101 protein-coding genes and 3 pseudogenes (1 of these 104 only partly in view) are annotated in these 112544 nt (G+C 59.2%); 46 read left to right on the top strand and 58 right to left on the bottom strand.

The window, feature by feature from the left end; genetic code table 11:
• The 5 genes from hflK (AC1Q6Y_RS02325) to cfaB form a co-directional block, all read left to right on the top strand.
• On the top strand, positions 1–1695 hold the 3' portion of the coding sequence (gene hflK / locus AC1Q6Y_RS02325; RefSeq protein ID WP_492624020.1) for a protease modulator HflK. 264 nt of this gene lie to the left of the window's left edge; 1695 of the gene's 1959 nt are visible here — the last part of the coding sequence; its start codon lies beyond the left edge, outside the window; it ends in the stop codon at positions 1693–1695.
• A complete protein-coding gene (gene hflC / locus AC1Q6Y_RS02320) occupies positions 1692–2729 on the top strand; it encodes a protease modulator HflC (RefSeq protein ID WP_492623987.1) in 1038 nt (345 codons plus the stop codon). Before hflK (AC1Q6Y_RS02325) ends, hflC begins: the two co-directional genes overlap by 4 nt.
• The gene (gene hflK / locus AC1Q6Y_RS02315) at positions 2726–3784 is read left to right on the top strand and encodes a protease modulator HflK (RefSeq protein ID WP_492623986.1); all 1059 of its coding nucleotides are present in this window, start codon (positions 2726–2728) and stop codon (positions 3782–3784) included. The genes hflC and hflK (AC1Q6Y_RS02315) overlap by 4 nt, the downstream gene beginning before the upstream one ends.
• Positions 3781–5691 (top strand): cation-translocating P-type ATPase, encoded by a 1911-nt coding sequence (locus tag AC1Q6Y_RS02310; RefSeq protein WP_492623985.1) that lies wholly within the window; start codon positions 3781–3783, stop codon positions 5689–5691. Before hflK (AC1Q6Y_RS02315) ends, AC1Q6Y_RS02310 begins: the two co-directional genes overlap by 4 nt.
• A 220-nt stretch (positions 5692–5911) precedes the next feature.
• A complete protein-coding gene (cfaB, locus tag AC1Q6Y_RS02305; RefSeq protein ID WP_057712681.1) occupies positions 5912–7096 on the top strand; it encodes a C17 cyclopropane fatty acid synthase CfaB in 1185 nt (394 codons plus the stop codon).
• Here cfaB and cls read toward each other — a convergent pair.
• The gene (gene cls / locus AC1Q6Y_RS02300; RefSeq protein ID WP_492623984.1) at positions 7093–8532 is read right to left on the bottom strand and encodes a cardiolipin synthase; all 1440 of its coding nucleotides are present in this window, start codon (positions 8530–8532) and stop codon (positions 7093–7095) included. The genes cfaB and cls overlap by 4 nt on opposite strands.
• 132 nt (positions 8533–8664) lie before the next feature.
• On the opposite strand from cls, the gene AC1Q6Y_RS02295 reads away from it, so the two are divergent.
• Positions 8665–9186 carry a DUF3617 domain-containing protein gene (locus AC1Q6Y_RS02295; RefSeq protein WP_057712683.1) on the top strand — a complete coding sequence of 174 codons (522 nt, stop codon included), beginning with the start codon at positions 8665–8667 and terminating at the stop codon, positions 9184–9186.
• A gap of 89 nt (positions 9187–9275) precedes the next feature.
• Here AC1Q6Y_RS02295 and AC1Q6Y_RS02290 read toward each other — a convergent pair whose 3' ends face one another.
• From AC1Q6Y_RS02290 to AC1Q6Y_RS02260, 7 genes are all read right to left on the bottom strand, one after another.
• Entirely contained in the window at positions 9276–10163 is an 888-nt protein-coding gene (locus AC1Q6Y_RS02290; protein WP_057712684.1) for a His/Gly/Thr/Pro-type tRNA ligase C-terminal domain-containing protein, read from the bottom strand.
• Between the two features lie 194 nt (positions 10164–10357).
• Positions 10358–10918: a gamma carbonic anhydrase family protein gene (locus AC1Q6Y_RS02285; protein ID WP_057712685.1), complete on the bottom strand. Its 561-nt coding sequence runs from the start codon at positions 10916–10918 to the stop codon at positions 10358–10360.
• Positions 10915–11790, bottom strand: coding sequence for a metal ABC transporter substrate-binding protein (locus AC1Q6Y_RS02280; protein ID WP_492623983.1), 876 nt, complete (start codon positions 11788–11790; stop codon positions 10915–10917). The genes AC1Q6Y_RS02285 and AC1Q6Y_RS02280 overlap by 4 nt, the downstream gene beginning before the upstream one ends.
• An 11-nt stretch (positions 11791–11801) precedes the next feature.
• Positions 11802–12668 carry a metal ABC transporter permease gene (locus AC1Q6Y_RS02275; RefSeq protein WP_492623982.1) on the bottom strand — a complete coding sequence of 289 codons (867 nt, stop codon included), beginning with the start codon at positions 12666–12668 and terminating at the stop codon, positions 11802–11804.
• On the bottom strand, positions 12668–13336 hold the full coding sequence (locus AC1Q6Y_RS02270) for a metal ABC transporter ATP-binding protein (RefSeq protein ID WP_492623981.1): 669 nt from the start codon (positions 13334–13336) through the stop codon (positions 12668–12670). The genes AC1Q6Y_RS02275 and AC1Q6Y_RS02270 overlap by 1 nt, the downstream gene beginning before the upstream one ends.
• Positions 13333–14229 (bottom strand): GTP cyclohydrolase FolE2, encoded by an 897-nt coding sequence (gene folE2 / locus AC1Q6Y_RS02265; protein WP_429521701.1) that lies wholly within the window; start codon positions 14227–14229, stop codon positions 13333–13335. Before folE2 ends, AC1Q6Y_RS02270 begins: the two co-directional genes overlap by 4 nt.
• A 135-nt stretch (positions 14230–14364) precedes the next feature.
• Positions 14365–14742 (bottom strand): glutamine synthetase, encoded by a 378-nt coding sequence (locus AC1Q6Y_RS02260; RefSeq protein WP_218494594.1) that lies wholly within the window; start codon positions 14740–14742, stop codon positions 14365–14367.
• 142 nt (positions 14743–14884) lie between these two features.
• On the opposite strand from AC1Q6Y_RS02260, the gene zigA reads away from it, so the two are divergent.
• Positions 14885–16090 carry a zinc metallochaperone GTPase ZigA gene (gene zigA, locus AC1Q6Y_RS02255; RefSeq protein ID WP_492586526.1) on the top strand — a complete coding sequence of 402 codons (1206 nt, stop codon included), beginning with the start codon at positions 14885–14887 and terminating at the stop codon, positions 16088–16090.
• Positions 16091–16105: 15 nt separating this feature from the next.
• On the opposite strand, the gene AC1Q6Y_RS02250 is transcribed toward zigA, so the two are convergent.
• Positions 16106–16462: an NADH:ubiquinone oxidoreductase gene (locus AC1Q6Y_RS02250; protein ID WP_154909763.1), complete on the bottom strand. Its 357-nt coding sequence runs from the start codon at positions 16460–16462 to the stop codon at positions 16106–16108.
• 27 nt (positions 16463–16489) lie between these two features.
• On the opposite strand from AC1Q6Y_RS02250, the gene AC1Q6Y_RS02245 reads away from it, so the two are divergent.
• On the top strand, positions 16490–17461 hold the full coding sequence (locus tag AC1Q6Y_RS02245) for a CobW family GTP-binding protein (protein WP_492623980.1): 972 nt from the start codon (positions 16490–16492) through the stop codon (positions 17459–17461).
• A 4-nt stretch (positions 17462–17465) separates the two neighbouring features.
• Here AC1Q6Y_RS02245 and AC1Q6Y_RS02240 read toward each other — a convergent pair whose 3' ends face one another.
• Positions 17466–17879 carry a DUF3301 domain-containing protein gene (locus tag AC1Q6Y_RS02240; RefSeq protein ID WP_057712694.1) on the bottom strand — a complete coding sequence of 138 codons (414 nt, stop codon included), beginning with the start codon at positions 17877–17879 and terminating at the stop codon, positions 17466–17468.
• A gap of 119 nt (positions 17880–17998) precedes the next feature.
• Between AC1Q6Y_RS02240 and pdxY the strand changes: the two genes are divergently transcribed.
• A complete protein-coding gene (gene pdxY / locus AC1Q6Y_RS02235; protein WP_492623979.1) occupies positions 17999–18871 on the top strand; it encodes a pyridoxal kinase PdxY in 873 nt (290 codons plus the stop codon).
• 126 nt (positions 18872–18997) lie between these two features.
• On the opposite strand, the gene AC1Q6Y_RS02230 is transcribed toward pdxY, so the two are convergent.
• The gene (locus AC1Q6Y_RS02230; protein ID WP_057712696.1) at positions 18998–19480 is read right to left on the bottom strand and encodes an acyl-CoA thioesterase; all 483 of its coding nucleotides are present in this window, start codon (positions 19478–19480) and stop codon (positions 18998–19000) included.
• A gap of 289 nt (positions 19481–19769) precedes the next feature.
• Here AC1Q6Y_RS02230 and AC1Q6Y_RS02225 point away from each other — a divergent pair, with 289 nt between their 5' ends.
• On the top strand, positions 19770–21533 hold the full coding sequence (locus AC1Q6Y_RS02225; RefSeq protein ID WP_057712697.1) for a cation:proton antiporter: 1764 nt from the start codon (positions 19770–19772) through the stop codon (positions 21531–21533).
• A gap of 22 nt (positions 21534–21555) precedes the next feature.
• Here AC1Q6Y_RS02225 and AC1Q6Y_RS02220 read toward each other — a convergent pair whose 3' ends face one another.
• From AC1Q6Y_RS02220 to uvrD, 4 genes are all read right to left on the bottom strand, one after another.
• A complete protein-coding gene (locus AC1Q6Y_RS02220; RefSeq protein ID WP_003187120.1) occupies positions 21556–21963 on the bottom strand; it encodes an SMI1/KNR4 family protein in 408 nt (135 codons plus the stop codon).
• Between the two features lie 138 nt (positions 21964–22101).
• The gene (locus tag AC1Q6Y_RS02215; RefSeq protein ID WP_057712698.1) at positions 22102–22980 is read right to left on the bottom strand and encodes a Tim44 domain-containing protein; all 879 of its coding nucleotides are present in this window, start codon (positions 22978–22980) and stop codon (positions 22102–22104) included.
• 179 nt (positions 22981–23159) lie between these two features.
• On the bottom strand, positions 23160–23600 hold the full coding sequence (locus AC1Q6Y_RS02210) for an EamA family transporter (protein ID WP_492623978.1): 441 nt from the start codon (positions 23598–23600) through the stop codon (positions 23160–23162).
• Positions 23601–23738: 138 nt separating this feature from the next.
• Entirely contained in the window at positions 23739–25922 is a 2184-nt protein-coding gene (uvrD, locus tag AC1Q6Y_RS02205) for a DNA helicase II (RefSeq protein ID WP_057712700.1), read from the bottom strand.
• Between the two features lie 256 nt (positions 25923–26178).
• On the opposite strand from uvrD, the gene AC1Q6Y_RS02200 reads away from it, so the two are divergent.
• The 3 genes from AC1Q6Y_RS02200 (at position 26179) to AC1Q6Y_RS02190 (ending at position 30545) form a co-directional block, all read left to right on the top strand.
• On the top strand, positions 26179–29049 hold the full coding sequence (locus AC1Q6Y_RS02200) for an EAL domain-containing protein (protein WP_492623977.1): 2871 nt from the start codon (positions 26179–26181) through the stop codon (positions 29047–29049).
• A gap of 200 nt (positions 29050–29249) precedes the next feature.
• Complete coding sequence (gene hexR, locus AC1Q6Y_RS02195) at positions 29250–30116, top strand: transcriptional regulator HexR (protein ID WP_007954250.1); 867 nt, start codon at positions 29250–29252, stop codon at positions 30114–30116.
• A 219-nt stretch (positions 30117–30335) separates the two neighbouring features.
• Entirely contained in the window at positions 30336–30545 is a 210-nt protein-coding gene (locus tag AC1Q6Y_RS02190) for a PA3496 family putative envelope integrity protein (RefSeq protein ID WP_085723603.1), read from the top strand.
• On the opposite strand, the gene AC1Q6Y_RS02185 is transcribed toward AC1Q6Y_RS02190, so the two are convergent.
• On the bottom strand, positions 30487–31449 hold the full coding sequence (locus AC1Q6Y_RS02185) for a LysR family transcriptional regulator (RefSeq protein ID WP_218494602.1): 963 nt from the start codon (positions 31447–31449) through the stop codon (positions 30487–30489). The genes AC1Q6Y_RS02190 and AC1Q6Y_RS02185 overlap by 59 nt on opposite strands.
• Positions 31450–31639: 190 nt before the next feature.
• On the opposite strand from AC1Q6Y_RS02185, the gene AC1Q6Y_RS02180 reads away from it, so the two are divergent.
• Positions 31640–33055: an acetyl-CoA carboxylase biotin carboxylase subunit gene (locus AC1Q6Y_RS02180; RefSeq protein WP_007971702.1), complete on the top strand. Its 1416-nt coding sequence runs from the start codon at positions 31640–31642 to the stop codon at positions 33053–33055.
• 11 nt (positions 33056–33066) lie between these two features.
• Positions 33067–34875: a sodium-extruding oxaloacetate decarboxylase subunit alpha gene (gene oadA / locus AC1Q6Y_RS02175; RefSeq protein WP_057712702.1), complete on the top strand. Its 1809-nt coding sequence runs from the start codon at positions 33067–33069 to the stop codon at positions 34873–34875.
• Between the two features lie 254 nt (positions 34876–35129).
• Here the strand turns inward: oadA and AC1Q6Y_RS02170 are convergent, their stop codons facing one another.
• The 3 genes from AC1Q6Y_RS02170 to AC1Q6Y_RS02160 are packed head-to-tail and all read right to left on the bottom strand — an operon-like array spanning position 35130 to position 36898.
• Positions 35130–35801 carry a GNAT family N-acetyltransferase gene (locus AC1Q6Y_RS02170; RefSeq protein ID WP_492623976.1) on the bottom strand — a complete coding sequence of 224 codons (672 nt, stop codon included), beginning with the start codon at positions 35799–35801 and terminating at the stop codon, positions 35130–35132.
• A gap of 16 nt (positions 35802–35817) precedes the next feature.
• Complete coding sequence (locus AC1Q6Y_RS02165; RefSeq protein ID WP_057712704.1) at positions 35818–36264, bottom strand: GNAT family N-acetyltransferase; 447 nt, start codon at positions 36262–36264, stop codon at positions 35818–35820.
• Positions 36265–36274: 10 nt separating this feature from the next.
• Positions 36275–36898 (bottom strand): FMN-binding negative transcriptional regulator, encoded by a 624-nt coding sequence (locus tag AC1Q6Y_RS02160; RefSeq protein WP_492623975.1) that lies wholly within the window; start codon positions 36896–36898, stop codon positions 36275–36277.
• 92 nt (positions 36899–36990) lie between these two features.
• Here AC1Q6Y_RS02160 and pdxR point away from each other — a divergent pair, with 92 nt between their 5' ends.
• Entirely contained in the window at positions 36991–38544 is a 1554-nt protein-coding gene (gene pdxR, locus AC1Q6Y_RS02155) for a MocR-like pyridoxine biosynthesis transcription factor PdxR (protein ID WP_492623974.1), read from the top strand.
• A gap of 35 nt (positions 38545–38579) precedes the next feature.
• Here pdxR and AC1Q6Y_RS02150 read toward each other — a convergent pair whose 3' ends face one another.
• The 8 genes from AC1Q6Y_RS02150 to AC1Q6Y_RS02115 form a co-directional block, all read right to left on the bottom strand.
• Entirely contained in the window at positions 38580–39263 is a 684-nt protein-coding gene (locus tag AC1Q6Y_RS02150; RefSeq protein WP_492623973.1) for a hypothetical protein, read from the bottom strand.
• A 27-nt stretch (positions 39264–39290) separates the two neighbouring features.
• On the bottom strand, positions 39291–43874 hold the full coding sequence (locus AC1Q6Y_RS02145; protein ID WP_492623972.1) for a hypothetical protein: 4584 nt from the start codon (positions 43872–43874) through the stop codon (positions 39291–39293).
• A gap of 155 nt (positions 43875–44029) precedes the next feature.
• Positions 44030–45130 (bottom strand): polyamine ABC transporter substrate-binding protein, encoded by a 1101-nt coding sequence (locus AC1Q6Y_RS02140; protein WP_492623971.1) that lies wholly within the window; start codon positions 45128–45130, stop codon positions 44030–44032.
• 11 nt (positions 45131–45141) lie between these two features.
• On the bottom strand, positions 45142–46173 hold the full coding sequence (locus AC1Q6Y_RS02135) for a histone deacetylase family protein (protein ID WP_492623970.1): 1032 nt from the start codon (positions 46171–46173) through the stop codon (positions 45142–45144).
• A gap of 269 nt (positions 46174–46442) precedes the next feature.
• The gene (locus AC1Q6Y_RS02130) at positions 46443–47435 is read right to left on the bottom strand and encodes an AraC family transcriptional regulator (RefSeq protein ID WP_492623969.1); all 993 of its coding nucleotides are present in this window, start codon (positions 47433–47435) and stop codon (positions 46443–46445) included.
• Positions 47436–47609: 174 nt separating this feature from the next.
• A complete protein-coding gene (locus AC1Q6Y_RS02125; protein WP_492623968.1) occupies positions 47610–48614 on the bottom strand; it encodes an asparaginase in 1005 nt (334 codons plus the stop codon).
• A gap of 167 nt (positions 48615–48781) precedes the next feature.
• A complete protein-coding gene (locus tag AC1Q6Y_RS02120; protein WP_090452195.1) occupies positions 48782–50233 on the bottom strand; it encodes an alanine/glycine:cation symporter family protein in 1452 nt (483 codons plus the stop codon).
• Positions 50234–50734: 501 nt separating this feature from the next.
• Positions 50735–52159 (bottom strand): aspartate ammonia-lyase, encoded by a 1425-nt coding sequence (locus tag AC1Q6Y_RS02115; RefSeq protein ID WP_034152112.1) that lies wholly within the window; start codon positions 52157–52159, stop codon positions 50735–50737.
• A gap of 180 nt (positions 52160–52339) precedes the next feature.
• Between AC1Q6Y_RS02115 and AC1Q6Y_RS02110 the strand changes: the two genes are divergently transcribed.
• Positions 52340–53251: a LysR substrate-binding domain-containing protein gene (locus AC1Q6Y_RS02110; RefSeq protein ID WP_057712714.1), complete on the top strand. Its 912-nt coding sequence runs from the start codon at positions 52340–52342 to the stop codon at positions 53249–53251.
• 63 nt (positions 53252–53314) lie between these two features.
• On the opposite strand, the gene AC1Q6Y_RS02105 is transcribed toward AC1Q6Y_RS02110, so the two are convergent.
• Together AC1Q6Y_RS02105 and AC1Q6Y_RS02100 are read right to left on the bottom strand one after the other, a co-directional pair.
• On the bottom strand, positions 53315–53878 hold the full coding sequence (locus AC1Q6Y_RS02105; RefSeq protein WP_057712715.1) for a zinc metalloprotease: 564 nt from the start codon (positions 53876–53878) through the stop codon (positions 53315–53317).
• 66 nt (positions 53879–53944) lie between these two features.
• Positions 53945–54619: a hypothetical protein gene (locus AC1Q6Y_RS02100; protein ID WP_407515836.1), complete on the bottom strand. Its 675-nt coding sequence runs from the start codon at positions 54617–54619 to the stop codon at positions 53945–53947.
• A gap of 429 nt (positions 54620–55048) precedes the next feature.
• On the opposite strand from AC1Q6Y_RS02100, the gene purE reads away from it, so the two are divergent.
• From purE to AC1Q6Y_RS02080, 4 genes are all read left to right on the top strand, one after another.
• A complete protein-coding gene (gene purE / locus AC1Q6Y_RS02095) occupies positions 55049–55540 on the top strand; it encodes a 5-(carboxyamino)imidazole ribonucleotide mutase (RefSeq protein WP_046038893.1) in 492 nt (163 codons plus the stop codon).
• An 11-nt stretch (positions 55541–55551) separates the two neighbouring features.
• Positions 55552–56634 carry a 5-(carboxyamino)imidazole ribonucleotide synthase gene (locus tag AC1Q6Y_RS02090; RefSeq protein WP_057712717.1) on the top strand — a complete coding sequence of 361 codons (1083 nt, stop codon included), beginning with the start codon at positions 55552–55554 and terminating at the stop codon, positions 56632–56634.
• A gap of 106 nt (positions 56635–56740) precedes the next feature.
• Positions 56741–56986 carry a GlsB/YeaQ/YmgE family stress response membrane protein gene (locus AC1Q6Y_RS02085; RefSeq protein ID WP_007928514.1) on the top strand — a complete coding sequence of 82 codons (246 nt, stop codon included), beginning with the start codon at positions 56741–56743 and terminating at the stop codon, positions 56984–56986.
• Between the two features lie 87 nt (positions 56987–57073).
• Positions 57074–57610: a DUF3299 domain-containing protein gene (locus AC1Q6Y_RS02080; protein WP_090452186.1), complete on the top strand. Its 537-nt coding sequence runs from the start codon at positions 57074–57076 to the stop codon at positions 57608–57610.
• Positions 57611–57748: 138 nt separating this feature from the next.
• On the opposite strand, the gene AC1Q6Y_RS02075 is transcribed toward AC1Q6Y_RS02080, so the two are convergent.
• Together AC1Q6Y_RS02075 and AC1Q6Y_RS02070 are read right to left on the bottom strand one after the other, a co-directional pair.
• On the bottom strand, positions 57749–58648 hold the full coding sequence (locus tag AC1Q6Y_RS02075) for a D-hexose-6-phosphate mutarotase (RefSeq protein ID WP_349735832.1): 900 nt from the start codon (positions 58646–58648) through the stop codon (positions 57749–57751).
• Between the two features lie 69 nt (positions 58649–58717).
• Positions 58718–59122 (bottom strand): acyl-CoA thioesterase, encoded by a 405-nt coding sequence (locus AC1Q6Y_RS02070; protein WP_007942704.1) that lies wholly within the window; start codon positions 59120–59122, stop codon positions 58718–58720.
• A 362-nt stretch (positions 59123–59484) separates the two neighbouring features.
• Here AC1Q6Y_RS02070 and AC1Q6Y_RS02065 point away from each other — a divergent pair, with 362 nt between their 5' ends.
• The 8 genes from AC1Q6Y_RS02065 to AC1Q6Y_RS02030 all read left to right on the top strand — a co-directional run bounded on the left by AC1Q6Y_RS02065 (position 59485) and on the right by AC1Q6Y_RS02030 (position 70200).
• A complete protein-coding gene (locus AC1Q6Y_RS02065; RefSeq protein ID WP_492623967.1) occupies positions 59485–60783 on the top strand; it encodes an MFS transporter in 1299 nt (432 codons plus the stop codon).
• A 202-nt stretch (positions 60784–60985) separates the two neighbouring features.
• Positions 60986–61987: a phosphate ABC transporter substrate-binding protein PstS gene (locus AC1Q6Y_RS02060; protein WP_057712721.1), complete on the top strand. Its 1002-nt coding sequence runs from the start codon at positions 60986–60988 to the stop codon at positions 61985–61987.
• Between the two features lie 422 nt (positions 61988–62409).
• Positions 62410–64443 carry an ABC transporter permease subunit gene (locus AC1Q6Y_RS02055; protein ID WP_191622239.1) on the top strand — a complete coding sequence of 678 codons (2034 nt, stop codon included), beginning with the start codon at positions 62410–62412 and terminating at the stop codon, positions 64441–64443.
• 15 nt (positions 64444–64458) lie between these two features.
• On the top strand, positions 64459–66129 hold the full coding sequence (gene pstA / locus AC1Q6Y_RS02050; RefSeq protein ID WP_090452181.1) for a phosphate ABC transporter permease PstA: 1671 nt from the start codon (positions 64459–64461) through the stop codon (positions 66127–66129).
• 165 nt (positions 66130–66294) lie between these two features.
• A complete protein-coding gene (gene pstB / locus AC1Q6Y_RS02045) occupies positions 66295–67128 on the top strand; it encodes a phosphate ABC transporter ATP-binding protein PstB (RefSeq protein ID WP_007971742.1) in 834 nt (277 codons plus the stop codon).
• Between the two features lie 121 nt (positions 67129–67249).
• Positions 67250–68011 (top strand): phosphate signaling complex protein PhoU, encoded by a 762-nt coding sequence (gene phoU, locus AC1Q6Y_RS02040; RefSeq protein WP_057712724.1) that lies wholly within the window; start codon positions 67250–67252, stop codon positions 68009–68011.
• Between the two features lie 167 nt (positions 68012–68178).
• Complete coding sequence (locus AC1Q6Y_RS02035) at positions 68179–69081, top strand: response regulator (protein WP_492623966.1); 903 nt, start codon at positions 68179–68181, stop codon at positions 69079–69081.
• Positions 69082–69303: 222 nt separating this feature from the next.
• Positions 69304–70200 (top strand): peptidoglycan DD-metalloendopeptidase family protein, encoded by an 897-nt coding sequence (locus AC1Q6Y_RS02030; RefSeq protein ID WP_223501502.1) that lies wholly within the window; start codon positions 69304–69306, stop codon positions 70198–70200.
• Positions 70201–70267: 67 nt separating this feature from the next.
• Here the strand turns inward: AC1Q6Y_RS02030 and AC1Q6Y_RS02025 are convergent, their stop codons facing one another.
• From AC1Q6Y_RS02025 to phoB, 3 genes are all read right to left on the bottom strand, one after another.
• The gene (locus AC1Q6Y_RS02025; protein ID WP_007975205.1) at positions 70268–71608 is read right to left on the bottom strand and encodes a hemolysin family protein; all 1341 of its coding nucleotides are present in this window, start codon (positions 71606–71608) and stop codon (positions 70268–70270) included.
• A 124-nt stretch (positions 71609–71732) separates the two neighbouring features.
• On the bottom strand, positions 71733–73019 hold the full coding sequence (phoR, locus tag AC1Q6Y_RS02020; RefSeq protein WP_259674430.1) for a phosphate regulon sensor histidine kinase PhoR: 1287 nt from the start codon (positions 73017–73019) through the stop codon (positions 71733–71735).
• 80 nt (positions 73020–73099) lie between these two features.
• Positions 73100–73789, bottom strand: a complete 690-nt coding sequence (phoB, locus tag AC1Q6Y_RS02015; RefSeq protein WP_003229608.1) for a phosphate regulon transcriptional regulator PhoB — start codon at positions 73787–73789, stop codon at positions 73100–73102.
• A gap of 153 nt (positions 73790–73942) precedes the next feature.
• Between phoB and AC1Q6Y_RS02010 the strand changes: the two genes are divergently transcribed.
• Positions 73943–74329 (top strand): COG4315 family predicted lipoprotein, encoded by a 387-nt coding sequence (locus tag AC1Q6Y_RS02010; RefSeq protein WP_090452175.1) that lies wholly within the window; start codon positions 73943–73945, stop codon positions 74327–74329.
• A 121-nt stretch (positions 74330–74450) separates the two neighbouring features.
• Here the strand turns inward: AC1Q6Y_RS02010 and ubiA are convergent, their stop codons facing one another.
• Together ubiA and AC1Q6Y_RS02000 are read right to left on the bottom strand one after the other, a co-directional pair.
• On the bottom strand, positions 74451–75341 hold the full coding sequence (gene ubiA, locus AC1Q6Y_RS02005; RefSeq protein WP_057712729.1) for a 4-hydroxybenzoate octaprenyltransferase: 891 nt from the start codon (positions 75339–75341) through the stop codon (positions 74451–74453).
• The gene (locus AC1Q6Y_RS02000) at positions 75341–75904 is read right to left on the bottom strand and encodes a chorismate--pyruvate lyase family protein (protein WP_340312795.1); all 564 of its coding nucleotides are present in this window, start codon (positions 75902–75904) and stop codon (positions 75341–75343) included. Before AC1Q6Y_RS02000 ends, ubiA begins: the two co-directional genes overlap by 1 nt.
• 199 nt (positions 75905–76103) lie before the next feature.
• Here AC1Q6Y_RS02000 and AC1Q6Y_RS01995 point away from each other — a divergent pair, with 199 nt between their 5' ends.
• The 3 genes from AC1Q6Y_RS01995 (at position 76104) to AC1Q6Y_RS01985 (ending at position 77911) form a co-directional block, all read left to right on the top strand.
• Entirely contained in the window at positions 76104–76274 is a 171-nt protein-coding gene (locus AC1Q6Y_RS01995) for a rubredoxin (protein WP_007995385.1), read from the top strand.
• Positions 76275–76292: 18 nt separating this feature from the next.
• Entirely contained in the window at positions 76293–77441 is a 1149-nt protein-coding gene (locus tag AC1Q6Y_RS01990) for an NAD(P)/FAD-dependent oxidoreductase (protein WP_008045504.1), read from the top strand.
• A gap of 194 nt (positions 77442–77635) precedes the next feature.
• The gene (locus tag AC1Q6Y_RS01985) at positions 77636–77911 is read left to right on the top strand and encodes an HU family DNA-binding protein (RefSeq protein ID WP_003195589.1); all 276 of its coding nucleotides are present in this window, start codon (positions 77636–77638) and stop codon (positions 77909–77911) included.
• Positions 77912–78236: 325 nt separating this feature from the next.
• Here the strand turns inward: AC1Q6Y_RS01985 and AC1Q6Y_RS01980 are convergent, their stop codons facing one another.
• The gene (locus AC1Q6Y_RS01980) at positions 78237–78368 is read right to left on the bottom strand and encodes a DUF2388 domain-containing protein (RefSeq protein ID WP_492624019.1); all 132 of its coding nucleotides are present in this window, start codon (positions 78366–78368) and stop codon (positions 78237–78239) included.
• Between the two features lie 621 nt (positions 78369–78989).
• On the opposite strand from AC1Q6Y_RS01980, the pseudogene AC1Q6Y_RS01975 reads away from it, so the two are divergent.
• The 7 genes and pseudogenes from AC1Q6Y_RS01975 to AC1Q6Y_RS01945 all read left to right on the top strand — a co-directional run.
• Positions 78990–79122: pseudogene (locus tag AC1Q6Y_RS01975) on the top strand (hypothetical protein); the annotation flags it as partial.
• A gap of 47 nt (positions 79123–79169) precedes the next feature.
• Positions 79170–80174 carry a TauD/TfdA family dioxygenase gene (locus AC1Q6Y_RS01970; RefSeq protein WP_492623965.1) on the top strand — a complete coding sequence of 335 codons (1005 nt, stop codon included), beginning with the start codon at positions 79170–79172 and terminating at the stop codon, positions 80172–80174.
• A 32-nt stretch (positions 80175–80206) separates the two neighbouring features.
• Positions 80207–81391, top strand: coding sequence for an amidohydrolase family protein (locus AC1Q6Y_RS01965; RefSeq protein WP_492623964.1), 1185 nt, complete (start codon positions 80207–80209; stop codon positions 81389–81391).
• A gap of 147 nt (positions 81392–81538) precedes the next feature.
• Entirely contained in the window at positions 81539–82390 is an 852-nt protein-coding gene (locus tag AC1Q6Y_RS01960) for a hypothetical protein (protein WP_492623963.1), read from the top strand.
• A gap of 322 nt (positions 82391–82712) precedes the next feature.
• The gene (locus tag AC1Q6Y_RS01955) at positions 82713–83099 is read left to right on the top strand and encodes a helicase (RefSeq protein WP_492623962.1); all 387 of its coding nucleotides are present in this window, start codon (positions 82713–82715) and stop codon (positions 83097–83099) included.
• A 166-nt stretch (positions 83100–83265) separates the two neighbouring features.
• Entirely contained in the window at positions 83266–84609 is a 1344-nt protein-coding gene (locus AC1Q6Y_RS01950) for a hypothetical protein (RefSeq protein WP_492623961.1), read from the top strand.
• Positions 84610–84814: 205 nt separating this feature from the next.
• A complete protein-coding gene (locus AC1Q6Y_RS01945; RefSeq protein ID WP_492623960.1) occupies positions 84815–86059 on the top strand; it encodes an NHL repeat-containing protein in 1245 nt (414 codons plus the stop codon).
• A gap of 84 nt (positions 86060–86143) precedes the next feature.
• Here AC1Q6Y_RS01945 and AC1Q6Y_RS01940 read toward each other — a convergent pair.
• The 6 genes and pseudogenes from AC1Q6Y_RS01940 to exbB form a co-directional block, all read right to left on the bottom strand.
• A pseudogene (locus tag AC1Q6Y_RS01940) lies at positions 86144–87555 on the bottom strand (aminoacyl-tRNA deacylase and HDOD domain-containing protein).
• 78 nt (positions 87556–87633) lie between these two features.
• The gene (gene recG, locus AC1Q6Y_RS01935; protein WP_090452170.1) at positions 87634–89709 is read right to left on the bottom strand and encodes an ATP-dependent DNA helicase RecG; all 2076 of its coding nucleotides are present in this window, start codon (positions 89707–89709) and stop codon (positions 87634–87636) included.
• Positions 89710–89718: 9 nt separating this feature from the next.
• Positions 89719–90648 carry a hydrogen peroxide-inducible genes activator gene (locus tag AC1Q6Y_RS01930; RefSeq protein WP_008047093.1) on the bottom strand — a complete coding sequence of 310 codons (930 nt, stop codon included), beginning with the start codon at positions 90646–90648 and terminating at the stop codon, positions 89719–89721.
• Positions 90649–90931: 283 nt separating this feature from the next.
• Positions 90932–91681: an energy transducer TonB family protein gene (locus AC1Q6Y_RS01925; protein ID WP_015097375.1), complete on the bottom strand. Its 750-nt coding sequence runs from the start codon at positions 91679–91681 to the stop codon at positions 90932–90934.
• Entirely contained in the window at positions 91678–92106 is a 429-nt protein-coding gene (gene exbD / locus AC1Q6Y_RS01920) for a TonB system transport protein ExbD (RefSeq protein ID WP_057712735.1), read from the bottom strand. The genes AC1Q6Y_RS01925 and exbD overlap by 4 nt, the downstream gene beginning before the upstream one ends.
• A 6-nt stretch (positions 92107–92112) precedes the next feature.
• Positions 92113–93084, bottom strand: a complete 972-nt coding sequence (exbB, locus tag AC1Q6Y_RS01915) for a tonB-system energizer ExbB (protein ID WP_492623959.1) — start codon at positions 93082–93084, stop codon at positions 92113–92115.
• A gap of 188 nt (positions 93085–93272) precedes the next feature.
• Between exbB and AC1Q6Y_RS01910 the strand changes: the two genes are divergently transcribed.
• Positions 93273–94130, top strand: coding sequence for an SDR family oxidoreductase (locus tag AC1Q6Y_RS01910; protein WP_150812725.1), 858 nt, complete (start codon positions 93273–93275; stop codon positions 94128–94130).
• 138 nt (positions 94131–94268) lie between these two features.
• On the opposite strand, the gene AC1Q6Y_RS01905 is transcribed toward AC1Q6Y_RS01910, so the two are convergent.
• From AC1Q6Y_RS01905 to AC1Q6Y_RS01880, 6 genes are all read right to left on the bottom strand, one after another.
• Entirely contained in the window at positions 94269–95009 is a 741-nt protein-coding gene (locus AC1Q6Y_RS01905; protein WP_492623958.1) for a hypothetical protein, read from the bottom strand.
• 67 nt (positions 95010–95076) lie between these two features.
• Positions 95077–95457 (bottom strand): RidA family protein, encoded by a 381-nt coding sequence (locus AC1Q6Y_RS01900; RefSeq protein ID WP_003229509.1) that lies wholly within the window; start codon positions 95455–95457, stop codon positions 95077–95079.
• A gap of 24 nt (positions 95458–95481) precedes the next feature.
• Complete coding sequence (gene spoT / locus AC1Q6Y_RS01895; RefSeq protein ID WP_008047084.1) at positions 95482–97587, bottom strand: bifunctional GTP diphosphokinase/guanosine-3',5'-bis pyrophosphate 3'-pyrophosphohydrolase; 2106 nt, start codon at positions 97585–97587, stop codon at positions 95482–95484.
• 57 nt (positions 97588–97644) lie between these two features.
• Positions 97645–97908 (bottom strand): DNA-directed RNA polymerase subunit omega, encoded by a 264-nt coding sequence (gene rpoZ, locus AC1Q6Y_RS01890; protein ID WP_007921129.1) that lies wholly within the window; start codon positions 97906–97908, stop codon positions 97645–97647.
• A 167-nt stretch (positions 97909–98075) separates the two neighbouring features.
• Positions 98076–98696, bottom strand: a complete 621-nt coding sequence (gmk, locus tag AC1Q6Y_RS01885; RefSeq protein WP_046038947.1) for a guanylate kinase — start codon at positions 98694–98696, stop codon at positions 98076–98078.
• Positions 98697–98708: 12 nt separating this feature from the next.
• On the bottom strand, positions 98709–99572 hold the full coding sequence (locus AC1Q6Y_RS01880) for a YicC/YloC family endoribonuclease (protein WP_057712739.1): 864 nt from the start codon (positions 99570–99572) through the stop codon (positions 98709–98711).
• 268 nt (positions 99573–99840) lie between these two features.
• Here AC1Q6Y_RS01880 and rph point away from each other — a divergent pair, with 268 nt between their 5' ends.
• The 3 genes from rph to gltS all read left to right on the top strand — a co-directional run bounded on the left by rph (position 99841) and on the right by gltS (position 102562).
• Complete coding sequence (rph, locus tag AC1Q6Y_RS01875; protein WP_007989575.1) at positions 99841–100563, top strand: ribonuclease PH; 723 nt, start codon at positions 99841–99843, stop codon at positions 100561–100563.
• A 28-nt stretch (positions 100564–100591) separates the two neighbouring features.
• Entirely contained in the window at positions 100592–100960 is a 369-nt protein-coding gene (locus tag AC1Q6Y_RS01870) for a DUF4870 domain-containing protein (RefSeq protein WP_057712740.1), read from the top strand.
• A 393-nt stretch (positions 100961–101353) separates the two neighbouring features.
• Entirely contained in the window at positions 101354–102562 is a 1209-nt protein-coding gene (gene gltS / locus AC1Q6Y_RS01865; protein WP_057712741.1) for a sodium/glutamate symporter, read from the top strand.
• 107 nt (positions 102563–102669) lie between these two features.
• Here the strand turns inward: gltS and crc are convergent, their stop codons facing one another.
• A complete protein-coding gene (crc, locus tag AC1Q6Y_RS01860) occupies positions 102670–103449 on the bottom strand; it encodes a catabolite repression control protein Crc (protein ID WP_003229491.1) in 780 nt (259 codons plus the stop codon).
• Positions 103450–103530: 81 nt separating this feature from the next.
• Here crc and pyrE point away from each other — a divergent pair, with 81 nt between their 5' ends.
• Positions 103531–104175, top strand: coding sequence for an orotate phosphoribosyltransferase (gene pyrE / locus AC1Q6Y_RS01855; protein ID WP_095057652.1), 645 nt, complete (start codon positions 103531–103533; stop codon positions 104173–104175).
• Between the two features lie 145 nt (positions 104176–104320).
• Here the strand turns inward: pyrE and AC1Q6Y_RS01850 are convergent, their stop codons facing one another.
• The 7 genes and pseudogenes from AC1Q6Y_RS01850 to coaBC form a co-directional block, all read right to left on the bottom strand.
• The gene (locus AC1Q6Y_RS01850; protein ID WP_150812730.1) at positions 104321–104704 is read right to left on the bottom strand and encodes a hypothetical protein; all 384 of its coding nucleotides are present in this window, start codon (positions 104702–104704) and stop codon (positions 104321–104323) included.
• Complete coding sequence (locus tag AC1Q6Y_RS01845) at positions 104691–105263, bottom strand: hypothetical protein (RefSeq protein WP_057712743.1); 573 nt, start codon at positions 105261–105263, stop codon at positions 104691–104693. Before AC1Q6Y_RS01845 ends, AC1Q6Y_RS01850 begins: the two co-directional genes overlap by 14 nt.
• Positions 105264–105281: 18 nt before the next feature.
• The gene (locus tag AC1Q6Y_RS01840; protein ID WP_057712744.1) at positions 105282–105542 is read right to left on the bottom strand and encodes a hypothetical protein; all 261 of its coding nucleotides are present in this window, start codon (positions 105540–105542) and stop codon (positions 105282–105284) included.
• Between the two features lie 190 nt (positions 105543–105732).
• The gene (gene argB / locus AC1Q6Y_RS01835) at positions 105733–106638 is read right to left on the bottom strand and encodes an acetylglutamate kinase (RefSeq protein ID WP_053163877.1); all 906 of its coding nucleotides are present in this window, start codon (positions 106636–106638) and stop codon (positions 105733–105735) included.
• Positions 106639–106655: 17 nt separating this feature from the next.
• Positions 106656–108032, bottom strand: a pseudogene (locus AC1Q6Y_RS01830) (phosphomannomutase/phosphoglucomutase); the annotation flags it as partial.
• A 266-nt stretch (positions 108033–108298) separates the two neighbouring features.
• The gene (dut, locus tag AC1Q6Y_RS01825) at positions 108299–108754 is read right to left on the bottom strand and encodes a dUTP diphosphatase (RefSeq protein ID WP_007975171.1); all 456 of its coding nucleotides are present in this window, start codon (positions 108752–108754) and stop codon (positions 108299–108301) included.
• A 5-nt stretch (positions 108755–108759) separates the two neighbouring features.
• The gene (gene coaBC / locus AC1Q6Y_RS01820) at positions 108760–109968 is read right to left on the bottom strand and encodes a bifunctional phosphopantothenoylcysteine decarboxylase/phosphopantothenate--cysteine ligase CoaBC (RefSeq protein WP_090452162.1); all 1209 of its coding nucleotides are present in this window, start codon (positions 109966–109968) and stop codon (positions 108760–108762) included.
• A 135-nt stretch (positions 109969–110103) separates the two neighbouring features.
• On the opposite strand from coaBC, the gene radC reads away from it, so the two are divergent.
• Positions 110104–110778 (top strand): RadC family protein, encoded by a 675-nt coding sequence (gene radC / locus AC1Q6Y_RS01815; protein ID WP_057712747.1) that lies wholly within the window; start codon positions 110104–110106, stop codon positions 110776–110778.
• Between the two features lie 73 nt (positions 110779–110851).
• Here the strand turns inward: radC and AC1Q6Y_RS01810 are convergent, their stop codons facing one another.
• Entirely contained in the window at positions 110852–112438 is a 1587-nt protein-coding gene (locus AC1Q6Y_RS01810; RefSeq protein WP_340312801.1) for an ABC transporter substrate-binding protein, read from the bottom strand.
• Positions 112439–112544 lie beyond the last annotated feature (106 nt).

Raw genomic sequence — 112544 nt, 5'->3', positions numbered from 1 at the left:
GCCATGAACCCCGTGGGGAAGGTGATTGCTGTCGACGAATCTGTCGCGCCTTCGGGGTGGTATGAGCGTTTACTGGACCGGATCAGCCTGCAATCGCAGCACCTGCTCGGGCAAATCGGTGCGCCAACGCTGTGGCTTGGTGGCTGGGCATTGTTGGCGGTATTGGGCGTCGAACAGGCCTGGAACCTCACATTGCCCCCGGCAGCACTGGGGCTGGCAGCCAATGTCGGGGCAGCGTGCTTCTTGCTGTTGGCGTTCGGCCTGTTGGTGATGGAGCGTCATCTGGCGCAGGAAAACACCGCGCAATGGCCTGAAGCCGCCACGTTGGCGCAATTGATCCGTGTGGCGATCATCAGCCTGGCGCTCGGTGCTTTTTGTCTGTTGTTTGCCGATGAAACCTCGGTATGGCCCGTACGCCTGGCGGTGTTGATTGGACTGCTGCCGGGGCTGGTGGCGGCAGAACTGTTGCTGCGCGCGGTGTTGTCATTGTTCAGCCCGCGCCGTGAACGTCTTGAGCCAGAGCTACTGGCGCGCAGTTTTATCGCTGACATGTTGCGCTGGCCACCACAGCCATTGCTGGCGTTGCAGCACGAATTGCATAACCGCTTCGGCATCGATCTGCGGCAGATCTGGGCCTTCAGTTACATGCGTCGGGCCTTCCTGCCGGTGTTGGCGGTGGTTGCGCTTGTTGGCTGGTCGCTGACCGGCATTCACGAAATTGCCCTGCAAGAGCGTGGCATCTACGAACGATTCGGTAAGCCAGTGGAGGTGTTTGGCCCAGGTTTGCATATGGGGTTGCCTTGGCCATTGGGCCGGGTGTTGAGCGTCGAGAATGGCGTGGTACACGAGTTGGCCACCAGTGTTGGCGAAACCACGGCCCCTGCTCAGGCGGACCCCGCTGAAGGCCCGGCCCCGGCAGTTGCCAATCGTCTGTGGGACGCCAGCCATGTGAACGACAAGTCCCAGGTGATCGCCAGCAGCCGAGCCGACAAGCAGAGCTTTCAGATCGTCAACATGGACGTGCGTTTCGTCTATCGCATTGGCCTCAGCGATGAGGCGGCGTTGGCTGCGACCTATAACAGTGCCGATGTACCGATGTTGATTCGCAGCACCGCCAGCCAAATCCTGGTTCACGACTTCGCCTCGCGCACCCTCGACGGATTGCTTGGCGAGGACAGGGTAGGGCTGGCTGAAGAGATCGGCCGCGCGGTTCAGGCGGACCTGCAAAAACTCGACAGCGGCGTGGAAATTCTCGCCACGGTGGTCGAGGCTATTCACCCTCCGGCCGGTGCAGCCAATGCCTATCACGGCGTGCAAGCGGCGCAGATTGGCGCGCAAGCCTTGATCGCCCGTGAACGTGGCGCCGCTGCCGAAGCTACCAATCAGGCGCAGTTGCAGGCCAGCATCGCCCGCGATCAGGCGACGGCCAGCGCCCGCGAAATCAATGCCGGCGCCCAGGCAGCGGACCTGAAATTCAACGCCGAACAAAAAGCCTATGCCAGCGCCGGTCAGGCCTTTGTGCTGGAGCAGTATTTCAGTCAGTTGTCCCAAGGGTTGGCCAACGCCAAATTGTTGATTCTTGATCATCGTCTGGGCGGCAGCAGCAATGCGCCGACCATCGACCTCCGTACGTTCACGCTGCCGGTTGACCCTGCGCCGTCGCGTAAAACCGCTCAGCCAGGAGCTGCCAATTGAGCCAGTCCCATACTCACGATCACGATGACCACGGCGGCCACGATCACGGCCATGGCGGGCACCATCACCACGGCCATCATCATCACGGCGATCCGCAGGAGGCCGGTCCATTCCCATGGCGTCGGATGGGGTGGGCGGCATTGCTGGTGGCGTTTGCGGTCGCTGCCGCGAGCCTGGTGCAGGTGCGCTCGGGTGAGGCCACGGTGATCACGCGCTTCGGCAACCCCTCACGGGTCTTGCTGGAGCCGGGACTGGGCTGGCGCTGGCCGGCACCGTTCGAAGCAGCGATCCCTGTGGATCTGCGGCTGCGTACCACGTCCAGCGGTTTGCAGGATGTCGGCACACGGGACGGTCTGCGCATCATCGTTCAGGCCTACGTGGCGTGGCAGGTGCAGGGCGATCCGGACAATGTGCAACGTTTCATGCGTGCGGTGCAGAACCAGCCCGATGAAGCCGCGCGGCAGATTCGCACCTTTGTCGGCTCCGCGCTGGAAACCACCGCCAGCAGTTTTGATCTGGCGAATCTCGTCAATACAGATGCCAGCCAGGTACGCATCGCCGATTTCGAAACACAACTGCGCAAGCAAATAGATCAGCAGTTGCTCACCACTTATGGTGTGCGCGTGTTGCAGGTCGGTATCGAGCGATTGACGCTGCCTTCGGTGACGCTCACCGCGACAGTCGACCGGATGCGTGCCGAGCGCGAAACCATCGCTACTGAGCGCACGGCCATCGGCAAGCGTGAAGCCGCGCAAATTCGTTCCGCCGCCGAGCGTGATGCGCGAATTGTGCAGGCCGATGCCACAGTGAAAGCAGCAGATATCGAAGCGCAATCGCGCGTCGAAGCGGCGCAGATTTATGGCCGCGCCTACGCGCAATCGCCGCAGCTCTACAACCTGCTGCGCTCGCTCGACACCTTGGGCACGGTGGTGACGCCAGGAACCAAGCTGATTCTGCGTACCGACGCCGCACCGTTCCGGGTCTTGGTTGACGGTCCGCCGAGCCTCGACAACAAGTCCGGATCGCAGCCATGAGTTTGGTTCCACGTGGAACAAATGAGTTGAGCAGTCCCTGGATTCAGGCCGGGCGCTTGGCGTTTCTCGCCCTCTACGCGGTGACGGTGTTGGCGGCATTGGCGTGGGCGTTTTCCAATGTGAGGCAGATTGATCCGCAGAATCGCGCGGTGGTTTTGCATTTCGGCGCGCTGGATCGCATTCAGAATGCCGGATTGTTATTGGCCTGGCCGCAACCGTTCGAGCAGGTGATTTTGTTGCCGACGGCGGATCGGGTGATCGAGCGCCGAGTGGAAGGTTTGTTGCGCAGTGGTGCCGCGATGCAGGCAGATCGCGTGGCCAGTTTTGCCACACCCATCAGCGATGCCCTCGCAGGTTCCGGCTATCTGTTAACGGGGGATGCCGGAGTGGTGCAACTCGATGTGCGGATTTTCTACAAAGTCACCGAGCCCTATGCATTCGTGCTTCAAGGCGAACACGTGTTGCCGGCACTGGATCGTCTGGTGACCCGCAGTGCGGTCGCGCTCACGGCCGCACGGGATCTGGACACTATCCTGGTCGCTCGCCCGGAATTGATCGGCGCTGATAGCCAGGCGGCGGAACGGCGCGAGCGCTTGCGTGGCGATCTGGTGCAGGGCATCAATCAACGGCTGGCCGAACTCACCGCGACGGGGCAGGGCTTGGGGATCGAAGTGGCGCGGGTCGATGTGCAATCGAGTCTGCCAAGCCCGGCGGTCAATGCCTTCAATGCGGTCCTGACAGCCAGTCAGCAAGCCGACAAAGCCGTGGCCAATGCGCGTACCGAAGCCGAAAAGCTGACGCAAACTGCCAACGAGCAAGCCGACAGAACATTACAAGTTGCCCATGCCAAGGCCAGTGAGCGACTGGCCAAAGCGTCTACCGACACGGCCACTGTGTTGAGCCTGGCCAAGGCGCAACAACAGGGCATTGATCCGCAAATGCTGCTACGCATTTATCGCGAGCGGTTGCCGAAAATTCTCGGTCAGGCCGGTTCGGTCACCACGGTCGATCCCAAAGACGATTCCCGCCTGATCATTCAGGGAGCTGCACAATGACCGCTCAAACCGCCGCCGTACCGAGCCTGTTGTCATCGGCCGAACAGCGCCGCGCCGCGCGCCAGTTGACCCTGGCCATGCTTGCGTTGGGCCTGCTTGCGCTGGGCTTGATCTGGCGTTGGCTGGCGCCGGAGCAGACTGGTGTCAGTCAGCTGCTGCTGGGTTTTGCCTCGCTGCTGGTCGCCGTTCCGGTCATGCGTTCAGCCTGGTACAGCCTGCGTTATCCAAGCCTGCACGGCATCACCGATCAATTGATCGCCCTGGCCATGCTGGGTGCCTGGGCCACCGGCGATCTGCTGACGGCGGCGCTGTTGCCGATCATCATGATTTTTGGCCACGTGCTGGAAGAGCGCAGCGTGATCGGTTCCCAGGAGGCGATTCATGCCCTCGGCAAATTGACCCGCAGCCACGCGCGCAAGGTTCAGGCGGACGGCTCCATCATCGAAGTCGACAACGGCACGCTCAAGGCGGGCGACCTGGTCGAGGTCCGCGCCGGGGATAGGGTGCCCGCGGATGGCCGGGTGTTGTCCGGCCAGGCCAGCCTGGACACCGCCTCCATTACCGGCGAATCGGTACCGATGGAGGCGGGCGTCGGCATGTCGGTGTTCGGCGGCGCGATCAACCTCGACGGTCTGCTACGGATCGAAGTGACCCGCACCGGCCAGGAATCGACCCTCGGCAAAGTCATCGCCCTGATGCAAAACGCCGAGCGCTCGAAACCGCCGATCACTCGTCTGCTGGAGCGTTACGCGGGCAGCTATATGGTGCTGGTGTTGCTGCTGGCGGCGGTGACCTGGTTCATCACCAACAACGCTCAAGCGATGCTCGCGGTGTTGGTGGCGGCCTGTCCTTGTGCGCTGGTGTTGTCGGCGCCGGCCACGGCGATTGCCGGGGTGGCGGTAGCGGCACGCCACGGGATTCTGATTCGCAGTTCTGCGTTCCTTGAAGAGTTGGCGGACCTGACTTCGCTGGTGGTCGACAAGACCGGGACGCTGACCTTCGGCACCTTGCGCCTGCAATCCATCGACAGTCCGCTGGAGGATCGCAGTCAGCTCCTGAAGCTCGCCGCCAGCCTTGGCTCGGCCAGCAGTCACCCGGTCAGCCGTGCGCTGGCGGGGTTGGTGACCCAGGAGCATTTCCTGCTGCTTACTGACATCCATGAGCGCCAGGGCCTGGGCGTGGTGGCGATGACCGGGCAGGGCGAAGCGGCGCTCGGCCGGCCGGAGCTGTTCGCGCAACTGGGCATCAGTACAACGGAGGTTCCCGATCACGACGGTCCGATTGCCGGGTTGGCGCTCAACGGTGAATTTCTCGCCTGGTTGTTGTTGGCCGACAGCGTCAAACCCGAGGCGCAATTTGCCTTGGGTGAGTTGCGCGACCTCGGGTTGGGTCGCCAGTTGTTGCTCACCGGTGACCGGCACAGCGTCGCACAAACGCTCGCCCGGGATGTCGGGATCAGTGATGTCGAAGCGCAGGCCCTGCCCGAAGACAAACTGAAGCGTGTGCTCAAGGAAATCGACAGCGGTTTCCGGCCGATGGTGGTCGGCGATGGGATCAACGATTCCCTGGCCCTCAAGGCTGGCGTGGTGGGTGTCGCCATGGGCGCGGGCGGTGCGGACATCGCCTTGGCATCGGCGGATATCGTGCTGATCGGCAGTGACCTGCGCCGCCTCGGTACTTGCGTGCGCCTGAGTCGTCAGTGCCGCCAAACGTTACAGGTGAATGTGATCATCGGGCTAGGCTGGACCCTGGCGATCGTGGCCTTCGCCGCGTTCGGCTGGCTTGGCGCTGCCGGGGCGATGATTGCGGCGTTGCTGCACAACCTCAGCACCTTGCTGGTGTTGGGCAATGCCGGTCGTTTGCTGCGGTTCCAGGAGCCACTGCTCAAGCTCAAGGATGAAGCCTGAAGGCGAATGCTCTAAACCGGGCAATCACGGTGGGCTTCAACTTTTTAGAACTGTGCGCCCGGTTCGTAGTCTTTGAAGATGAGGGCACATCATTTTGTGCGTTCGCGGCGGCCGGTTCTGGCGTCGCGAATCATTGAAAACGGCTATTAATTCGATAGCCAGCTATTTTTCAAAGATGGTCTACCCTCTGTTTAGACGTCTGAAACAAGGGGGCTTCTCCATGCTCGCGCATCTTCCACCGGCCTTACAGAATCTGCAATTGCCGCTTCGCCTGAGACTCTGGGATGGCCATGAATTCAATCTGGGGCCGACGCCCAGTGTCACGATTGTGGTCAAGGACCCACAAATGGTCACCCAGTTTACCCATCCAAGCCTGGACGCCCTTGGTGCTGCATTTGTCGAAGGCAAACTTGAGCTTGAAGGCTCCATCAGCGATGTGATCCGCGTCTGCGATGAATGGAGCCAGGCGTTGCTGGATGAAGGCGACGACAATCAGCCGGTTCGTAACGCCCATGACAAAGAGATGGACGCCAAGGCGATTTCCTACCACTACGACCTTTCCAACGCGTTCTATCAGCTGTGGCTCGACAGCGACATGGCATATTCCTGCGCCTATTTCGAGACCGGCAGCGAATCCCTGGAACAAGCCCAACAAGCCAAGTTCCGTCATTTGTGTCGCAAGCTGCGCCTGCAGCCCGGCGAGTATCTGCTGGATGTGGGTTGTGGTTGGGGCGGATTGGCGCGTTTTGCTGCGCGAGAATTTGGCGCGAAAGTGTTCGGTATCACCCTCAGCAAGGAGCAGTTGGCCCTGGCCCGGGAGCGCGTAAAAGCGGAGGGCCTGGAGGACCTGGTCGAACTGCAACTGCTCGACTATCGCGATCTGCCGCAGGATGGCCGTTTCGACAAGGTTGTCAGCGTCGGCATGTTCGAACACGTCGGTCACGCCAATCTTGCCGAGTACTGCAAGACCCTGTTCGGCGCGGTGAAAGACGGTGGCCTGGTGATGAACCACGGGATCACCGCCAAATACACCGATGGCCGTCCGGTGGGACGCGGTGCCGGTGAATTCATTGGAAAATATGTGTTCCCCAACGGCGAGCTGCCGCACCTGTCGATGATCTCTGCCGAGATCAGTGAAGCCGGGCTGGAAATCGTCGACGTCGAGAGCTTGCGTCTGCACTACGCACGTACGCTCGATCACTGGAGCGAACGCCTGGAGGACAACCTCGAAGCGGCCTCTAGACTCGTACCGGAACAAGCCCTGCGTATCTGGCGGTTGTACCTGGCCGGTTGCGCTTACGCCTTTGCCCGGGGCTGGATCAACCTGCACCAGATTCTCGCGGTGAAGGCCCACGCCGATGGCAGTCATGAACTGCCGTGGACCCGTGACGATATCTACCTCTAGAGAACCGGCGAAATAAGCCGGGCGACCCGCATGCCGACCTGCTGCAGGCGGTGAGTCTCCCGGCCTTCTCCTTTGGCGATTTCGTGGGCGTTGGCGAAATCATCGTTGAGCATCTGTTCCACCTCAGCGGCAAAGGCGCTGTCGACGGTCAGCAACATCACTTCGAAATTCAGCCGGAACGAACGGTTGTCCAGGTTGGCGCTGCCGATGGCACTGATTTCGTGGTCGATCAACACCACTTTCTGGTGCAGGAAACCGGGCTCGTAACGGAACACCCGAACACCGGCGCGCACGGCTTCGAAGGCGTAGAGGCTGGAGGCGGCGTAGACGATTCGATGGTCGGGTCGAGACGGCAACAGCAGCCGCACATCCACACCCCGCAGGACCGCCAGACGCAACGCTGCGAATACGGCTTCATCGGGGATGAAGTACGGGCTGGTGATCCAGATCCGTTCTGTCGCTGCATGGATCGCTTCGACAAAGAACAGAGAACAGGTTTCGTAGGCGTCTGCCGGCCCGCTGGCGAGCAACTGGCACAGCACGCCGTCTTCCGGATAAACCTCGGGCAGGATCAGTGGCGGCAGGGCATGAGCCACCCAGAACCAGTCTTCAGCGAAAGACTCCTGCATGCACGCCACCACTGGCCCGCGCACTTGCACGTGGGTATCGCGCCAAGGGGCCAGGGGCGGTTTCTCGCCCATGTATTCATCACCGACGTTGTGCCCGCCAACGAAGCCGAGAATGCCGTCCACCACCACAATTTTGCGATGGTTACGGAAGTTCACCTGAAAGCGATTGAACCAGCCATTACGAGGGCCAAAAGCCTTGACCTCGACCCCGCCATCACGCAAGGCCTGCACGTAGCCGTTGGATAGGGAATGGCTGCCGATTCGGTCATACAACAGATAGATCGCTACGCCTTCGGCGGCTTTCTTCAACAGCAAAGTCTGCAGGCGTTGGCCGAGGCGGTCGTCGTGGACGATGAAAAACTGGATCAGCACGGCTTCTTTCGCCTGGCCGATGGCATCGAAAATGGCCTCGAACGTAGACTGGCCGTTGATCAACAGCCGCATCTGGTTATTGGCCAGGCAGGGCATGTGTCCGAGCTTGGGCATCGCTCTGAGCGAGGCGTAGGCAGAAGAAGCGCGGGCGGTGAGGGCTTCTTCTACCCAGGGCCGCCAGTTGAGTTCGGAAACAGCCTTGCGCATCTCGTCGTTGGCCTGCCGCCGGGCCTTGATGTAGCCATCAAAGGTGCTGCGGCCGAACATCAGGTAAGGGATCAGCGTCAGGTAAGGGATGAAAAACAGCGACAGGGCCCAGGCGATCGAGCCTTGGGCGGTACGGACGGTCAACACGGCGTGTATGGCCGCAATCATGCCCAGTGAGTGCAACAGGGCGATGGTATAACCGAAAATATGTGGTCCGAAGTAATCCATGGGGGCTGCCTTGCTCCTGAAGATTCAGTGCTTAACAGACCATGTTCCGTGCAGAATGTCGCTAATTAATTCGACCATGAACCGAAGCCCGCGGCTGACGTCTAACGGCCACTACTGATCAGGAGTTACTCGATGAACGTTCGTCTGCTGGGTTTGGCCATGGCATTGGGTTTGGCACTTCCTGTGGCCGCTCACGCGCAAATGCTGCAACCAGGATTGTGGGAGCTGACCACGAGCAACATGAAGGTCGACGAGCAGAATATGCCGGACCTGCAATTGATCCTCGGCCAGATCCAGAACCAGATGACTCCCGAGCAGCGTGCGCAGCTGGAAAAGCAGGGTATCACCATGGGCGGCAAAGGGATCCGGGCGTGCCTGACCCCTGAACAGGTCAAGACCGACAACATTCCGCTGACCGATCCGCAGTCGGGCTGCAAACAGGAAATCACCGACCGCTCCGGCAATCAGTGGAAATTCCGTTTCAGCTGCCCGAAAGCCCAGGGAGCCGGCGTGGCGACGTTCCTCAGTGATCGCGAATTCACCACCAAGGTCAACGGGACGTTCAACGCCACCGGCATTCAGCAGAAGGGCAGCCTCGAATCCCGCGCCGTCTGGTTGGGGCAGGATTGTGGCACGGTGAAGCCAAGAGCTTAAAAAGCTTCGCGAACAGGCTCGCTCCCACATTGGTTATGTGTCGAACACAAATCCCCTGTGGGAGCGAGCCTGCTCGCGAAAGCGTCCGTTCAGCCGCCCTGAATCCCCGGCCGACTTAACCACTCACACGCCGCCTCGACAGCCATCCGGCCAAAATCCTCCCCCGTGCGACTGCGCACACTGACGAACCCCCCAGCCTGTTCCATTTCGCCAACCACGACCAGGAACGGCACGGTCTGGCTGTGCTGGCGAATCTTGTAGCGGACCTTTTCGTTTCGCAGGTCGGCCTTTGCATGCACGCCTTTTTGGCGCAAGGACTCGGTCACCGCTTGTGCATAAGTCGCCTGGCGTTCATCCATGCTCACGACGACCACATGGGGTGGAACGCGCCAGTGTTGCAGCTCCTGATGGCTGGACCAGCAGGTGCCGTAGATCCGTTGTTGCAACGTGCCGCTGATGTGATCGAGGGCAAACGCCTGCAAGACTTTGGTGGTTGGGACGTGCGGTCCATGGCTCTGGTACTCGGCGTCCCCCAGACGGTACAGCGACACGGCTTCGCGCGCCGGCCGACGACGGATCGAGTGATTGGTTGCTGCCAATGACTGCATGCGCGCTTCGATTAGAGGCAGGTCTGCGGGGGTCAGCGGTTGCTCGACTGCAAACTCGTAATAGAAACCGTCACCCAGCTCCTTTCCCGCACGTAATTGCGCATGAGGGTGGAGTTGCTTGACCGCCATGGCCAGCATCAATGCACAGGAGCGACGCAGGATCTCCAGGCCGTCCGGCTCCCGGGGGGTGACAATGCTGACCCGGGCATCCGCCTCGATCAGGTATTCGCAGTCCACCAGTACACCATTGACCCTTCCCGCGACGGCCGCGATGGCCAGTTCGGGGCCGATGCTGGCGGCCACCTCGTGCACGGACAGCGGCTGGTCGTACTCACGCAATGAACCATCGGGCAGGGTGATCTGGATCATGGTCGGCGTACTCTGGTGCTTCTAACGAGCGTTATCGCATAAACCGTAGGGGTGCTTCATTAAGACGTTTGTCGTGCCAGGCAATTTGTCCTGACACGATGGCTGGTTCTGGCCACCAGTGTGCTGATCGGCAAAATCTGTTCCGCGACCGGTTCCTGCAACGCGGGCATTGCGAATCAGCACGCTACTCATGCTCAGAACTCGTTTTGCAGGGCTTTGTAGCCGCGTACCAGATCGACGTTGGTGCGCGCCACATCTTCGGAAAATTCCGAAGCACTGACGCTCACCGGCGGGTATTGCGAGAGGTCGGTGTTTGGGCCGATCCGCGTGGTGGAAGGTACGTAGAAAGCTTCAGGCAGGTCACGACCATCGACCACCGAGTTGTGCCGCACCACGCAACCGTCACCGACTACGCAGTTGAACAGCACGCTGTTGAAGCCGATGAACACTCGATTGCCGACGGTGCAGGGCCCATGAACGATCGAGCGGTGGGCGATGGAACTGAATTCGCCGATGGTCACCGCCGCACCGGATTTGGAGTGGATCACCACGCCGTCCTGGATGTTCGAGTTGGCGCCGATGGTGATCGGCTGCATGTCGCCCGAGTCATCGACTTCGTCAGCACGTATCACCGCGTAGGGGCCGACGAACACGTTCTCCCCAATCACCACTTTGCCGCAGATGATTGCCGTCTTGTCGACGTAGGCCGATTCGGCAATCAGCGGTAAATCTCCAGAGGGGTTCTTGCGGATCATGGCTTGCCCAACGCGTTGTAAAGGGTGTTGAGGTTGTACTCGAACAACCCTGTGAAGGTGCTGGCCGGACCACTCGCCGCCAGGGCATCGGAGTACAGCGTGCCGCCGATCTGAGCGCCGCTTTCATCCGCGATCTGCTTGAGCAGGCGGGCGTCCTTGATGTTTTCCATGAACACCGCCTTGACCTTGGCCTGACGAATCTGGGTAATCAGTGCGGCCACTTCGGCGGCTGAAGGCTCGCGCTCGGTTGAGAGTCCTTGAGGTGCCATGAACTCGATGCCGTAGGCTTGGCCGAGATAACCGAAGGCATCATGGGACGTCACGACCTTGCGGTTGCCCGGTGGCAGTGAGCCGAGTTTGGCCTTGGCTTCGGCGAGCAGGGCGTAGACCTGTTTCAGGTACAGCTGGCTGTTGCGCTCATAGTCGGCGGTGTTCGCCGGGTCAGCGGCGATCAGCGCTTTGGTGATGTTGGTGATGTACAGCTCGGTGTTCGCCAGGTTATGCCAGGCGTGCGGGTCGGGAACGGTTTTACCGTCTTCATCCAGGCTACGGGGTATGACACCGTGGCTTGCGCTGATGACCGCCGCCCGAGTCTCTGTGCTTGTCACCAGGCGATCCAGCCAGGGCTCGAAACCCAGGCCGTTCTTGATGATGAGCCTGGCCTTGAGCAGCGCTTTGGCGTCGTCGGGTGTCGGCTCGTACGTGTGCGCATCCGCGTCCGGGCCGACCATGTTGGTGATCTGGATATGATCCTTGCCGACCTGCCGGGTCATGTCGGCAAGGATGCTGAAGCTGGTGACCACCTGAAGTTTTTCGGCGGCAGACAGCGACATCGACACCATCAAGCTGAACAGCACGAGTAAAGCGCGCATCGGGTAACACCTCATTGGGATGTGAGCAAAGGCGGGCGGCGCAGCAAGCCGTGCACCGGCCCAAACACCACGGACAACAGATATCCACCGCCGGCCACCAGCACGATTGCCGGGCCACTGGGCAGCGAGTAATAGAATGAGATCAATAAACCGAGCCATACCGAGAGGCTGCCGAGCACGGTGGCGACGACGATCAGTATTGGCAGGCGGCGACTCCAGAAACGTGCCGCGGCGGCAGGCAACATCATCAGGCCAACTACCATCAACGCGCCGATCGCCTGGAAGCCGATGACCAGATTCAACACCACCAGCGTCAGGAATACGCCGTGGGCCAGTGGGCCGAGTCGGCTCACGGTTTGCAGAAAAAGCGGGTCGAGGGTGTCGAGCAGCAGTGGTTTGTAGATCAGTGCCATGGCCATCAGGCTCAGGCCCGAGACCAAAAGCATGCCGGTCAAGGTCGGGCCGTCGACTGCCAGCGCGGAACCAAACAGCAGGTGCAACAGGTCCAGGCGTTTGCCGGCGATGCCGAGAATCAGCACGCCACCGGCCAGGGAAATCGGGTAGATCGCCGCAAGGCTGGCGTCCTCTCGCAGGCCGGTGCGTCGCGTAATCCAGGCTGCGAGGCCTGCCATGCTCAGGCCCGCGCCGAGGCCACCGATGGTCAACGCCGGGAGGCTCAACCCGGCAAACCAGAAACCTAACGCCGCACCGGGGAGGATGCCGTGGGCGACGGCATCACCGATCAGGCTCATGCGTCTGAGGATCAGAAATACCCCCAGGGGCGCCGTGCTGCATGCCAGGACCAATCCACCGAGAAGCGCTCGGCGCATGAACACGAATTCGTGGAACGGTTGCCAGAGATGCGCGGCAGCGATCATCAGGCCACCTGCGATTGAGGTTGTTGGCGGACCAGTTCGGCGCTCGGGCCGAATACACAACCGCTGCTTTTGATCAGCAATGTATGTGGGATGTGCTCGCGAACAGCGGCGAGGTCATGGCACACGACCACCAGTGTCCGGCCTTCGAGGTGCCAATCGTGTATGTGTTTCCAGAGCAATGCCTGACCGAGCTCATCGAGGGCCGCGTGGGGTTCATCGAGCAACAGCACGGGTGCGTCTGTCAGGCTCAATCGGGCGAGCAGGGCGCGTTGTAATTCGCCGCCGGAAAGGGCCATCAAGGGTCGATCTTCCAGGCCATTCAGGCACCAGTTTTCGAGGACGGTTGCCAGTCGTTGGCTACGGATTACCGGTGATTGTTTGTTGCCCCAGAAACCGGCGGCGACCAATGCCTGAAGGCTGATCGGAAATTGCCTGTCCAAGTGTTGTTGCTGGGGCAGGAACGACACACCGCCCTTGAGTGGAACATCCAGTCGAACCTTTCCGGCCAACGGTTTTTGCAAGCCGGCGATGACCTTCAGCAGACTGCTTTTCCCGGAGCCGTTCGCACCGATGATGGCGGTCAGGCTGCCCTTCGACAGTTCGAAGTCCAGCGCTGGCGTCAGTGGCTGCCCCGGTGCGCCCCAGCGCAAGGCGTGGCAACCGATCATGCGACCTCCCAGTTGAAACGGCTTTCGGCTACGGCGTCGTGGGCGTGCAGGCTTTCGGCGTGGATCACACGAATGTGGAAGGCGTTAATGCCCGTGGAGCGCTTCAGGGCCAGATTCAAGCGGCGTGCGGCGTCCTCGCAGAACATCAGGTTCTGACCATTGGCGAGGGCGAAGGCCTGTTCGTCGGCGCGTTTTACCGCTGTTTGAACGGCTGTGCCGAGTGCGGCTTCGGCGTCATTGATGACGGCGATCAGAGGCAACTCGTCTAAAAAATCAGCCAGCCGTACGCGCAACTTTGCGCTGCTGCGTTGGCTGTGAGGTGTGGCGACGATGCCATTCGTGGAGCCGAGCCACGCTAAAACGTCGGCGTGTTGCAGTGGCTTGTTGGCGAAATCATCGACGAACCGCTGCTGAATCAACTGTCGAGAAAGAGCAGCAGAACACGGGCAGGTTGAGGAATAAGGCACCTCGATTTTTAGTTCCACGTGGAACATTGCGTTTTTTAAACGTGCTTCGATGCTGACCGGATAGCTTTTCCAGCCAGCCAATGGACTGATTAGCGCGGGCCTTTTCAGCAACAAATCGGCGTGAAGGGTCAAGTGGGCGCTGCTGGACAGCCCTTCATGGCTCTCAAGAAAACGCTGCAAAACCCGCCGCAATAAAGCCGCTGAAAGACTTTCCTGTTCCAACAATTCAAGTGCCAGATAGAGCCGTGACATGTGAATGCCACGCGCGTTGCCATCGTCGAGGCTCACGCCGGCATCGGCCTTTGCATTCAGTCGTTGGCCCTCAAACAAAACGGGAAGAGCAATGCCGCACATGCCCACCCACTCCAGTGGCAGGGCTTGGCGTGAGGCCTGCGCGGCGATATCCGGCAGAGTCAGCGCATTCATGAGCAGGTCCATCGTGGGAATTGAATTGGAATGTTATAGTATTACAATCAAATCGACGATGCCTTTTTCATGAACAGCTCTTCATCATGCACAGACGTCATTTGCCTGGCAGCAGGAGCAGAAAAACAGCCGGGCCTAACAGCCAGCGATCCGACTGCAGGTGAACCTGGCGCTGCTGCCGCCGGAGCTGGAAAACCGGTTGATCGTGGTCCAGCCGACGCGCCGGTTGTAGCCAACCCAGGTCTCGCCGTCGGAAGCGATACCGGTGAAAAACGTAAGCTGGCCGTAGCGGCTGTTGGTCTGTGCCCAATAGCGTTTTCCGGCCACTTCGAAACCCCGCAAATAGATCGTGCTTCCGGCGGTATTGACGCTGTAGGCGTTGCCATCCGCATCCACGCAGGCCAGCAGGTTGGCGCTGCGAGTGCACTTGGCCAGGCTCGGGACCTGTGCCATCGCGTCGGCAGCCACCAGCAGGGAGAGCATGATCAATACGGGTTTAAGGGCGTTGCACATGGGCTTTCTCACGAGGGCAGCGGCGTTCAGCATCCTGTCGTTCGCCCTGCTGAGCAAGAGGGGATGGTTTATTTGTGTTGTTACAGTATAACATTATGTAAGCCCGACACAGCGACCGGGCATCCCTGTGAGGAATATGCAGATGTCCAATCGACTCCCCGTGACCGTTCTCTCCGGCTTTCTTGGTGCCGGAAAAAGTACACTTCTTAATTACATACTACGTAATCGCGATGGCTTGCGGGTTGCAGTCATCGTCAACGATATGAGCGAAATCAACGTCGATGGCACCGAAGTCCAGCGTGATGTCAGCCTTAATCGCGCTGAAGAACGGTTAGTGGAAATGAGTAACGGGTGTATTTGCTGTACGTTACGTGAAGATTTGCTGGAGGAAGTGAGCCAACTCGCCAGGGAGGGTCGCTTCGACTATCTGCTGATCGAGTCCACCGGTATTTCCGAACCGCTGCCGGTGGCGGAAACCTTCACCTTCCGCGATGAAAACGGCCAGAGCCTCAACGACATCGCACGTCTGGACACCATGGTCACGGTGGTCGATGGCATGAACTTCCTGCTCGATTACCAGGCTGCCGAAAGCCTGGCTTCCCGAGGAGAAACACTAGGGGAGGAAGACGAACGTTCGATTACCGATCTGTTGATTGAGCAGGTCGAGTTCGCCGATGTGATTTTGCTCAGCAAGATCGACTTGATCAGCAGCCACCAGCGTGAGGAGTTGATCGCCATACTTGAACGGCTCAACGCCAGGGCGGAAATCATTGCGATGTCGATGGGTGAAATCCCCTTGAACAAGATTCTCAACACCGGTCGTTTTGACTTCGAAAAGGCTGCCCAGGCACCGGGATGGTTGCAGGAGCTGCGCGGCGAACATGTGCCGGAAACCGAAGAATACGGCATTGCTTCCAGTGCTTACCGGGCTCGCCGACCGTTCCATCCACAGCGTTTCTTCAACTTCATCGACGGTCCTTGGGACAACGGCAAACTGCTGCGCTCCAAGGGCTTTTTCTGGCTGGCGAGCAAGCACATGGATGCCGGCAGCTGGTCTCAGGCCGGTGGTTTGATGCGCTACGGCTTCGCCGGACGCTGGTGGCGTTTCGTACCGAAAAACCAATGGCCGCAAGACGAAGAAAGTACCGCCGGGATCATGAAAAACTGGACCGCTGACAGCGGGGACTGTCGTCAGGAACTGGTTTTCATCGGCCAGAACATCGACTTCACGCAGCTTGCGACCGAGCTGGACGCATGCCTGCTGACCGATGAGGAAATGGCGCTGGGCGTAGGGGGCTGGCATTTGCTGCCTGATCCATTCGGCCCTTGGTACGAAGAAGCTGCCTGATCCTCTGCTGGCGCTTCAGGGCCTGATCCAGGTGCCCTGGTTCTGGGCCTCGCAGTACGGCTGCAAATACGCCGCGTCGGTGGCAACGTCGTAATAGTGAATATCCTGTCGGTAGGGCATATTGGCGACTTGGGCGTTGCTGCAGATACCAAATGCGCCGCCGGGACATTGATCGACATACTGCACATCGACTTTCTGCCCAGCCAGGTTCGGTTGGCAGAAACCATCGGCGAAGAGTTTTGGCGGGATGTTGCGGTTCTGCTGGCAAACCTGGACATCAAGCCGCTCGCCCTGGCTATGAACCACACAAGCCTGGGCCAGCGCTTCGCCTGAAACGAGCGCCAGGAGCAACGCCAAGCCAATCAACCGCATCCATCACCTCCTCAGAAATCATCAACCATGCTGCAGAATATCCCCACTCATGTCATTGCCGGCCCCTTGGGTGCCGGCAAGACCAGCCTGATCAAGCACCTGCTGGCCCAGCGCCCGGCTGGCGAGCGGTGGGCGGTGTTGATCAACGAGTTTGGCCAGATCGGTCTCGACGCTGCGCTACTGACCCAGGACGCCGATGGTATCGCACTGGGGGAGGTGGCCGGGGGCTGCTTGTGTTGCGTCAACGGTGCGCCGTTTCAGATTGGTCTTGGGCGCTTGTTGCGCAAGGCACAACCGGATCGGCTGTTCATCGAACCCTCGGGGCTGGGGCATCCGGCGCAGTTGCTCAGGCAATTGAGCGAAGCGCCGTGGCAAGGCGTGTTGGCTGTCCAGCCTTGTGTGCTGGTGTTGGATGCCCAGGCGCTCGCCGCTGGCAAACCGCTGCCGGATGTTCAACAGCAAGCGCTGGGCCATGCGGGATTATTACTGTTGAACAAGTCTGAAGGACTCGAAGAAGAAAGCCGCCAGCGAATCACCGGGCAATTGCCGCCGCTCCCTCTGCGCTGGACGCAACAGGCGGCTTTACCCTTGAGCGAGTTGCCGGGGCTGCATGCCAAAGCGCTGGCAGGTGTGGATAACTTCGTCTTGCCCAAGGGATTGGCGCAGCTGCCGGCGGTCTGGAGTGATCCCGCGTTGCCCATTTGCTTGAGTCAGGAACAGGACGGAGGCTGGAGCATCGGATGGCGTTGGCACCCAAGCCAGGTGTTTGATGCCGCTCTGGTTGGCCGGTGGCTTGACTGCCTTGGCTGGAAGCGGGCGAAGCTGGTTATCCACAGCGCCCACGGGTGGGTCTCGGCGAACGCTGTGGATAACTCGGTGCTGGACTGGCAGCCCAGTGAATGGCGGCAGGATTCGCGTATCGAGCTGATTTTCAGTGAAACGCAGAACGCAGAACAACTGCAGCGTGAGCTGGCAGCGTGTCGATCCGGATCGGGTTAATGGCTCAAGGTCGCCACTTGGTGTGTTCCTGACGCCACTGGCTCAGCTCGATCACTTCCGCGCGAGGTTTCGCCACTTCGACCACCGGTTCGGTTTCGTCGAACGGGACCGGGTAGGGCGCGAGCTCAATCTGTGCGCTGTGAGCGCCGAACTGGGTGATGGTACCGTTGTGGCGGGTTTCGCCCGTCACGGTGAACTCGAAGTTATACACACGGGCCAGGCGTCGCCGACCACTGGCATCCCTGATGAACGCGATTCTTTTCAAGGCCACGTTGCCGTCGAGCAATTCGATCCCGAGTTTGCCGCAATGCTGCTTGACCCGCTCCAGCGCGCGCTCGCGCAAGCCGTGGTTGTGCCATAGCCATGCGCCGGCAGTGGCGAACAGCATCAGCACGAATATATTTCCAAGGGTCAGCATCAACAGGGTGCTCCAACAAGATAGTGTCAGCTTAACTGTGTCGCTGGTCTGTCGTACAGGCTGCGTTTAGTCGCATACTGCGCGGCTAGAATTTCAATCGTTTTACGGAAATCCACCGCATGAAACGTACACCGCATTTGCTCGCTATCCAGTCCCACGTGGTATTCGGTCACGCCGGCAACAGTGCCGCGGTTTTCCCGATGCAACGGGTCGGGGTGAATGTCTGGCCGCTCAACACCGTGCAGTTCTCCAATCACATCCAGTACGGTCAGTGGGCCGGTGAAGTGTTGGCGCCGCACCAGATACCTGACCTGGTCGAAGGCATCGCGGCGATTGGCGAGCTGGGCAACTGCGATGCGGTGCTCTCCGGTTACCTCGGCAGTGCGGCCCAGGGCCGGGCGATCCTGACGGGGGTGGAGCGGATCAAGTCGATGAACCCCAAGGCGCTGTACCTGTGTGACCCGGTCATGGGGCATCCGGAGAAGGGCTGCAGTGTTCCGGCGGAGGTCAGTGATTTTCTGCTGGAGGAGGCCGCCGCCGTGGCGGACTTCATGTGCCCGAACCAGCTGGAGCTGGACAGCTTCTCCGGACGCAAGCCGCAGTCGCTGTTCGATTGCCTGGCAATGGCGCGTGCATTGTTGGTGCGCGGTCCGAAAGCGGTGCTGGTCAAGCATCTGGACTACCCAGGCAAGTCTGCTGAGGTCTTCGAGATGCTGCTGGTGACGGCCGAAGGCAGCTGGCATTTGCAGCGCCCGTTGCTGGCGTTCCCGCGTCAGCCGGTGGGCGTGGGCGATTTGACGTCCGGCCTGTTCCTGGCGCGTGTGCTGCTGGGCGACAGCCTGGTGGCCGCGTTCGAGTTCACGGCATCGGCGGTGCATGAAGTGCTGCTGGAAACCCAGGCTTGTGCCAGCTACGAGTTGGAACTGGTTCGGGCTCAGGACCGGATTGCCCATCCGCGGGTGCGGTTCGAGGCGACCTCGATCAGCCTTTGATTCTGCGTTGCCCCCATTCGCGAGCAGGCTCCCACATTTGATCTTCGGTATTGCATAGATCCAGTGTGGGAGCGGGCTTGCTCGCGAATGGCTATCTAACGAACACCATCAGCCTAACAGACCAGCTCAGGCGTCGCCCTTGATTTCCTGATAGCGCTTTTCCAGCTCCTGACGAATCTGCCGACGCTGCTGGGCCTGCATATAGCGGCGCTTGTCTTCGCTGTTCTGCGGTTGCAGCGGTGGTACCGATGCAGGTTTACGCTGCTCATCCACCGCGACCATGGTGAAGAAGCAACTGTTGGTATGGCGCACCGAGCGTTCGCGGATGTTCTCGGTCACCACTTTGATGCCCACCTCCATGGAGGTGTTGCCGGTGTAGTTGACCGAGGCCAGGAAGGTCACCAGTTCGCCGACATGGATCGGCTCACGGAAAATGACCTGATCCACCGACAAGGTCACCACATAGCGGCCGGCATAACGGCTGGCGCAGGCGTAGGCCACTTCGTCGAGGTATTTGAGCAGGGTGCCGCCGTGAACATTGCCAGAGAAATTGGCCATGTCGGGGGTCATCAATACCGTCATCGACAGCTGGGCGTTTCCGGGTTCCATAGCATTCTCACGGGTCAAGGCCAGGTTTGAGGGATGCACCTCTGCGGGTGCCTCGGCGGTTTTTTTTCAAACCAACAGTTATCGGGACGCCGGGTGCCGGGTCGCCGTCACGCCGGATCGATCTGTTTCCATATATTGCACCGCCTTTCTGCCAGAAGTCGCGGTGTTACCCTGCAAAAAAGCCCCGCGTCAAGGGCATTTCCTACGTGCAATTTCGATTTTTGTTCTGCTCGATCAGGCTTTTCCTACGTCCGGGGATCGAGCAATACCACCCAGGGAGTCTCACGCCATGCATGCCATCAGTTTCATTCAGGATCTGGCAGTGATCATGTTGATCGCAGGCGTGGTCACCGTGGTCTTTCATCGCCTGAAGCAACCGGTGGTACTGGGATACATCGTCGCCGGTTTCATCATTGGCCCGCACACCCCGCCATTCGGCCTGATCCACGACGAAGAAACCATCAAGACCCTGGCCGAGCTCGGTGTGATATTCCTGATGTTCTGCCTGGGCCTGGAGTTCAGTCTGCGCAAGTTGTTCAAGGTCGGTGCCACGGCATTCATCGCGGCATTCCTGGAAATCGTGCTGATGATTTGGATCGGCTACGAGATCGGTCGCTGGTTCGACTGGAACACCATGGATTCACTGTTCCTCGGCGCGATCCTGGCGATTTCCTCAACCACCATCATCGTCAAGGCGCTCAATGATCTGAAGCTGAAGAACGAGCGGTTTGCCCAGTTGATATTCGGAGTGCTGATCGTCGAAGACATTCTGGGCATCGGCATCATCGCGCTGCTGTCCAGCATCGCGGTCAGCGGTACGGTCAGCTCCGGCGAAGTGTTTTCCACGGTCGGCAAGCTGTCGCTGTTCATGATCGTCGCCTTGGTCATTGGCATCCTGATGGTGCCGCGGTTGCTGGCCTACGTCGCCAGATTCGAAAGCAACGAAATGCTGCTGATCACGGTGCTGGGCCTGTGTTTTGGTTTCTGCCTGCTGGTGGTCAAGCTTGAATACAGCATGGTCCTCGGTGCATTCCTGATCGGCGCGATCATGGCGGAATCCCGGCAACTGCTGAAAATCGAGCGCTTGATTGAACCGGTTCGCGATCTTTTCAGTGCGATTTTCTTTGTGGCCATCGGGCTGATGCTCGATCCGGCGATCCTGCTTCAGTACGCCTGGCCAATCGCGGTAATCACCGTAGCCGTGGTGCTCGGCAAGATGTTGTCCTGCGGCCTTGGTGCATTTATCGCCGGCAATGACGGACGTACCTCGCTGCGAGTCGGGATGGGTCTTTCACAGATTGGCGAATTCTCTTTCATCATCGCGGCACTGGGCATGACGTTGCAGGTCACCAGTAACTTTTTATACCCCGTGGCTGTGGCGGTTTCGGTGATCACGACCCTGCTGACGCCTTATCTGATCCGTGCGGCCGATCCATTGTCGATCAAGCTCGCCAGCGCGATGCCAGAACGCTTGGGGCGGGTGCTGGGGATGTATGGCGAATGGCTGCGCAGCATCCAGCCGCAGGGTGAGGGTGCGTTACTGGCATCCATGATTCGCAGGATCTTGCTGCAGGTGGGCGTCAATCTGGCGCTGGTGATCGCGATCTTCTTTTCGGGCGCTTACTTCGCCGAACGCATGTCGGCTTACCTGCAAGGCTGGATCAGCGATCCGAGCTGGCAAAAGGCGTTGATCTGGGGCGGGGCGCTGTTGTTATCGCTGCCGTTTTTGATTGCGGCGTACCGCAAGCTAAAGGCGCTGTCGATGTTGCTCGCGGAAATGGGCGTGAAGCCGGAGATGGCCGGGCGCCACACGCAGCGAGTGCGCCGGGTGATCGCCGAAGTGATCCCGATCCTGTCGCTGCTGGTGATCTTTTTTCTGCTGGCAGCCTTGTCGGCCAGTATTCTGCCGACCAACAAGTTGCTGGTACTGATCGCCGTGGTCGCGGCCGCCGTGGCGGCGCTGTTGTGGCGCTGGTTCATTCGTGTGCATACGCGGATGCAGGTGGCGTTGCTGGAAACCCTCGACAATCACAAGGAGTCGTCCGGGCATTGACCACCCCGCGGCGTTGACTGGATCAGCTTTCCAGCCAGACGTCCCGTGCCCAGTGCCAAACCGACTCCCAGGTCTCTTCGGCGATCAGTTCTTCTTCGGCCTGCCAAAGCACCACGGTGCCGTCTTCTTCGACACAATAGTAGTCATCACCGTCCTGGCAGATCGGGATCAGGCTGCGATCGACGCCGGCGTCCCAGGCGTTGGCGGCAACGTCGGGCAGGTAGGTGTGGGATTGCGGGTCGGTCACGGTGACCGGTTCCAGGCTGCCGTAAACCACATCGCTGACGGTCAGCAGAAACTCTCTGAAGACGAACGGAATGTCGATGAACAGTTGTTCTTCGATTTCGACCAGCAGGTCTTCGTCGGGCAACTCCAAGGGGACCGGTACCGGTTCGTTGGCTTCACGCAGTTGTTCGATGATTTCTTCCACGTCCGGGATCCTCTTGCTTGTATGGCGCGGTTTATATGGGGCGGTTTATACAGTAGCTTGCTATAGATGCAACCGCGAAATAGAAAACCCCGGCCTGGGCCGGGGTTTTGTTTACAACAAGTGAAACGCGGAGGGTGATTAGCCGTTCTGGCGGATACCTGCCACCAGCCAAGGCTGGTTTTCGCCCTGTGCACGTTCCATGTTCCAGCTTTCGCTGAAGACTTCGCCCTGGTCGAAACGCGAGGTTTTCGACAGGCCAGTGAAGGTCAGGGTGGCGATGGTCTTGTCGGCGCGATCGTCCACACCGTCCAGCTGTACATTGAGGTTATCGATGTAGGTGGACTGGAAGCCGTCGCCCAGGTCAGCACGCTCACGCTTGAGGAACTCCAGCATTTGCGGGGTCACGAACTCGGCGATCTTGTCCATTTCGTTGGCGTCCCAGTGCTGTTGCAGGGACTGGAAGTGATTGCGTGCCGCTTCGACGAAGTTTCCTTCGTTGAACCAGGCTGGCGCGTTGATCACCGGGCGAGCGGCAACAGGCGCTGCCGAACCACCGAAGATCGAACCGCCGGCAGGCTTTTGTTCGAACGCCTCACGTTGCATCGGCGCGTGGCCGGCCGGAGCGTACTGCTCCTGCTGCTTGCGACGACGGGCGGCGATAAAGCGGAAGACCAGGAACGCAATGACGGCCATGATCAGGATGTCGAAGATCTGCATGCCCTGGAAGCCGTCACCCATGAACATGGATGCGAGCAGGCCACCGGCCGCGATACCGGCCAGTGGGCCGAGCCAGCGCGAAGCGCCACCGGCCTTGGCAGCAGCGCCAGCGGCACCGGCAGCACCAGCGGTCGCCGCAGCGCCGCCCATGCCTGGAGAAGAAGGAGCCATCTGGCTGGTCTGGTGAGTCGGCGCAGCGCCTGCGCTTTTGCCACCACCGAAGCGCTTGGCGGCATTGACGTCGAGACTCATCGTCAGGCCGATGCACAACGCCATGGCGATGCTAAGAAAACGTTTCATAAAGGGAATTCCCATTTGTGGAAGGCACGCGCGCCATGTTGCACAGGTGAAGTGTTGCTGGCTAGCGGCAGAGTGTTTCGGGCTTTTGCCTGACAGGTCGTGTTCAGCTCCAGTCCGTGCAATAAGGCCTTTTGACTTTGATCTGTCAGATGAGTGGACAGGGCTTGTAGGACGCTTGCCTAGCGTCGCAGGGCAAGCATGACCACTCCGGCCGTGATCAGGCCTATTCCGCCCCATTGGCGCAAGTCGAGTTTTTCACCCAGCAGGGCAACGCCAAGGACAGCCACCAGCACCACGCTGAGTTTGTCCACTGGAGCAACCAGTGACGCCGGACCGACCTTGAGTGCGCGGAAATAGCAGATCCACGATGCACCGGTGGCAAGGCCCGACAACAGCAGGAACAGGTAGCTCTTCGCAGAGATTGATCCCAAGGACTGATATTGGTCCGTGGCGTACAAAATCAAGGCCAGGCTGACCAATACCACTATCGTACGCAGCAGGGTGGCGAAGTCGGAGTTGACGTTTTCGATGCCGACTTTCGCGAAAATGGCGGTCATTGCCGCGAATGCCGCGGATAACAGGGCCCAGAATGTCCAGGAGGAAAAAAAGCCTGAGCCCATGTGTTTGCGTCTCCCGGATCAGTCAAGGCCAGCGCAGAACCCTGTGGGAGTGAGCTTGCTCGCGATGACGGACTGACAACCAGAAATAATGTCGACTGATCTACCGCTATCGCGAGCAAGCTCGCTCCCACAGAAAGGCTAGATTGCTTCCAGTTTGGCATACCCCAGCATCAGCCACTTGCTGCCTTCGCTGAAGTTCACCTGCACCCGTGCCTGAGCCCCGGCGCCTTCGAAGTTGAGGATCACACCGTCACCGAAGATCGAGTGGCGCACAGTCTGGCCCAGGCTGAAGCCGGTCTGCGGAATCTCGCTGCCGCTGAACAGGTTGCTGCCACTCATCGACTGGTTGCCACCGAACGGACGGCTGACGCTGTTGGACAGCCGCACCTCCTGAATCAGGCCTTTCGGAACTTCGCGTACGAAGCGCGACACCTTGTTGTAGGTCTCGCTGCCATAAAGGCGCCGGGTTTCGGCGAAGGTCATCACCAGGTTCTGCATGGCCCGGGTGATGCCTACGTAGGCCAGACGACGCTCTTCCTCCAGGCGGCCGGGTTCTTCCAGGCTCATCTTGTGCGGGAACAGGCCTTCTTCCATGCCCACCAGGAACACGTAAGGGAACTCCAGGCCTTTGGCGCTGTGCAGGGTCATCAGTTGAATGCTGTCTTCGTGCTCGTCGGCCTGCGTGTCGCCGGCCTCCAGCGATGCGTGACCAAGGAACGCCGCCAATGGCGTCAGGTCTTCGTCTTCTTCGCTGTTTTCGAAGTTGCGCGCGGCGCTGACCAGTTCCTCAAGGTTTTCTACCCGGGCCTGGCCTTTCTCGCCTTTTTCCGCTTCGTGATAGGCGATCAGCCCCGACTGCTCGATGACGGTCTGGGTCATCAGGTGCAGTGGCATTTCCATGCACTTGGCGGCGAGGTTCTCGATCAGCTCGATAAACGCGCCCAGAGCGCCGGCCGCACGACCGGTCAGGCCTTTGTTGGCCACCAGTTGGCGCATCGCTTCCCACATCGACACATCGCTGTGGCGCGCATGGTCGCGGATCGCTTCGACGGTTTTCTCACCGATGCCACGGGCCGGCACGTTGATGACCCTTTCCAGCGCAGCATCGTTACCGCGGCCTTCGAGCAAGCGCATGTAGGCCATGGCGTTCTTGATTTCGGCGCGTTCGAAGAAGCGCTGACCGCCATAGATGCGGTAGGGAATGCGCTCGCGCAGCAAGGCCTCTTCCAGAACCCGCGATTGGGCGTTGGAGCGATACAGAATCGCGATATCGCTGCGAGACAAGCCGGTTTTCAGCGCGCTTTCGATGGTTTCGACAACGTAGCGTGCTTCATCGTGTTCGTTGAAGGCGGCGTACAGGTTGATCGCTTCTCCGTCGCCACCGTCTGTCCAAAGCTCTTTGCCCAGGCGCCCGGTGTTGTTGGCGATCAAGGCATTGGCTGCCTTCAGGATGCCGGCGGTGGAGCGATAGTTTTGCTCCAGGCGAATGGTTTCGGCGTCCGGGAAGTCTTCGGAATACTGGTAGATGTTCTCGATTTTGGCGCCGCGCCAGCCGTAGATCGACTGGTCGTCGTCGCCCACCACCATCAGGCTGTCGCCACCCTTGGCCAGCAGGCGCAACCAGGCGTATTGCACGGCGTTGGTGTCCTGGAACTCGTCCACCAGAATGTGCCGGAAGCGCTTTTGATAGTGAGCGAGCAGGCCTGGGTGATCGCGCCACAGATCGAGTGCGCGCAGCAGCAATTCGGAGAAGTCGATGACACCGGCACGCAGGCAGGCGGCCTCGTAGGCCTCATAGATACCGCGCATGGTTGCCAGGAACAGGTCGCCGCTGGCTTGAATGTGTTGCGGGCGCAGGCCTTCGTCTTTCTGGCCGTTGATGAACCATTGGGCCTGACGGGCCGGCCAGCGCTGTTCGTCCAGGCCGAGCTCGCGGATCACCCGCTTGACCAACCGCTGCTGGTCATCGCTGTCGAGAATCTGGAAGGTCTGGCTTAAGCCCGCTTCCTGCCAGTGTGCCCGCAGAAGGCGGTGCGCCAGGCCGTGGAAGGTGCCAACCCACATGCCGGCCGGGTTGATACCCATCAACTGCTCGATGCGCTGGCGCATCTCGGCAGCGGCCTTGTTGGTGAAGGTCACCGACAGGATGGAGTGGGGCGAGGCGTTTTCGACCTGGATCAACCAGGCGATACGGTGCACCAGCACTCGGGTTTTACCGGAACCAGCACCGGCCAGGACCAACTGACGACCCACGGGGGCCGCTACGGCCTGGCGTTGGGCATCGTTGAGGGAGTTCAGCAGAAGGGAGAGATCATCGCGCATCGGGGCATTCTAGGGGGCCGCGACACACCGGGCAAACCCCGCTTCGCTTTAACCGATGAAAGTTATGCGAAGGACGACCGGTCAGTCATCGGCTGCAGGCATTGGCGGGGCGTGCCTTCAGCATTTTCAGTGGCATCGGCGTCCGAAAAATTTGGCGATTTATTGATCAGCAGCAGTTTGGTCCGGGCAATTGCTTGTGTATGCTCCGAGCAGTTTCGGGCACATGCTCATCATTATAAGAACAAGAACATCGCCTATGACCCTCAGCTTCGACCTGTCGGGCCCCACTGTGGAGCCCCGGGTGATCCGTAAACAGTACGCCATGGAAATGGCGGTCGAACGCACGCGCCTGTTGTATCAAGGCTCGCTGCTGCCCACGTTGTTCATGCTGATCAATGGCCTGGTCTGTGCCGGTTTGCTCTGGAGCCCGCAGCGCTATTTCCTGGTCAGTGTCTGGCTGGTGTGGTTGTTGTCATTGGTGGCATTGCGGGTGATTCAGGTCGCAGCCTTTGATTCGGCCATTCCCAACCGTCAGGCCCATCCTATCTGGCGGCGGATGTTTTTGCTGGGCTCCGGCCTCACCGGTCTGACCCTGGCCGGTGCCGGCATCGCCCTGGTTCCGGCCGATAACTTCATTCAGCAAGCCTGGGTCTTCGGCCTCATCGGTGCCGCAGCGCTCTCGGCCAGCGTGGCTTATGCGGTCAGCTTGCCGGCCTTCCTGTCATTCACCTTGCCCTGCCTGTTGCCGGCCATCGCCTATATGTTTTGGGGGGCTGACGAACAGCAGCAAGGTTGGGGCTGGTTCGGGCTGATCCTGCTCGGTGCGTTGAGCGTGGTTGCCTGGCAAGTCAATCGATTGATCGATCGGGGCTTGATGCGACGCTTTCAGAACCAGGCACTGATCGAGCATTTGCAGCAGGCGCAAAGCTGCAGTGATCAGCTCAATCAGAAGCTGGCCAAGGAGATAGAACAGCGCCGACGTGCCGAGGACGAATTGCGAGAGATCCAGGTCGATCTGGAAAACCGGGTCGCTCAGCGCAGCCTGGAACTGGACGCCGCCAACCAGGCACTGAGCAAGAGTGAGGCGCGCCTGGCGCTGGCATTGAAGGCCAGCGAGTTGGGGTTGTGGGACTGGAATCTGCAAACCGACGAAGTCCATCACACACAAATTCAGGAATTGTTCGGCCTGGAGCCGGAACAGGTCACGGCGATATTGCGTCACCTCAAGCCGCGCCTTCACCCCGAGGATCTTCCTGCGCTGAAAAGGGCGCTGGTCGAGCATTTGAAGGGCCGCACCGAGGACTATCAAATCGAGTATCGCGTGCGGCATGGCGACGGCCACTGGGTCTGGATCGAGGACCGCGGGCGGGCAGTCGAGCGTGCCGACAACGGCCGGGTGATTCGCATGGTCGGCACTCGCCGCGATATCAGCGCCAGCAAAAGTCTGGAAGAGCAGCGGCAATTGGCGGCGACCGTGTTCGAGGCGGCCAGCGAAGGGATCGTGATTTTCGATCCTAACTACGTCCTGATCGCGATCAATCAAGCCTTCAGTCGGGTGACCGGTTATGACATCGACGACATGATCGGACGCAATGTCGTTGAGTTGCCATGCAGTCGCGATGCGCGTAGGCATTACGCCGCGATACATCAGGCACTGGAGCAGCAAGGCAGCTGGCAGGGCGAATTGGTGGAAACCCGCAAGAACGGCGAGATGTATCCGCAATGGCTGCAACTGAATGCCGTGCGCGATGCCCGGGGAAATGTGAGCCATATTGTGGGCTTCTTCGCTGATCTCTCGGCTCGTCGAGAGTCCGAACAGCGTATGCGCTATCTGACCCATTACGACGAACTTACCGGTCTGGCCAACCGCGCGATGTTTCGCGAACGACTCAACGAGGCTCATCAACGAGTGCGGCAGGGCGGTTATCGCAGCCTGGCGTTGCTGCACATCAATCTCGATCGGTTCAAGCAACTCAACGACAGCCTGGGGCATGAAGTCGCCGATCAGTTATTGCAGAAAATGGCCCGGCGACTGGTGAATGCATTGCCTGAAGCAGACACCATCGCGCGCCTTTCCGGTGATGAGTTTGCCGTACTGTTCAATTCCTACGGCAACCTTTCGAGCCTGGCGAGGGTGGCGACTCGTCTGGCGAACAAGTTGCGTTTGCCGGTGACCATTGACGGGCATGAGCTGGTGCTCAGCGCGTCGATGGGCATCAGCTTGTTGCCGGACAGCGCGCGGGAAATATCGGCACTGGTCAGTCAGTCGAACATGGCAATGCAGCACGCCAAACACCTGGGTGGCGATAATTTCCAGTTTTACACCGACAGCTTGCAAGCCAGCACGTTGGAGCGTTTACAGCTGGAAAACCACTTGCGCAAAGCCATCGAAGACAAACAACTGAAGGTGTTTTACCAACCGAAACTGTGCCTGGCCACTGGCAGGTTGAATGCCGCCGAAGCCTTGGTGCGTTGGGATCATCCGACCATGGGCCGAGTGCCGCCGGGGGATTTCATTGGCCTGGCTGAAGAAACCGGATTGATCGGCCCGATCGGTGAGTTCGTGCTGCGTCAGGCCTGCTGGCAAGCCTGTGAGTGGCAACGGCAGGGACTCGAAGCAATTCGGGTGTCGGTCAATCTGTCGGTGCATCAATTGCGCCAAGGCAAGCTGGTCAGTCTGGTGCGGCAGGTGCTGGAAGAGACCGGGCTGGCGCCGCAACTGCTGGAGCTGGAACTCACCGAAAGCCAGTTGCTGGACAGCGTCGAACACATCATCGCAACCTTCCAGCAGTTGCGTGATCTCGGGGTGAAACTGGCCATTGACGATTTTGGCACTGGTTACTCATCCCTGAGCTATCTCAAGCGGATCCCGGTGGATTACGTGAAGATTGATCAGGCATTTATCCGTGGCTTGGGTGAGGGCAGCGAAGACGCGGCGATTATCCGGGCAATCATTGCCATGGCTCACGGCCTGAAGCTTAAGGTCGTGGCGGAAGGAGTGGAGCGCGGAGAACAGCTTGAGTTCCTGAAAGCCGAGCGCTGCGATGAGGTACAGGGCTATTTGATCAGCCGCCCGGTTGAGGCTGAGACGTTGGCAGGTTTGCTGCACGCGCAAGCCGCAAGCTGACGAGGATACGTAAGTAGCTTTTGTCCTTTAAAACGTGCACCCGGCACACCTGGACAGGCGCCATGAGTGCTACATGAAGCGCGGGCACCTGAAATCGAGGGATTCGGTAACGCATTGAGCAGGCAAAAAGCCGATTCATGTAGTATAACTACAAGCGTGCTACATCCCCGGCACCTGCCAATAACAAAGAGTCCAGCCCTTTGAATCTGCTGCAACACATCGCCCAGTCTCGCCACCTGTTACGCAAGTCGGAGCTCAAGGTCGCTGACCACGTGCTGCTTGATCCTGCGGCCGTGATGCACAGTTCCATGGCCGACCTGGCCCACAGCGTGGGCATCAGCGAACCGACCATCGTGCGTTTTTGCCGTGCCATCGGTTGTTCCGGCTTTCAGGACCTGAAGCTGAAGCTGGCCCAGAGCCTGGCGGCAGGTGCAAGCTTTGGCCAGTTTGCGATCCATGAGGATGATTCGGTCGCTGACTACAGCCTGAAAATCTTCGACACCACCCTGCATACGCTGATGGAGGTTCGCGAGAAACTCGATCCGCTGGAATTGCAGCGGGCGGTGACGCTGATGTCCCAGGCCCAGCGTGTCGAGTTCTATGGCTTTGGTGCCTCGGGTGCGGTCGCGGCGGACGCCCAGCACAAGTTCTTCCGCTTGCTGCTCACCGCTGCGGCGTATTCCGACCCGCACATGCAGGCGATGTCGGCCGTGACGCTCAAGCCAACCGACGTGGCGATCTGCATTTCCCAGTCCGGGCGTTCCAAGGACCTGCTGATCACTGCCAACCTGGTGCGTGAAAGCGGTGCCTCGTTGATCACCCTGTGCCCGAGCCAGACGCCGTTGGCCGAACTGTCTACGGTCAATCTGGCGATCGATGTGCATGAAGACACTGAAATCTATACGCCGCTGACTTCGCGTATTGCCCACCTGGTGGTGATCGACGTGCTGGCGATGGGCGTGGCCATGGCGCGTGGCCCGAGCCTGGTCAACCACCTCAAGAGCGTCAAGCGCAGCCTGCGCAGCTTGCGGTTGTCGCCCAAGTCGGTGAAAGCGCTGGACGATTGAGCCAGGCCTGAGATTGCATGAAGGTCGTTCCGACCTTATCGCGAGCAAGCTCGCTCCCACATTTGATCATGCACGCCGCAGAACCTGTGGGAGCGAGGTCGCTCGCGATGGCGGCCTCGAATGCACCGCAATTTTCATCAGTTTGTAACCCCCAAGCCGCCAAACCGTCATCCCCCGCGCCTATCTTGAAACTCCCGTACTCGCCTTGGGAGACTCGAAATGGCCATGCCCTACGAAGAACGCAACAGCGCTGTCAAAACCCGTCGTCAGCAAGAAGATCAGCGCCGCATGGAATTCCGTCGCGCCATCGAAGATCGCTGCGAACGCCGTCAGCTTCTGGCCGAGATTGGCGATTTTCCAGAGCTGGAACTTAACTTCTGGCAGACGTCTCCCGTAGCTTCCCGTCGAAACGCTCAACCAGCGCGCTGATCTGAATCCGTTCGCTACGGATAAACGCCAGGAAGGCATGAGCCACCGGTGACAGGCGCTTTGCCTTGGCCTGCACCAGGCACCAGCTACGGAATAGCGGCAGTTCTTCGACCGGCAATTCGATCAGCCCACCGGTTGCCAGCTCAAGGTTCAGGGCGTGGCGCGTCAACAGCGCAACGCCCAGGCCTGCCAGTACACATTCTCGCTGGGCTTCGGCAGACGAGACTTCCTGAGTCTGGTTGAAGTGCACGCGTTTCTCTTTGAAGTATTCTTCGCACGCCAGCCGCGTCCCGGAGCCTGGCTCACGCAGCAGCAGTGTGTAGGGTTCGAGATCCTGCAAGCGCAGCGGCCCCATATGACACAGCGGGTGATCCGGTGGCGCCACGGCGACGATCGGGTTGTTCAGGAACGGCAGGAATTCCAGGCCCATGTCCTGAGGCACCATGGACATGATCACCAGGTCATCGCGGTTGTCCGACAGGCGCCGAATGACCTGACCGCGATTGACCACCGTCAGTTGCAGGTTCACCTCCGGGTGCTGGCGTTTGAATGCGGCAAACAAGTGCGGCACGAAATATTTGGCGCTGGATTCCACCGCCAGTTTCAATTGCCCCTGCAACGAACCCTGCATGTCCGACAGCTGCATGTCGAGGTTTTCCAGGCGTCCGAAAATATCCCGGCTGGCCCGCTGTAACGCTTCAGCCGCTTCGGTCATGTAGAGTTTTTTGCCGACGTAATCGAACAAAGGCTGGCCAATCAGCTCCTCAAGTTGACGAATCTGCAGGCTGACGGCAGGTTGTGTGAGCGACATTTCCTCGGCCGCGCGACTGTACGACCGCAAATCACAGACCTCGTTGAAGATCTGCAATTGCCGTAAAGTCATACGCATCAATGACTTACGCATAATGTGATCACTCTCGTCGCTAACAGGTGAATCAACTATAAGTCTTTACTTATGCGTGACCCAATAATTATTCATTTTTGTTAATCCCTTGTGAGCGCTAGTGTGGACCTGCGACCAAATTGAAACATTTGGTCACGCGTCGACCTGGTCTAGCAGGTCGTGGGTACCACCGGCTCAAGGGAATTTCCAAGTGATAACAAAGATCCTGATCGCCAACCGTGGTGAGATTGCCGTACGAATCGTACGTGCCTGTGCCGAAATGGGCATTCGCTCGGTCGCGATCTACTCCGATGCCGACCGTCATGCCTTGCACGTCAAGCGAGCGGACGAGGCCCACAGCATTGGTGCCGAGCCACTGGCCGGTTACCTGAACCCGCGCAAGCTGGTGAACCTGGCTGTGGAAACCGGTTGCGATGCACTGCACCCAGGCTATGGCTTCCTTTCGGAAAACGCCGAGCTGGCGGAGATCTGCGCCGAGCGCGGGATCAAGTTCATTGGCCCGTCGGCTGAAGTGATTCGCCGCATGGGCGACAAGACCGAAGCCCGTCGCAGCATGATCAAGGCCGGTGTACCGGTGACCCCGGGCACTGAAGGCAACGTGTCGGGCATCGAAGAAGCCCTGACCGAAGGCGATCGTATCGGTTACCCGGTGATGCTCAAGGCCACTTCCGGTGGTGGCGGTCGCGGCATTCGTCGCTGCAACAGCCGTGAAGAGCTCGAACAGGCTTTCCCGCGGGTCATTTCCGAAGCCACCAAGGCTTTTGGTTCGGCGGAAGTGTTCCTGGAAAAATGTATCGTCAATCCGAAGCACATTGAAGCGCAAATTCTTGGCGACAGCTTCGGCAACGTGGTGCACCTGTTCGAACGTGACTGCTCGATCCAGCGGCGCAACCAGAAGCTGATCGAAATCGCCCCAAGCCCACAGCTGACCCCGGAACAGCGCGCCTATATCGGCGATCTGTCGGTGCGCGCAGCCAAGGCCGTGGGATACGAGAACGCCGGCACCGTGGAGTTCCTGCTCGCCGAGGGCGAGGTGTACTTCATGGAGATGAATACCCGGGTGCAGGTGGAACACACCATCACCGAAGAAATCACCGGCATCGACATTGTCCGCGAGCAGATTCGCATTGCCTCCGGCCTGCCGCTTTCGGTGAAACAGGAAGACATCCAGCACCGCGGCTTCGCCCTGCAATTCCGGATCAACGCCGAAGACCCGAAGAACAACTTCCTGCCGAGCTTCGGCAAGATCACCCGTTACTACGCTCCCGGCGGCCCCGGCGTGCGAACCGACACGGCGATCTATACCGGCTACACCATTCCACCGTTCTACGACTCCATGTGCCTGAAACTGGTGGTGTGGGCGCTGACCTGGGAAGAGGCGATGGACCGTGGCTTGCGCGCCCTGGATGACATGCGTCTGCAAGGGGTCAAGACCACCGCCGCGTACTACCAGGAAATCCTGCGTAACCCGGAATTCCGTAGCGGCCAGTTCAACACCAGCTTCGTTGAAAGCCACCCTGAACTGACCAACTACTCGATCAAGCGCAAACCCGAAGAGCTGGCCCTGGCCATCGCCGCCGCCATCGCCGCCCACGCAGGCCTGTGAGGAATAGAACAATGAGCAAACAAATCCACGTTACCGACACTATCCTGCGCGACGCCCACCAATCGCTGCTCGCCACCCGCATGCGCACCGAAGACATGCTGCCGATCTGCGACAAGCTCGACAAAGTCGGCTACTGGTCGCTGGAGTGCTGGGGCGGCGCGACGTTCGACGCCTGCGTACGTTTCCTGAAAGAAGATCCGTGGGAGCGTCTGCGCCAACTGCGCGCCGCGCTGCCTAACACCCGCCTGCAAATGTTGTTGCGCGGCCAGAACCTGCTGGGCTACCGCCACTACAGCGACGACGTGGTCAAAGCCTTCGTGGCCAAGGCAGCGGTCAACGGTATCGACGTGTTCCGCATCTTCGACGCCATGAACGACGTGCGTAACCTGCGCGTGGCCATCGAAGCAGTGAAAGCCGCCGGCAAACACGCCCAGGGCACCATCGCCTACACCACCAGCCCGGTGCACACCATCGAGGCGTTCGTGAACCAGGCCAAGCAAATGGAAGCCATGGGTTGCGACTCGGTGGCGATCAAGGACATGGCCGGCCTGCTGACCCCGTACGCCACCGGCGAACTGGTCAAGGCTCTGAAAGCCGAGCAATCGTTGCCAGTGTTCATTCACTCCCACGACACTGCTGGCCTGGCCGCGATGTGCCAAATGAAGGCCATCGAAAACGGCGCCGATCACATCGACACCGCGATCTCCAGTTTCGCCTGGGGCACCAGCCACCCGGGTACCGAGTCGATGGTCGCCGCCCTTAAAGGCAGCGAGTTCGACACCGGCCTGAACCTGGAACTGCTGCAAGAGATCGGTCTGTACTTCTACGCGGTGCGCAAGAAGTACCACCAGTTCGAAAGCGAGTTCACCGCCGTCGACACCCGTGTGCAAGTCAACCAGGTACCGGGCGGGATGATTTCCAACCTGGCCAACCAGTTGAAAGAGCAGGGCGCGCTCAACCGCATGAGCGAAGTGCTGGCCGAAATCCCGCGCGTTCGTGAAGACCTCGGCTTCCCGCCGCTGGTGACCCCGACTTCGCAGATCGTCGGTACCCAGGCGTTCTTCAACGTGCTGGCCGGCGAGCGCTACAAGACCATCACCAACGAAGTGAAGCTGTACCTGCAAGGCGGCTACGGCAAGGCGCCGGGCACTGTGAACGAACAACTGCGTCGCCAGGCCATCGGCAGCGAAGAAGTGATCGACGTTCGCCCGGCCGACCTGCTCAAGCCGGAAATGGCCAAGCTGCGTGCCGACATCGGCGCACTGGCCAAGTCTGAAGAAGACGTGCTGACCTACGCCATGTTCCCGGACATCGGTCGCAAGTTCCTCGAGGAACGCGCTGCCGGCACCCTCACGCCAGAGGTTCTGCTGCCGATTCCTGAAGCGGGTGGCGTGGCCTCTGCCGGTGGCGAAGGCGTGCCGACCGAGTTCGTCATCGACGTGCACGGTGAAACCTACCGCGTCGACATCACCGGTGTTGGCGTCAAGGCCGAAGGCAAGCGTCACTTCTACCTGTCCATCGACGGCATGCCGGAAGAAGTGGTGTTCGAGCCGCTCAACGAATTTGTCGGCGGCGGCAGCAGCAAGCGCAAGCAAGCCACTGCACCGGGTCACGTCAGCACCACCATGCCGGGCAACATCGTCGACGTGCTGGTCAAGGAGGGCGACACCGTCAAGGCAGGCCAGGCCGTGTTGATCACCGAAGCGATGAAGATGGAAACAGAAGTCCAGGCAGCCATCGCCGGTAAAGTCACCGCCATTCACGTGGCCAAGGGCGACCGGGTAAACCCGGGCGAGATCCTGATCGAGATCGAAGGCTGAGTTAACAGCCTCGATACAACGCTTTATACCTCGGGGGGGCATGTGCTCCCCTTTTTTTATGCCTGCAAATCCGTGCCTGAAACCCTGTGGGAGCGAGCTTGCTCGCGATAGCGGAGCATCAGTCTCAACAATTGCTGAATGTGATGCCGCCATCGCGAGCAAGCTCGCTCCCACAGGTGCTATGTCCCATCAGTGAAGCGGGTGTTAATTGATCAAGAGCTCGCTCGCGATGGCGTAATTCCAGGCGCTGACGATTACCCGCGACACTCCACCAACGACTTCACCTGCCCCGAAACGGTCTGGTTCTCATCGCTCAGCCACTTTTCAAACCCCGCACCAATTGCCGGCCACTCCGAATCCAGGATCGAATACCACGTCGTATCCCGGTTCTGTCCCTTGACCACCATGTGCTGGCGAAACACACCCTCAAAACTGAAGCCCAAACGCTCGGCAGCATATTTGGAGCGAGCGTTGGCGTTGTTGCATTTCCATTCCAGGCGACGGTAACCCAGGGCAAAGGATTCCTTGGCCAGAAGGTAAACCGCCTCTGTGCTTTTCGGCGAGCGCTGCATCGGGGCGCCGAAGGTGACGTGGCCGATTTCGATGCGGCCCTGGGCCGGGACGATGGACATCAGGCTGAGAATGCCCTGGACCTCGCCGCTGACACGGTCGATCACGCTGAAGAAATACGGATCGCTGCTGGTCGCGTGGTTGTTCAGCCAGTCGTTGAAGACGCTGCGCTCCTGGAAGGGGCCGTAAGGCAGGTAGTCCCACAATTTCGGGTCAGCGCCCGGGCCTTGCAGGGCCTTGAACAGGTCGTCGCCGTGGCGCGCCGGGTCGAGTCTTTCCAGGCGGATGTAACGCCCTTCGATCAGTTGAGTCGTGGGGGGCGGAACGCCTTTCCAGTCGGCGAGTGAAATCGACATGCTGTTCTCCTTGAACCTAGATGGCTTTGCGAAACTGGATGAAACCGGGGCGTTCGGCGATGCGCTCGTAGAGCTGGATCGCGGTCGCATTGGTTTCGTGGGTCAGCCAGTGGACCTTGTTGCAACCGTCGGCCTTGGCTGTGGTGTAGACGAACTCGATCAACTGGCGGCCGACGCCGGTACCACGGGTTTGCGGGACCACCAACAAGTCTTGCAGGTAGCAGGAGTTTTCGATGGCCCAGTTCGAACGATGGTAGATGAAGTGCACCATGCCCACCGCTTTGTCATCGGCCCAGGCGAGGGCGGCGTGGGTCGGTTCGCTCGGGTCGAGCATGCGCTGCCAGGTGCTTTGAGTGACGGTATCCGCAAGTTCGGTGTTGTAGAAGCGCAGGTAGGCGTGCCACAGCGGCAACCATGCCGCGTGATCACCGGCGGTGACTTGGCGAATGTCGATCTGACTCATGGTGATTTCCTTAGCGCATCAATTGGGCGAGGGTTTGGTCGTTGACGTCGGGGCTGGCGGCCAGGCCTTTGCGCACGCCGGCGATGTCGGCGGGGCTGCGGTTCTGGCTGAGCTTGCGCTTGCCTTCCAGACGGTCGATGGGAATGGCGAAACCGACGATGGCCTTGAGCATGCCGTCGATGTAATCAGCGGGGGCATCGGCCACTGACCACGGTTGGGCGCGGCCAGCTTCATGACGATCGGTGAGGGTGCTGACGATGTCGAGCAGCCGCCCGCCATCGCTGAATGTTTCGGCGCGGCCATAGGCGTGGGCGGCGACGTAATTCCAGGTTGGTACGACTTTGCCGTGTTCGGCCTTGCTCGGGTAGAAGCCAGGGCTGACGTAGGCGTCGGCACCGGCAAAAATCAGCAGGGCTTCGGCGCCGTCGCGCAGGTCTTTCCACTGTGGATTGGCTTTGGCCAGATGCCCGTACAACGTGCCGTTCGAGCCTTGCTCGCAATGCAGCAGCACTGGTACATGGCTGGCTTGCAGGCCGCTTTCACCGTGGGTCACCAATATGGCGAGACGGGTGGCGAGGATCAGTTCATGCAGTTGGGACAACTCGTCGATGGCAAAAGCACGTGGCGTGTACATGGAGATATTTTCCTTGGCGAATGTCTGCATCCTAGGCAGGCTATTGGTCTGTTGTAAGAGCCATTAATGACCAATTTCATAGGTCCATTGTGATGACTAGCGAACCACTGTCCCTGACCTTCAACCCGGCAGGTATCGAACTTGATCGTCGCCAGGGGCTGAGTCGTCAGCTCTACCAGGCATTGCGCACGCGTGTGTTGGACGGGCGACTGGCCAGCGGTACGCGTCTGCCTGCCAGTCGTGATCTGGCAGCCGCGCTGGCGATTTCCCGTAACAGCGTGGTGCGCGCCTACGATCAGTTGTACGCCGAAGGGTTTATCGAAGGGCGGGTAGGCGATGGGACTTATGTCGCGCAACTGCCCCAGGCAACCGTGCCGGCAAAAAAACTATCCACAAAAGTATCCACAGGGTTTTCAACAGGGTTACCCACAACCTTATCCACAAATTGGCTCAATTTACCTGTGGATTCATCCAGCAAAGTTATCCACAGTGGTGCATTGACTCGCGTCGAAAAGAACCATTTACCCATGCCGCCCAGTGGTCCGCCCAAGGCTTTTCGGGTTGGTGTTCCGGCGTTCGATCTGTTTCCGTTCGAGGTCTGGGCCAAGCTGAATGCGGCTTTCTGGCGTAAACCGGATTTCCAGCAGCTGTGCTACGGCGACCCTGCAGGTGATGCGCGCTTGCGGGGGATGATCGCGGCGTATCTACGCAGCTCGCGGGGCATGCAGTGCACGTCTGAACAAATTGTGATCACCAGTGGCGCGCAACAGGGAATCAGCCTTTGTGCACAGCTGCTGGTGGAGCCGGGCGATGGGGTGGCGATCGAAAATCCTGGCTACCGCGCGGCGGGTCATGCCTTCGCCGTGGCCGGGGCGCGCTTGCACGGGGTAGCGGTGGATAGCGAGGGTATCGACTGCGGTGAGCTGGCGGGGCTCAGTGATTGCCGCCTGACCTATGTCACGCCGTCACATCAATACCCGACTGGCGTGGTGATGAGCCTCGCTCGCCGTCTGGAGTTGCTGGCTTGGGCCGAGCGCACTCAAGGCTGGATTGTCGAGGATGATTACGATGGCGAGTACCGCTACAGCGGTGCGCCATTGGCGCCTTTGGCGGCACTCGATCGTCACGGGCGAGTGTTGTATGTCGGCACGTTCGGCAAGGTCGCGTTTCCGGCGTTGCGCCTGGGTTATCTGGTGTTGCCAATGGGGCTGGTGGACGCGTTTTCCCAGCGTCGTGCCGTGGATGTGCGCCACTCCGAGGTCAGCACGCAGGCAGTCATGGCCGAGTTCATGGCGGCCGGACACTTCCAGCGGCATATCCGCCGCATGCGCCGTGCGGCACTGAGTCGGCGCAATACGCTGCTCAGTGGTTGGCCGCTGGATATCCCCGGCGTTGGCCCGTTGCCCACAGTCGCTGCCGGGCTGCACATGACCGTGTCAGTCGAAAGCGTGGCGCGCGAACAGGAACTGATCGAATTGGCGCGCAGTGTCGATGTCGAGATCAACGGTTTGAGCAGCTATTGGCTGCCGGAATCCACCACGCCCTTCGATCAACGCGCCGGGTTGGTACTGGGCTTTGCGGCGGTGCCCGAAAAGTCGGTCGAGGCGGCGCTGGAGCGATTGCGAGAGGCGTGGCGCGCTCGATGAAGCGGGCGGACCAGCAGTCCGCCCGCAGTCGTTCATCAGGGTTGAGTTTGGAGTTTGAGGAACAGATTCGGGTCGCTGATACGCCGCAATACGTAGTCGATTGGCGCCAGAGTCGTGAGTACCTGGCGGCGTTCGGTCGTGAACTGCTGCAGATGCGCTTCGGCGATTTTCAGGTGCGCCGCCGTGAACTGCTCCATCGGCGCATCAAGCGAATCGTAGTGAAAGTGCGCAAGCCGCAGAGGCTGATCCTTGTTGGTGGTGTCTAGCACCTGGTACTCCTGGAAATAATCCCTGCGTTTTTTGGTCTTGATTCGTCCCTGTTCGTTGCGGACGATACGGAGCTGGTCGTTGTCCAGCAGCCACTGCAAGTACGCCTGTCGGGGCTGTCGATCCTTGAGCAGGCTGGCGCGAATACCGATGCCTTGAGCGCGTAGCTGGACGGCGGCACCATTGAGCTCCGAGCTCGGACCAGCGCCTGGGTCAGCGACTCGAACTGTGTGGGCATGGCTACGAGCGTGCCGTCGCGGACCCGCCATTGAGGCGTGCCGATCATGGTTTGGTCGGGGGCCGATCTCGCGCTCGGGTTGCAGCACCTTCAGCGCTTGGCGCGGTAACAGCGCGGCGACGCTATCGACAGTGGGACCCCTGTTGGTCTGGTAACTCACTTGGCTCTTTTTTAGCAAGCCGGGGGTTTGGGTATTCTCTGGGTGGTCTGTCATCGTCATTTTCCTTTTTGACGTGGCGGCTTACGAAAAGAACAGTGAGCGCGCCAGTTGCGGGCTGATCGCGCTGCGATAGATGGCGATCACCTGGCTGCTGGAAGCGGAATTAAGGTCGCTCCCTCCGGCCATCATCCGTTGATCACGCAGTTTCAAATGGGCGGCGGTAAACGCCTCGACAGGCGTATCAGAAGCGGCGTAGTGAAAATGGGCGTACCACAACGGTTGCCCGGTGCCTCGCTCGCGAATTTCGTACTCCTGCAGGTAATCCTTGCGCGGGCCTTTGAGTCGGCGTCGTTCACCACTGCGCACGACATCGATTTCATTTTTGCTTGATAGCCATTCGATGCGGGCGGCCGTGGGCGGCTGTTGCTTGATCATCTGGACGCGAATCCGGTAGCCCTCGGCGTACAGTCGAACACGTGCCGTGTTCAAGGCCGCGCCCAGTGTTGTCGCAGCGACGGTCGTATTCGAAGCGGTCAGGGTTTGCTCGAGTGTCTTCGCGCTTTTGTCGATCTGTTCGGCTTTATGCTGGAACAACTCTTCGATTTCCACCGGGATGCGGCCGGCTTTTTTTGCGCTCGCTTCGGTTTTCTGGATGAAGCTTTCCACGCCATCGAGCAGCTCCTGACCCTGAGTGATTTGTGTGGCGAGGTCCGGTATTTGTACCGCAGGGCGGCGACGTCTGGGTTGCACGCGCTCAATCCAGACGCCGGGTGATTTTTCGTGAAAGGTGGCGATCACTTTGCCGGTCAAGGGCGATTTCACATCCAGCAGGACCGGCTCTCCCGATGCAGAGGGACGCACTTCGCCCACAACCGTACCCTTGAAGCGTGTCTTGACCACCCGTTTACGCGATGCCGATGCGGGCTTTGACGGACCGGGTCGGGGTTCTACCGGCCGTTGTTCGCGCAGCAGTTGCGCCAGATTGGCTTCGGTGTCCTGCTGGAATTCACTGATCCGTGTACGTACGTGTTTGAACGGTTGCTCCAGAACCGCGTCCTTGTGGGTGAGGCTGAAGTCTTCAAAGGCCTGGTCGATAGCGGCAAACTGTTCGAGCATGCCGTTGAGGCCTTCGATACGTTCGCCTGCCGCCCAGGCACTGTTTTGCAGCATCAGTTCTTGCGAGGTCTGTATGACCAGGTTGGTGGTATCGAGCAAGCGCTCGAATGCGCCCCGGGCGTCGATCAGCGCGGCACTGTTTCCTTCTTTCAAGCAGACGTCGCGAGCCAGCGAAACCTGGAGCGCCTTGAGATCGTTAACACTGAAAGCGGGCAGTTTTGCCCGGTAGGTACTGGCCACTTCAGCAGCATTTCTACCGAGTCGACTCAAGTCATGGAGCCGCGATTGGGCAAACTCTATTTTGCCGATCACACCCTCGGTCAGGTCGACCATTTTCCGGTAGGTTGCAGAATTACCGGTCCCGCCTGTCGTTTCCTCGGCATCGAGCAGCGCCAGGGTTTCCCTCAAGGTCTGCGTAAACGTTGCATTGTGCTGATCGAGCCACGTCTGGTTGAAGAACAATTGAGTGCCGAGCATCTCGACCATGGCGGTTCGGTAGTTGGGCACCGTTTCGAGCAGGTTCAGCGACTTCAACTGCTCGATAGGGGCGGCGTATTCTTGGGTACGGCGCTCGAGCTTCTCGAGGAACTGCGTTTGCGCGGCCGACAGTGCTTCGTCACCGACTGATTTTTTCATGGCGTTGTGGGCGTCCGTCAGCTCTGTACGTGCCCGCTCGCGTTCATTGTCAAACTCGGCCAGTTGCTTCTTGAGTTCGGCGATGCGTGCACGGTTTTGTTGCTTCAGTGCCTTGCGTCGGCTCGACAGACCGCCGCCGCGCAGGCGCAGGCGCGTGTCGACGAACCAGTCACCGCGTTGGTTGCTGATCAGTGCCGGACCGCTGCGCACGGGCTGCTGTCGAGAGTCGATGATCGACACTTCGCCCGTGTCCTCGACGGCCACCTCGAACCAGCGCTCGCCCACCGGCGCATAAAAGCTCTTTTCTTTTCGGTAGAGGTGGCGATAGACGCCGTTGCCACTATCGGGCGGTGTGAGCTGTTCGGGTGGAGTGACCTTGAACTGATCCAGGGTTTTTGTCAGGTCCAAGGCCGCATCGGTTGCCACTGTCTGGCGATGTTGCACAGGAGGGGGCTCGCTGACGATGTCGGGTAATTGCACGACGGTCACAGGTTGTCGGGCCGGTTTTTCCTGTTGCTCGATCGCTTTTGCAATGGGCTTTTCCTGGACCCTGCGCGCAGGCGGATTACGCGTACTGGCGTGATGGGCAAGCACCATGGCCAGGGTCAGCAACAGGTCGGTCATGGCGGATTTCTGCTGCTGATGGTCGCCACTGTCGGCAGCATCGAGGGTTTGCTGCAAGTCATCCAGCACTTGCCAGATCCAGGCGGCCGTCCCGACGGTTCGACCAAGAAAGGGCAGCGCCGCGTTGAGCAGCGTCCAGGCTGTACGCTTGAAAGTCGCCCAGCGATTTTGCGCGTTGGAAAGCGATTGCCGTTGCGCCAGTTCGACCAGCGCATTGACGTTGGCCTTGTACAGGACGGCCAGGTAATTGCCGCTGAGAACCCGCGAGCCGAGGGAAATCGGGCCGCTCATTTGCAGGGAGGTCAGCGGGTCGCCCAACAGTTGAGAAATGCTCCAGACCGAAGGTCGGTCACCGGTGAACACATAGTTGGCATAGTTGGCGCGGGCACCGTCCGGCAGCCAGGCGAGTACGGACTGGCGCAACGTCGGCGAGTGTTTGATGGTGTAGACCAGGTTGGCCGGCGTTGGATACTGGCTCAGCGGTTGTTCAAGCATTGGCCGGTAAAGCAGGCAAGGCCCCTTGTCCATCTGGCGGGGCCCGATCACGAACATGTTGGTCACTTCATCGGTGGCGCCACCGATGCGCCAGCCGGGCGCGAATGCCAGTGGGCGAATCACGATCTCCTGGCCATCCACCCAGCGATTGGCGTCGAGCACTTGCACCACGGCGGCGACATAGCGGTAACCGGTCTCGTCGATGCCGTGCTGCTTGCGAATCTTCAGCTGTAAGGCCAGCAGCGGTAACTCGACGCGCAAATGGCTGGTGAACAGGTTCTGACGCCGCAGGCTGTCCACGGGTTCGGCGAGCAGCTTGCTTTTGATCAGCGCCGGGTAGTGCTGGCCGATGTCGACGCGTGTAATCAGCTCCTCCAGATAGCTCACCGTCATCCACTGCGGCAGCGCGGCGGCGCTGGAACTGCGTACGAATTTGTTGCCTTGCGGCAGGGCAATCAGGTTTTGCAGCGCCAGGTCGACCAGGCTCAGGGTGGTGCGCTCAGGGTCCACCGTTGGCACAAAGCTGCCCCAGACCACCACGCTGTCGACCACGATTTCGATGTCCGCCAGGTTCAGATGTGCGGCATCGGCATGTTGCGCGAGCATGGCTTCGCGCAGTCGATCCAGCGCAAATTCGCGGATCGGTTTGAGCCCGTCCAGAAAGGACTTCCCGGCGTTCTGATTGCGCACCGTCACCAGATCCATCAGATGACGGCTGTAAGCGGTGAGATCGGTGGATGACGCATCGGCCATCCAGTCTGGCAGCGATTGCTCGACCTGATTGAATCGCGAGGATGACTGTTTGTCCGTCGGGTCGAGCTCGTTGGTCGTACGGCTGACGTGGGGCGCCAGGTCCGGGTTTGCCGCCGCGGGTTCGTTGGCCAGCGCACCGATTGCATCGGCCTGCAGGGCTATCAGGTTGCACGCCAGGCGGTCGAAATAATTGCCCGGCGGTTCGATCAGGCGCCAATGCAGGACATTTCCCGGTACTTGCCCATCGGTGTCCGCCAGCAACGACGCGCCCAGTTCCTGCAAGGAGTCAAACGCCTGGAAGCCACGGGTGATGGTGTGAGTGAGAACCAGGGTACGGCTACCCAGCGTCCCGATCAGTACCGCCGTGTCGACGATGTTAATGTGCGTCGAAGCCACGTCGCTTTGGCCGTCCAGGTCAATCAGGCAGGCGCGTGACTGATAAGGGTCATGCGCACGACGTGCGTTTTTGTCCGGGTAGGCGAAAAGCTTGCGGGCCATGGCGTGCTGGTCGCTGTCCCAGTCCGGGTTGGCTTCGATGTTCCACAGGTCGCGCAAGGATTTGGACAGTGCCTGCCAGCGTGGAGCCGATGCGCGGGTGAACTGGTTCCAGTAATCGACCTGCTGCTCTTGAAACGCGACAAACAGCAGCGGCGCCAACTCGTTGAGCAGACGCCCGATGGCATCGATGCTGACGGGCAGTTGCGCCGGTGTCTGCTCCTGGGGTTGCAGCGTGAGGTAGTGCTCGCCGTCGAGGTAGACCACGGGTGTTCGCGCTACGCCATGGCGCACCAGTGCGTCTGTCAGCGACTCGAAGTGCCTTGGCCCGGGCTCGACACTGCCATTGTGCAAGATCCAGGCCGGCGTCACCACCATGGCCAGGCGGGGATCGATTTGCAAATTCGGGTACAGCGCTTTCAGGGCTGGTTGCAGCGCATGTGTGGCGACTTCCCTGATCGAGGGGCCGGTTACCAATTGGGTGAGAAGGGCATCTTGATCAGAGGGGAGGCTGGTTTCAGACGAAGGGCTGGAGGTACTTGTCATGGTCACATCCTTTGTGAGGGTAGCAGGCACCGTGGAAGGTTCGGTGCGCGGTCCATTGCAAAGTAGCGACGGGTACCGCGGCGTTGGCGGTAAATAAATATCGCGGGCAAAAAAAGACCTGCGTAAATGCAGGTCCTAGTGACGGCAGGTGAGTCTCAAGTCCCGGACTTGATTTTGGTCCAGGCCCGGGTCCGCGCGCGCTCGGCATCGCGCGGCAGCGGTTGCAGAGTGTAGAGCGTACCCATCGCCGCATCGGTCGGGTACAGGTTCGGGTTGTTGCGGATTGCCGGGTCGACCAGTTCCGTGGCGTCCTTGTTCGGGTTCGGGTAACCGACAAAGTCACTGACCGGTGCAATCACCTGCGGCTGTAGCAGGTAGTTGATGAAGGTGTAGGCGTCTTCGGGGTTTTTCGCCCCCTTCGGAATCGCCAGCATGTCGAACCAGATCGGCGCGCCTTCCTTCGGCAAACGCATGTCGACGACCACCCCATTCTTGGCTTCCTTGGCGCGATTGGCGGCTTGCGAGAAGCTGCCGGAATAGCCGACTGCGACACAGATGTCACCGTTGGCAATGTCAGCCATGTACTTGGACGAGTGGAAGTAGGTGATGTACGGACGGATCTTCATCAGCAGTGCTTCAGCCTTGTCATAGTCCGCAGGCTTCTTGCTGTTGGGGTCCAGGCCGAGGTGTTGCAGGGCCAGCGGCAGGATCTCCGAGGGCGAGTCGAGCAGGGCGACACCGCACTGCTTGAGCTTGCTGATGTTTTCTTCCTTGAAGATCAGGTCCCAGCTGTCTACCGGCGCGTCGGCGCCCAGGGCTGCCTTGACCTTGTCCGGGTTGAAGCCGATCAGGATGGTCCCGTACATGTAAGGCACGGCGAACTTGTTGCTCGGGTCGTTGGCTTCGATCAGCTTCATCAGCTTGGGATCGAGGTGGTTCCAGTTCGGCAGCTTGCTGCGGTCCAGGGGCTGGAATACGCCGGCTTCGATTTGCTTGGCAAGGAACACGTTGGACGGCACCACCACGTCGTAGCCGGAGTTGCCGGTCAGCAGCTTGGCTTCCAGTGCTTCGTTGGTGTCGAAGATGTCGTAGACCAGTTTGGTCTGGGCGTTCTGGGCCTTGAAGTCTTCCAGGGCCTTGGGAGTGATGTAGTCGAACCAGTTGTAGACGCGCAGGGTTCGCTCTTCAGCGTGGGCGGCGCCACTGAGCACCGTGGCGCACAGCGCGGGAGCGATAAAGCGCTTGAGTCTGTTCATTGTTGTTTTCCTCACTGAGCGCTTTCAAAGCCTTCGAGTACGTTCACGGCGTTGATGCCGATTTCTTCCACCGCATAACCGCCTTCCATCACGAACAGCGTTGGCTTGCCGAGGCCGGCGATGCGCTTGCCCATGGCCAGATAGTCCGGGCTGTCGAGTTTGAATTGCGAGATCGGATCGTCCTTGAAGGTGTCGACGCCCAGGGACACGACGATGATGTCGGCACCGTAGTTGTCGATCTCTTTGCAGGCCTGCTCCAGCGCCGCACTCCAGGTGTCCCAGCCCGAGCCAGCGGCCAGCGGATAGTTGAAGTTGAAGCCTTCGCCGGCGCCTTCGCCCAGCTCGTCTTCATAGCCGAGGAAGAACGGAAACTCGGCTTCCGGGTGACCGTGGATCGAGGTGAACAGCACATCGCTTCGCTCGTAGAAAATCGACTGGGTGCCGTTGCCGTGGTGGTAATCGACGTCGAGGATCGCGACTTTTTTGTGGCCCTGATCGAGGAACGCCTGGGCAGCGATGGCGGCGTTGTTGAGGTAGCAATAACCACCCATCAAATCGCTGGCGGCGTGGTGTCCCGGTGGACGGCACAGGGCGAAAGCAGAACGGGCGCCGCGCTGGATTTCAGCTTGGGCGGTGAGCGCGACTTGTGCTGCACTGTACGCCGCTTGCCAGGTGCCGGCGGTGATCGGGGCGCCGCCGTCGAAGCTGTAATAGCCGAGTTGGCCGTGCAGGCTGGTCGGTTTGATCGCACGCAAGGTGCGTGCAGGCCAGGTGTAGGGCAGCAGGTCACCGTCGGTGTTGAACTCGGTCCAGCGTGCCCAGGCACCTTTGAAGAAGTCGAGGTAGTCGCGGCTGTGAATGCGCGCGATGGGCTCAAGACCGAAATCCTTTGGCGCTTCGACTGGGCCAAGGTTTTGGTTCTGCACGCGTTGCAGCACATGATCGGCGCGCGATGGCATCTCGAAGCACGGCTTGAGCTGGCCGTCGATGAGTTCGCAGCGGCCATGGTGCAGGTGGTGATCGTCAGAGTAGATCGTCAGCATTTGTTGTTCTCCGCAGGGCTGATTCGGTTGCCCCCAGTGTTGCGGCGCACGGCGAATCGGAGAACGGCAGGAAAGGCCAAAAGGGGATCAATACGGCCAAAACATTTGACCGAAATTCGCCCCTTGATAATGCGGAGCTCTCGCGGCTGCCATCGCGAGCAAGCTCGCTCCCACAGGTAAGCCTAAGTGCCCGCGATTTTTTTGTAAGACGCATACCCCTTGTGGGAGCGAGCTTGCTCGCGATGGCGGCAGATCGGTCACTACAGCCCTCAGGGCCGGAACTGACTCGGCGCTACACCACTCCAGCGCACAAAGGCATGGCGAAAACTCGCGGTCTCGCTGAAGCCCAACGCTTCGGCAATCTGATAGATCGGCAATTGATCCTCGCAAAGCATCTGCTTGGCCTGCTCGAAGCGCAGTTCGTCGAGCAGCTCCTGGTAGCTGCAACCCATGTCCTTGAGATGCCGGCGCAAGGTCCGCGCCGAACAGTTCATTTGCTCGGCCAGCCCCTCCAGCCCGGGCGCGGCATTCAGTTGCGCGCTGAGCAATTGGCGGATCCGTCCCAACCAGGCCTGTCGCCCGGTGAACTCGATGTTCTGTTTGCGGCAGCGTTCGGCCATGGCTTGATGGGTGATGACATCGGCCAGCGGCAATGGTTGGTCGAGCCAGCGCTTGTCGAAAGCGAAGGCGTTGTTGCGTGCTCCGAAGTGCACTGGGCAGTTGAAGTGTTCGGCGTAGGTTGCTTCGTAGTCGGGCGCGGCATGTTCGAAGCGTGCGCCGAGCAAGGGCAGGGGATGGCCGAGCAGGTCGTCGCAGGTGACTTTCAGCGACACCAGGCAGAACTCGGCATTGAACACCGCCATGGCGGGGCTCTCGCGGTAATCGGCGGCGGCGAACCAGATGCGCTCGCCATCGTCTTCAAGGCTCAGTTCGAAAAGTGTTCCCAGCAGCGCCGGATAGCGCATCGCCAGACGCAAAGCGTCACCGAAGGTGGCACTGGTGAGCAGGGCGTAACCGAGCATGCCGTAGCAGGAGACGTGCATCCGCCGGCCCAGTTCCAGGCCGATGTCACGCTTGAGCGCGACGGCGTTGGCACAGACCTGCATTTCCTGATTGGTGGTGATGCGCGTGTCGGCACGGTTCAGATCCGCCGCACTGATGCCGCTTCCGGCCAGCAGTGCTTCGCTGGACAAGCCCTGTGCCTTGAAGGTATCGAGTACCAGGGAGACGGCATTGAGGGTGGTGAGGTGGGAGTGGAGCATAAGGACTTCCAGCCTTGGGATAGCTGGAACACAGCAAGTTATATGCCGAGCGCTGGAAACTGTAGGAGCGAGCCCGCTCGCGAAAAGCCTGAGAGCGCCGCGGGGTGTCAGGCTCCCGGCGTTATCGTTAACGACCATCGCGAGCGAGCTCGCTCCTACACGTGGTGTGGTGTGTCAGTTCAATTCGCCGCAGAGGTCGAGTTCAACGAGACGGCGAACCTCGGCCGCTTCGAGTCCGGCTCCCAGCAAGCCATGCAACTTGCCAAACGCCGCCTCACGGGTCATGCCGCCACCGGACAGCACGCCAACGCCACGCAGGCGGCTGCCTGCCTCATACACGTCGAGCTTCACGCCACCTTCATGGCATTGGGTAACGGCAACCACCACCACGCCGTTGTCCCGTGCACGGCCGAGGCTGGCGAGGAACTCTGGATTGTCGCTCGGCCCGGTGCCGCTGCCGTAGCACTCCAGCACCAGACCTTGAATGCCGCTGTCGAGCAAACCATCCAGCACCTCGGCGCTAATGCCGGGAAACAGCGGCAATACCGCGACCTTCGCCAATTGCTTCGGCTGGTTGTAGTTCAGTTGTGCCGGAATCGAGGCCGCTTTCACACCGCCGCCCTGACGCACCAGTCGCTTGAAGGGATGACGGCCAAAACTGCGCACCTTGGCGCAACGGGTCGGGTCCAGCAGTTCGCCATGGAAGTACAGATGCACGCCCGGCGCCAGGCCTTGGCCCATCGCAACCAGCGCGCCGCCGAGGTTTTCCCAGGCGTCGCTGTCCGTTACACCTGCCGGCAGCATCGAGCCGGTGAAACACACGCGGGCATGCAGGCCGAGCAACTGGAAACTCATCGCGGCCGCGCTGTAGGCCAGGGTGTCGGTGCCATGCAGGATCAGCACGCTGTCGCAGCCCTGAACATCCACCGCATCGACCACCGCTTCACGCAACTGCTGCCAGTACGTCGGGGTCATGTTGGCACTGTCGATCAGCGGCGACATTTCACGGAAACGCCATTGCGGTACCACCAGTTCAGGCTGGCTGTGCAGATAGTCGCGCATCCGCGCTTCGAAACCGGACGCCGGGGCCAGGCCGTTGGCGCTCGCCTGCATGCCGATGGTACCACCGGTGTAGAGCACCATGACGTGCTGGGCGGCGGGGTAGGTCGACGAATTCATGAAGATTCTCCGAAAGGAAGAGTTCCTGTGGGAGCGAGCTTGCTCGCGATAGCGGTATGTCAGACATCGCTATGTTGACTGACAGTGCGCCATCGCGAGCAAGCTCGCTCCCACAGTTTTTCGAACTTTAACTGACGGGCGCACGCGATGCGCCCGTCATTTACCTGTCAGCGTTGCGCTGCGGGTACGCCTTGCGGCTCAACTTCAGTCTTGCCGACAGCGGCAGGCGGGTTGGCCGGCCACGCCTGGCGATCCAGATCCAGATCCGGGAACTTGGCGGAGTCGAACACCGGAGTCTTGATCCCGGCGGCGCGTTGGTCATCGTAGTCACGCAGGATGCGCATGCCGACCTTGAACAGCAAGAAGAGCGCGATCAGGTTGACGAACGCGAGCATGGTCATGGTGATGTCGGCGAAAGCGAACACGGTGCCGAGGTTTTCGATGGCGCCCCAGAAAATCAGCACCAGTACCAGCGCGCGATAGCCCATCAGCGCTTTGCGGTTTTCACCAATCAAAAAGCGCAGGTTGTTCTCACCCAGGTAGTAGTTGTAGAGGATCGAGGTGAACACGAACAACGCCAGGGCTACGGAGATGAACATCCGGCCCCAGTCACCGACCACGGCGGCCAGCGAGTTCTGGGTCAGGGCAATGCCGTCGCCTTCGAAGCCTGGGGTGTAGAAACCGGAGAGCAGAATCAGCAACGCGGTGCAGGTGCAGATCACGAAGGTATCGAGGAACACGCTGAACGCCTGGACCACGCCTTGCGCCACCGGGTGTTCGACCGCTGCAACCGCCGCCACGTTAGGTGCACTGCCCAGACCTGCTTCGTTGGCGAACACGCCACGCTTCACGCCCATGATAATGGCGCTGCCGATCAGGCCACCGAAAGCCTGGTCCAGACCGAAGGCGCTCTTGACGATGGTCATCAGCATGTCCGGCACCTGGTCGAACTGCAGCACGATCACGTAGATGGTCACGCCGATGTACGCCAGGGTTTTCACCGGCACCAACAGGTCGGCGACCTTGGCGATGCGCTTGATCCCGCCGATGAACACCAGGCCCAGCAGCACGGCCAGGCCGATGCCGGTGTAAGTGGTGTCGAGGCCGAACGCGTTGTTCAGCGAGTGCGTCACAGCGTGAGCTTGCAGGCCGTTGAAGGCGAAGCCGAACGTCACCAGCAACAGGAACGCCATCAGCATGCCCAACCAGCGTTTTTGCAAACCGTGCTGGATGTAATAGGACGGGCCACCGCGGAACTGGCCTTCGGAATCGCAGCGCTTGTAGAGCTGGCCGAGGGAGCATTCGAAGAAGCTGCTGGACATGCCGACCAGCGCGGTCACCCACATCCAGAACACCGCGCCTGGGCCACCGAGGGTCACGGCAATGCCGACACCGGCGATGTTGCCCGCACCGACGCGGCCGGCGAGGCTGAGCATCAGGGCCTGGAACGAGCTCAGTTGCCCGGCGCTGCTTTTGAGGCTGTCGCGGAACACCGCGAACATATGGAAGAAGTGACGCAATTGAACGAAACGCGAGCGGATCGTGAAGTAGCTACCGAGCCCGACAATGAGCACGATCAGTACTTTCCCTGAGAGGAAGTCGTTAATGACTTCGAGCATGGATTATTCCTCGCTGTTTTTTGTGTAGGCAACAATGCTGGCCGGACAGACACATCGAGTTACACCCCTTGGCGCACGGCACAATGGGCGGTACGAAGTTCGTCCCGGTTTCATATCGCGGGTTTGTTATTAGTTCGGGTTTCGCATGGGTTGTGGCCTCGCTACCGACGACCGCTCATGCGAAGAGGGGCGGCACTATACCGATGACAGTGCCGTCCGTCTGCACGGTTGTGGTGCGTGCGGTGAAACGAAGCCTTTGAAACACCTGACATTTTTGCTGTCAGGCTCTTGTGGGAGCGAGCCTGCTCGCGATGCAGGCGCCACGGTTTTACAGCTGCACCGCGTCATCGTTCATCGCGAGCAGGCTCGCTCCCACAGTAGACGTGTGTCCTTTCAAACAGTTAAAAAAAAGGGCCTGGGGACTAAATCCCCAAGCCCTCAAAAGGTGAGAGGTGTCTAGTCCCTCGACCTGGTGAGCGGTGCTACAAGTAACGCGTCGGGTTATGCCTTCAGAGGCACCAGACGCGGCGCAATCATGTTTTCCGGGCGCAGGATGTCGGCGAGCATGGCTTCGTCGAGCAGACCTTCTTCGCGCACCAGTTCCAGCACGCCACGGCCGCTTTCAAGGGCGAGGCCGGCGATGCGGGTGGCATTTTTGTAGCCGATGTACGGGTTCAGCGCGGTGACCAGGCCGATCGAGTGCTCGACCAGTTCACGGCAGCGTGCTTCGTTGGCGGTGATGCCGACGATGCAGTGCTCGCGCAGCATGTCCATGGCGCGTTGCAGCAGGCGGATCGAGTCGAAGATCTTGAAGGCGATCAGCGGCTCCATCACGTTCAGCTGCAGTTGGCCGCCTTCGGCTGCCATGGTCAGTGCCAAGTCGTTACCGATGACCTGGAACGCTACCTGGTTCACAGCTTCCGGGATGACCGGGTTGACCTTGCCGGGCATGATCGAGCTGCCTGGCTGACGCGCCGGCAGGTTGATTTCGTTGATGCCGGTGCGTGGGCCGCTGGACAGCAGGCGCAGGTCGTTACAGATCTTCGACAGCTTGACCGCGGTGCGCTTGAGCATGCCGGAGAACAGCACGAAGGCGCCCATGTCGGAAGTCGCTTCGATCAGGTCGGCCGCTGGCACCAGCGGTTGACCGCTGATCAGTGCCAGGCGCTGTACCGCCAGTGCTTGATAACGTGGGTCGGCGTTGATGCCGGTACCGATCGCGGTGCCGCCCAGGTTCACTTCAGTCAGCAGTTCCGGGGCCAGCGTCTTCAGACGGGCCAGGTCTTCGCCCATGGTGGTGGCGAAGGCACGGAATTCCTGGCCGAGGGTCATTGGCACGGCGTCTTGCAGTTGAGTACGGCCCATTTTCAGGACGTGATCGAATTCTTTGCCCTTGGCCGCAAACGCCTGAATCAGGCTGTCGAGGCTGGCCAGCAGGGTGTCGTGACCGAGCAGCAGACCCAGGCGGATCGCCGTTGGGTAAGCGTCGTTGGTCGACTGCGCCATGTTGACGTCGTCGTTCGGGTGCAGGTACTGGTACTCGCCTTTCTGGTGACCCATTGCTTCCAGAGCAACGTTGGCGATCACTTCGTTGGCGTTCATGTTGGTGGAGGTACCGGCGCCACCTTGAATCATGTCGACCACGAACTCTTCGTGGAAATCACCGCGGATCAATCGGGCACAGGCTTCGCTGATGGCGGCGTGCTTGGCTTCGCTCAGGTGACCCAACTCACGGTTGGCGTCAGCAGCGGCCTGTTTAACCATGGCCAGACCGACAACCAGTTTCGGGTAGTGCGAAATCGGAACGCCCGAAAGGCGGAAGTTATTCACCGCTCGCAGGGTCTGGATACCGTAATACGCTTGAGCCGGTACTTCGAGGGCGCCAAGCAGGTCATTTTCTGTGCGGAATGATGCAGCGGAGGACATGATAGAAATCATCTCAATATGGACCCGGTCTGTGCCGGAACGCTGTGAATGCTAGGCTTGTGCAGAATTTTGGGCCAATGCTGTTAAGCACTAGCCTATGCACATTCGGCATAATGCCCGTGTGACGCCGGCTTGACGGCGAACGTGTGACCTAAATTGGTGCGTGTCCGGGAGGACGTGATGAATCTGGAAAGCAAATGGCTGGAGGACTTCAGTGCCCTGGCCGCCACCCGCAGTTTCTCCCAGGCCGCCGAGCGGCGTTTTGTGACGCAGCCGGCGTTCAGTCGGCGAATCCGCAGCCTTGAAGCCGCGTTGGGGCTGACCCTGGTCAACCGTTCGCGCACGCCGGTGGAGCTGACGGCGGCAGGGCAATTGTTTCTGGTCACCGCGCGCACCGTGGTCGAACAGCTGGGCGAAGTATTGCGCCATCTGCATCACTTGGAGGGCGGGCAGGGCGAAGTGATGCAGGTCGCTGCCGCGCACTCCCTGGCGCTCGGTTTCTTTCCGCGCTGGATCGCGCAGTTGCGCAACGAAGGTTTGAACATCGCCACGCGACTGGTGGCGACCAACGTCGGTGATGCCGTGCATGCCTTGCGCGAAGGCGGCTGCGATCTGATGCTGGCGTTCTACGACCCGGATGCGGCAATGCAGATGGACCCCGAAATCTTCCCCTCGCTACACCTTGGCCACACCGAGATGCTGCCGGTCTGCGCGGCAGACGCCGATGGCAAGCCGCTGTTCGATCTGGAAGGCGAGGGCAGCGTGCCGCTGTTGGCCTACAGCGCCGGTGCGTTCCTCGGTCGTTCGGTGAACATGTTGCTGCGCCAACGGGCGCTGCGCTTCACCACCATCTACGAAACTGCGATGGCCGACAGCCTGAAAAGCATGGCTCTTGAAGGCCTGGGCATTGCCTGGGTGCCACAACTGAGCGTGCGTGCCGAACTGGCGCGCGGTGAACTGGTGGTCTGCGGAGGGCCGCAATGGCATGTGCCGCTGGAAATTCGTCTCTACCGCTGCGCCCTTGTGCGCAAGGCCAATGTGCGGTTGTTGTGGCGCAAACTGGAAGGTGGAGCGGCGGGTTCTGCTTCCTGAGGGCGAAGCGTGATCAAGGCCAATCGAGTTGGCCTTGATCTGTCGAAAACGGCGTCAATCAGCTCATGGGAACTGAATGAGGTAATTGCGAATGTTCTCTTCGTTTTTCTTGCTGAAGGTAAAAGCTGACTTGCGTGCAGTTTTGTACATTATCGATTTGTAGGTTCCGTAGTAGGTCGAAACGTTTTCATCGCTGTCTTCATGAGCAGCGTTAAGCATATGCCCAACCTCATGGGATGCAGTTAATTTCGATGTAATCGAGGCAATACCCATCACACCCGGTTGTTGAGCAACACCCAGCGTAGTTTTATTGATGTCGTCGCGCGTTAATAGCAAATACAAATCGATGGAGGCATCGTAAGTGGTGCGATCTTGATTTCCCAGATGGGTAAGAAGAGCATCCTGGAATTTATCCATCAAGCGCTCAATATTATCCGACTTATAGTTGAAGCTGCTTAATGTTAAGGCGTCTGAAGGTTGTATTAAATTAACGTCCATTGTGCGGCCTGAGATTCGGGAGACCGTATCTGCCAGCCAGTCGAAATAATCTTGGTGGAGCAAGTCTTCGTTAATGCCTTTCAGATCTTCGTGCAGGAAGACGTTAAGCTTGATCGGTCGTTTTGACATAATATAATCCATTGGTTTTTCAAGTCATAAATGGCTCGAGTTGAAATTTGGGGGGGCGTTGAAGTTTCAATACAGGCTGTCTACATAGTCCTTGATGCGCTTTCGATTTGCATCGCTAAATACCATGCAATTCGACCTGAGCTGCAGGGGTGGGAGCATGAAGGTTTCGCACCACCAACCGTTATACAAAACTTCGCCATCTTCATGATCGCCGTTGAAGGTGTGCCCCAGTTCATGGCCGACCCCTTGCTTGAAATCAAGAGACGCAATGGCGGCTCTTCCCGGTTGTGCATCCGCGATACCTCCAACGCCTCCGAATAAGGGATGGCCGTTAATCATATCGTTAGTGATCAAAAGCACTCTGTCGTTGCGAGATATTCGAAATTCCTTATCATCATTTCTTTTCTTTCTGTATTGCCAGGCAAGCTCTCTCCATTCCTTTATTACTTTCTCCCGGTCGGAACTTCTGTATTTGAAGTTACTGTATGGGGCTATGTGTTCATCAAAAACCACATGGGCCTTGCGGCCGGTGATGCTTTGAAACTCTTCAATGAAAGGATGAATGTAATCACCATGTATGCTGTCTCTTTTCGACTTCGGTATGTCGTCATGGAAGATGAAATAAATCCGAATTGGATCGAGATGGTCATCTTTCAATGGCGGGCTGTCGTTAGCGTGAATATTGAGGCTCAAAAGTAATGCAGCTATAAAAGTCATGAATTTCATCAACGGGTTTTGCATTTCGATATCTCATTGTGAATCCGCCTTCAAACTATGTGAGGGGATTTGACGTATCTATAAATAGGTTGGGGCGATTATTAAAAATAACTGTCGTGCAGTTATATATCATCCGGCGCATGGGTTTGCTTTTGATAGTGTTTTAAATAGTATTGCGCAGGGCAGTGATCGAAGTTTATTGGTTTGAAGTTGTTAGTGATCTTCGAGGCTTCATTACTAACTAAAATTCTTGACCTTAAAATCAATAAACCGCTGTTTGGCCCCAGATGACAGATGGTCGCGACAGGGGCTGTTTATCTGTCGTATTGCGGTATACTGCGCGGCCTTCGGCCGGTTACGACCGGCCATAATTCGTACAATCAAGCCACGCATCCTGCGTGGCTTGTTGTTTTTTGATGCGCCTGCGGGCGCCCAGAGAGAAGAGGCACGACGATGAGTGCACTGGTTGGCGTGATCATGGGCTCCAAGTCCGATTGGTCCACCCTTAGCCACACCGCCGATATGCTGGAAAAGCTCGGCATCCCCTACGAGGTGAAAGTGGTTTCTGCCCACCGCACCCCGGACCTGCTGTTCCAGTACGCTGAAGAAGCCGAGGCGCGTGGCATCGAGGTGATCATCGCCGGTGCCGGTGGCGCGGCCCATTTGCCTGGCATGTGTGCGGCCAAGACCCACCTGCCGGTGCTGGGCGTACCAGTACAATCGGCAATGCTGTCGGGCGTTGATTCGCTGCTTTCCATTGTGCAGATGCCGGCGGGCATTCCGGTCGCCACCCTGGCCATCGGCAAGGCGGGCGCGATCAACGCGGCGCTGCTGTCGGCGAGTATCCTTGGCGCCAAGCACCCGCAGTTCCACGCGGTGCTGAAAACCTTCCGTGCTGAGCAGACAGACAGCGTCCTGGACAATCCAGACCCACGCATCGCCTGAGGTTGTTGACGATGAAGATCGGTGTAATCGGTGGCGGCCAGTTGGGTCGCATGTTGGCGCTGGCGGGCACTCCGCTGGGCATGAACTTCGCTTTCCTGGACCCGGCTCCGGATGCTTGCGCAGCCGCGTTGGGCGAACACCTGCGAGCCGATTACGGCGATCAGGATCACCTGCGCCAGCTGGCCGATGAAGTCGATCTGGTGACCTTCGAGTTCGAAAGCGTTCCGGCCGAGACCGTGGCCTTCCTGTCGCAATTCGTCCCGGTCTATCCGAGCGCCGAAGCGCTGCGCATCGCCCGCGATCGTTGGTTCGAGAAGAGCATGTTCAAGGACCTGGGGATTCCTACCCCGGCGTTCGCCGACATTCAGTCCCAGGCTGACCTGGACGCCGCCGTGGCTTCCATCGGCCTGCCGGCAGTGCTGAAGACCCGTACTTTGGGTTACGACGGCAAGGGTCAGAAAGTCCTGCGCACGCCAGAAGATGTGGTTGGCACCTTTGCCGAGCTGGGCAGCGTGGCCTGTCTGCTGGAAGGCTTCGTGCCGTTCACCGGTGAAGTCTCGCTGATCGCCGTGCGTGCCCGCGACGGTGAAACCCGCTTCTATCCGCTGGTACACAACACCCACGACAGCGGCATCCTCAAGTTGTCCGTGGCCAGCACCGATCACCCGCTGCAAGCCTTGGCCGAAGACTACTCCAGCCGTGTACTCAAGCAACTGGATTACGTGGGCGTGATGGCGTTCGAGTTCTTTGAAGTCGACGGTGGCCTCAAGGCCAACGAAATCGCCCCGCGAGTGCACAACTCCGGGCACTGGACCACCGAAGGCGCCGAGTGCAGCCAGTTCGAAAACCACCTGCGGGCCGTTGCCGGTCTGCCGTTGGGTTCGACGGCCAAGGTCGGCGAAAGCGCGATGCTCAACTTCATCGGCAAAGTGCCTGAGACCGAGAAGGTCCTGAGCATCGCCGATTGCCATCTGCATCACTATGGCAAGGCGTTCAAGGTCGGTCGCAAGGTCGGTCACGCCAACCTTCGTTGTGCAGACCGAGAGACGCTGACGGCCCAGATTCTCAAGGTTGAAGCACTGATAGCCGAATAGTATTTATGTGCAACGGTGGAACCTTCAGGTTGCACCGTTCTCTCATGGCAGGTCACGAAAGTCTGACTAGGCTTTCCAATAGCGACTTCATTGAGAGGGGAATGCCATGGGAATTATCGGAACCATCTTTATCGGCTTGATCGTCGGTCTGCTGGCACGGTTCCTGAAACCGGGCGATGACAGCATGGGCTGGATCATGACGATCCTGCTCGGCATCGGCGGTTCGCTGGCGGCCACTTACGGCGGTCAAGCCCTGGGCATCTATCAGGCCGGCCAAGGCGCAGGTTTCATCGGTGCGCTGGTGGGCGCCGTTGTGTTGCTGGTGATCTACGGCCTGGTCAAAAAGAACTGATCCAGACGACAAAGTCCTCTCGGCCGCACAAGCCGGGAGGGCTAGAATGCTCGGCGTTTCCTGATCCTTCCTATACGGAGCACCTTCATGCGCCGTCTTCTGCTGACTCTACTTTTATTGGGAACGGGCCTTGCCCATGCCGGTGAACTGCCGGAAACCGACTGGCTCGAATTGATGCCCAAGTCGGACCAGAAGGCCCTCGAGGCCATGCCTGAAATCGACCACAACTCCCCTGAAGCCAATGGCACTTTCACCGACAAGGGTGGGATGAAGCAGGCCAAAGGCTTGCCGGCGGTGATGTACTCGACCAAGACCGTTGCGTCGATGAACGACAAGAACATCCGCATTGGCGGTTACCCCGTGCCGCTGGAGTCCGATGCCAAGGGCCGCAGTACGTTGTTCTTCCTGGTGCCGTACCCGGGCGCGTGCATCCACGTGCCGCCGCCGCCGCCCAACCAACTGGTGCTGGTGCGCTATCCAAAGGGCCTGAAACTGAACGATATCTACACGCCGCTGTGGGTCACCGGCACGCTGAAGGTCGAGAAGGTCAGCAATGACTTGGCGGATGCGGCGTATGCGCTGGATGCGGCGACGGTACGGGTGGTGAAAGAGTCGGATTTGTAACGCGCCGTCAGATGGCATGGCACAAAAAACTGTGGGAGCGAGCGTGCTCGCGATGAGGCCATAACATTCAACATTCATGTTGCCTGTTACGCCGCCATCGCGAGCAAGCTCGCTCCCACATTGGTTTTGTGGTGTTGCTTAGAGCGGCTTGCTACCGACGCTCACACCCAGGGTATGGCTGGCCCCTGGTTTCAGGTTCACCACATCGTCCATCACGTTCGCCGTCTCGATGCACAGCATGCGCTGCCAACCGTCGTCGGCCATGTCGCTGAACGCGGCGGCGCGGTCGATCCATGGGTTCCAGATCACCGCGGTGCGCGAGCCCGTGCTGGTCAGTTCGATGCGTCGCTCCCAGGCCGGATCGACGATGCTCAGCAGTGGCGGGGCATCGAGATAGATGCGGTCGGTTTCGCCGGTAAAACGCAGATCACCGCTCTGGGTTACGGTTTTCCAGTTATCCAGGGTTTCGATGTATTTGAGACCGCCCACACCTTCGACATGCACCTCGCGCACATCGCTGATGGCAAAATAGCTGTGCAGCGCCTGGCTGATGCTGACGGTTTCAGCGCCCCGGTTATGGCTGGTCAGGTGGATGTGCAACTGCTCGTCGAGGCGAATGCTCAGCGTCAAGTCCACCTGGTGCGGCCAACCAGGAAAGCCGCCGTCGGGGTAGGGCAGGAGGAATTCGACTTTCAGGCTTTCGCCTTCGGCTTCGATGCCGCCCAGCTCCCAATCCATCGCTCGCACGAAGCCGTGAGCTGACGGCGCTTCATTGCTGACGCGCATCGCCTGCACGCTTTGCGGGTTACGGTCGAAGACGCCGAACCACGGCCAGCACACCGGCACGCCGGCACGTATGCTCTTGCCGGTCTTGAATACGGCCTCGTCATTGAGCCAGATCAGCGGCGGCTGGCCGGCCAGTTGATAACTGAGGATGTGCGCGCCTTGCTGGGCCACCAGTAATTCAGCCTGACCGTGGCGAATTCGCCAGCAGTTCAGTTCATCCAGTTTTACGGCTTCAACATTGGGCGTGCTCATGGGACAGCTCTCGATCAGTAACGTGGACGACTATCGACTGCAAAACGGCTACCAGGTTTAGAAGTTCTTTCAGCGAGCCCGGGGCGGAACCGAACGGGTGCGACCGCTGCCGTCGATGGCAACGAACACAAACACCGCTTCGGTTACTTTACGCCACTCGCTGGACAGTGGGTCGTCGCTCCAGACCTCGACCATCATCTTGATCGAGCTGCGGCCGATTTCCAGGGCCTGGGTATAAAAGGAGAGCTGAGCGCCCACCGCCACCGGAACCAGAAACGCCATGCGGTCGATTGCAACGGTGGCAACGCGTCCGCCGGCGACCTTGCTGGCCATCGCGGTGCCTGCCAAATCCATCTGCGCCACCAGCCAGCCGCCGAAAATATCGCCAAAGCCGTTGGTTTCGCGTGGGAGCGCGGTGATTTGCAAGGCCAGGTCGCCTTGCGGGATCGGATCTTCTTGTTCGAGTTCTATCATGCCGGGGGGCCTCTGACCCGTGACTCTTCGTTGGTATTGCTGGTGGTAGCCGTCTTCGGGAAAAACGATTCAGCACCGAACATACTACGTTCGTCACGTTTTCCATCAGGCGCCTAAAGGGAAACTCTGCGAAATCGCCTATGAACCTGACAGGCGCTTTCGCACAGCAACCCCTCAAAAACCGGAGCAGGCTTTGAGTATATCGGTCGGTAGACTCCGCGACGACCGTCCGGTTCTCATTTTGACTGTCAAAAACGCACCTCTATGTGCTTTTTCGAACAATTTGCTATCGTGCCGGACCTGCCCAAACCTCAGCCAGCGTTGTTGAGGTAGCAGATCCGACTATAAGAGAAGCCCTTGCCATGACCACAGCGCCCTCGAGCATCGCGCAGCCAGACCAACCCGCACGTCCGCTGACCCGCAACGACTACAAGACTCTATCGCTGTCGGCCCTGGGCGGCGCGCTGGAGTTCTACGATTTCATCATCTTCGTGTTCTTCGCTACGGTGGTGGGCAAGTTGTTCTTCCCGGCGGACATGCCTGAGTGGCTACGCCTGATGCAGACCTTCGGCATCTTCGCCGCCGGCTACCTGGCGCGGCCGCTGGGCGGCATCGTGATGGCGCACTTCGGTGACCTGCTGGGCCGCAAGAAAATGTTCACTCTGAGCATTTTCATGATGGCGGTGCCGACCTTGATCATGGGTTTGCTGCCGACTTATGCACAGATCGGCATGTGGGCGCCGATCCTGTTGCTGCTGATGCGGGTGATCCAGGGCGCGGCCATTGGCGGTGAAGTGCCGGGTGCATGGGTCTTCGTTTCCGAACACGTGCCGCAACGGCATATCGGCTATGCCTGCGGGACCCTGACCAGCGGCCTGACGGCGGGCATCCTGCTCGGTTCGCTGGTCGCCACGGCGATCAACAGTATCTACACCCCGGTGGAAGTAGCGGATTACGCCTGGCGAATTCCGTTCCTGCTGGGTGGCGTGTTCGGTCTGTTCTCGGTGTACCTGCGTCGCTGGTTGCACGAAACCCCGGTGTTCGCCGAACTGCAACAGCGCAAGGCCCTGGCCGAAGAAGTGCCGCTGCGTGCGGTGTTGCGTGACCATCGTGGCGCCATCGCCATTTCGATGCTGCTGACCTGGCTGCTGTCGGCCGCCATCGTGGTGTTGATCCTGATGACACCGACTGTGTTGCAGACGGTCTATCACTTCTCGCCAACCACGTCCCTGCAGGCGAACAGCGTGGCGATCGTGTTCCTGAGTTTTGGTTGCATCATTGCCGGCGCACTGGCCGATCGCTTCGGTGCGGGACGAGTCTTCGTGATCGGCTGTACCGCATTGCTGGCCAGTTCCTGGACCTTCTACAACAGCCTGGCCGATCATCCCGACTGGCTGTTCCCGATGTATGCCCTGACCGGTCTGCTGGTCGGCACCATCGGCGCGGTGCCGTATGTGATGGTCAAGGCGTTCCCGCCGGTGGTGCGTTTCAGCGGCCTGTCGTTCTCCTACAACGTCGCCTACGCGATTTTCGGTGGTCTGACGCCGATGATCGTCAGCCTGTTGCTCAAGGAAAGTGCGATGGGGCCTGCCTATTATGTGGCAGTGCTGTGCGGGGTGGGGATCCTGGTCGGCGCCTGGCTATGGAAGAAAGGCCGTTGATCCGTTAGTAGTGGCAACGGCGGGCGCTGCTCTCTCGGCTAAATCCAGCCAATTCCAACATTTACAGTTACAACTGAAAGGCCAGCCTTCCGAGCGGAATGCTGGCCTTTCATCCAATTGTCATATTTCAGCCATAGAGTGTTCACACGGCCTGCTGATACTTGGCCCCGACTTAACACACCCTATCTGCTAGGAGTAAGGCATGAAACTGAAGCGTTTGATGGCGGCAATGACTTTTGTCGCTGCTGGCGTTGCGACTGCCAACGCGGTTGCCGCTGTTGACCCTGCTATCCCGAGCTACACCAAGACCACTGGTGTGTCGGGCAACCTGTCCAGCGTCGGCTCCGATACCCTGGCCAACCTCATGACCCTCTGGGCTGAGAACTACAAAAAAGAATATCCGAACGTAAACATCCAGATTCAGGCCGCCGGTTCTTCTACCGCGCCACCTGCGCTGACCGAAGGCACCGCTAACCTGGGTCCGATGAGCCGCAAAATGAAGGACAATGAGCTGCAGGCCTTCGAAACCAAATACGGTTACAAGCCAACCGCTATTCCGGTTGCCGTGGATGCCTTGGCCGTATTCGTGCACAAGGACAACCCGATCAAGCATATGACCATGGAACAGGTCGATGCGGTCTTCTCGTCCACCCGTCTGTGCGGCGGCAAAGCCGACGTCAAAACCTGGGGTGACCTGGGTGTGACCGGCGACCTGGCCAACAAGCCGGTTCAGCTGTTCGGTCGTAACTCGGTATCCGGCACTTATGGCTACTTCAAGGAAGAAGCCCTGTGCAAAGGTGACTTCAAGCCAAACGTCAACGAACAGCCAGGCTCGGCTTCGGTTGTGCAGTCGATCAGCTCCTCGCTGAACGGCATCGGTTACTCGGGTATCGGTTACAAGACTGCCAGCGTGAAGACGGTGGCCCTGGCCAAGAAAGGCAGCACCGAGTTTGTTGAAGACACTGAAGAAAACGCCCTGAACGGCAAGTACCCGCTGTCGCGCTTCCTGTACGTGTACGTCAACAAAGCCCCGAACAAGCCTTTGGCTCCGCTGGAAGCTGAGTTCGTGAAGCTGGTTCTGTCCAAACAGGGCCAGGAAGTTGTGGTGAAAGACGGCTACATCCCACTGCCAGCCAAGGTTGCTGCAAAAGCACTGGCTGACCTGGGTCTGGCGGAAGGCGGCACTGCAGTCGTAAAAAAGTAACAAATTGAGTCCGGGGTGAACCCTTCCGGACTCAAGTAAAAGGCCGGATCTGCTTGCAGGCCGGCCTTTTACACACCTCAAATTTTCGATCCTCTGCCAGTCCCGCTGGCGGTGGATTTGGTGCGTCACTGCATTGTCATCTTTCTGTCATACAGGATCGCTAGGGTGAGCGCATGAATGATCTGGCCAATTCCAACATGACTACTAATCCCCCCAAGCGAATTGACTTCAATACGCCTGAGCTGCAACGCAAGCGCCGCATTCGCGCGCTCAAAGATCGCTTCACCCGTTGGTACGTCCTCATCGGCGGCCTGGCGGTGCTGGCAGCCATCACCCTGATCTTCTTCTTCCTCGCCTATGTTGTTGCGCCGCTGTTCCAGGGTGCCGACCTGACCGCGAAAGAATCCATTACCCCGGCCTGGATGCAGGACGCTGGCAAGCCACTGATGATCTCGCTCGAAGAGCAGAATCAGGTAGCCATGCGCGTTTCCGACAAGGGCCAGGCGTTGTTCTTCGATATCGACAGTGGCGCTGAATTGAAGCGCGTCGATCTGTCGATCCCGGCCGGCACCACCGTGACCTCCATCGGTGAAGACCAGCCAGGTCACCCGCTGGTGGCCGTAGGTCTGTCCAACGGTCAGGCCCTGGTGTTCCGTCACACCTATAAAGTCAGCTACCCGGAAGGCAAGAAAACCATCACCCCGGCCGTCGAGTACCCGTACGGCGAAACGCCAATCGCGGTCAACGAAGCCGGCGGTGCGCTGGAACACGTCAGCCTCAACGCCAATGATTCGACCCTGATGCTGGTCGGCTCCACCGGTTCGCAACTCAATGTTCTGTCGCTGACCAGCGAAGAGAACATGATGACCGGCGAAGTCACCAACGAGCAGAAGCGCATCGAACTGCCGCAAATGACCGAGCCGGTGAAGAATATTTTCGTCGACCCGCGTCAGCAATGGCTTTACGTGGTCAACGGGCGTGCCCAGGCCGACGTGTTCAGCCTGCGCGACAAGAGCCTCAACGGTCGCTACAAACTGCTTGAAGACGGTGAGGCTCAAGTCACCGCCAGCACCCAACTGGTGGGCGGCATCTCGCTGATCATCGGTGACTCCAAAGGCGGCCTGGCCCAGTGGTTCATGGCGCGCGACCCCGATGGCGAGCAACGCCTGAAGCAGATCCGCACCTTCCAGATGGGCACCACGCCTATCGTTGAAATCACAGCCGAAGAGCGCCGCAAGGGCTTCGTCGCCCTCGACGCTTCCGGCAAGCTCGGCGTGTTCCACAGCACTGCCCACCGCACTTTGCTGGTGGAACCGGTCGCTGAAGGCCAGGGCATTTTCGGTCTGTCGCCACGCGCCAACCGTGTGATCGTGGAAGCTGGCGGCAAGTTGCACCCGCTGCTGCTCGACAACCCGCACCCGGAAGTCTCGTGGAGCGCGCTGTGGAGCAAGGTCTGGTACGAGAACTACGACGAGCCTAAATACGTCTGGCAATCGACTGCCGCCAACACCGACTTCGAACCCAAGCTGAGCCTGTCACCGCTGACCTTCGGTACCCTGAAAGCCGCGTTCTACGCCATGCTGCTGGCCGCTCCACTGGCCGTTGCCGCTGCGATCTACACCGCGTACTTCATGGCTCCGGGCATGCGCCGCAAGGTCAAGCCGGTGATCGAGCTGATGGAAGCGATGCCGACGGTGATCCTCGGTTTCTTCGCCGGCCTGTTCCTCGCGCCCTATGTGGAAGGGCATTTGCCGGGCATCTTCAGCCTGCTGATGTTGCTGCCGATCGGCATCCTGGTCGCCGGTTTCACCTTCAGCCGCCTGCCTGAGTCGATCCGCCTGAAAGTCCCGGATGGCTGGGAAAGTGCGCTGCTGATTCCGGTGATCCTGTTCGTGGGCTGGCTGTCGCTGTACATGAGCCCGTTCATGGAGAACTGGTTCTTCGGTGGCGACATGCGCATGTGGATCTCCCACGACCTGGGCATCACCTACGACCAGCGCAACGCCCTGGTAGTGGGCCTGGCCATGGGCTTCGCGGTCATCCCGAACATCTACTCCATCGCCGAAGACGCCGTGTTCAGCGTGCCTCGCGGTCTGACCCTGGGCTCCCTGGCCCTCGGTGCCACACCGTGGCAGACCATGACCCGCGTGGTGATCCTCACCGCGAGCCCGGGCATCTTCTCGGCGCTGATGATCGGCATGGGCCGTGCGGTCGGTGAAACCATGATCGTGTTGATGGCCACCGGTAACACCCCGGTCATGGAAATGAACCTGTTCGAAGGCCTGCGCACCCTGGCGGCCAACGTTGCAGTGGAAATGCCCGAATCGGAAGTCGGCGGCAGCCACTACCGCGTGCTGTTCCTCTCGGCGCTGGTGCTGCTGTTGTTCACCTTCGTCATGAACACCCTCGCAGAACTGATTCGTCAGCGTCTGCGCAAGAAATACTCGTCGCTTTAAGAAAGGTAGAAGTCTGTGAAACAGAACTCCCTGAAAGGATGGTTCAAGAGCGGCGCCCCCGGCGTCTGGATCAGCGGTGGCGCGGTGTCCATCGCGGTCATCATGACCATTGGCCTGCTGGCAGTGATTGCCGTGCGTGGCCTGGGTCACTTCTGGCCGGCGGATCTGATCCACGCCAGCTATGACGTGCCGGGCCAGGGCCAACACCTGGTCATTGGCGAAGTGGTGCAGAAAGAAGAAGTGCCACGTGCCCGACTGAAGAGCGCCGGCCTGCCGGTGCCTGACGAAGGCCCGGAGTTCATGACCCGCGAGCTGATCAAGGTCGGCAACCGTGATCTGAACGGCAACGACTTCACCTGGATCGTCGGCGAGTGGCTGACCCAGCAAACGACGCCGCCGGAGTTGATGGCCATCGAGCGTCGTGAGTGGGGTAACTTCTACGGTTACCTGGTCAACGTCAAACAGGATGGCAAAGTCGTCGCTGAAGGCGAAGCTGCATGGCCTGAGTTGCAGGCCCGTGTCGACCGCGTCAACAAGCTTGCTGCGCAACTGAAGTCACTGGAAAAGAGTGATATTGGTGCGATCAACGCAGGTCTGGAGCGCATCCGTCTGCACGGCCGCAAGCTGGAGCTGGAAGGTAAACTCGACGCAACCGCACAAGCGGACATGGAATCCGAGCGCGCTGAGCTGAACGCCCGCTATCAGGATATCGAAGCACGTCTGACTGACTTGCATGCACAGTTCAACCGCGACGCTTTGACAGCCCGCGACGCCAATGGCAAAGAAATCGAAATCGGTCTGGGCAAAGTGGTTCACGCCTACCAGCCGAACGCCATGAGCACCTTCACCAAGATCGGTTTCTATTTCAGCAAGATCTGGGAGTTCCTGTCCGACGACCCGCGTGAAGCAAACACCGAAGGCGGGATTTTCCCGGCGATTTTCGGCACCGTGATGATGACCTTGATCATGGCGATGATCGTGACTCCGTTCGGCGTGTTGGCAGCGGTGTACCTGCGTGAATACGCCAAGCAGAACGCACTGACCCGAATCATCCGCATCGCGGTGAACAACCTGGCGGGCGTTCCGGCCATCGTTTACGGCGTGTTCGGCCTGGGCTTCTTCGTCTATGTGCTGGGCGGCTCGCTCGACCGTCTGTTCTTCCCGGAAGCACTGCCGGCACCGACCTTCGGTACGCCGGGTCTGCTCTGGGCCTCGCTGACCTTGGCGCTGCTGGCGGTGCCTGTGGTGATCGTGGCCACCGAAGAAGGCCTGGCGCGGATTCCTCGCACCGTGCGTGAAGGCTCGTTGGCCCTCGGCGCGACCAAGGCTGAAACCTTGTGGAAGATCGTGCTGCCGATGGCCAGCCCGGCGATGATGACCGGCATGATCCTCGCCGTGGCTCGCGCCGCAGGTGAAGTGGCACCGCTGATGCTGGTGGGTGTGGTGAAGCTGGCGCCGTCGCTGCCGGTGGACGGTAACTACCCGTACCTGCACCTGGACCAGAAGATCATGCACCTTGGCTTCCACATCTATGACGTCGGCTTCCAGAGCCCGAACGTCGAAGCCGCGCGACCGCTGGTGTACGCCACGGCGCTGCTGCTGGTGCTGGTGATCGCGACATTGAACCTGTCGGCGGTGTACATCCGTAACCACCTGCGCGAGAAGTACAAGGCGCTGGATAGCTGATAACACCCTGTAGGAGCGAGCCTGCTCGCGAAGAAGGTACATCCGACACATTTTCTGTGTCTGAACGACCATCGCGAGCAGGCTCGCTCCTACAGAAAGAATTGTGTAACCGCGGGCCTTGGCCAGTGGCAACCGAACCGAATTTGTTAGCACAGGGAGCCTCCCATGCAGCACGAAGCACATACCCACGGCATCAACATGTCGGCGCTGGGTCGCGACAAACAGAGCCTGAACCTCGAGCAGGAAACCGTAGCCATCGAAGTGCCGGGCCTGAGCCTGTTCTACGGCGAAAAACAAGCGCTGTACGACGTCAGCATGAACATCCCGAAACAGCGCGTGACCGCCTTCATCGGCCCGTCCGGCTGTGGCAAGTCCACGCTGCTGCGTACCTTCAACCGCATGAACGATCTGGTTGACGGCTGCCGCGTTGAAGGCGAGATCAACCTGTACGGCAACAACATCTATCGCAAGGGCGAAGACGTGGCCGAACTGCGTCGTCGCGTCGGCATGGTGTTCCAGAAGCCCAACCCGTTCCCGAAAACCATCTACGAAAACGTGGTTTACGGCCTGCGTATCCAGGGCATCAACAAGAAGCGCGTCCTCGACGAAGCCGTCGAGTGGGCTTTGAAAGGCGCGGCACTGTGGGACGAGGTCAAGGACCGTCTGCACGAGTCGGCACTGGGTCTGTCCGGTGGTCAGCAGCAACGTCTGGTGATCGCCCGCACCATTGCCGTGGAACCGGAAGTACTGTTGCTCGACGAACCGTGCTCGGCACTCGACCCGATCTCCACGCTGAAAGTCGAAGAGCTGATCTACGAACTGAAATCCAAGTTCACCATCGTGATCGTGACCCACAACATGCAACAGGCGGCGCGGGTGTCCGACTACACCGCCTTCATGTACATGGGCAAGCTGGTCGAGTTTGGCGACACCGATACCCTGTTCACCAATCCGGCGAAGAAGCAGACCGAAGACTACATCACTGGTCGGTATGGCTAGTTGAGGCGGCCGCGAGCTACAAGCTGCAAGCGGCAAGAAAGAAGCGGTGCGATTCCAGGACTTGTACATAACTGCTTGAAGCTTGCAGCTTGAAGCTTGCAACTTTCGCGGAGCGAAAAAGATGATTAGTAAAGAAGGCCTTACCCACCACATTTCCGCGCAATTCAACGCCGAGCTTGAGGAAGTGCGCAGCCACCTCCTGGCCATGGGCGGGCTGGTGGAAAAGCAAGTCAACGACGCGGTGACCGCGCTGATCGAGGCCGACTCCGGCCTGGCCCAGCAGGTGCGCGAGATCGACGACCAGATCAACCAGATGGAACGCAACATCGACGAAGAATGCCTGCGCATTCTGGCCCGTCGTCAGCCGGCAGCGTCCGACCTGCGCCTGATCATCAGCATTTCCAAGTCGGTGATCGACCTGGAGCGCATCGGTGACGAAGCGACCAAGATCGCCCGTCGTGCCATCCAGCTGTGCGAAGAAGGCGAAGCGCCGCGCGGTTACGTCGAAGTGCGTCACATCGGCGACCAGGTGCGCAACATGGTCCGCGATGCACTGGACGCCTTTGCCCGTTTCGACGCCGAACTGGCCTTGTCGGTGGCGCAGTACGACAAGATCATCGACCGCGAATACAAGACTGCCCTGCGTGAGCTGGCTACCTACATGATGGAAGATCCGCGTTCCATTTCGCGGGTTCTGAGCATTATCTGGGTGCTGCGTTCGCTGGAGCGAATCGGCGACCATGCGCGCAATATCTCGGAGCTGGTGATCTACCTGGTACGCGGCACCGACGTGCGGCACCTGGGTCTCAAGCGCATGAAGGAAGAAGTCGAAGGAACAACCGGCGAAAGCGCTAATGTTCCGGGCAAAACTGACGATAAGTAAGGTTGCCCAAGTAAAGCGCCCGGCCTTTTGGCCGGGCGTTTTTGTTTGAGCTTCACGAATTCGAAAGCAGCACCCCGCGAACGAAAAGTCCGGCGTGACTGAAGGTTTTTGGCAATGTGCCATCAGCAAGGCGGTATGCTGGCCGGGATTTTTTAAAGGGGTTTTGGATGAGTAAGGTCAATGTGTTGGTCGTGGACGACGCGTCGTTCATTCGTGACCTGGTGAAGAAGTGCCTGCGCAACTATTTCCCGGGCATGCGGATTGAAGACGCGATCAATGGCAGAAAGGCCCAGGCCATGCTGGCCAAGGAAGCCTTCGACCTGGTCCTGTGCGACTGGGAAATGCCGGAAATGTCCGGCCTGGAACTGCTGACCTGGTGCCGCGAGCAAGACACCCTCAAAACAATGCCCTTCGTGATGGTCACCAGCCGTGGCGACAAGGAGAACGTTGTCCAGGCGATCCAGGCCGGAGTTTCCGGTTACGTCAGCAAGCCGTTCACCAACGAGCAACTGATCACCAAGGTCAAGCAGGCGCTGCACAAGGTCGGCAAACTCGACGCCTTGATCAACGTAGCCGCAACCAAAACCAGCCCTGCCTTCGGTAACGACTCCCTTGCCGCCTTGACCGGTGGCAAGGCACCCGTAGTGACACCAACGGCCGCACCCGCACCGTCCAAAGGCTTGCTCAACAGTCCACCGGTCAAGACGCCTGCGACCTCCTCGGCACCCACCAGTGGCCGTGGCCAGGGTCAACTGCGCTTGCCGAACGGCATCGCGCAATGTGTGATCAAGGCCTTGAGCCTCAAGGAAGCCCTGTTGGTGGTCAAACGCACCGAGACCCTGCCGCAGATCCTCGACAGCGCGGTGCTGGACCTTGAGCAGGGCGACAACGCCGAAATCGCCCGTCTCAACGGTTACCTGCACGCCGTCGTGGCCCACGAACCGAAGCCCGACAGCGACTGGCTGCAACTGACCTTCCGCTTTGTCGACCAGGATGCGCAGAAGCTCGATTACATTTCCCGCCTGATTGCACGTGGTACGGCGCAGAAGCACTTTATTCCTGGCGCTTGATATAGGGCCGCCTGACAGTCCGCTTTTGCGAGCAGGCTCGCTCCCACATTTGTAATGCGTTCTCTTGTGGGAGCGAGCTTGCTCCGGGCGGCGATCCGACGATGGGGTCATCACGTTTACCGCACATCTGCTGAACACCTTTTCTGAAACAACTGCCGACTACCCGGGTCCATTGCAGCTGCTAGGCTCAATCCCAGATCTCACTCGACAGAATCCTTGCTCATGTTCACGCGCCTGCTGTTTTTATGTGGCTTGTTCATGGTCGCCACCTCGGCCGTGGCCATGACCATCTACAAGTCCAAGGACGCCTATGGCGTGGTTTCCTACAGCGACCGCCCCAGCAAGGGCGCCCATGTGTTCGTTTTTCGCGATGGCATGGTCGAGCACCTTGAGCGTCAGGTGCGCCTCATCATCATGAAGAAGAACGGCGTGCACAGCGTGTACGTGCGCAATGACCTGTATGCGCCGGTAGAAGTCGAATTGAGTTTTGCCGGGGTGAAGAACGCCAGCGGCGTGCCGGGCGGGACGATTCGGCGGGTGATACCGCTACGCAGCAGCGTTCGTCTGGCGCGGCTCACGGCGACTAAAGGCGGGAGGTCCCTCGCATACGTCCCGAAGTTCAAATACTCCCTGGGCGACCCCTCTGGGCCCACGGTGGGCTATCGGTACCCGTTGCCCTGGCGTGGTGGACCATTCCGGATCAGTCAGGGCGCCAATGGCCCCTACAGTCACTTCGGGCCCAAGAGCCGATATGCCATAGACATCGCAATGCCTGAGGGCACGCCGATCATTGCCGCGCGAGGCGGGGTGGTGGTGAAAACCGAGAACAGGCAGAGCGGGCGCGGCACCGACGCTTCCGGCAATTTCGTGCGGGTGCTGCACGATGACGGGACCATGGGTGTTTACCTGCACCTGAAGAAAGGTTCGGTCTGCGTTCGGGAAGGTCAGCGGGTAACGGTAGGCAGTGCGTTGGCGTTGTCCGGCAACACCGGCAACAGCACCGGGCCGCATTTGCACTTCGTGGTGCAGCGCAATACCGGGCTGGGGCTGGTATCGATTCCGTACCAGTTCAACCAGCCGGTGGGTGCGCTGCCCAACTTTGCGTTGGGCGGGAAGTGAAGTTTTCGGTGATCAACTGTGGCGAGGGGGCAAGCCCCCTCGCCACAAAATGCCCTTCAGCCGCAGATCAATCCAGCATCAACACCTTGGCCAGAACGATCTTCGGCCCTTTCATCTTCTTGATGATGATCCGCAGGCCTTCGACTTCCAGCACTTCTTCCTCTTCCGGAACGCGCTTGAGGCTCTCATAGACCAGCCCGGCAAGGGTTTCGGCTTCGACGTGGTCGAGGTCGATGCCCAGCAACCTTTCAACCTTGAAAAGTGGCGTATCGCCCCGCACCAGCAGCTTGCCCGGCTGATACGCGAGGATCCCGCGTTCGGCCTTGCGGTGTTCGTCCTGGATGTCGCCGACCAGCACTTCCAGCACGTCTTCCATGGTCAGGTAGCCGATGATGTTGCCGTCGGCCTCTTCGACCACGGCGAAGTGCGAGCCGCCCTTGCGGAACTGCTCCAGCAACTGCGACAGCGGCATGTGCCGCGACACGCGCTCCAGCGGGCGGGTCAGTTCGGCCAGGTTGAACGACTCGGGAATGTGGTCCAGCGCCGCCAGTTCCAGCAGCAGATCCTTGATGTGCAGCAGGCCGACGAACTCCTGGCGCTCGCTGTCGTACACCGGGTAGCGGCTGAACTTGTGGCGACGGAACATCGCCAGGATCTGTTTGAGCGGCGCGTTGAACTCCAGGGTCACCAGGTCTTCGCGGGAGTTGGCCCAGTCGACCACTTCCAGTTCACCCATTTCCACTGCCGAGGCCAGCACGCGCATGCCTTGGTCGCTCGGGTCCTGGCCGCGGCTGGAGTGCAGGATCAGTTTCAGTTCTTCACGGCTGTAGTGATGCTCGTGATGCGGGCCGGGTTCACCTTGCCCCGCAATGCGCAGGATAGTGTTGGCGCTGGCGTTGAGCAGGTAGATGGCCGGGTACATGGCCCAATAGAACAGGTACAGCGGCACGGCGGTCCACAGCGACAGCAACTCGGGTTTGCGGATGGCCCAGGATTTGGGGGCCAGTTCGCCGACCACGATGTGCAGGTACGAAATGATGAAGAAGGCGGTGAAGAACGAGATGCCTTTGACCACTTCGGCCGACTCGACGCCGACTGCGCTCAACACCGGCTCAAGAATGTGGGCAAACGCGGGTTCACCGACCCAACCCAGGCCCAGGGAGGCGAGGGTGATACCCAATTGGCAAGCCGACAGGTAAGCATCGAGCTGACTGTGCACGGTGCGCAGGATGTGCCCGCGCCAGCCGTTTTTGTCAGCGATGGCCTCGACCCGGGTCGAGCGCAATTTGACCATGGCAAATTCCGCCGCAACGAAAAATCCGTTGAGCAAAACCAGGATCAGAGCAAAAAGAATCATGCCGAAGTCGGCGAAAATTGTAGCGAGGGTCAAGCCAGGGGAAGGGTCCATGATGGAGTTTTGCGGGTTCCGTATATTCGAGTGGGAAGTAAAAAACCGCGCCTGAAAGGCAGGCACAAGTCAGCCAATGTAGCGGCTGACCGGCCAGTTGCCTAGTGGCGCGTGCTGGCCGGTATCAGTCAGCGGTGCTGATAACCCGTGATTTGGTGACCTGGGCCGGGGCAAAGTGGCAGGTAAAGGTACTGCCGTGGCCCGGCACGCTGCTGATTTCCATGCGTGCCCGATGTCGTAACAAGACGTGTTTGACGATCGCCAGCCCCAGGCCGGTGCCCCCGGTGTTGGAGTTGCGGCTGGAGTCGACGCGATAGAAGCGTTCGGTCAGGCGCGGCAGGTGTTTGGCATCGATGCCGATCCCGGAATCCTGCACGCTCAGGTGCGCCCCTTGGTCATCGCCCCACCAGCGAATGCGGATATTGCCTTCGGCCGGGGTGTATTTCACCGCGTTGAACACCAGGTTGGAAAACGCGCTGCGCAACTCCGCTTCGCTGCCCTTGAGCAGAATCGTCGGGTCGGCTTCCAGGGTGATTTTCTGGTTTTTCTGGCCAGACAACTGCTGCGCGTCACTCTTGATCGATTGCAGCAAGCCGTCGATCGGTACCGGCTGGTTGTCCGACGGATAATCGGTGGCTTCCAGCTTGGCCAGCAACAACAGGTCGTTGAGCAGGGTCTGCATGCGTCCGCCTTGTTGCTGCATCTGCTGCAAGGCACGGCCCCAGCGCGGGTTCACCTCGTCGACGTTATCGAGCAAGGTTTCCAGGTAACCGCAGATCACCGTCAACGGTGTGCGCAGTTCATGGGAAACGTTGGCGATGAAGTCTTTGCGCATTTGCTCAAGCTGATGGATGCGCGTCACATCGCGCACCAGCATCAAGTGTTCGTTGTTGCCGTAGCGGGTGATGTACAGCTGAATGCGCACGCGGTCGTTGGTCGGCGAAGGGATTTCCAGCGGCTCAGCGTAGCTGTCTTGCTCGAAGTATTCCTTGAAGCGCGGATGGCGCACCAGGTTGGTCACCGGTTGGCCGCTGTCCTGTGGCGTCTTGAGGCCCAGCAGGGTTTCGGCGGCGCGGTTCCACCATTCCAGATTGCCGTCGGTGTCGAGCATGATCACCGCATCCTTGAGCGCGGCGGTGGATTCCTGAACCCGGTCGATCACCGCTTGCAGGCGCCCGCGTACCCGTTGGTCGCGGCGTTGCAGGTGGTAGATGCTGTCGAACACCTCGCCCCACAGGCCGTAGCCGTCGGGTGGCGCTTCATCGGGTTTGTGCAGGCGCAGCCACTCGTGCAGACGCAGCAATTGCTTGAGGGTCCAGGCCAGGTAAAGACCCAGGCCTGCGGCGAGGCTCCAGCCGTAATAGCCGGTGATCAGGCCGATCACCAGGCAGGCGGTGACCAGCAGCAGCATGTGGCGAATCAGGGTGCCATGCCAGTTTTGGTTCACTTGACGCGCGTCCTTGTCAGCTTGTCGGGCGGTAAAGGTCCGGGTCAGGCTTTGGTAGAAAAGCGGTAACCGGTGCCGCGCACGGTTTGTACCAGATTTTCGTAAGCATCGCCGAGGGCTTTGCGCAGGCGACGAATGTGCACGTCGACGGTACGCTCTTCAACGTAGACGTTGCCGCCCCAGACCTGATCCAGCAACTGGCCGCGAGTGTAGGCGCGCTCCTGGTGGGTCATGAAAAATTGCAGCAGGCGGTATTCGGTCGGGCCCATCTCGGCAGGACGGCCGTCGATGGTCACGCGGTGGCTGATCGGGTCCAGCAGCAGGCCGCCGACTTCGATCGGTGCTTCGCCATCGGTAGGACCGGCACGGCGCAGCACGGCCTTCAGGCGCGCGACCAGCTCACGGGGGGAAAACGGTTTGGTGATGTAGTCGTCGGCGCCGACTTCCAGGCCCTGGATCTTGTTGTCCTCTTCACCTTTGGCAGTGAGCATGATGATCGGGATGTCCCCGGTCAATTCATCACGCTTGAGACGACGGGCCAGCTCGATGCCGGACGTGCCGGGCAGCATCCAGTCGAGCAGGATCAGGTCCGGTTTGCGGTCGACGATAATGGCGTGGGCTTGCTGGGAGTTTTCAGCCTCCAGGCAGTCATAGCCGGCCATTTCCAACGCAACGGCGATCATTTCGCGAATAGGCGCTTCGTCGTCGACGATCAGAATGCTCCTGCCAACCATGCCCTTAATCCTCTTGTCATTTAACTGTCTTGCGCCGCATTAGATAACGGAATTATTGCAGTCGTGTGACAGTATTTTAGTCGGTCGGCGATTGGCGGGATCCTGGGCTAAGCTTTAAGTCCGAATCCTGACAACCACAAAAGGAAGGTTTCCATGAAGCAAATCTCGCAATCCTTCAAGGCTCTGCTACTGGTTGCGGCGTTTTCCTTGCCGACCATGGCCTTCGCGGCTGAGCCGGCGATGATGAAAGACGGCATGATGGTCGACCATAAGGGCATGACCTTGTACACGTTCGACAAGGACACTGGCGGCACGTCGGTATGCACCGGTGAGTGTGCAAAACACTGGCCGCCGCTCAAGGCTGAAGCGGGTGCCAAGGCTGAAGGTAAATGGACAGTCGTCCAGCGTGACGATGGCACGATGCAATGGGCCTACGACGGCAAGCCGCTGTACTACTACGACGACGACAAGAAGCCCGGAGACAAGACGGGCGACATGAAGAACAAGGTCTGGCACGTCCTCCAAGGGCCGAAGATGTAAGACATCTCATGTAGGAGCGAGCCTGCTCGCGATGAGCGTGAACGATTATGCGGGCCGTCTGGATAACCGCGTCGTCTTCAAATTCATCGCGAGCGGGCTCGCCCCTACACACGATATGGCGTTAACGCACTGCGTAATCCAAAACAATCCCCACAAAAATCGCCAACCCTGCCCAATGGTTGTGTAAAAACGCCTTGAAGCAACGCATGCGGTCCCTGTCGCGGGTGTACCAGAACTCCCAGGCAAAGCAGCCCGCGGCCGCCAGTAATCCAAGGTGGAACCAGCCACCGAGGTCGAACTTCGAACCCGCCAGCAACAGGCAACCCAGCGCCAGCCCTTGCAGGGTCAGGATGATCGCCCGGTCCGCGTCGCCGAACAGAATCGCCGTGGATTTCACGCCGATCTTCAGGTCGTCATCGCGGTCGGTCATCGCGTAATACGTGTCGTAACCCACGGTCCACATCAGGTTGGCGATCCACAGCAGCCATGCGACAGCCGGCAATTCACCGGTTTCTGCGGTGAACGCCATCGGCATCCCCCACGAAAATGCAGCGCCCAGCACCACTTGCGGGTAATAGGTGTAGCGCTTCATGAATGGGTAACTGAACGCCAGTGCCAGGCCGCCCAACGACAGCCAAATGGTCGCGGCATTGGTGCACAGCACCAGCAGGAAACTCACGCCCATCAGCAGTGCGAAGAATACCAGTGCCTCTTTGGAGCTGATCTTGCCGCTCACCAGCGGCCGCTGCTCGGTACGCTTCACATGACCATCGACCTTGCGGTCCGCCCAGTCGTTGATCACGCAGCCGCCAGCGCGAGTCAGTACCACGCCAAGGACGAAAATCACAATGTTGGCCAGGGAGGGCGAACCCTTGCCGGCAATCCATAGCGCCCACAGCGTAGGCCAGAGCAGCAGGTAAATGCCGATCGGCTTGTCCATGCGGGTCAGCTGAATGAAGTCCCAGGCCCGAGGGTTCAAGCGGTTCAAGGACTTGAGCAGGCTTTGGTACATCAACGGTTCTCCGATTGGGCGCAGGCGGCGTCCCACAGGGAAGGCAGGAAAATTTCGGCCACCAAAACGCTCAAGGCACCGCGGTCGAAGCGCGAGCGGCGGCCCCACAGTCCAGGCGATTGCACCTCGGCGGGCAGCCACGCTTGCGGATAATGGCAAACCTCGATGGCCCGGCGCTGGAAGGCCTGATCGCAAAACAGCAATTCGCCCAGCGAGCGGCTGCCCAGTTCGTCCATGTGCAAGCCGTCGCCTTGCAATGCACTGCGTGACGCCACGCTGCGCGCAAACACCCACGCCTGGCCATGACCACGCAAATACACCTCACGGACCCAGCCCTCACTGCCATCGGCCAGGTCCAGTGCTGCGCATTCGTCGGCACGCAGGGGCTGCCAGCCTTCGAACATCGGCGAGACGCTGAAGGCGTCATTCGACAGATGAATCAGACGTCTGGTCAGCGAGCCTTCGTCGAACAGCCAGTCGAGGGTGGAGGCATCGGGGAGGGGCGTCAGTTCGCTGCGCGAGAGCCAGAGAGAAGCTGGAGAGGGGGATTCTGTGTGATGCACAATGAGTCATTATTGGCAGCAAATGAGGCGGCGAGCTTAACATGTCAGCCGCCGATATCGATTGAAATGGCCTGCCGTTGCGCCGAACAGGCTTGCATCCGATGGCTCCGATCAGTACAAAACGCGCTGAGTTGGACGGCAGTGCTACAACCATCGACCGTCCGGCCGGCAAAACGCCTGAACCCTGAGGAAGTACCTGATGAAAAAGTGGCAATGTATCGTCTGCGGCCTGATCTACAACGAAGCCGACGGTTGGCCGGATGACGGCATTGCGCCGGGCACCCGTTGGGAAGACGTCCCGGCAGACTGGCTGTGCCCGGACTGCGGTGTGGGCAAAATGGATTTTGAAATGATCGAAATCGCTGCCTGAATAATTGAGGAGTAAGGAATGAACGCACCTGTCGTAATCATTGGCACCGGCCTGGCTGGCTACAACGTGGCCCGCGAGTTTCGCAAACTCGATAGCGAAACCCCGCTGCTGCTGATTACCGCCGATGACGGGCGCTCCTACTCCAAGCCGATGCTCTCCACCGGCTTCGGCAAAAACAAGGATGCCGACGGCCTGAGCATGGCCGAACCCGGCGCCATGGCCGAACAGCTCAAGGCTGAAATACGCACCCACACGCGCATCAGCGGCATCGACCCGGGCCACAAGCGCTTGTGGATCGGTGAAGAAGCGGTGATCTACCGCGACCTGATCCTGGCCTGGGGCGCCGAAACCGTGCGTGTACCCATTGAAGGCGACGCGGCAGACTGCGTGTTCCCGATCAACGACCTGGAAGACTACGCACGCTTCCGTGCGGCGGCAGCCGGCAAGCGCCGCGTGCTGCTGCTCGGCGCCGGCCTGATCGGCTGCGAGTTCGCCAACGACCTGACCCTGGGTGGCTACGAAGTGCAACTGGTTGCGCCGTGCGAACAAGTCATGCCGACCCTGTTGCACCCGGCGGCCGCCGCTGCGGTGCAGGCAGGCCTCGAAAGCCTTGGCGCTCGCTTCCACCTCGGGCCGGTGCTCAACCGCCTGCAACGCGTGGCTGACGGCCTGGAAGCGCACCTGTCCGATGGCCAGGTGATCCCGTGCGACGTGGTGGTCTCGGCCATTGGCCTGCGCCCGCGCGTCGACCTGGCGGCTGCGGCCGGTCTGCAGGTCAACCGCGGCATCATGGTCGACCGGCACCTGAAGACTTCCCACGCCAACATCTACGCCCTGGGCGACTGCGCCGAGGTCGACGGGCTGAACCTGCTGTACGTGATGCCCCTGATGAGCTGTGCGCGAGCGCTGGCGCAAACCCTGGCCGGCAACCCGACCGCCGTCACCTATGGCCCGATGCCGATCACCGTCAAGACCCCGGTCTGCCCGTTGGTGGTGTCCCCGCCGCCACGGGGCGCAGAGGGCATCTGGACAGTCGAAGGGCAGGGCGCCGACATCAAGGTTTTATGCCGCGATGCCGCGGGCAAGCTGCTCGGTTACGCCCTCACCGGTGCCGCCGTGATGGAAAAACTGGCCCTGAACAAAGAGCTTCCGGCCCTGTTGGCATAAATACCGGTCGTTCTGTCGGAATCACCCCCCTTTTGCCCTAACAATGGCCGCGCCGATACTGGCGCGGGGCCTCACTGCGTGCCATCCTCACTCCCGTCTGCCGCAGAGTAGAGCACCTGCGGCGCTTTGGGCGCTGCTCCATAGAGAGCAGCACGGACATAACAACAACAAACCGTCAAAGGGGCTTCACTCACATGCGTAAACCAGACCTCGCTGCAGCCATTGCTGAAAAAGCAGACCTCACCAAAGAACAAGCCAACCGCGTTCTCAACGCCGTTCTTGAAGAAATCACCGGTGCCCTGCACCGCAAAGACAGCGTGACGCTGGTGGGCTTCGGCACCTTCCTGCAACGCCATCGCGGTGCCCGCACCGGCAAAAACCCGCAAACCGGTGAACCCGTCAAAATCAAGGCCAGCAACACCGTTGCTTTCAAGCCTGGGAAATCGTTGAAAGACAGCGTTAATCCGTAATCCGTTTTCACCTTCCGCGTAGCGGGGGAGTGGAATAAAAAATGGGCACGCCAACCAGGGTTGGGTGCCCATTTTTTGTGGGGGTAGAAAGTAATACCAATCAGTTAAGCCATGGTGCGATCCGTAGCAGCTGGCGAAACCAGCGTCTGGCTGCGCAGCAGTCACAAAGTCAGACATTGGGTGAGCATGCCCACCCTGCACATCGTCTGCGAAATCGGCAGTAATGGCGCTGATGGACAGCGGGTCTTCTAGGGCGTTGGCCAGGAGCGCTTAAGTGATTTTTTAATTGGCAGGCGCTTGGTTATTTATCCATAGGCAGCGAGTACTAGGTGGGCAACTCTTTCTTGCTTGGCTGAGGACGAGCGTACTGCTCCAAATACGTGCGCAAAGCAGATTCAAGCATGGGTCCATTGAGTTCGCCGTCGGTAGCAAGATAGGCTGCTGCATTGTCTTTCACTGCCTGAGTGTAGTGTTTATAGAGGCCATCTGTAGTGGCATCCGAGGTCGAAGTGAGCGGTCCGACCGTTATGTAGAGAAACCCAAGTCCAGTTGGTGCCGGGTATTCAAGGAAACCATCGTTTAATAGGCGGGTAAACCGTCGCACCCTACAGCCCGAACAGAGCCGCCAGTTACGAGTGTGAGTCGGGCAACCAAGCAACACCTGAAGGCAACCGCCAATTTTTTACTGCGCGCTTGGGCCTGCGTAAATTGCGTCAACACGCTAACAAGGCATTGGAAGGATTGATGTAGGACGCTTCTATTGCCATGGTCAGAAATTTTCTTTATTTCAGAATGATGTATCTGAACCTGATCAAGAAACTTCTTAAGCTTGTCGCGTAGACTTTAAGTTCTGTGCGCGCCGATAAAGATGCATTTCGAGAGATCGCTTGATAATTGAAGAAGTTACATAGAGGTGGCGCGGCGATTTAACTGGCTGTTCTCATGTGCTTGCATTTTCAGAAGCGTCCTACATTTTTTGTTTGCTTTTTTTGTCATGCTTTGGTGGCTTCTGGTACAGGGGCAGATGTCATTGAAACTTCAATGGGTGAATGAGCGTGATTCTTGAAAAAGGCCATGGATGTCTTATTCAAGTAGGCTTCAGTTCATTATATTGAACTCGCTAAAATCTCTGTTTCAAAGAGAGTTTCGCTGGCGAGAATGTGCGCTTTTCGAAAGAGCATGAAGCGCTGGAACACGAGTTGGAAAAGGCAATATAGTCATAACCGTTTATACAGAATTCTATCGTGATGGTGATTGCATGGATGAGTCATGTAGAGATGCCAATATTTTTCGTCTGACAGATGCTGAAAAAGAGGGTGTTCACGACGCACTGGTGGATATTTGCTACGAACCGACAGGGGGGCGAAATTACATTCAGAAGATTCGTACGACTGCATATCGGATGTTTTCGGAGCGTTTGATTGAAAAGCTCGAGTCGCTGAAAAGCGACGATGCGTCTTACTGTGTGTTCGAAAATCTTCCAGTGGATGATGCGTTCGGTAGTCCACAACGAGACGCAGACAGTTTGAATTTCAAAAATGGGTATTTGTCCGAAAACGTATTAGTAGCGTTAGGCAGTTTGATTGCAGAGCCTTACTCCATCGGGCACGAGGGGCCGAAACTGGTAAATGATCTTGTTCCGCACCCTGAAGCGGTAGCCGAATACACCGGTAACGGGTCGGAGGTAGAATTGGACTTGCACACTGAAAATGCTTCCCAGACTTACGACACCCGTGGCGACACATCGCCATTAGCTCTAATGCTGCTTGGGGTTCGCAGCGATCCATACACCTCAGGCCCGAAAACTTGGGTTGCCGATGCCAGGGAAGCGCTCAAGACACTGAGCGAAATGGACATTCAACTGTTATACGGCAAGCATTTCATAATCCGGCAGCCTTATCGCTGGAGAAACAGCAGTGCTCAATCTAGCGAAACCCGCTTGTATCCCATATTGACCGGGCCTATATCTCATCCGCGGGTCACCGCTGCATTTTATCCAGATATGGTTGTCGCCGTTGATGAGGCGGCAAAAAATGCCTATTCGAAATTCTACGAAGCTCTTAAACAAGTCGCCCACGCAGTAGATATCCAGCCCGGAAAATTAGTGTACATAAACAATCGATTTACGCTGCATTCCCGTGACAAGTTCATACCCAGTTTCGACCCGAAAGGTCACGCGTATCGTTGGGTCCAGCGTGTGTTTCTCACCAATAACTTGTGGAACTTTCGATCGTTCAAAAAGAGTGGTGCTCGAATCTTTTAACCCCTGCTGGCTGATTTCAAGAGGTAAAGTTAATGTCCGATGCGAAACGCTACACGTCAATTATCCATAATATAGGCACGCTCCTAACGGGCGAGCTCGATATTCCTGTCATTGATGCAGACACACTGGTCAGCGTTGACGGCATGATTACGTACGTCGGTCGCGTTGAAGATGTAGATTTTTCAAATGCGGATCTGCTGATCGATGCGAAACAGAGCACCGTCATGCCCGGCTTGATCGACAATCACACTCACCCGACCCTTGGTGAATATAGCCCACGTTCCGGCAACCACAATTGGATCTGGCATTCACTGCAGGGCGGAGTCACGACCATGATTTCTGCTGGGGAAGTGCACGTTCCGGGGCTACCCACTGACAGAGTCGGCACTATCGCAATGGCAATTGCCGCCCAGCGCTCCTTCTCCAATGCCCGCCCTTCCGGGATAAAAATGGAAGCAGGTGCACCACTGCTCAATAATGAGTTTACGGATCAGGACTTTGCCGAAATGGTTGCCCAAGGCATCAACCAACTGGGAGAGGTCGGCATAGGCCCGGTCAAATCCGTAAGCCGCGCAGCCGAATTGGTCAAGATAGCTCGCAAGCACGGCATGACCTCTATTACCCACACCGGCGGTCCTTCGATCTCCACCTCTCAGAGAATGGGCGCAGAACAGATCCTTGAAATTGCGCCGGATATTATCGGGCATATCAATGGCGGCTATACCGCATTGGCGCCAAGCCAAATTCGGTGTCTGTGTGAGGGCTGTCTGGGTGCCTTGGAAATCGTACATAACGGGAACGAGTTTGCGGCGGTCACCACCTTGAACTATGCACGAGAAATGAACCAACTCGACCGCATAGTAATTGGAACAGATTCGCCCGCTGGCTGCGGGGTTCCCGCGCTCGGGATGCTCAGAGCCATTGCCTTGCTGAGTAGTTTCGGCGACGTACCTCCGGAAAAGGCCGTCTGCTTTGCAACGGGCAACACTGCAAAGGTACGAAAGTTGAACCGCGGAATTCTGAAAGTCGGAAGAGAAGCCGACATTCTGATCGCTTGCGGCCCTTTGGGTGGTGCAGAGCCCAGCGTACTGGGCAGTTTCAGCAGTGGCGACCTTCCGAGCATCACCTCGATTCTGATTGATGGGCGCTTGGTAGTGAGGCAATCCAAGAACTCACCACCGCCATCCGTCACACCTGAGATAACACTCCGCGCCTAAATAGAGGCGTCCTGTGAAGGACGCCGGTTTGAGAGCACTTGCATGCATAGAATCCTACCCGAAATCACCCGCAGAGGGCCTACAGTCTTGGCCTCCGGTTGCGCGATTGGATTGGCTATCCCTCATCTTGCAGACCTGGCGAGACCGTTGCTGCCCGTCATGGTATTCATATTTGTATTAGGTACTCTCCTACGCATCAACAACGCTGAAGTAATGAGAACGGCAAGAAACGTTAAAATATCGCTGATATTTCCAGCCTTGATGGTTGTTGTTTGCCCTTACATTTTCGGAATGGTTTCGCTCTATCTCAGTGGTAATCAGGAATTGTCTCTTGCTATAGCCATCGCCGTTGCAGCTCCGCCGGCCAGCGGAAATGCTGCAGTAGCGAGAATGCTCGGACTTGACCCCTCCATGTCGCTGGTGACCGCTCTATGCTCAATGGCAATTATCCCTATTACCGCTCCGCTGATACTCCATGTTTTCGCTGATGGGCTTTCACTCTCCATAGACCCTATTGATCTGGCCATCAGACTGGCAATATTGATAGGAGGTGCCGAAGGGGCCGCAATATTGATACGTCGCTTTTCGCAAACATTCGTTGCAACACATGGCTTGGCTATCGATGGTGTTGTCGTGATTGCTCTTTTCCTTTTTGCAGTAGGGACGATGGCTGGCATGCAACTGATTATTCTGGATAAACCCTCGCTCGCCATTTCAATGATAGCTATCGCCTACAGCATAAATTTTTTCCTACAACTGATCATGGGCTGTCTGTACCCTGGATCATTGACATCGAAATTCACCATGGCACTCAACGGCGGTAACAGAAATGTTGGACTATTATGGTCTGCTCTTGGCGTCAGTCTGTCCCCGACCATGGCGTTGTTTTTCGCATGCTGCCAGTTGCCTATCCACACCATGCCGAAGATACTTCAGTTTGTTTTGCCTAAAATTGAGAGATTTTTGCGTAAGCTAGTTGTAAGTAAAAATCAAACTTGAGCTATTACCATCTGGAATTACATATAAAATTACGCACACACAAGAAAATATCAGGCAGATCGCGGAGCTCTCATCGTTGGAGTCCAAGACCTGTATGTGAACCGGGGGCTTGTCGCAGGGCTAGGAGGCTTTGCCCATACCCAGGTTAGGATCAGTAAACCTAGCTTCCGCAAGAGGTTGCGGAGTGATGTTTATTCAATGACTTGGCAGTCATCTGCGTCAAAAAATATCCCATCTTCTTCTAACGCTACGCAACAGTGGCGTTCTCGTTCGAAGCCGTTAAACTGCCCCAGCCGTTCATTTTCCTTCTGAGGCTGTGCGCATGAAATTTCGTTTTCTGCTGTGGATGCTGGGTTTGTTGATGGGTAAGGCCAGCCGGACCAATCCGGCGTTTCAGCAGCAGCTGGGTGACAAGGACCTGGTCTTTCAGTTGCAGACCCTGGACGGGAAAGTGGCGCGGCATTTCCGCGTGAAGGATCAGCGCATCACCAGTCAATCGGGTGTGCATGCCGAGCCTGCGTTTGCGATTGCCTTTAAAGATGCCGCGTATGGCTTTGCCACGATGCAGGCGAAGAACAAGCAGCTGGCATTCATGACGGGGATCCAGGACAAGTCGATTCAAATCAAGGGCAACCCGGCGCTGGTGATCTGGTTCCAGGGATTGACCAAGTATTTGAAGCCGAAGAAAAAGGCTGCTGTTGGTCGTTGATAGGGCATCGCAGAGCTATCGTTTCGAGCTTGATCGAGTCGAATTCTGATTAAAAAAAACTAAGCAACTGTCATTTTTGACAGGTTACAGCTGCCTTTTTTGCATGCTCCACTGTGCTGGGTGTAGCGGGTTTTTCACCCTTTACTCAGCACTGTGGAGTGGGACCATGAATCACAAGAAGAAAGACGGAAGTGCGGGAACCCTCGACCCGCTATTTGGTGACGGCGGGAAGGTAGAGTTAACGCATGAGGGGGAGCGGGGTAATAACCCATACGCCATTCTTGCGCTGAATGACAACAGGCTGCTCTACGCTGATCGGAAGAATTTGGGTTCGAAGGCGATCAGGGTAAGGCTGATGCATTCGAACGGTTTCTTCGATGGTCAGTTTGGCGTCGGCGGTTCGGTCGAGCTGTCTGCTGGAGCGAATTACTCTCCTTATGAAGTGGGGCTCTGTTCATACACGAATGACAAGTGGCTTTTGACTTGCCAGGTTTATGATTCTGAATCTGAAGCTCCTTTATTATTTATTGCACGGTTGAATATAAAGGGCGAACTGGACCTTTCCTTCGGCGAAGGCGGCATAGCGACTATCAATTTGTATGACCTTGTAGGTGTGAAACATAAGCCACAATCTCAGGCAAATCCCAAGGTAGAGAATATAAATCCGAGTGGACGCTCATCTCGTGCCTCAAGTTCTACTGCCGGTTCAGTGGTCGTGCAACCTGATGGCAGGATCGTTCTGCCGCTGACTTTCATCGGTGCAGGTCTTGAAAACGGATTGGTGATTCGGCTAGCGCCAAATGGTTCTCCTGACAAAAGTTTCAACGGTGCTGGTTTTGTGTTTGTTGAGCTTGAAGGTATTGAACATTGGGCGAGTCACGCTACGAGCGTCGCGGTACAGGAGAGTGGAAAAATCACTGTCTACGGTACTTATTTCATTTGGGAAGAGGCTCGTAATTATGTGGTGCGATTCAATGAAGACGGGCAGCTCGACGCGGACTTCAATAAAGGAACGGCAGTCATTATTGTTGGCCGTGAATCTGAGTTGCTTTATGCGGGTAGCATCGCGATAAGAGAAAGTGATGGTGCAATTTTAGTCGTAGGTGGTGCTTACCGGAGCGCGAAGACAGAAGGGGTTATTGTCGTTCTAGACGCCGCAGGCGCTACTGACCCTGGCTTCAATGGCGGCCAGCCGTTGTTCTCCAGCATGTTGACTGAGGGGGTGGAATGGGATTTCTGTGGATGGCAAAAGGAAAGCCAAGCAATCATCGTTGCTGGTAGTGGAGGCTCAAACGCCATAAATACCTCATTATTGTTGGCACGCTTTCTCCCGGATGGCTCTTCGGACTCATCTTTTAATGGTCAGGGTTGGACTCAATTCAATGAGGCAGCCGGGCCTTCAGGATATAGGGATGCGGCGGTAATGACCGACAACAAAGTCGTCCTTTGCGCCAATGTGAATATAGGCATAACCAGCTCACATGGCTGCTTGGTGCGCTACCTGACATGAGGTGTGTGAAACGATGCCTGACGGGCAAGCCTCGATCCTACAGGATTCAGGTGATCCGTAGGAGCGTTGCCCGCGATGCTTTCAGCCTTGAGTGAATTGCGAAGCCGGTTCACGCAGGAGCACTTCGGCTTCGAGTTCTTTGCTGACGGCAAGTATGGTCGGTATGTCCTACTGGCCATCATTAGATCATTCAGGGAGCACGATTATGAATCATAAGTCAGGTGCGACAGCGGCGGGCACTCTCGATCCGTCCTTTGGCGGGAACGGCGTGGTGAAAATGCCGAGCAGAGCAAGTGCGATGGTTGCTCTGTCGAATAAAAAATTACTCGTTGCTACCGGGTGGAGAATTGACTCACCACATACCGTGGCACTATTTACTGAGAAGGGTGCGCTCGATGAGGCCTTTGGAGAGGGCGGCATAGTTGAAATCCCTGATAGAAATGGAATCGGGATTTACCCGGACACAATCGTTGCGCACCAAAGTGGTGGTTACCTGTTTAGTGGCACCCAGATCACGACTTCCGAAAAACTACATGTGTTTCGTTTACTTGACGACGGCCAATTGGATGAATCTTTCGGCGATGGGGGCATAGTTACACTTTTAGCCGCCGAACTTGGGAAGGGCACCAGGTTTGTTGATGGCCGTGTGGCGAAAGCGACTACCGATACACAGTTCTTCAGTTCCGGTTGGATGGTCGTTTCTGAACATGATGCAAAGATCTACTTGAGCCATTCCCTTGCAACCGATAGTGGTTTAAAAGGGGTCGTTTACCGTCTTAACCAAAATGGATTGCGGGATACGAGTTTTAATGGCGGTCATGTATTGATTGAATCGCCAGACGCGGGGATAGGCCTAGGGGGGCTGGCCGCTCAGGGCGATGGCGTCTTGGTCGGGGGTACGATCTTCGCCGCCGGCGGCACCTTGGGAAATGCTTTCGTAACCCGCTATAGCCAAAATGGAGCTATCTATACTTCGTTCGGTGATCGAGGAAGAGTCGTCATCCCCAACGGTGAAGATGACCGAAGGTCTTTTCTTAGCTCCATAGCGCTGAGCCCGGGCGGTGCGATTGTGGCAACTGGCTATTCAAACAAGGGTGGTGTCATTAACGGTTTGATTACTGTTCTTAACAGTAGCGGCAGCTTCAATCTGATTTTCAACAAGGGAGTGCCGTTGTTTGCCGCCTTCCTGAACCAGTTATTTTTCTCGAAAAATGCCACGCAGCAGGATGGAAAAATCGTGGTCACCGGGTGGGCGGATGGAGGCTACTTGATGGCTGCGCGTTATGACCTTACAGGCTCTCTCGATCTAACGTTTGGAGACCAAGGTTGGGTCATTTTCCTCGATGAGACGGGGGCGCGACACAATGAAAGCGTGCTGACGGCGGATAACAAAATCGTCATTCTTGGAAGCCGGTCTCTACAACCTTTTGCGGTTCGTTACCTTGCGTGAGACCGGGTTGTACTCTTCGCGGGCAAGCCCGCTCCCACAGGGACCACTTAAACCCTGTGGGAGCGAGCTTGCTCGCGATGCTTTTCAGCCTTGAGTGAATTGCGATGCCAATTCGCGCAGCAGCATCTCGGCTTCCAGCACTTTGCTTACCACGTCGTTGGCTTTTTCGCGGCTCAGGCCGAGGCGTTCAAGCAGCGCGTCGGGGATGTCTTCGTCGGGGCCGGAGCCGATGTTACGGCTGCGCAGCAGGCGCACGGCCAGGCAGACCAGGTTCGGGTACTCGGCGTAGGCGCCGTCGTAGGCCGGGTCGTGCTGGAAGCGCAGCGCTGTGGACAGTTCTTCGGGCATGTCCCAGTGGCGCATCAGCCATGCGCCGATTTGTTCGCGGCTGATGCCCAGCAGGTGTTGCTCGATGTAGCTGTGGCACAGGTGCGGGTTGACCTCCAGGTGACGGCAGATCAGCGAGAAGTGCGGCGGGAACACATGGGCCAGCAGCAGGTAGCCGAAGTTGTGCAGCAGGCCGGCGAGGTAGGTCAGGCCGGCTTCCGGACGCTGGGCGCGCGGCATGGCGCGGGTCAGGCCTTCGATGACGGCGGCGGTGTAGATCGATTGCTGCCAGTACGGGGTGGAGTGTTGCGGGTGGTCCTTGGGCAGGCTCAGGGTTTTGCCCAGGGCCAGGCCCAGCGCCAGGTTGATCACCAGGTCGAAGCCCAGCACGCGCACGATGGCGTCTTCAACGGAGCGGATCTTGCCCGGCGAGGCGTAGTAGGGCGATGCCGCCCAGCTCACCACTTGTGCGGCCAGCGCCGGGTCGGTTTCGACCACGCCGGTGATGTCGTCGATGGTGGCGTTGGGGTCGACGCGCAGCTTGATGATTTTTTGCGCGGTTTCGGCCAGCGGCGGAATTTCGATGGTCGCTTCCAGACGCTGCTGGATACGCCGTGCGGTGAACGCCTGGACGGCCTGGGTGATTTCCTCGCGGTCGTCATCGGGGCGGTCGAGGTTGGGACGGATGCTGGTCAGGTTTTCGCCGAAGTTGGCGGCGCTGGCCTTGGTCAGCATGGTCGCCTTGAAGTCTTCGCTGGTGATTTCCAGCAGCACGCCCGGCTCACCGGAGTTGATCAGCAACTTCGGCTCGCGCAGCAGGCTTTCGTCATACAGGCACGGTGAACTGGTCAGCGCCGGCAAGCCCGGCAGCAAGCTGAGATTGTGCTTGCCGAGCATTTTTGTCAGGCGTTCGGTGGGTACGGCGGCGAGGCGGCGAGGCGGCGACCGGTGAGTTCGGTCAGGCGATTGAGGTCCAGCAATTGGCTCTGCGGGAACAGCACCATCAATACGCCAATGCTGTCATCCAGGAGAACAGCCTGCACTTTGCGCGCGGCATTGAGACCGTGACGGTCCAGCACTTCTTCGTAGGCAATGCCCAACTTGCCCAGCATCAGCCGAATAACCGACGGAGCGTGCGGGGTGTCGGGTGCGAAGGCAACGTCGGTCATGGTCTGTATCCGGACTTAAACAATTGCAGGAGTATAACCAGCTTGCTTGGGGCCACGCCTCAGAAACCGTGACGGTTGTCACACTTGGCCGTATTGTTGGCCATGACGCAGCCATCGATCGAGTAGCGGGCTGACGTGGGTCGGCCAGCGCTCGAGCAATGCCTGGGCGGCATCCCGCACGGCGGGCAGCAAATCGGCATCGCGCATCAGGTCGGCGACCTTGAACTGAAGTAAACCTGTCTGCCGGGTGCCGAGCATTTCGCCGGGGCCGCGCAGTTCCAGATCCTTTTCGGCGATGACGAAACCATCGTTGGTTTCACGCATGATGCCCAGGCGCTGGCGGCCGATCTGCGACAGCGGCGGATGGTAGAGCAGCACGCAATGGCTGACGGCGCTGCCCCGGCCGACGCGGCCGCGCAACTGGTGCAATTGCGCCAGGCCCAGGCGTTCAGGGTTCTCGATGATCATCAGGCTGGCGTTGGGCACGTCCACGCCGACTTCGATCACCGTGGTCGCGACCAGCAATTGCAGGTTTCCGGCCTTGAATTCGGCCATCACCGCGGCTTTTTCCGCAGGCTTCATGCGGCCGTGGATCAGCCCGACTTTCAGTTCGCCGAGGGCGGCGGTGAGGTCCTCAAAAGTGGTTTCCGCTGCCTGGCAGGTCAGCTCTTCCGACTCTTCGATCAGCGTGCACACCCAATAGGCCTGACGCCCTTCGGCGCAAGCGCTGCGCACTCGCTCGATGACTTCGACCCGCCGGGTGTCGGTGATAAGCACGGTGTTGACCGGGGTTCGGCCGGGGGGCAGTTCGTCGAGGATCGAGGTGTCGAGGTCGGCGTAGGCACTCATGGCCAGCGTGCGCGGAATCGGCGTAGCGGTCATGATCAGCTGATGCGGGCACATGCGCCCGCCGACGCCTTTCTGCCGCAGGGCCAGACGCTGCTGTACGCCGAAACGGTGCTGTTCGTCGATGATCACCAGTGCCAGGTTCTTGAATTGCACTTCGTCCTGGAACAGTGCGTGGGTGCCGACCACCATCGGCGTGCCGTTGGCGATTTGCTCCAGCGCGGCGACGCGGTTCTTGCCCTTGAGCTTGCCGGCCAGCCACGCAACTTCGATGCCCAGCGGTTCGAGCCAGCGCTTGAAGGTGATGAAGTGCTGCTCGGCGAGAATCTCGGTGGGCGCCATCAGCGCGACCTGATAACCGGCCTCCAGCGCTTGAAGTGCGGCAAGGGCGGCGACCACGGTTTTGCCGGCGCCGACATCGCCCTGGATCAGCCGTAGCATCGGTTCGTGCTGGCTGAGGTCATAGGCGATTTCGTTGCCGACCCGCTGCTGGGCACCGGTCGGGCTGAAGCCGAGGTTGGCCAGGTATTTGGCTGGCAGCTTGGTAGCTTTGGGCATCGCGGGCGCACGCAGGGCGCGCATGCTTTCACGAAGGCGCTGTTGCGACAGTTGATGGGTCAGCAGTTCTTCGAAAGCCAGACGGTGCTGTGCCCAGTGGTGACCGAGGGCCAGTTCATCGACGTCGGCATCGGCGGGCGGGTTGTGCAGGTAGCGGATCGCATCGGCCAGCGGCGCCAGTTGGTAGTCGCGGGCCAGTTCGCTCGGCAGCCAGTCGGGCAGGCTGCTGGGGCCGAGCAGGGTGAGGGTCTGCATGCACAACTGGCGCAAGCGCTGTTGGGTCAGGCCTTCGGTGAGCGGGTAGACCGGGGTCAGGGTTTCATCCACTGGCGGCGGTTCGTCGCCGGTGATGGCGCGGTATTCCGGGTGGTAGATCTCCAGCCCCGAAGCACCGGGCCGCGCTTCGCCGTAGCAGCGAATCCGCGTGCCGCGTTTGAGGCCTTCCTTTTGCGCGTTGCTGAAATGGTAGAAGCGCAGGCTCAAGCCCCCGGTGCCATCCTGCAACCGGACCACCAGGCTGCGCCGACGCCCCATGACCACATCGGCACCGCTGACAGTGCCTTCGATGACTGCATCCTGACCGGGCCGCAGTGCGCCGATCGGCACCACGCGAGTGCGGTCCTGATAACGCAGGGGCAGGTGAAACAACACGTCCTGGAGGTTTTCCAGGCCGACCTTGGCCAGTTTCTCGGCCATGGCTTCACCGACACCCTTGAGTGCCGTCACCGACACTTGCGACAACTCGCTCATGACCGTTGCTTAGCCCGCAGCGACTTGCGCCGCTGGCTTGGCGACCGAGCACAGGCGAATGGAGTCAGCGAGGATTTCAATCGCTTTCGGGCGCGGGAAACTGGCGCGCCAGGCAATGGCCACGGTGCGGAACGGTACGGGTGCCGACAACGGACGCACCTCGATCACGCCGGGGGCGTAGTGATGGCTGTCGACCGCCGACAACGGCAGGATCGAAATCCCGAGACCCGAGGCGACCATGTGGCGAATGGTTTCCAGGGAGCTGGATTCCACGGTGGTGTGCTTGGCGCCGTCGTTGCCTTTGGTCAGGGTCGGGCAGGCTTCCAATACCTGATCGCGGAAGCAGTGGCCTTCGCCGAGCAGCAACAGGCTCTTGTCGTTGAGCAGGCTGGCGTCGATGGATTCCTTTTGTGTCCACGGGTGCTGCGCCGGCATCAGCACGTAGAACGGCTCGTCGTAGAGCTGCAGGGTCAGAACGTCGGCTTCATTGAACGGCAGGGCGATGATGATCGCGTCGAGCTCGCCGTTGCGCAGTTTGTCGCGCAGCACGTGGGTGAAGTTTTCTTCGATGTACAACGGCATCTGCGGGGCGACCCGGTGCAGTTGTGGAATCAGATGCGGAAACAGGTACGGCCCAACGGTGTAGATCGCGCCGACTTTGAGTGGGGCGGTCAGCTGGTTCTTGCCGGCCTGGGCCAGTTCGCGGATGCCTTGGGCTTGTTCCAATACCTTTTGGGCCTGGGCCACGATGCCTTCGCCGACCGGCGTCAGGCGCACGGCGCTTTTGCTGCGCTCGAAAATCAGCACACCGAGTTCGTCTTCAAGCTTTTTCACACCCACCGACAGGGTCGGCTGGCTGACGTGGCAACGCTCGGCCGCGTGGCCGAAGTGCTGCTCTTGGGCGAGGGTAACGATGTAGCGTAATTCTGTGAGGGTCATAGCAAGCGTCCATGTAGTTGCGGGCCAAGCATACCGGCTGCAATCGATAGACGCACGTTATCAGACTGAGTGTGTCGAGTGACACCGGGTAATCCCAGTTTGCCGCTGGCAGATATGCAAAAGGCACCTTTCGGTGCCTTTTGGGCTTGGAACGCGAGCTTCCTGCTGGCAGAAATCTCTGTGGGAGCGAGCTTGCTCGCGATGAGGGCCCAGCATTCGACATCTGCGTTGAATGTTAGACCGCTATCGCGAGCAAGCTCGCTCCCACAGGGGCAGTACTGTTTTAACGGCGGCGTTTTTCCAGCGAATAAACAAACGGTGCAACGATTTCGATGGAGCCATTGGTCAGCATGTCGGCCGGTGGCTTGGGCAGCGGTTGGGCGCGACGGATCATTTCCAGAGTGGCCCGGTCCAGATCGGCAGTGCCTGAGGCGCCTACCAGCTCAAACGACAACACATTGCCTTCGGCATCCACGACGAAACGCAGACGGTTCATGCCTTCCTTGCCCCGCGCCTGGGCACTTGCAGGGTACTTTTTGTACTTCTGCAGGTGTGCCAACAGCGTGCCTTGCCAACTGGCCTTGGCCGCCAATTGAGCAGGCGATGGGCCCGGCGCAGGCTGGGCGGATTTCTCCGTTGGTGCCTGAGTCTGTTGCGTTTCGGCAGGCTTTTCCTCGGCCGGTTTTTCCTTCGGCGGTTCGGGTTTTTTCTCTACCGGCTTGGGTGGCTGCGGCTTTGGCTTTGGCTTGACGGGCTTGGGCACGGCAATTTCAGCTTTCGGCGCTTCAGCGAGCTTGGGTATCGGCAGTTCTTCAACCGGAGCCGGTGGCTGCGGCGGGGTGACGACCTTCGGCGGAGCAGGCGGTGGCGGGGCAGGAACCGGTGCCAGTTCGACCATCATTGCCTGAGGGGGCAATTCGATGGGCGGACGGGCGGACCAGTTCAACGCCAGCGCGATGGCCAGCGCGTGAACGCCCAGCACCACGGCCAGGCTACCGCTGTAACGCGTCAGCTTATGGCGCGTCGTGATCATTTCTTGGCTGCCGTCTCGAGTCCGACCAGACCTACCTTCAGGTAACCGGCGGAACGCAGGTTGTCCATCACGCTCATCAGATCGCCGTAATCCACGCCTTTGTCGGCCTGGAAGAAGATTGTCGTGTCTTTCTTGCCCTGGGTCTTGGCGTCGAGGGTGGCGCCGAGTGCGTCGGCCTTCACTTCGTCTTCACCAAGGAACAGGCGCTGGTCAGCCTTGACACTGAGGAACACCGGTTTCTCTGGCCGCGGAGCCGGCTTGGCGGTCGAGGCGGGCAGGTCGACCTTGATGTCCACGGTGGCCAGCGGGGCCGCCACCATGAAAATGATCAACAGCACCAACATCACGTCAATGAACGGCGTAACGTTGATTTCGTGGTTTTCGGACAGATCGTCGTCTGCCCCTTCTTTCAAATGCAGGCCCATGGCCGATTACCCCACTTTCACCATGTGCGGTTGCGAGCTGCGCTCAGGCTGGTGGTCGAGGTCGCGGCTGACCAGCAGCAGGACCTGTGCCGACGCATCGGACACCTGAGCCTTGTAACCGGCGATGGAGCGGGCAAAGACGTTGTAGATCACGACCGCAGGGATAGCTGCAACCAGGCCCAGCGCGGTAGCCAGCAAGGCTTCGGCGATACCGGGGGCGACGACGGCGAGGTTGGTGGTCTGGGTCTTGGCGATGCCGATGAAGCTGTTCATGATGCCCCACACGGTACCGAACAGGCCGACGAACGGCGCGGTGGAACCGATGGTGGCCAGCACGCCGGTGCCGCTGCTCATGTTGCGACCGCAGGCCGCGACCAGGCGCTCAAGACGGAAGCTGACGCGTTCCTTGATGCCTTCTTTCTCACGGCTGTTGACCGACAGGCGCATCTCTTCAAGGGCGTCATGTACCAGCAGGTTGGCCAGGGTGCCTTCCTTCGCCGCGGTGGCGCTGGCTTCCTTGAGGGAGGCGGATTTTTTCAGTTGGGCGATTTCGCCGCGCAGACGACGCTTGGCGCCCATCAGCTCAAGGCCCTTGGCGATCCAGATGGTCCAGGTGATGATCGAGGCGATGGCCAGGCCGATCATCACGATTTTCACGATGATGTCGGCGTTCTTGTACATGCCCCACGGCGACAGGTCGTGGGCCATGCCCAGGGTGTTGTCGGCTTCGAGGACTTCAGGGACGTCTTCACCCAACGCTTCTGTCGGTGCGGCCTGGGCAGGATCGGTCACGACCGGAGCAACGGCCGGGGCGGCGTGATCGGCCGGAGCAGGCGCGGTGGCGGCTGGTGTGGCTGGCGCCTGGGCATCGGCGAAAGCGGCGACTGGCGCGAGCATCAGGCTGAAGAACAGGGCGGCCACCGCGCTCCAGGCGCGAGGTCGTTTGGTTGGCGAAGCGGAGAGTTGATTGCGTGTCATGCTGGCCGGACCTGAGAGAAAAAACGGGTGATGTTCTTCCAGGCCTCGAAGGCCGAGAACAAAAGTGGGGAGGCATTATTGCAAGTAATTCTTGTTAACAGAAGTAATAGCGTCTCTTTTTTTCCTGCATTACTAGCCGCCTGTCTGTTGCCGGCGCTAGTCTGTGGCTTTCCGATGGGAGTTTTCTGATGTCTGCGCCTACTGTTTTGATCGCCGGCTGCGGTGATGTCGGCAGCCGCCTGGCCACACAATTGCTGGCGGCGGGATGGGAGGTCCATGGTCTGCGACGCGACGTTTCACGGCTGCCCAAGGGCGTCATCGGCGTGGCCGGTGACCTGTTCAACAAAGACTGCCCGGACACTTGGCCAATCGGCGCCGTGGATTACCTGGTGTATTGCGCGGCGGCCACCGATCACGACGAAGCCGGTTACCGCGCTGCGTATGTTCAGGGGCTGGAGCATGTGCTGGAGTGGCTGGACGACTACGGGCAGATGCCCAATCGCCTGTTGTTCGTTTCCAGCAGCAGTGTCTACGGTCAGCAGAATGGCGAATGGGTCGACGAGGCTTCACCGGCCGTGGCGGCGGGCTACTCCGGACGTGTGATGCTCGAAGCCGAGCAACTTGCCCTCAAGAGCGGCATTCCGGCCAGTATCGTGCGCCTGACCGGCATTTACGGTCCCGGCCGTGAATGGCTGCTGACCCAGGTGCGCCGGGGTTATCGCGTGGCGGTCGAGCCACCGTTGTATGCCAATCGGATTCATGCCGACGATGCCGCAGGGTTGATCGCGTGTCTGCTTGAGGCGGATCGGCGTGGGGTGGCGCTGGATGATGTCTACATCGGCGTCGATGATGCGCCGGCAGCGCTGGCCGATGTGGTGGGCTGGTTGCGCGAATATCTGGGTGTGACCGAATGGGCCGATGACGACAGCGTGCGTCGCACTGGCAGCAAGCGCTGCAGCAATGCGCGGGCCAAAGCGTTGGGCTGGACGCCGAAGTATCCGAGTTTTCGCGAGGGGTATGCGGCGATCATTGAAGGGCGCTGCTGACTTCCAGGCACCGTAAACACCTGTGGGAGCGAGCTTGCTCGCGATGGCGGCATAACAGTCAACGATAATGTTGGATGTTATGGCCTCATCGCGAGCAAGCTCGCTCCCACAGTGTTTCGTGGTGCTTTCAAGGGACGCTTATTGCTTCTCCAGCAACCACTTGCGATCACCCGGCGTGTATTGAGGCATCTCGTCCGCCTGCGCCGTGTTCACGGTCTGGAAAATCTCCAGCTCTTTGCCCTTGCGCGCAAAGATCCAGGCGTTGCCCTGGCCATTGAGTTGCAGCCACATGTTGTCATTGCCGCCGCTCATGGATGCGCAATCGCCGGCCAGGCACAACGCATAACGGTCGCTGCCCGGCAGGCCGGTCACCTGGCCGTCGGCCTGGAATTGAACCGTGTTGCCTTCGCCCGGGCCGTTGACGATTGTCCAGCCGCCGCCCATGTAGGCTGAATACAGGGCGCGTTCGAAGGTGGCACCCATCGGTGCGCCATCCGGTACCTGGATCTGTACGCGGTCGAAGACTTGCTCAGGCTCATTGTCGCTGGCGGACTGGCTCAGTTGCTTGCCGTCACGCTTCAGTTCACTGGCCGAGCTGCCATAAAAGTCGACTTTCCAGGCGCCGGACTCTTCACCCAGCAGCTTGCCATCGACATTTTCAAAACCGTTGGTGTAGCGGGCCTGACCGGCCTTGGTGTTGATGTCCCATTCCAGGTTCGGGCCATAGGCCTGGAGCGCTTCACGCAGGGGGACGCCTTTGGCGGCAGCATCGATCGCCACCTGGTTGATCCAGGTGCCGCTGATGTCACGGTTGGCAGGGTTGCTGGCACATCCGCCCAGGAACAGGGCAAGCAGCGAGAGAACAAGCGCGTTGCGCATGGTGGAATCCTTTCAAGCTTTCTTTACAGCAGAGCAGTCGGCGCAGCCCGAGGCTGCGCCGTACGCATTACTCGATGACCAGGATGGCATCCATTTCGACTTGCGAACCCTTTGGCAGGGCGGCTACGCCGATGGCGGCGCGTGCAGGGTAAGGCTGGTCGAAGTACTTGCCCATGATCTCGTTGACCTTGGCGAAGTGGCTCAGGTCGGTGAGGAAGATGTTCAGCTTGACGATGTCCTTGAACGAACCGCCGGCAGCTTCAGCCACGGCCTTGAGGTTCTCGAATACCTGGACGGTCTGGGCTTCGAAGCCTTCAACCAGTTCCATGGTTTTTGGGTCCAGGGGAATCTGACCCGACATGTAAACGGTGTTGCCAGCCTTGATCGCCTGGGAGTAAGTACCGATGGCGGCCGGGGCCTTGTCGCTGGTGATAACAGTCTTGGTCATGTAGGACTCCTTGTAATTAGGGGCTTAGGCGCGCATGCGGGTGATGCGAATCACCCCGGTCAAGGCGCGCAGTTTCTTGATCACGCGGGCCAGGTGCACGCGGTCGTGCACGCTGACCACCAACTGGACCACGCTGATGCGACCATCGCGTTCATCCATGCTGATTTTCTCGATGTTGCCGTCGGCGGCGTTGACGCTGCTGGCCAGCAGGGCGATCAGGCCGCGCTGGTGCTCCAGCTCGACGCGAAGCTCGACGTTGAATTCGCCGGTGACATCCTTGGCCCACGAGAGCTGGATGCATTTTTCCGGGTTGTGGCGGATTTCGCTGATATTTCGGCAGTTGTCCAGGTGCACGACCATGCCTTTGCCCGCGGACAGGTGGCCGACAATCGGGTCGCCCGGGATCGGGGTGCAACACTTGGCGTAGCTGAGCACCAGGCCTTCGGTGCCGCGAATCGCCAGCGGGCCTTCAGGGCTTGGCAACTGTTCGCCTTCGCCCAGCAACCGGCGGGCCACGACATAGGCCATGCGATTGCCCAGGCCGATATCTTCCAGCAGGTCTTCGATCAGTTCCAGGCGGTACTCGACCAGCATGGCCTTGACGCGCTCGGCCGGGATTTTCTCCAGCGAGCTGTCGAAGCCGTTGAGGACCTTGTTCAGCAGGCGCTCGCCGAGGCTGATGGATTCGGAGCGGCGTTGCAGCTTCAGTGCGTGGCGTATGTGTGTGCGCGCCTTGCCGGTGACCACGAAGTTGAGCCAGGCCGGGTTCGGCCGTGCGCCGGGAGCGCTGACGATCTCGACCGTGGAGCCGCTTTGCAGCGGTTCGGACAGCGGCGCGAGTCGACGGTTGATCCGGCAGGCGATGCAGCTGTTGCCGACGTCGGTGTGCACCGCATAAGCGAAGTCGACCGCCGTGGAGCCCTTGGGCAGCTCCATGATCCGGCCTTTGGGCGTGAACACGTAGACCTCGTCCGGGAACAGGTCGATCTTCACGCTTTCGATGAATTCCAGCGAGTTGCCGGCGCGTTGCTGCATTTCCAGCACGCCCTTGACCCACTGGCGGGCGCGGGCATGGGTGCCTTTTGGCTGCTCGTCGCCGCTGGATTTGTACAGCCAATGGGCGGCGATGCCGTTGTTGGCCATCTCCTCCATTTCACGGGTTCGGATCTGGATCTCGATCGGAACACCGTGCATGCCGAACAGCGTGGTGTGCAGTGACTGATAGCCGTTGGCCTTGGGGATCGCGATGTAATCCTTGAAGCGTCCCGGCAGCGGTTTATATAAGTTATGTACAGCACCCAGCACGCGGTAGCAGGTATCGACCTTGTCGACGATGATCCGGAACGCGTAGACGTCCATGATCTCGTTGAAGGCCCGACGCTTGCCGCGCATTTTCTTGTAGATGCCGTAGAGGTGTTTCTGGCGACCGCTGACCTCGCCCTGGATGCCATCGATGGCCAGGCAGTGGCTTAAGGATTCTTCGATCTTGTTGACGATTTCCTTGCGGTTGCCCCGGGCGCGTTTGACGGCCTGGTAGATCCGCGCGGAACGCATCGGGTGCATGGCCTTGAAACCGAGGTCTTCGAACTCTATGCGGATGGCGTGCATGCCCAGCCGGTTGGCGATGGGCGCATAGATTTCCAGGGTTTCCTTGGCGATGCGCCGGCGTTTTTCGCCGGACAGCACTTCCAGCGTGCGCATGTTGTGCAGGCGGTCGGCCAGCTTGACCAGGATCACGCGAATGTCGCGAGCCATGGCCATGGCCATTTTCTGGAAGTTTTCGGCTTGGGCTTCGGCCTTGGTCTCGAAGTTCATCTGGGTCAGTTTGCTGACCCCGTCGACCAGTTCGGCCACGGTTTCGCCGAACTGCGCTTGCAGCGCTTCCTTGGCAATACCGGTGTCTTCGATCACGTCATGCAGCATCGCGGCCATCAGGCTCTGATGGTCCATGTGCATGTCGGCAAGAATATTCGCAACCGCGAGTGGGTGCGTGACGTACGCCTCGCCGCTACGGCGGCGTTGGCCGTCGTGGGCTTGTTCGGCGTAGAAATACGCTCGGCGGACCAGGTTGACCTGGTCCTTGCCGAGGTAGGTCGATAAGCGATCGGCGAGGGCGTCTATGCTCGGCATGATGTCTCCTGCCGTAAGCTTTTATCCCGCGCCGTGCTACGTCGACCAGGCATAGGCTTAGACGGCCTCGTTGGACTCGTCCTCGAATGCAGCAAAAAGCGGTTCATCTTCAACGATTTCGGCTTCGGCGATAGCTGCGTAGTCGATCAGGCCTTCAGCGATTTCGCGCAGGGCAACGACGGTAGGCTTGTCGTTTTCCCATGCTACTTTCGGCTCTTTGCCGCCGGTGGCCAGTTGACGGGCACGCTTGGTAGAGAGCATGACCAGCTCAAAGCGGTTATCCACGTGTTCTAGGCAGTCTTCAACGGTTACGCGGGCCATGGTCTTCCTCGTAGCAAATGCAATATGCGCGCTGCCCGGATGGGCGAGCGGACTCGACAGTTTAAAAAATCACCAGCGTTTAGGGAAGCGCTGATTTTTTGACCAAGCCCTTCAACGCGCTGCAAGTACCAATGTAAAGCCCTTGCAGCGGTTTTGGGAAGAGCTGATTAACCGAGCAATTCAGCCAGCAATTTGCCGTGACGCTGTTGCTGACGCTTTTGAATCAGCTGATTGGCGCGGAAAATCGCCTTCAGGTCGTGCAGCGCGTGGGCGAAATCGTCGTTGATGATCAGGTAGTCGTAGTCGACGTAGTGGCTCATTTCGCTGACGGCTTCACGCATCCGGCCGTCGATGACTTCGTCACTGTCCTGGCCGCGATTGGTCAGGCGCTGGTGCAGGGCCTGCAATGACGGCGGCAGAATGAAGATCGAGCGGGCCTGAGGCATCAGCTTGCGCACTTGCTCGGCACCTTGCCAGTCGATTTCCAGAATCAGGTCGTGGCCTTCGTCCAGGGTTTGTTGCAGGTGGCTTTGCGAAGTGCCGTAGAGGTTGCCGAACACTTCGGCGCGCTCAAGGAAGTCCCCGTGCTCGATCATCTTCACGAACTCGCTGCGGTCGACGAAGTGATAGTTCACGCCATTCACTTCACCGGGGCGCATGGCGCGGGTGGTGTGGGAGACCGAGACGCGGATCTCCGGATTTGCGTCGGTCAGAGCCTTGACCAGACTGCTCTTGCCCGCGCCCGAAGGAGCGGAAATGATGTACAGGGTGCCGGTGCTGTGTGTCATGTCGGGGTAGCCTTACTCAATATTCTGCACTTGTTCGCGCATCTGCTCGATCAACACCTTGAGGTTGACCGCAGCCTGGGTACTGCGCGGGTCGAAGGCTTTGGAGCCCAGTGTATTGGCTTCGCGGTTGAGTTCCTGCATCAGGAAGTCCAGGCGCCGACCGGCGGCACCGCCGGATTTGAGCACCCGGCGAACTTCGATGATGTGAGTGCTCAGGCGATCCAGTTCTTCGGCGACGTCACTTTTTTGCGCGAGCATGACCATTTCCTGCTCCAGGCGCTGCGGATCCATCTCGGCCTTCATGTCGGCGAAACGGTCGAGGACTTTCTGGCGCTGGGTGGCGAGCATTTGCGGGACCAGTTCGCGCAAGGTCACCACGTCTTCTTCGATGGCGCTCAGGCGCTCGTTGATCAGTCGCGCCAGCTCCGCGCCTTCGCGCTCGCGGCCGGCCTTCAGCTCCTTGAGGCCCTGATTGAACAGTGCCAGCGCTTCGGCGTTCAAGGCTTGCGGGTCGGTGGCGTCGCCTACCAGTACGCCGGGCCAGGCAAGGACTTCCAGCGGGTTCAGCGCTGCCGGGTTCTTGATCAGGCTGGCGATGGTCTCGGCGGCGGCGACCAGTTGCGCGGCGCGCTCCTGATCGATTTGCAGCGCCTTGCCGGTATTTTCTTCGGTGAAGCGCAGGGTGCATTCAAGCTTGCCCCGCGATACACCCTGGCGCAGGGCTTCACGAACAGCGCCCTCGAGGTCGCGAAAGGACTCCGGCAGGCGCAGGTGGGGTTCCAGGTAGCGGCTGTTGACCGAGCGCAGTTCCCAGCTCAGGGTGCCCTGGACGCCGGCTTTCTCGACGCGGGCGAAGGCGGTCATGCTGTGCACCATGGAGGTACCTCGCAAGGCAGATCGGCACAGAACCGAGGTTCCGGGAATCCGATATCAATGAATTAAAGCCGACTGGCAGCAAAGGCGCAGGATTGTAGCGCAGTGGCGCGGATGCGCCCAAACACACAGTGTGACAAAGAGCGGCAGGCCTGCACCGGCGCGCGGTACAGAGCCCTCGGTCGTCGGCGGATTTTTTTAGAAGTGCCCAGTGGCGGCCGTCGGCTCTATAATGCTCCGCAGTTTTCCGTCCCCAGTACAGGTACTCCCTATGATACGTCCAAGTGGTCGCGCTGCCGATCAGCTCCGCTCGATCCGCATCACCCGCAACTACACCAAGCACGCCGAGGGTTCTGTGCTGGTCGAATTCGGTGATACCAAGGTCATCTGCACCGTCAGCGTTGAACCGGGCGTACCGCGTTTCCTGAAAGGCCAGGGCCAGGGTTGGTTGACTGCCGAGTACGGCATGCTGCCGCGTGCTACCGGCGAGCGTAACCAGCGTGAAGCCAGCCGTGGCAAGCAAGGCGGTCGCACCCTGGAAATCCAGCGTCTGATCGGTCGCTCCCTGCGCGCTGCGCTGGACATGTCCAAGCTGGGTGACGTCACCCTGTACGTCGACTGCGATGTGATCCAGGCCGATGGCGGCACCCGCACGGCTTCGATTACCGGTTCCATGGTTGCGCTGATCGATGCCTTGAAAGTGATCAAGAAGCGTGGTGGCCTGAAGGGCGGCGACCCGGTCAAACAGATGATCGCCGCTGTATCCGTGGGCATGTACAAGGGTGAACCGGTGCTCGACCTCGATTACCTGGAAGACTCGGCCGCCGAGACTGACCTGAACGTGGTAATGACCAGCGCTGGCGGCTTCATCGAAGTCCAGGGTACTGCCGAAGGCGCGCCGTTCCAGCCTGAAGAGCTGAACGCCATGCTCGAACTGGCCAAGAAAGGCATGAACGAGATCTTCGAACTGCAAAAGGCCGCCCTGGCCGACTGACCGGGCTGCTCCAGACAAGGAGGACACCATGAGTGACGAGCAACTGCCGCTGCCCACGCCGAGCCAAGAGGCGCGTCAGTGGGCCATGTTTTGCCACTTGTCCGCCTTGCTGGGGATCTGGATTCCGTTCGGTACGATCATCGGCCCGCTGATTCTCTGGCAGATCAAGCGCGAGATGGACCCGTTCATTGATGCCCAGGGCAAGGAAGCACTGAATTTTCAGATAACCGTGGCGATCGCTTCGGCTATCTGCTTCTTGCTGATGCTGGTGATTATCGGGTTCTTCCTGTTTGGCCTGATCGCGATCGGTGCGCTGGTGCTAACGATCATTGCCGGGGTGAAGGCCAATGAAGGGCAGCCTTATCGGTATCCGTTCACATGGCGGTTGATCAAGTAAGCCAAGACACTGCTGTTGTTTGACGCACACTTCAGCGTAATTCAAAACAAATGCCCCGACATGTCGGGGCATTTGTTTTTTTGCAATCAGATTAATCTCTATTATTGCGTGCTTGGTCGCTCGCTATTCAAACTAAGTTAATTCGTGCGCATAATATTTTTTACACGTTTAGACACAAACTGCAAAGCTCAGTGCCGCTTGTATGCTTGGCAATTGGACTTGGCGGTTGATAAGGTTGCCCCGAGTAATATTTATCAAGAAATATTTCGATATATTCAGACCATTGACGGCTCCTGAATCTAATACCAATCAGTGTTGAGATCCATCAACCTGTTCAAGAGGCGTGTCCAGGTAAAAAGTTCGCCCCTGAATATATAAGCAAGAATATCCAGAATGCTTCAGCTCGATTTTTATGGAACATTAGTAGCAGCCTCTTTAGTACTTTTGCTGGGGCGCGGACTTGTCACGCGTGTCGGTTTTTTACGCGCCTACAATATCCCCGAACCTGTAGCGGGTGGCCTGGTGGTTGCCTTGGTTCTCCTGGCTTTGCGCGGCATTGATGTTGAGGTCCGGTTCGACACCTCATTGCAGACACCCTTGATGTTGGCGTTTTTCGCCACCATTGGCTTGAGTGCAGATTTCGCCAGCCTGAAGAAGGGCGGGCGGGTGGTGGGTGTTTTCATACTGGCGGTCACCGGGCTTTTACTGGTCCAGAATGCCATGGGTATCGGTCTTGCGAGTCTCTTGGGGCTCGATCCCTTGATGGGCCTGCTGACAGGCTCGGTTACGTTGGCCGGCGGTCACGGTACGGGTGCTGCATGGGGGGCTACGTTCAGTGAGAAGTACGGTCTGGCATCTGCCTCCGAGCTTGCGATGGCCTCTGCGACGTTTGGATTGGTGCTGGGCGGATTGATCGGTGGGCCAGTTGCTCGCCACCTCATCAAGCGCGTACAAGTACCCGGCTGCGTTGATCAAGAAAAACCACGGGTGCCAAAAGGCTTTGAACAGCCAAACAAAGAGCGCTCGATCACACCCTTTTCGTTTATCGAGACGCTCGCGCTGATCGCCGTCAGCCTGCTGGCAGGTACTCTTCTGAACGAGATGCTCCACGGAAGCGCATTCGAGTTGCCGACGTTCGTTTGTGTCTTGTTCGTGGGTGTACTTTTGCGAAACGGGCTTTCAGCGCTTGGCTTGTATCAAGTGTTTGAGCGTGAAGTCTCCGTGCTTGGGAATGTCAGCTTGTCGCTGTTTCTGGCAATTGCTCTCATGTCACTCAAACTCTGGGATCTGGCCGCATTGGCTTTGCCGATCTTCATCATCCTGGCGGCGCAAACGCTGGTCATGGCGCTGTTTGCGATTTTCGTGACGTTCAGGGTCATGGGTAGTAACTACGATGCGGCTGTACTGGCGGCAGGACACTGCGGTTTTGGACTGGGGGCCACGCCAACTGCCATCGCTAACATGCAAGCGGTGACGCAGCGCTACGGGCCTTCGCAGATAGCGTTCCTGGTGGTGCCCATGGTGGGCGCTTTCTTCATCGACATCATTAATGTCATTGTGATCAAGTTGTATCTCGCTCTGCCGTTTTTCGCCGCGGCTTGAAGTTCTGGTCGATGGGAACCTCTGGATAGAGTGCATAAAAAAATGCCCGTATCTTGCGATACGGGCATTTTTTCGACCATCCGTCATACTGCTCAGTGAAAAATCACTTAGATCGTCAGCGTCCAGTCGTAGTCCACGATCAGCGGCGCGTGTTGCGAGAACCGCGGCTGGCGTGGCAGGCGTGCGCTGCGTACGAAGCGGCGCAGGCCAGGGGTCAGCAACTGATAGTCGAAGCGCCAACCGAGGTTGAGCATCTCCGCCTGTTCGTTGTCCGGCCACCAGCTGTACTGGTCGCCTTCCCGGCTGACTTCCCGCAGGGCGTCGACATAACCCATGTTGCCGACAATCTCGTCCATCCAGGCACGTTCAGGTGCCAGGAAGCCCGGAGATTGCTGGCTGTCGCGCCAGTTCTTGATGTCGAGCTTCTGCTGCGCCACGTACAGCGAGCCACAATAAATGTACTCGCGGCGTTTGCGCCGCTGCTTGTCCAGGTACTTGCCGAAGTCGTCCATGAGCTTGAACTTCTGGTTCAAGTCCTCATCGCCGTTCATCCCCGAAGGAAGCAGCAAGGTGGCAATACTGACTTTGTCGAAATCTGCTTGCAGGTAGCGCCCGTAGCGGTCGGCCGTCTCGAAACCGAGACCGCTGATGACAGCCTTCGGTTGCAGCCGCGAATACAAAGCCACGCCGCCTTGGGCAGGGACTTCAGCATCGCAGGCATAAAGGAAGTAGCCATCCAGTTGGAAGGCTGGGTCATCCAGTTCAAAGGCGGAGGCACGGGTGTCCTGCAGGCAGATGACGTCGGCATTCTGTGCTTGCAGCCAACTGAGCAAACCACGCTCGACTGCAGCCTGAATACCATTGACGTTCACACTGATGATCCGCATAAATGGCCCCAAAAATCGCGTGCGTGTATGATACACGGCGTCAAGCTAATTAGCTAAATCCGTGGTATTTGGGGTTTTTTCATGCAAGCGTATCAGCGCGATTTCATCCGTTTTGCCATCGATCGCGGCGTTTTGCGCTTCGGTGAGTTCACCCTGAAGTCCGGGCGCACCAGTCCTTACTTCTTCAATGCCGGCCTGTTCAACTCGGGTTCGGCCCTGGCACAGCTGGGTCGTTTCTACGCCGCCGCCATTGCCGAGAGCGGCATTTCGTTCGACGTGCTGTTTGGTCCGGCCTACAAGGGCATCCCTTTGGCGGCGACCACCGCCGTGGCCCTGGCAGAGCATCACAACCGTGACCTGCCATGGTGCTTCAACCGCAAGGAGGCCAAGGCCCACGGTGAGGGCGGCAGCCTGGTTGGCGCACCGCTGACTGGCGACGTTCTGATCATCGACGACGTGATCACCGCCGGCACCGCCATCCGTGAAGTGATGCAGATCATCGCCTCCCAGGACGGCGCCAAGGCCGCTGGCGTGCTGATCGCCCTGAACCGTCAGGAGCGTGGCAACGGCGAGTTGTCGGCGATCCAGGAAGTCGAGCGTGACTTCGGCATCCCGGTGATCAGCATCGTTTCGCTGAACCAGGTGCTGGAATTCCTGGCGGACGATCCGCAGCTCAAGCAGCATCTGCCAGCTGTGGAAGCCTACCGCGCCCAGTTCGGCGTCTGACACACCGACCCTGTAGGAGTGAGCTTGCTCGCGAAAAACGTCAACGATAATGCGGAGTGCCTGGCAGCCCGCGTTGCTCTGGCGCCCATCGCGAGCAATCGAGCGTCGACCGGCTGCTCCTACAAGGGGCTTTTTGTTTGTGCTGTCAGTGCAGTCTTCGCCATTTTCCTATCAGTTTTAGTGCCAATCCCAGATTGAATAGCGCGAACACCAGCAGTGCCACGACGACTAGAACGTAAAGCGTGCGGTCCACATCGAAATCCCACAGATCCAGTCTGCTGCCACGCATGATTCGAGCGGCGGCCGGCAGGTTGACGTAAAAAAGTGCTGTGAAGGCGCAGGTCAGGGGCAGGGCGCAGCCGAGCAGAACGCCTGAAACCTTCTCTCGGCTACGTTTTCTGGCCAGTGGGCCTGGTTGTTTTTCATCCAGTTCCAACGCTTCATGCAATTTTGGCCATGCCAGGTTGAACATGAAGGTGGTCAGGGTCAGCAGCAAACCACTGACCGCGACGATGTCACTGAACGGCATTCAGGCCCAGTGTCCGGCACAGCAGCGCGTGGGAATCCTCGCTGATTTCGAACTGCCCGGCACTGCCTTTGCGTTTGATGATGGGTTTGAAAGTCGGCTCGTTCTGGGTGATCAGCATGTTCAGTTCATCGCGGATGACGTCCGAGCTGATCACCACCAGATACACGGTCTGCGCGTGCTCCGCAGACTCGATCACGGCTCGCATGCTGTGCTGCAGGATCTCGTCCAATTGATTGCGGAAGCGTGAAACCGTGTTTTTCAGCAAGGTTTTGCTTTGGCTCTGAGTCAGCTGGAAAATCGTCGATATCTGCGATTCGGTTGGCAGGGTCTGCCCGAAGTAGCTTTGAATCAGATACAGCAAACGGTCCTGTTTTGCTTCATCGGCCCGGCTCGGCATGCCGCCCTCAACCAGCATTTTCAAGTATTCAGTCAGGCTCGCCTTGGCTATACGCTGTAAGGCATGAGCAATTTCCGTGTCGGAAATCTTCAGGGTTTTCTTGACCGGTTCCTTCTGCTCCTGCTCGAAAGCCTGGGCGTCGATCGTGAACGAGATCTGCATGGCTCAGTGCCTCCGTGGCTATTTTTTGCTCGCAGGGCTGGTTGTCTCGGCCTTTTTGTTCTCGACGGATTTGTCGGTTTTTTCCGGATACGGGTCATTCGGGGCGTCGCCCTGGCCGGTCAATACTTTCCAGGCTTTGCGCGTGTGAGGGGTCTTTTTGAAATCAGGGCAGGGTGGCATTGATGTTTGCGACGGGCCTGAATACTCAAATCCGCAGTCTACGCAGGCGTAGGTGCCTGCTGAAATGTCACTGCCGTATGGAACATGGTCTTTTTGCATGGGTAGATCTCCTGTGGATGCAGGGAAGATCCTATGCAGATTGATTCCTTAATGATGTCGGACGTTTCGTTATCTGAAGTGAGGCATTTCCTGCACGCATAAAAAAGATCGCAGACTTCGTCAGCACCTACGGAAAATTCATACTTCCGTAGGTGCCGCTGAAGGTTGCGATCTTTATGACGTTCTTGAATCAGTGACGCTTGCGATTGCTGATCAGGGTGCCCACGCCGGTATCGGTGAAAATTTCCAGCAGGATCGCGTTCGGCACGCGACCGTCGATGATCAGCGAGCTGCCCACGCCGCCCTGGACTGCTTCCAGTGCGCAACGGATCTTCGGCAGCATGCCGCCATAGATGGTGCCATCGGCGATCAGGTCGTCGACTTGCTGGGTTGTCAGGCCGGTCAGGACCGTGCCCGACTTGTCCATCAGGCCGGCGATGTTGGTCAGCAGCATCAACTTCTCGGCTTTCAATGCCTCGGCGACTTTACCGGCCACCAGGTCAGCGTTGATGTTGTACGACTCGCCGTTGGCGCCGACGCCGATGGGCGCGATCACCGGGATGAAATCGCCCTTGACCAACAGGTTCAGCAGGTCGGTATTGATGCCGACTACTTCGCCCACGTGGCCGATGTCGATGATTTCCGGGGTGGTCATTTCCGGCGTCTGACGGGTAACGGTGAGCTTCTTCGCGCGAATCAGCTCGGCGTCTTTACCGGTCAGGCCGATGGCGCTGCCGCCATGACGGTTGATCAGGTTGACGATGTCCTTGTTGACCTGGCCGCCGAGGACCATTTCAACCACGTCCATGGTCGCGGCGTCGGTGACGCGCATGCCGTCGACGAAATGGCTCTCGATCGACAGGCGCTTGAGCAGGTCACCGATTTGCGGGCCGCCACCGTGAACCACCACCGGGTTGATGCCCACGGCCTTCATCAGCACGATGTCGCGGGCGAAGCCGGTTTTCAGCTCCTCGCTTTCCATCGCGTTGCCGCCGTATTTGATCACCAGTGTCTTGCCGACATAACGGCGGATGTAAGGCAGCGCTTCGGACAGGACCTTGGCGGTGTTGGCGGCGGCTTCGCGTTCGAGGGTCATTCAGGGCTCCGGGTGAATCAGAACGGTAGTTGGAGATCAGGTGCAACACGCTTCAACTGGGCGTGGAAAACGTCCTTGATGCGCTGCAATTCAGCCTCGTCATCGGCCTCGAAACGCAGCACCAGCACCGGTGTGGTGTTGGATGCGCGTACCAGGCCCCAGCCTTTGGCATAGTCGACTCGCACGCCGTCAATGGTGGTCAGGTCGGCGCCTTCGCCCCACTGCGCGTCGTGCAATGCATCAATGATGCTGAATTTGCTCTCTTCGGTCACATGGATATTGATTTCCGGCGTAGAAATATCGTTCGGGAAGGTCGCGAACAACTCTTCGGCCGAGGATTTTTCCTTGCTGAGGATCTCCAGCAACCGCGCGGCGCTGTAAATGCCGTCGTCGAAACCGAACCAGCGCTCCTTGAAGAAGATGTGCCCGCTCATTTCGCCAGCCAGCAGGGCGCCGGATTGTTTCATTTTCTTTTTGATCAACGAGTGACCGGTCTTCCACATTAGCGACCGGCCGCCGTATTCCTTGATCAGCGGGATCAGGCGGCGGGTGCATTTGACGTCGAAGATAATCTCGGCGCCCGGGTTGCGTGCCACGACGTCGCGGGCGAACAGCATCAGCAACCGGTCTGGGTAGACGATGCTGCCGGTGTTGGTCACCACGCCGACGCGGTCGCCATCGCCGTCGAAGGCCAGGCCGATGTCAGCGTTGGTTTCCTTGACCTTGGCGATCAGGTCCACGAGGTTTTCAGGCTTGCCCGGGTCCGGGTGGTGGTTCGGGAAGTTGCCGTCCACTTCGCAGAACAGCGGGATGACTTCGCAGTTCAGCGCTTCGATCAGTTGCGGAGCGATCACACCGGCCGCGCCGTTACCGCAATCGACGACCACTTTCAGGCGACGGGCCAGCTTGATGTCCTGGACGATTTCGGTGGTGTAGCGGTCGAGAATCTCGACCTGGGTGATGCTGCCCTGGCCGCTGCTCAGGTTATTGGTCTTGAGGCGGTCGTGCAGGGCCTGGATCTGTTCGTTGGCCAGGGTGTCGCCGGCAATGACGATCTTGAAACCGTTGTAGTTCGACGGGTTGTGGCTGCCGGTGAGCATCACGCCGGATTTGCCGGCCAGTACGTTGGCGGCGTAGTAGAGCGCCGGAGTCGGGACCAGGTCGACATCACTGACGTGGCAGCCGCTGTCGGCGATGCCTTTGATCAGTTGCGCGACCAGCTCCGGGCCGGACAAGCGGCCATCGCGACCGACGGACACGTTCGGTTCGCCCTGGGCCAGGCTTTGGGAGCCGACGGCGCGGCCGATCCAGTAAGCGGTTTCAGCGTTCAGGAACTCCGGAACGGTGCCGCGTATGTCATAAGCGCGGAAAATGCTGTCAGGGAACTTGGGTGCGATGTTGGCCGGGGTGTTCATCTGTGGAAATGCTCCATCTCGAAAGTGGCTGGACAGGCCGCCGATTCACTCGGCGGCAGGTTCAAACTGAAGGGTATGACGGCGTTTTCCACAGAGAGTTCGTGGTGTGAAAGGGCCATGACGCCCCTGACGACAAGGGTTTGACCGGGCAATGCCTTGATTTTCGGAGCTAAACCTTGCAGATGACAATTTGAATTTTGTGGCGAGGGAGCCAGATCCCCCGCCACAAGAAGAGCAAGACCGGATCAGCGGGTGCCGGTATGGCCGAAGCCGCCGGTGCCGCGCTCGGTTTCAACAAACTCTTCAACCATCTCGAAGTGAGCCTGCACCACCGGTACCAGCACCAGTTGCGCCAGGCGCTCGCCAACCGGCATGGTGAACTCGGTCTGGCCACGGTTCCAGCAGGAAACCATCAATGGGCCTTGGTAGTCAGAGTCGATCAGCCCCACCAGGTTGCCCAGCACGATGCCGTGCTTATGGCCCATCCCCGAGCGCGGCAGAATCAGCGCTGCCAGGTTCGGGTCGCCGATATAGACCGAAAGGCCGGTGGGGATCAGCACGGTTTCACCCGGCTTGATCACGGTGTCCTGTTCCAGCATGGCGCGCAGGTCGAGGCCGGCGGAGCCCGGTGTGGCGTATTGTGGCAGCGGGAATTCGGTACCGATGCGGGGGTCGAGGATCTTGGCTTGCAAAGCGTGCATGTAAATTAAACCTGGTTCAGACGTTCGGCGATAAAAGTGATCAGCTGGCGAGCAATCTTGCTCTTGCTGGTCTGGGCGAAAAGTGTGGCGTGAAGCTCACGGTCGATGACGCTGCAGGCGTTTTCTTCGCTGTTGAAGCCAATGCTCGGGTTGGCGACGTCGTTGGCGACGATCAGATCGAGGTTCTTGTCTTTCAACTTGCGTGCAGCGTAATCGAGCAGGTGTTCGGTCTCGGCGGCAAAACCGACACTGAACGGGCGGTCGGGGCGGGTGGCGATGGTGGCCAGGATGTCCGGGTTACGCACCATCTGTAGCAACAAGCCGTCGCCGTTCGTAGGATCTTTCTTGAGTTTCTGTGGGGCGACGACTTCCGGACGGTAATCCGCGACCGCTGCCGAGGCGATGAACAGGTCGCAAGGGATCGCCGCTTCGCAGGCAGCCAGCATGTCGCGGGCGCTGACCACGTCGATGCGGTTGACGCGATCCGGAGTCGGCAGGTGCACGGGGCCGGTGATCAGGGTTACGCGGGCACCGGCCTCCACAGCGGCTTCGGCCAGGGCAAAGCCCATTTTTCCGGAGCTGTGGTTGGTGATGTAGCGCACCGGGTCGATGTTTTCCTGGGTCGGGCCGGCCGTAATCAGCACGTGTTTGCCGGTCAGTGCCTGACGCTGGAAGCAGTCGGCGGCGCACTGGGCCAGTTCAAGGGCTTCGAGCATGCGTCCCAGGCCGACGTCGCCGCAGGCCTGGCTGCCGGAGGCCGGGCCGAAAACCTTGATGTCGCGGCTTTCGAGGGTTTGCAGGTTGGCCTGGGTCGCCGGATCGCGCCACATGGCCTGGTTCATTGCCGGCGCGACGGCGACCACTGCGTCGGTGGCCAGCACCAGCGTGGTCAGCAAATCATCGGCGATGCCTTGGGCCAGGCGGGCGATCAGGTCCGCCGTGGCGGGGGCGATCAGCACCAGATCGGCCCATTTGGCCAGTTCGATGTGGCCCATGGCCGCCTCGGCCGCCGGGTCCAGCAGGTCCAGGTGGACCGGGTGCCCGGACAGGGCCTGCATGGTCAACGGGGTGATGAACTCTGCGCCGCCACGGGTCATGACCACGCGCACTTCGGCGCCCTGATCGATCAGGCGGCGAACCAGGTCGGCGCTCTTGTAGGCAGCGATACCGCCGCCGACGCCCAGAACAATGCGTTTCCGATACAGCCGCTGCATAGGCCTGCCTTTCAATTCGTTGGTGACATACGTAGCGAAACCCCCTCCCCAGGGTGAATTCGCCCGCAAAAAAGATGGGCTACGATATCACAGCGACCGCTACGGAACAGCGGTGCCCACAGACAGGGAGGTGCTATGAGTATTCGCGATTGGCCGGCGGCGGAACGGCCGCGGGAGAGGTTGCTTGAGCGGGGCGCGGGAAGCCTTTCGGATGCCGAATTGCTGGCGATCTTTTTACGCACCGGCGTGGTGGGTAAAAGTGCAGTAGATCTGGCGCGACACCTGTTGAATCAGTTTGGCAGCCTGCGTTTGTTGCTTGAAGCCGATCAGGAAGCGTTCAGCAAGCAGTTGGGACTTGGGCCGGCGAAATTTGCGCAGTTGCAGGCTGCGCAAGAAATGAGCAGGCGTCATCTGGCCGAGCGTGCGCGCCATAAGTCGGCACTGGAGAGTCCGCACGCGGTTCGCGAGTATCTGAAATCGATGCTGCGCCACGAGCCACACGAGGTGTTTGGTTGCCTGTTTCTCGATTCCAGGCATCAGGTACTGGCGTTCGAGACGCTGTTCCGCGGCTCCATCGACAACACCAGCGTTCATCCGCGAGAGGTGGTCAAGCGCGCCCTGGCCAACAACGCAGCGGCATTGATCCTCTGTCACAACCATCCTTCGGGCAACACCGACCCAAGTCAGTCCGACCGGGTGCTGACCAAGCGCCTGCAAAAGGCGCTGGAGTTGATTGACGTGCGGGTGCTCGACCATTTCATCATCGGTGATGGCGACCCGTTGTCGATGGCGGAGTATGGCTGGATGTAGGCAGGATGTGAGAAGCACGCTTTCCATGTGGGAGCGAGCAAGCTCGCTCCCACAGGTTTTGTGTTGTGTCAGATTACTTGAGGTTGACCTTGGAGTAGTCCTGCCGGCCGAACGGGCTGACCGAATACCCCTCGACATCCTTGCGCGTCAGCGCGAAGGCCGTCGGGTGAGCCAGTGGTAGCCACAGCGCCTGCTGCTGGATCTGCGCCTGGGCCTGTTCGTAGAGTTTGCTACGCACACCTTGCTCGCCGGTGGTCTTGCCGGCGCTGATCAGCTTGTCCAGGTCCTGATTGCAGTAGCGGGCGAAGTTGGTGCCAGACTTGACCCCCGCGCAGGAAAACTGCGGCGTGAGGAAGTTGTCCGGGTCACCGTTGTCACCGGCCCAGCCCATGAACAGCAAGTCGTGCTCACCGGCCTTGGCGCGGCGGATCAGTTCGCCCCATTCGATCACGCGGATTTCGGCCTGAATGCCGATTTCCGCGAGGTCAGACTGCAGCAGTTGGGCACCAAGGCTTGGGTTGGGGTTAAGCAGGCTGCCGGAAGGGCGGGTCCAGATGGTGGTCTGGAAGCCGTCCTTGAGTCCGGCCTTGGCCATCAAGGCCTTGGCCTTGGCGATGTCGTGAGGGTAACCCGGCAGGCCTTTCGCGTAGCTCCAGGTGTTGGGCGGATACGGGCCGTTGGCCGCCTCGGCAGTGTCTTCGAACACGGCTTTGACATAGTTGGGCTTGTCGAAGGCAAGGTTGATGGCCTGGCGGACTTCAGGCTTGTCCAGTGGCGGATGCTGACTGTTGATGCCGACGAATGCGGTCATGAACGCGTCAGTCTTTTCGACTTTCAGCGTCGGCTCTTTCAGCGCTTCCTGTACGTCCAGAGGCTTGGGCGACAGGGCGATCTGGCATTCGTTGCGGCGCAATTTCTGCAGGCGCACGTTGGCGTCCGGGGTGATGGCAAAGATCAGCGGATCTACAGAGGGTTTGCCGCCGAAGTAGTCGGGGTTGGCTTTGTAGCGAACCGAGGCGTCCTTCTGGAAGCGAGTGAAAACGAACGGCCCTGTGCCGATCGGCTGGCTGTTGAGCTTCTCGGGTGTGCCGGCCTTCATCAGTTTGTCGGCGTATTCGGCCGAATAGATCGAGGCGAAACCCATACTCAGGGTCGCCAGGAAGGTCGAATCCGGGTGGTCGAGGGTGAAGCGCACGGTCTGCGGATCGAGGGCGTCGATTTTCTTGATCAATGCAGGCAACTGCATCGATTGCGCATGCGGGAAGCCGCTCTGGGCGACTTTGTGCCACGCATTGACCGGGTCGAGCATACGGTCGAAGCTGAAAATCACGTCTTCGGCGTTAAGGTCGCGCGTTGGAGTGAAGTACTCGGTGCGATGGAATTTCACCAGCGGGTGCAACTTGAAAACGTAGGTCAGGCCGTCGGGGCTGACTTCCCAGCTGTCGGCGAGGCTGGCGACCACCTTGCCACTGGCCGTGTCAAAGTCCACCAGGCGATTCATCAACACATCGGCCGAGGCATTGGTGGTGGTCAGCGAGTTGTACTGCACCACGTCGAACCCTTCAGGGCTGGCCTCGGTGCAGACGCTCAGGGCGGCGGCAAATGCCTGTGGGCTCAGCAGAAGCGGGGCGAGCAACAGCGGTAGGGCAGCAAGGCGCATGGTCGGCTTCCTATACAGGTCGAAGGCCCATCTGCAAGTGCAGTCTGGAAAAGGCTTACCCTAGTGGGCTCTTTTGCAAATGACTATCCCCTTTTTCATTTTAAGG

Source organism: Pseudomonas sp. GW823-FHT06E10 (assembly GCF_058794995.1).
Note: the sequence above shows the minus strand (reverse complement) of the source record. Positions and strands in the feature narration are given on the sequence as shown.

What these genes read in the sequence shown, in the direction of transcription:
- hflK (WP_492623986.1), top strand. Translation starts at nt 2,726, where the DNA reads ATGAGTTTGGTTCCACGTGGAACAAATGAGTTGAGCAGTCCCTGGATT.
- AC1Q6Y_RS02310 (WP_492623985.1), top strand. Translation starts at nt 3,781, where the DNA reads ATGACCGCTCAAACCGCCGCCGTACCGAGCCTGTTGTCATCGGCCGAA.
- cfaB (WP_057712681.1), top strand. Translation starts at nt 5,912, where the DNA reads ATGCTCGCGCATCTTCCACCGGCCTTACAGAATCTGCAATTGCCGCTT.
- cls (WP_492623984.1), bottom strand. Translation starts at nt 8,532, where the DNA reads ATGGATTACTTCGGACCACATATTTTCGGTTATACCATCGCCCTGTTG.
- AC1Q6Y_RS02295 (WP_057712683.1), top strand. Translation starts at nt 8,665, where the DNA reads ATGAACGTTCGTCTGCTGGGTTTGGCCATGGCATTGGGTTTGGCACTT.
- AC1Q6Y_RS02290 (WP_057712684.1), bottom strand. Translation starts at nt 10,163, where the DNA reads ATGATCCAGATCACCCTGCCCGATGGTTCATTGCGTGAGTACGACCAG.
- AC1Q6Y_RS02285 (WP_057712685.1), bottom strand. Translation starts at nt 10,918, where the DNA reads ATGATCCGCAAGAACCCCTCTGGAGATTTACCGCTGATTGCCGAATCG.
- AC1Q6Y_RS02280 (WP_492623983.1), bottom strand. Translation starts at nt 11,790, where the DNA reads ATGCGCGCTTTACTCGTGCTGTTCAGCTTGATGGTGTCGATGTCGCTG.
- AC1Q6Y_RS02275 (WP_492623982.1), bottom strand. Translation starts at nt 12,668, where the DNA reads ATGATCGCTGCCGCGCATCTCTGGCAACCGTTCCACGAATTCGTGTTC.
- AC1Q6Y_RS02270 (WP_492623981.1), bottom strand. Translation starts at nt 13,336, where the DNA reads ATGATCGGTTGCCACGCCTTGCGCTGGGGCGCACCGGGGCAGCCACTG.
- folE2 (WP_429521701.1), bottom strand. Translation starts at nt 14,229, where the DNA reads ATGAATGCGCTGACTCTGCCGGATATCGCCGCGCAGGCCTCACGCCAA.
- AC1Q6Y_RS02260 (WP_218494594.1), bottom strand. Translation starts at nt 14,742, where the DNA reads ATGTGCAACGCCCTTAAACCCGTATTGATCATGCTCTCCCTGCTGGTG.
- zigA (WP_492586526.1), top strand. Translation starts at nt 14,885, where the DNA reads ATGTCCAATCGACTCCCCGTGACCGTTCTCTCCGGCTTTCTTGGTGCC.
- AC1Q6Y_RS02250 (WP_154909763.1), bottom strand. Translation starts at nt 16,462, where the DNA reads ATGCGGTTGATTGGCTTGGCGTTGCTCCTGGCGCTCGTTTCAGGCGAA.
- AC1Q6Y_RS02245 (WP_492623980.1), top strand. Translation starts at nt 16,490, where the DNA reads ATGCTGCAGAATATCCCCACTCATGTCATTGCCGGCCCCTTGGGTGCC.
- AC1Q6Y_RS02240 (WP_057712694.1), bottom strand. Translation starts at nt 17,879, where the DNA reads ATGCTGACCCTTGGAAATATATTCGTGCTGATGCTGTTCGCCACTGCC.
- pdxY (WP_492623979.1), top strand. Translation starts at nt 17,999, where the DNA reads ATGAAACGTACACCGCATTTGCTCGCTATCCAGTCCCACGTGGTATTC.
- AC1Q6Y_RS02230 (WP_057712696.1), bottom strand. Translation starts at nt 19,480, where the DNA reads ATGGAACCCGGAAACGCCCAGCTGTCGATGACGGTATTGATGACCCCC.
- AC1Q6Y_RS02225 (WP_057712697.1), top strand. Translation starts at nt 19,770, where the DNA reads ATGCATGCCATCAGTTTCATTCAGGATCTGGCAGTGATCATGTTGATC.
- AC1Q6Y_RS02215 (WP_057712698.1), bottom strand. Translation starts at nt 22,980, where the DNA reads ATGAAACGTTTTCTTAGCATCGCCATGGCGTTGTGCATCGGCCTGACG.
- AC1Q6Y_RS02210 (WP_492623978.1), bottom strand. Translation starts at nt 23,600, where the DNA reads ATGGGCTCAGGCTTTTTTTCCTCCTGGACATTCTGGGCCCTGTTATCC.
- uvrD (WP_057712700.1), bottom strand. Translation starts at nt 25,922, where the DNA reads ATGCGCGATGATCTCTCCCTTCTGCTGAACTCCCTCAACGATGCCCAA.
- AC1Q6Y_RS02200 (WP_492623977.1), top strand. Translation starts at nt 26,179, where the DNA reads ATGACCCTCAGCTTCGACCTGTCGGGCCCCACTGTGGAGCCCCGGGTG.
- AC1Q6Y_RS02190 (WP_085723603.1), top strand. Translation starts at nt 30,336, where the DNA reads ATGGCCATGCCCTACGAAGAACGCAACAGCGCTGTCAAAACCCGTCGT.
- AC1Q6Y_RS02185 (WP_218494602.1), bottom strand. Translation starts at nt 31,449, where the DNA reads ATGCGTAAGTCATTGATGCGTATGACTTTACGGCAATTGCAGATCTTC.
- oadA (WP_057712702.1), top strand. Translation starts at nt 33,067, where the DNA reads ATGAGCAAACAAATCCACGTTACCGACACTATCCTGCGCGACGCCCAC.
- AC1Q6Y_RS02170 (WP_492623976.1), bottom strand. Translation starts at nt 35,801, where the DNA reads ATGTCGATTTCACTCGCCGACTGGAAAGGCGTTCCGCCCCCCACGACT.
- AC1Q6Y_RS02165 (WP_057712704.1), bottom strand. Translation starts at nt 36,264, where the DNA reads ATGAGTCAGATCGACATTCGCCAAGTCACCGCCGGTGATCACGCGGCA.
- AC1Q6Y_RS02160 (WP_492623975.1), bottom strand. Translation starts at nt 36,898, where the DNA reads ATGTACACGCCACGTGCTTTTGCCATCGACGAGTTGTCCCAACTGCAT.
- pdxR (WP_492623974.1), top strand. Translation starts at nt 36,991, where the DNA reads ATGACTAGCGAACCACTGTCCCTGACCTTCAACCCGGCAGGTATCGAA.
- AC1Q6Y_RS02150 (WP_492623973.1), bottom strand. Translation starts at nt 39,263, where the DNA reads ATGACAGACCACCCAGAGAATACCCAAACCCCCGGCTTGCTAAAAAAG.
- AC1Q6Y_RS02145 (WP_492623972.1), bottom strand. Translation starts at nt 43,874, where the DNA reads ATGACAAGTACCTCCAGCCCTTCGTCTGAAACCAGCCTCCCCTCTGAT.
- AC1Q6Y_RS02140 (WP_492623971.1), bottom strand. Translation starts at nt 45,130, where the DNA reads ATGAACAGACTCAAGCGCTTTATCGCTCCCGCGCTGTGCGCCACGGTG.
- AC1Q6Y_RS02135 (WP_492623970.1), bottom strand. Translation starts at nt 46,173, where the DNA reads ATGCTGACGATCTACTCTGACGATCACCACCTGCACCATGGCCGCTGC.
- AC1Q6Y_RS02130 (WP_492623969.1), bottom strand. Translation starts at nt 47,435, where the DNA reads ATGCTCCACTCCCACCTCACCACCCTCAATGCCGTCTCCCTGGTACTC.
- AC1Q6Y_RS02125 (WP_492623968.1), bottom strand. Translation starts at nt 48,614, where the DNA reads ATGAATTCGTCGACCTACCCCGCCGCCCAGCACGTCATGGTGCTCTAC.
- AC1Q6Y_RS02120 (WP_090452195.1), bottom strand. Translation starts at nt 50,233, where the DNA reads ATGCTCGAAGTCATTAACGACTTCCTCTCAGGGAAAGTACTGATCGTG.
- AC1Q6Y_RS02115 (WP_034152112.1), bottom strand. Translation starts at nt 52,159, where the DNA reads ATGTCCTCCGCTGCATCATTCCGCACAGAAAATGACCTGCTTGGCGCC.
- AC1Q6Y_RS02110 (WP_057712714.1), top strand. Translation starts at nt 52,340, where the DNA reads ATGAATCTGGAAAGCAAATGGCTGGAGGACTTCAGTGCCCTGGCCGCC.
- AC1Q6Y_RS02105 (WP_057712715.1), bottom strand. Translation starts at nt 53,878, where the DNA reads ATGTCAAAACGACCGATCAAGCTTAACGTCTTCCTGCACGAAGATCTG.
- AC1Q6Y_RS02100 (WP_407515836.1), bottom strand. Translation starts at nt 54,619, where the DNA reads ATGCAAAACCCGTTGATGAAATTCATGACTTTTATAGCTGCATTACTT.
- purE (WP_046038893.1), top strand. Translation starts at nt 55,049, where the DNA reads ATGAGTGCACTGGTTGGCGTGATCATGGGCTCCAAGTCCGATTGGTCC.
- AC1Q6Y_RS02090 (WP_057712717.1), top strand. Translation starts at nt 55,552, where the DNA reads ATGAAGATCGGTGTAATCGGTGGCGGCCAGTTGGGTCGCATGTTGGCG.
- AC1Q6Y_RS02085 (WP_007928514.1), top strand. Translation starts at nt 56,741, where the DNA reads ATGGGAATTATCGGAACCATCTTTATCGGCTTGATCGTCGGTCTGCTG.
- AC1Q6Y_RS02080 (WP_090452186.1), top strand. Translation starts at nt 57,074, where the DNA reads ATGCGCCGTCTTCTGCTGACTCTACTTTTATTGGGAACGGGCCTTGCC.
- AC1Q6Y_RS02075 (WP_349735832.1), bottom strand. Translation starts at nt 58,648, where the DNA reads ATGAGCACGCCCAATGTTGAAGCCGTAAAACTGGATGAACTGAACTGC.
- AC1Q6Y_RS02070 (WP_007942704.1), bottom strand. Translation starts at nt 59,122, where the DNA reads ATGATAGAACTCGAACAAGAAGATCCGATCCCGCAAGGCGACCTGGCC.
- AC1Q6Y_RS02065 (WP_492623967.1), top strand. Translation starts at nt 59,485, where the DNA reads ATGACCACAGCGCCCTCGAGCATCGCGCAGCCAGACCAACCCGCACGT.
- AC1Q6Y_RS02060 (WP_057712721.1), top strand. Translation starts at nt 60,986, where the DNA reads ATGAAACTGAAGCGTTTGATGGCGGCAATGACTTTTGTCGCTGCTGGC.
- AC1Q6Y_RS02055 (WP_191622239.1), top strand. Translation starts at nt 62,410, where the DNA reads ATGCAGGACGCTGGCAAGCCACTGATGATCTCGCTCGAAGAGCAGAAT.
- pstB (WP_007971742.1), top strand. Translation starts at nt 66,295, where the DNA reads ATGCAGCACGAAGCACATACCCACGGCATCAACATGTCGGCGCTGGGT.
- phoU (WP_057712724.1), top strand. Translation starts at nt 67,250, where the DNA reads ATGATTAGTAAAGAAGGCCTTACCCACCACATTTCCGCGCAATTCAAC.
- AC1Q6Y_RS02035 (WP_492623966.1), top strand. Translation starts at nt 68,179, where the DNA reads ATGAGTAAGGTCAATGTGTTGGTCGTGGACGACGCGTCGTTCATTCGT.
- AC1Q6Y_RS02030 (WP_223501502.1), top strand. Translation starts at nt 69,304, where the DNA reads ATGTTCACGCGCCTGCTGTTTTTATGTGGCTTGTTCATGGTCGCCACC.
- AC1Q6Y_RS02025 (WP_007975205.1), bottom strand. Translation starts at nt 71,608, where the DNA reads ATGGACCCTTCCCCTGGCTTGACCCTCGCTACAATTTTCGCCGACTTC.
- phoR (WP_259674430.1), bottom strand. Translation starts at nt 73,019, where the DNA reads ATGCTGCTGCTGGTCACCGCCTGCCTGGTGATCGGCCTGATCACCGGC.
- phoB (WP_003229608.1), bottom strand. Translation starts at nt 73,789, where the DNA reads ATGGTTGGCAGGAGCATTCTGATCGTCGACGACGAAGCGCCTATTCGC.
- AC1Q6Y_RS02010 (WP_090452175.1), top strand. Translation starts at nt 73,943, where the DNA reads ATGAAGCAAATCTCGCAATCCTTCAAGGCTCTGCTACTGGTTGCGGCG.
- ubiA (WP_057712729.1), bottom strand. Translation starts at nt 75,341, where the DNA reads ATGTACCAAAGCCTGCTCAAGTCCTTGAACCGCTTGAACCCTCGGGCC.
- AC1Q6Y_RS01995 (WP_007995385.1), top strand. Translation starts at nt 76,104, where the DNA reads ATGAAAAAGTGGCAATGTATCGTCTGCGGCCTGATCTACAACGAAGCC.
- AC1Q6Y_RS01990 (WP_008045504.1), top strand. Translation starts at nt 76,293, where the DNA reads ATGAACGCACCTGTCGTAATCATTGGCACCGGCCTGGCTGGCTACAAC.
- AC1Q6Y_RS01985 (WP_003195589.1), top strand. Translation starts at nt 77,636, where the DNA reads ATGCGTAAACCAGACCTCGCTGCAGCCATTGCTGAAAAAGCAGACCTC.
- AC1Q6Y_RS01970 (WP_492623965.1), top strand. Translation starts at nt 79,170, where the DNA reads ATGGATGAGTCATGTAGAGATGCCAATATTTTTCGTCTGACAGATGCT.
- AC1Q6Y_RS01965 (WP_492623964.1), top strand. Translation starts at nt 80,207, where the DNA reads ATGTCCGATGCGAAACGCTACACGTCAATTATCCATAATATAGGCACG.
- AC1Q6Y_RS01955 (WP_492623962.1), top strand. Translation starts at nt 82,713, where the DNA reads ATGAAATTTCGTTTTCTGCTGTGGATGCTGGGTTTGTTGATGGGTAAG.
- AC1Q6Y_RS01950 (WP_492623961.1), top strand. Translation starts at nt 83,266, where the DNA reads ATGAATCACAAGAAGAAAGACGGAAGTGCGGGAACCCTCGACCCGCTA.
- AC1Q6Y_RS01945 (WP_492623960.1), top strand. Translation starts at nt 84,815, where the DNA reads ATGAATCATAAGTCAGGTGCGACAGCGGCGGGCACTCTCGATCCGTCC.
- recG (WP_090452170.1), bottom strand. Translation starts at nt 89,709, where the DNA reads ATGAGCGAGTTGTCGCAAGTGTCGGTGACGGCACTCAAGGGTGTCGGT.
- AC1Q6Y_RS01930 (WP_008047093.1), bottom strand. Translation starts at nt 90,648, where the DNA reads ATGACCCTCACAGAATTACGCTACATCGTTACCCTCGCCCAAGAGCAG.
- AC1Q6Y_RS01925 (WP_015097375.1), bottom strand. Translation starts at nt 91,681, where the DNA reads ATGATCACGACGCGCCATAAGCTGACGCGTTACAGCGGTAGCCTGGCC.
- exbD (WP_057712735.1), bottom strand. Translation starts at nt 92,106, where the DNA reads ATGGGCCTGCATTTGAAAGAAGGGGCAGACGACGATCTGTCCGAAAAC.
- exbB (WP_492623959.1), bottom strand. Translation starts at nt 93,084, where the DNA reads ATGACACGCAATCAACTCTCCGCTTCGCCAACCAAACGACCTCGCGCC.
- AC1Q6Y_RS01910 (WP_150812725.1), top strand. Translation starts at nt 93,273, where the DNA reads ATGTCTGCGCCTACTGTTTTGATCGCCGGCTGCGGTGATGTCGGCAGC.
- AC1Q6Y_RS01905 (WP_492623958.1), bottom strand. Translation starts at nt 95,009, where the DNA reads ATGCGCAACGCGCTTGTTCTCTCGCTGCTTGCCCTGTTCCTGGGCGGA.
- AC1Q6Y_RS01900 (WP_003229509.1), bottom strand. Translation starts at nt 95,457, where the DNA reads ATGACCAAGACTGTTATCACCAGCGACAAGGCCCCGGCCGCCATCGGT.
- spoT (WP_008047084.1), bottom strand. Translation starts at nt 97,587, where the DNA reads ATGCCGAGCATAGACGCCCTCGCCGATCGCTTATCGACCTACCTCGGC.
- rpoZ (WP_007921129.1), bottom strand. Translation starts at nt 97,908, where the DNA reads ATGGCCCGCGTAACCGTTGAAGACTGCCTAGAACACGTGGATAACCGC.
- gmk (WP_046038947.1), bottom strand. Translation starts at nt 98,696, where the DNA reads ATGACACACAGCACCGGCACCCTGTACATCATTTCCGCTCCTTCGGGC.
- AC1Q6Y_RS01880 (WP_057712739.1), bottom strand. Translation starts at nt 99,572, where the DNA reads ATGGTGCACAGCATGACCGCCTTCGCCCGCGTCGAGAAAGCCGGCGTC.
- rph (WP_007989575.1), top strand. Translation starts at nt 99,841, where the DNA reads ATGATACGTCCAAGTGGTCGCGCTGCCGATCAGCTCCGCTCGATCCGC.
- AC1Q6Y_RS01870 (WP_057712740.1), top strand. Translation starts at nt 100,592, where the DNA reads ATGAGTGACGAGCAACTGCCGCTGCCCACGCCGAGCCAAGAGGCGCGT.
- gltS (WP_057712741.1), top strand. Translation starts at nt 101,354, where the DNA reads ATGCTTCAGCTCGATTTTTATGGAACATTAGTAGCAGCCTCTTTAGTA.
- crc (WP_003229491.1), bottom strand. Translation starts at nt 103,449, where the DNA reads ATGCGGATCATCAGTGTGAACGTCAATGGTATTCAGGCTGCAGTCGAG.
- pyrE (WP_095057652.1), top strand. Translation starts at nt 103,531, where the DNA reads ATGCAAGCGTATCAGCGCGATTTCATCCGTTTTGCCATCGATCGCGGC.
- AC1Q6Y_RS01850 (WP_150812730.1), bottom strand. Translation starts at nt 104,704, where the DNA reads ATGCCGTTCAGTGACATCGTCGCGGTCAGTGGTTTGCTGCTGACCCTG.
- AC1Q6Y_RS01845 (WP_057712743.1), bottom strand. Translation starts at nt 105,263, where the DNA reads ATGCAGATCTCGTTCACGATCGACGCCCAGGCTTTCGAGCAGGAGCAG.
- AC1Q6Y_RS01840 (WP_057712744.1), bottom strand. Translation starts at nt 105,542, where the DNA reads ATGCAAAAAGACCATGTTCCATACGGCAGTGACATTTCAGCAGGCACC.
- argB (WP_053163877.1), bottom strand. Translation starts at nt 106,638, where the DNA reads ATGACCCTCGAACGCGAAGCCGCCGCCAACACCGCCAAGGTCCTGTCC.
- dut (WP_007975171.1), bottom strand. Translation starts at nt 108,754, where the DNA reads ATGCACGCTTTGCAAGCCAAGATCCTCGACCCCCGCATCGGTACCGAA.
- coaBC (WP_090452162.1), bottom strand. Translation starts at nt 109,968, where the DNA reads ATGCAGCGGCTGTATCGGAAACGCATTGTTCTGGGCGTCGGCGGCGGT.
- radC (WP_057712747.1), top strand. Translation starts at nt 110,104, where the DNA reads ATGAGTATTCGCGATTGGCCGGCGGCGGAACGGCCGCGGGAGAGGTTG.
- AC1Q6Y_RS01810 (WP_340312801.1), bottom strand. Translation starts at nt 112,438, where the DNA reads ATGCGCCTTGCTGCCCTACCGCTGTTGCTCGCCCCGCTTCTGCTGAGC.